This window comes from Micromonospora arborensis, from assembly GCF_003205615.1.
Classification (GTDB): Bacteria; Actinomycetota; Actinomycetes; order Mycobacteriales; family Micromonosporaceae; genus Micromonospora; species Micromonospora arborensis.
On record NZ_PYBV01000028.1, the window covers coordinates 112,262 to 224,059 of the forward strand.

Below are 111,798 nucleotides of genomic sequence, written 5' to 3' on the forward strand. Positions count from 1 at the left end.
GGCGGTGAACGCGGCACCCACCGTCCCGGAGTGCAGCACGGCCCGGCCGGCGTTGGCGCCCCGGTTGATACCGGACAGCACCACCGACGGCGGTGGGCCGAACGCGCCGTGCAGGGCGATCAGCGTGATGAAGCCGGGGGAGCCACCAACTCCGTACGCCGGCACACCCGCCAGGTCGGGCAGCGGGTGGTCGTTCACGACGACCCGCCCGTCCCGCTCCATGGCGCTCATCGCGGCGCTGGTGCCGCTCGCCTCCTCCAGCGGCGCGGCGACCACCACGTCCAGGCCCCGCTGCGCCGCCGCCCAGGCCAACGCCTGGATGCCGGGCGCGGCGATCCCGTCGTCGTTGGTGATCAGCACCCGCAGCGTCATCGCTCGACCACCCGGTCGGCCAGCTCGTCCGGGGTGGTCCGCTCCTGTGGCCGGCTGTCCGCCGGCACCAGCCGAACCCGGTCGACCAGGCCGGTGATCGAGTCCAACCGGCCGGTGCCCAGGCCGTGTCGGGTCACGTTCAGCGCGCCGGCGGCAGCGCCGGTCCGGATGGCGGTCCGGATGTCCCCGCCTCTGGCCACGACGGCGGCCACCCCGGCGGTCATCGAGTCGCCCGCGCCGCGCGGGTCGGCGGCTTCCAGCCGGGGCATCTCGACCTCGAACAGCTCCCCGTCGATGAGCGCCAGCGCCGGCTGGTCGGCCCGGCTCACCACCACCGTCTCGGCGCCGGCGGCGTGCAGTTCGTACATGGCCCGGGTCAGCTCCAGGCTGTCGTCGCTGCGGGCGCGGCCGTCGCGGATCAGCTCCTCGTGACTCACCTTGAGGAAGAACACGCCGCTCTCCAGCACCGAGCCGAGATGATCGCCGGAGAGGTCGACCACCACCCGGCCGCCGTTTGCGCCCAGGTCGGCGGCGAAGCGCCGGTACAGGTCGGCCGGGACGAGCCACGGCTCGTTCGGCCCACTGAGCACGCTCACCGAGGCCCGCAGGCCCTCGCCGAGGGCCAGGTTGTACAGCTCGTCGATCTCGTGCCGGCTCAGCGGCTGCCCGGGTACGTCGGCGATCTCCTGCCGGGAGCCGTTGCGGCGGTCGTGCACGTACCCGCCGCTGCCGGAGTCACGTACCACCACCTTGAGGTCCACGCCCTCGCTGACCAGTAGCGGCTCCAACACCTGGCCGATCTCCCCGCCGAGGGCGGCGCAGAGCACCACGTCGACGCCGAGCGACATCACCATCCGGGCCTGCCAGACGCCCTGCCCGCCGGGGTGCAGGTGCAGCTCGGGATGGTCGTTCGGCTGGTCCACGGTCACCGTGAGCTGCGGAGTCGGCGCGAAGACCATGACGTGCCCGCTCACCGGTCGTCGCCGTTCATGATGTCGTCGATTGGGTGATTCATCATCAACCGACCTTAATGGGACAGGCCGTGGCACGGCATCCCATCCGGTGGGGTTCGTCCTGGGGTTGGCCGCCGTCGGGCGTTGCCAGCCAGACATCGGTACGGGACGATCGTGCGACAAACGACGGCGGGAGACGGTGTGCTCAGCAGCGATACCTTCAGCTACACCGTCCAGGCCCGGTGCTCGCCGGCCGAGGCGGCGGCGATGCTCAGCGACCTGACCCGACAGGGTGAGTTGCATCCGCTGATCGTTCGGGTCCGCCGACTGCCGCCCCGGCCGGGCGCCCGGGCCAGCTACACGATCAACGACCGGCTGGCCGCCGGCCCACTACGCTTCCGGACCACCTACCACGCGGACGTGCTGATCAGCGAGGACGACGAGATCGTCACGGTGGCTCGGCAGTGGCCGGCCACCACCGTGCGCAACCACACCCGACTGCGCGCCGAACCGGACGGCCTGGTCCGGATCGACGTCGAGATCACCCTGACCGCGCCGGCCCCGCTGTTCCGGTACGCCTTCCGCCAGGCCCGGGCCGCTCACCTCGCCCTCGCCACCCGGCTCGGCGCGGCGCTCGACCGCACCGGCAACCCACCGCCCACCGCCTGACCACCCCACGCCGCCCCGCGCCCACGCAGCCCGCGCCCACACAGCCCGCGCCCACGCAGCCTGCGCCCCGCGCGCCTCGGGTCATGATCGTGCTCGATCCGGGATGTAGTGGTGTGTGGGCGCGAGGAGGCCACTACATCCTGGTTGCAGCGCGATCATGGCTCGCGAGGGTGGGTCGCGCGGCGGGACGCCGGCCCCAGGGCTTGTAGGTGGACAGCACCGTCGCGATGATCATCAGGCTGGTCGACACCGCGGGTGCGATCACCAGGTCGGCGCGATCACGCGCGGGCAGGGCGGCGCCCACCGCGCCGGCGTGCCGCAGGTTCGGGGTGAGCAGGAACAGCACCAGCCCGACCATCACGGTGGTGAGCACGAGCTTGACCAGCACCCAGCGGTAGCGCAGCAGGCCCCACGGAGTGAGTAGCGCGCTGGCGACACCGATCAGCCAGGCCAGGACGCTCAGCGGCGCGAACAGCACGGTGCCGACCAGCGCCGTGATCGGATAGACCGCCGCCGGATCGGCGCCACGCTGCACGGCGATGCCGAGGGTGAGCAGCACCAGGTCGGCACCGAGCCAGCCGAGCGAGGTGACCAGGTGCAGGGTGAGGAGCCCCTTGCGGGCGGTGGGTGGGATCCGAGGCATACCGCGATGCTGCCCGCCGGTGACCGCCGGCGCGTCCGACCGCCGACGACATCAGGGGTACGCCCGGCAACGTAGCCGATCCGTGGCGGCGAGATCGCCACCCGACACCAGGTCGCCGAGGTTGGGGTTTCCCGTCGCCCGGATACCCCAACCTCGGCGAAGGTGAGTGGGTCAGTAGACCGACAGGTGCACGTGGTTGGTGTGGGCGCTGGAGGGGTCGCCACCCGCTCCGCTGTACGCCTTCCATCCGCTGCTGGGCAGCCAGATCTGCCGGTACCAGATCACGTACAGGACGCCGAGTCGGTCGGCGTTGCGGATGAAGTACGCGGCCAGGTTGTTGCCGTACGTCTTGTCGCCGCCGGTGGCGTTCCCGCCGAAGCCGTTCTTCTGCGCGGCGAAGTCGCAGGCCCGGCCCTTCGGGTGTTCACCGGAGCCGCTGGGGCGGTGGCAGGAGACGTACCGGGTGAAGCCCGCGGCCTTGGCCTGGTTGAGCGCGTGCAGGGTGCGCGGGGTGATGCAGCCGTTGGCGGGCGTGGGGTCGTTGACGCTGCACGACTCCGACGGCCAGGAGCCGTCGGGGTTGCGCGGCGCGGGCTTCGCGTTGGCGGCGGAGGTGCCGCGGTTGGAGTCGGTGTCGGCGGTGGTCTGCGTGGTGGCCACGGTCAGGGCCCGTTCGGCCTGCTCCTTGCGTTTGGCCATCACCGCGACCTGCTTGCGCTGCTCGGTGACCTCCCCGTTCAGAGCGACCCGGGTGCGGTTGGCCTGGGCCTTGCTGGCGAGCAGGTCGCGCAGCACCTTGTCCTCGTTGGCGGCCACCGCGCCCAGGGTGGCGGCCCGGTCCATGAAACCGTCCGGGGTGCCGCTGTTGAGCAACGCCGCCATCGTGCCGAGCTTGCCGGTGCGGTACGCCACGCCGGCGATCTCGCCAACCTTGCCGTTGCGGTGGGCGAGTTCGACCTCGATGGTCTTCAGTTGGGTGGTGAGCTGCTGCTGCCGCTGCACGGAGGTGTCCAGGGCGCGCTTCGCGTCCAGGTAGCCCTTGCTGGCGGCTTCCAGTTGGGCTCGCAGCGCCGGGGTGCCGCCCTCTTCGTCGGAGTCGGGTGCGGCGGCCTGCAGGCCGGTCGGGGGAGCGGCCGAGGCGGTGCCGGCCGGGAGTGCGACGCCGAGGGCGAACATCGCGACGATCAGGGCCGCGAGTCGGGCGGCGGGTGGTCGTGCTGGTGCCACTGCGCATGTCCTTCCGTCAGCCGCCGACCGGGTTAGCTGACGGGTTCGGGACGGAAGATCCCTACCGCTGACGCGGATGCACCCCAGGAACGTGGTTCCCCGGTTCGCCTACGTGGCAATTAGGCGGCGACCGCCACCGGCGCCGGGAGGGCGCCGCCTGGTGGAGGCCGGGACCGAGCTTACCGGTGCCGGTGGGGCGCTTGCAGCGAATGTGACGGACGGTGCGTGCGTCGTCACCAGAAAGCCGCTACCACTCGATCGAGCCGCAGGCCCCGGAGGTGGCACCGGGCTCGATCTGCAGCGTCGCGTGCTCGATCCGGAAGTCGTCGTGCAGGGCGGTACGTGCGGCGCTGAGCACTGCGCCGACCTCGGCGCCGGGTGCCATGGTCAGGTGCGCGGAGGCCACCTCCATGCCCGAGGTGAGCGTCCAGACGTGCAGGTCGTGGACCTCGACCACACCGGGGACCGCGGCCAGTCGGTCGTGCACGGCGGTCACCTGGAGGTGCTCCGGGGCGGCCTGCACCAGGATGCGGACGGCGGCGCGTGCCAGCCGCCAGGTGCGCGGCAGGATGAACACGCCGATGGCGACCGCGACGAGTGGGTCGGCCCACCACCAGTCGGTGACGGAGATGAGCAGCGCCGCGCCGATCACGCCGAGCGAGCCGAGCAGGTCGCCGAGCACCTCCAGGTAGGCGCCCTGAAGGTTGATGCTCTCCCGGGCACCGGAGCGGAGCAGCGCGAAGGCGCCGACGTTCGCGAGCAGGCCGAGCACGGCCACCGCGAGCATCGGGCCGGCGACGACCTCGTGTGGGTCACCGAAGCGGCCGATCGACTCGATCACCACGTAGACCGCGACGGCGGAGAGCAGGACGGCGTTGGCGAGCGCGGCGAGCACCTCGAGTCGGTAGAGCCCGAAGGTGCGCTGCGGGTCGCCGGTGGCCCGGCGGGTGGCGGTGATCGCGGCGAGCGCCATGCCGATGCCGAGCACGTCGGTGAACATGTGCCCGGCGTCGGAGAGCAGGGCGAGTGAGCCGGTGTGCAGGGCGGCCACCGCCTCGACCACCATCAGGGTGGCGAGGAGCCCGAACGCGGCCCAGAGCCGGCCCCTGTGCTGGTGTGCGGCATTGGCGACCGACCCATGGTGGTGGTCATGACCTGCGCCCACGAGATCCACCTTCCGCCGCCAGTCGGGACCCGGTCAAATGTATGCTCACATCGCTATGTATGCAAGTGTAAGGCCGACCCCTCTCCGGTCCGGTCAGCCGGCACGGATCAGTCGGTCGGGTCGATGGTGGTGAGTCGCTGAGTGGCCCGGGAGAGCGCCACGTACAGGGTGCGTACGCCGGCACCCGGATCCGCCCGGATCTCGCTCGGGGCGACCAGCACCACCCCGTCGTACTCCATGCCCTTGGCCTCCAGGCTGGTCACCACCTGCAGGCGCGGCGCGGCGAGTGCGGCGAGCCAGCCGGCGACCTCGTCGCGGCGGGGGACCGGCGTGATCACCCCGACCGTGCCCTCCACCTCGGCCAGCAGACCGGCCGCCGCCTGCACGGTGGCGGTCTCCAACTCCGTCGCGGGCACCACCAGCTCGACCGGGTCGACCCCGGTGGAGCGGACGGCGGTCGGCAGCGGCAGGTCAGGGTAGAGCCGGCGGATCTCCGCCGCCGCCACCGCGAAGATCTCCGCCGAGTTGCGGTAGTTGGTGGTGAGCGTGAAGTCGTGCCGCTTGCGCCGGCCCAGCGCCTGGTCGCGGGCCCGGGTCAGCTCCTCCGGATCGCCGGTCCACGCGGTCTGTGCGGGATCGCCCACCACCGTCCAGGACGCCAGGTGGCCGCGCCGACCGACCATCCGCCACTGCATCGGCGAGACGTCCTGTGCCTCGTCCACCACCACGTGCGCGTAGTCCCGGTAGTCCTCCGGACGTTCCCGGGCCGCCGCCCGGGCCGCCCGCTGCCGGTCGCTCGCGGTGGTCAGCTCGCGTACGCCGCCCGCCAACTGGAACGGGTCGCGCCGGGCCCGGGCCGGCTTCGCCGGCTTACCGAGCAGCGCGTCCAACTCGTCCAACAACGCGATGTCGGCAATGGTCAGCCCGTCGGTGTCCAGGCTCCGGTACGCGGCGCTGAGCAGCCGGATCTCCGCGTTGGAGAGGATCCCGCTCGCGTACCGGCGCAGCCGGTCCGGCCGGGCCAGCCAGCCGAGCACGTGCCGAGGGTGCAGCCGAGGCCACCACGCCTTCAGGAACTCCCGGAACTCGGCCCGCTCGGCGATCTCGCCCTCGAAGGTCCGCTGCTCCGGCAGCCGGATGCCGACCTCCCGGGCCTGCGCCCAGAGCGCGGCGAACACCCCGTCGAAGCCGGCCCGGCGCACCTCGTTGCGCCGGGCGCCCCGGTGCAGCGCGCGATCCCGGATCCGGTCCAGCTCGGCCCGGTCCAGCCGCAGCAGTGTGCCCCGGTAGAGCAGCCGCAGCTCACCCGGGCCGCCGGGCACCGCGTCGCGGGCCGCCCGCTCCAGCACCCGGCGCATCCGCAGCGAGCCCTTCACCGCCGCGACCTCCGGCGGGTCGGGGCGGGTGGCGGTCATCCCCGGAAAGAGAGTGCCCAGCGAGTGCAGGGTCGCGGTGTCCTCACCGAGCGACGGCAGCACCGACGCGATGTACTCGACGAAGACCCCCGACGGGCCGACCACCAGGATGCCGCCGCCGGCGTACCGGCTGCGGTCGGAATAGAGCAGGAACGCGGCCCGGTGCAGAGCGACCGCGGTCTTGCCGGTGCCGGGGCCGCCCGCGACGATCGTCACCCCGGAGCCAGGCGAGCGGATCGCCTCGTCCTGCTCCCGCTGGATCGTCGCCACGATGTCCCGCATGCCCCGGCCGGTGGCCTTGGACAGGGTGGCCAGCAACGCACCGTCACCGACGACCGTCATCCCCTCCGGGGCGGCCGTCGGGTCGAGCAGGTCGTCCTCGATCCGGGTGACCCGCTCGGCGCGGGACTGGATCGTGCGGCGCCGCACCACGTCCAGCGGCTGCGCCGGGGTCGCCTGGTAGAAGGCGGCAGCGGCCGGCGCTCGCCAGTCGACGACCAGCGTGGTGGCGTCCTCGTCGCGGATCCCGAGTCGCCCGACGTGCAGCACCTGACGGTCGCGCAGGTCCAGCCGGCCGAAGACCAGCCCCTCGTACTCGGCGTCCAGGGCGTGCCGCCGCTGCGCCGCGTGGAAGACCATCGCGTCACGCTCGACCAGCGCGCCGAACGTGCCCACCCGGGCCATCCGGTAGCCGTCGCGCTCGGCGCGGACCGCCGAGCGCCGCAGTTCGGCCAGTCGTGCGTACACCCGGTCGAGGTGTCGTTGCTCGACGGCAATCTCCTGCTCCAGGCCGGTCTGGTCGGTCAACACACGCTCCTTCGAAGGTCGCCGGCAGGCGGCGGGAACCGCGCAAGCCAACCGCAGAAGGGTACGGCCCCCGGCCCAGCCCGCGCCGGCCGAGGTGCGGGAACGTGCTCAGGCACCCGCTCCGGCGGGTGTCGTGCCGCCGATGCGGGGCGGCAGTTCGGCGAGCACCCGGCGCAGGACACCGGTGAGCGCGGCGTTGACCACGTCCGGGCGTTCCAGCATCAGCATGTGCCCGGCACCCGGGCAGACGGTCAGCTCGGTGGCCGGCAGGGCCGCCGCGATCGACTCGGCGCACGGCGGTGGGGTCAGCCGGTCCCGATCGCCGACCAGGGCCGCAGCCGGCAGATGCGCCAACGCGGCGAGGGTGTCCAGTCGGTGTTGAGTGCCGAAGGAGGCCCGGAACCCGCCGATCGACCGCAGCGCGGCACGAGCCACCGCCGACGTCACCAGGCGGATGTCGGCCGGCTCGCAGCGGTCACCGAAGAGCATCCACCGGATGCTCGGCTGCAGCGCGTTCAGCAGTGCTCGCGGCGCTCGCCACGAGCCGCAGCGGGCCAGCACGCCGGCACCGGTCGTCTCGGCCAGCCGGATCAGGCGGGCGATCCGCGGGGAGAGCCCGTAGACGGTGTGCGTGTGCCCCTCGGCGGTGGTCGAGACGAAGACCAGCCCGGCCGTACGGGCGGCGAAGTGCGTGGGGTGGCGGTGCGCGTACTCCATGATCGTCATGCCGCCCATCGAGTGCCCGACCAGGACCACCGGCCCGCTGGGCGCCACCGCGTCGAGCACCGTGGCCAGGTCGTCGCCGAGCTGGGCCAGGGTGGCCGTGGGCAGCGCCATGCAGCTCGACCGGCCGTGCCCCCGCGCGTCGTAGGTGACCACCCGCACCGCCCCACCGGCCGGTGCCGAGGTGAGCGCGTCGACCTGCCGGTGCCAGGCGCGGCCATCCAGCGTCCAGCCATGCAACAGGATGGCGGTGACCGGGGCGTCCGTCGGCCCCGTCGCCTCGACGTTGAGCCGCACGCCGTCCGGCAGAGCGACCTCGAACCGCTCCGGCATCGCCACCTCCCCAGGGCCGCCCGGCACCACCAGCACCTCCGATACCCGGTGGTAACACCGGCTACCCGCCATGACACCACGCCAATCGCGCCGTGGCTAACATTCCCGACCTCGCCCCTGGTCGCCGGCGGCGGGCCAAGCTGAACGGCATGGGGTCGTCGGGAGCGCCCATGGGCGACACGTCGGGGCAGGGCCGGCAGGCCGGCGGCACACCACGCGCCGCACTGGCCGACCTGCTCGCCGGTAATCGACGGTTCGTCAGCGGCCAGCCGGTGCACGGGCACGACGTCACGGCCGCCGCGGCCGCCGCCTCGGGCGACCAGCAGCCGTACGCGGTGGTGCTCGGCTGCATCGACTCACGGGTGCCGCTGGAGGCGATCTTCGACCAGACCTTCGGCGCGATCTGCGTGATCCGTACCGGTGGGCACGTGCTCGATCGCGCGGTGTGCGGGTCGATCGAGTACGTGGTCGGCCAGCTCGGCGTACCGCTGGTGCTGGTCCTCGGTCACGAGCGGTGCGGCGCGGTGGGCGCCACCGTGGACGCGCTGCGCAGCGGGGTGCGGCCCGGAGGCTCGCTGGCGCACCTGGTGGACGAGATCGCCCCGGCGGTGACCGAGGCGGGGCTCGACGACCCGGCGGTACAGCCGCTCGCGATCCGCCGGCACGTCCGGCGAACCGTGCACACCCTGCGCGCGGACGACCTGTTGGCCGGGCCGGTCGCCGCCGGTCGGGTGGCCGTGGTCGGCGGCCTCTACGACCTCGCCACCGGCGAGGTCGTCCTGCTCGACGCGGGCTGAGCCTGCCGGGACGCGGGCCGAGCCTGCCGGGACGCGAAACCGCCCGCCGGGAAGTCCCGGCGGGCGGTTTCGATGATGCGGTGGGGAAGGGCTCAGCCCTCGAAGACGCCGGCCGCGACCAGGCGCTTCTCGGTGGCCTCCCAGCCGTCACCCGGGTGGGTGGCAGCCAGGTTGTTGATCTCCGCCCGGATCTTGGCGGCGTGGCCGGCGGCGGCCAGTACGCGGATCTCCTCGACGAAGGCGTCGGAGTCCGTGCGCAGGTGCGCGGTCTTGCCGTTGGTCAGGTTCCGCACGTAGGCGTGCTTGCCGCCGTTGAGCGGGATGAGGTACTTGAACTCGCCCAGCACGCTGAGGGCGCCACCCTGGCCAGCCTGGCCGGCCCGGACGGACGCGCGCGCGGTCTTAGAGGTGTTGCTCGCCACGGAGGTACTCCTTGCAAGACGTACGGGAGGACTGGACGTCCGGGGGCTGTGTGCGGGCCGCACTGCACTCGGCCCGCGAAGGTGTAACGCGGCATAAGCCGCCGGTGGAACTGTACAGGACCACGACATCATGCTGGTCGTCGCGGTGTCCTGAGAGGCAACGGCGGCCACCCGTCCGGCTATTCCACCCGGCGTTTTTTCCGATTCCCTGGCGCACCACGCGTCACACCAGTCATCATGTGTTGCAGCAACCACCTGGGTGGACGAGGTCGTAGGGGAAGACGCACCTCGCTCTCCGGGAGGTCACCGTGCCAACGCGTGGCGTCGTATACGTCCACTCGACCCCGCTCGCCGTGTGCTCGCACGTCGAGTGGGCGATCGCGCGCGTCCTAGCCGCGCCGGTCAACCTGCAGTGGACGGCTCAGCCCGTCGACCCCGGCGCACGCCGGGCCGAGTGCGGGTGGACCGGTCGTCCGGGGACGGGCGCCGAGCTGGCTGCTGCCCTACGGCAGTGGCCCATGATCCGTTTCGAGGTCACCGAAGAACCGAGTCCCGGTGTCGACGGTGAGCGTTTCATGTACGTGCCGGCCCGTGGTCTGTTCCGGGCCACCGTCGGCGTGGCGGGGGACATCCAGCTCGGCGAGGACCGACTACGGGCGCTGATGGCCGCCTCCCGGGCTCCGGAGGCGCTGGCGCACGCACTGGACAAGGCGCTCGGCACCGCGTGGGACGCTGACCTGGAGCCGTACCGGTACGCCGGCGACGGCGCCCCGGTGACCTTGCTCACCCGGGTCGGCTGACCCGCGCGCCCTGCGAGTCGGGCCACCTGCGCGCACGCCGTTGTCGGCGCGTGCGGGCGGTAAGGTCAAGTTGCCCCGATAAGGGGGAACTGGTGGGATAGGCGGCGTGTCGAATCGCCCGTGGCGCGCTCGTGTCGCTGTCGCCACCCTGACCGTCCTGCTCGTCTCCGGCTGCTCGGGTGCACCGGACCGTCCCGCCCCGACGCCCGCTCCGACCGGCACCTCCGCCGGCCCGAGCGCCCCCGCCGCACCGCCGGCCAGCGACCCCGCCGGCCGCGCCGCCGCGCTCGTCGCCACGCTGTCCGACGAAGACCTGGTCGGCCAGGTGCTGATGCCCTACGCGTACGGCGACTCGGCGACGAAGGTCTCGGCCGGGTCGGCGGCGGGTAACCAGGCCCTCGCCGGGGTCGACACCCCGGCCGACATGATCGCCAAGTACCGGCTGGGCGGTCTGATCCTGGTCGGCTTCAGCGCCGACGACCCGACCAAGGGCAACCAGGAGACCACGAACGTCGACAACCCGAAGCAGGTGCACGCGCTCACCACCGGGCTGCGTGCCGCCGCCGGCCGGCTCGCCGCCGGCTCCGCGCCGCTGCTGATCGGCACCGACCAGGAGTACGGCGTCGTGACCCGGGTGACCGACGGGGTCACCGTGCTGCCCAGCGCCCTCGCCGCGGGCGCCGCCGGCGACCCGAAGCTCACCGAGGCCGCCTGGCGGGCCGCCGGTTCCGAGTTGGCCGCGATGGGGATCAACGTCGACTTCGCCCCGGTGGCCGACGTGCTGGCCACCCGCAGCACCGTGATCGGCTCCCGTTCCTTCGGCGCCGACCCGAAGCAGGCCGCGGCGCAGGTCGGCGGGGCCGTCCGTGGCCTGCAGGCGGAGGGTGTCGCGGCCACCCTGAAGCACTTCCCCGGGCACGGCCACAGCGCCGACGACTCGCACCAGGATCTGCCGGTGCTCACCCAGTCCGCCGCGGCGTTGCAGAGCGGCGCCTGGCCACCGTTCACCGCGGGGTTCGACGCCGGGGCGATGGCGGTGATGTCCGGGCACCTGGACGCCCGTGCGATCGACCCGGGAACCCCGGCGACCTTCTCGCACAAGCTGCTCACCGACGTGCTGCGCGGTCAGCTCGGCTTCAAGGGCGTGGTGATCACCGACGGCATGAACATGCCGCCCGCGAAGCGCTGGGCTCCGGGCGAGGCGGCGGTCCGGGCGCTGAACGCCGGAAACGACCTCATCCTGATGACCCCGAACGTCGGTCAGGCGTACGACGGGTTGCTCGCCGCGCTGCGCGGCGGGTCACTGCCCCGGACCCGGCTGGTCGAGGCGGTCACCCGGGTACTGACCATGAAGTTCCGGCTCGCGGAACTCCCCACCGCGCAGATGTCCACGCTCGCCACCCCGGCTCACCGGGCGGCGGCCGACGCGCTGGCCGCCGCCGCCGTCACCGTGCTGCGGGGCACCTGCGGGGGCGCGGTGCGCGGGCCGGTCACCGTCACCTCCTCCAGTGGTCGGGACGGCACCCGGGCCACGCTCACCGCCGCGCTGACCGCCGCCGGGGTGCCGGTCAAGGCCAGCGGTGGCACGATCGTGCACCTGGTGGGCTACGGCGACGCCGCCAAGGACCTGCGCCCCGACGCGGCGGTCACCGTCGCCATGGACACCCCGTACGTGCTGGCCGACGCGAAGTCACCGACGCTGCTGGCGACCTACTCCTCCAGCCGGGCGTCGATGACCGCACTGGCCGCCGTGCTGGCCGGCAAGGCCCGGCCGGGAGGCCGGTCCCCGGTGGCCGTGCCCGGCCTGCCGGCCACCGCCTGCGCGAGCTGACCCGTCGCCGCGAACGGGTCAGCGCCCGCCCTCGGCCGTCGGCCGGTCGGTGGCGTCCCCGGCGGCCGGCGGCGGGTCGTCCTCGCCGGGCCGGGCGGGCGGCTGGCGGGTCGCCGGTGGGCGCAACAGCCGTAGCGGCGTCCCGCCGAGCGTGGCCGGCGACATCGGTGGCGGGTCGACGCTGGGCACCGTGCGGGCGAGCAGCGCCGCCAACCCGGCCCGCGTGGCGACGACCAGCAGCCGATCGGTGCGTACCAGGGGCCGCCGTTGCGGCAGAGACCAGATGGTCTGCCCGGCCCGCCCGGTCCGCATCGCGATCACCCGGGCCTCGCGCGGGCGGCTGACCTGTGGACAGGAGCGGCCTTCCAGGTCCGAGCCGGCACCAACCGGCAACTCGGCGACCAACAGGACCCGCCGCCCCACCGAGATCGTGTCGATCACCTCTCGGCCCATCATGGCCGCGGCGAACGCCGGCGCGGCCAGGTACGAGACGCTTCGCGAGTGGTTGATCCCGAAGGCGCGCTGCACCCGAGACGCGAACCCCTCGTCGAACAGCCGCAGCACCACCCGCAGCGGAGCCGCCACCGCACCATTTGCTGCCCTGTGCAGCGAACGACCGAGCAGTGCGGTCTCCAGGTTGGTCACGTCGTCGGCGCAGAGCACCACCAGCGCTCGGCAGGTCGAGACGGACGCCGCCCGCAAGGTCTCCGGGCTGGTCGCGTCTCCGATCAGGTACGGCACGCCCAGCTCGCGGGCCACCGCCACGCCACGGGCGGTCGGCGCCCGGTCCACCGCCACCACGGTCAAGCCGAACGAGTGCAGTTCCTGCACCACTCGGGTGCCGACGTTGCCCAGCCCGACCACGATCACGTGACCGTCGAGTGGGTCGGTGAGCCGACCGGCCGCGACCGCCAGCCGGGCCCGTACCACCGAATCGACCACCAGGGCGGTCACCGTGGGGACCAGGGCCACCCCGGTGATCACCAGCAGCAGCGCGGTGAGCTTCTCCACCAGCGACCCGGCGGGGTCCGCTTCCGCGCTGCCCAGCGCGGTGAGCAGCGTCAGGTAGCCGGCCTGCACCGGGTCCAGGTCCCGGGCCTGTCCGAGCATCACACTACCGACGACGAGCAGCGCCGCCGAGGCACCCAGCGCCCAGCGCAGGCGTCGGCCGAGGATCAGCCGGGCGGTCCGCAGCAGACGGCGCCGAGGTCGGGCCCGGACCGTTCGCCGCCGACCGTACGCCCGCACCAGCACCAGATCGGCGGAATCCTCGTCCTCCGGCAGAGTGATCGGCTCGGGGCCGCTGGTGTCGGCCAGCGCGCAGACCACGTCCGTGGTGGCCGGGTCGAGGGCGTCCCGGCTCGCCGTCCGCAACAGTTCGTCGTCGGGCAGCCGCAGGAAGGTCGGCGTGTCGTCGCCAAGTGTGGCCGCGACGAACGCGGGCGCGGCGATCTCCGACCCGGACAACACCGCGCAGTCGCCGAGCATGGTGGCCACGCCCTCGCCGAGCACCGGATTGAACAGGCGAACCACGATCCGAACGTCCGGATCGAACTCCCGGATGATCAACGCGGCGTCCACGTTGGCCACGTCGTCGGCACTGACCAGCGCGACCGCCGCCGCAGCCCGTACGCCGGCGGCGTCCAGGACCTCGGCGGTCAGCCGGCGGGCCACCACCACCTCGGGGCGCGGGCCCGCCGTATCGGCAACCGACGCGAGCTCGGCGATGTCCGGCGCGTGGTTGTCGGTCAACGATGGCAGCAGGGCAGTGACCGCGACGCCGTACCGGTCGACCAACTCGGTGATCAGTCGGCGGGCCAGAGCGTTGTCGCCGCAGACCACGAACCGTCGACTGGGCTCCGGATCGATGCCGTCCGCGCTGTCGTCGGGCACGCCCGCATCGTAGCCGTTGCCGTCCAGGCGGCCGGTCCCGCAGGATCCCGCGTGGAGCGGCACCCGCCGGTCGTGCTCGGGGCGACCTCACCGGCCCCAAAACGGGTCGCCTCGCCCCCGGTCGGTCTGACAACCTCCCGGGATGGGAGCGGCAGAGGGATTCCGGTACGTGGTGCGGGCGGACGGCACGGTGGTGATCACGCACCACGGACGGGTGGCCGGCACGCTGCGGGGTGGACGGGCAGCGGAGTTCCTCGCCGAGGTCGACGACGACCCGCAGTTGGTGATGGCCCGCTGGACCGGCAACTACCGCCACGGCAACGAGCGCACCGCGAAACGGCACCCCCGCAACCGAGGCTGAACGGAGGAAGGGTCCCCACTCATCGCCAGGCGACGGGTGGGGACCCTTCCTCAACTTCTGCGGCGGGCGCTTGCCGTGTGCGGCGGTCAGCGCCCGGGCGTCCTCCCGCGACTCCCTCGCAGGGCCTCAGGGCCGCGCGAAGACGAGCGCCACGTTGTGGCCGCCGAAGCCGAACGCGTTGTTCAACGCGGCGGGGATCTCCATGTGGCGTGCCTTGTGTGCCGCGACATCCAGGGTGAGACCGGGCTCCGGGTCGTCGAGGTTGATCGTCGGAGGGACGACACTGTCGCGGATGGCCAGGATGGTGGCGATCGACTCCAGCGCGCCGGCCGCACCGAGCAGGTGACCGGTCATCGACTTCGTCGCGGACAGCACCGGGTGGTCGCCGAGCGCCTTGTGCAGCCCGCCGATCTCCAGCATGTCACCGACCGGCGTCGAGGTGGCGTGCGCGTTGACGTGCACGATGTCCTGCTTGGCCACATCCGCGTCCGCGATCGCCTTGGCGATGGCCCGGATGGCGCCCTCACCCTCGGCGTGCGGCTGGACGATGTCGTACGCGTCCGAGGTGATGCCGGCTCCGGCGAGCCGCGCGTACACCCGGGCGCCCCGGGCTGCGGCGTGCTCGGCCCGCTCCAGCACCAGGATGCCGGCGCCCTCGCCGAGGACGAAGCCGTCCCGGCCCCGGTCCCACGGTCGGGAGGCGCGCTGCGGCTCGTCGTTGCGGGTCGACATGGCCCGCATCGAGCTGAAGCCGGCGATCGGCAGCGGGTGGATGACGGCCTCGGTGCCGCCGGCCACCACCACGTCGGCCCGGCCGGAGCGGATGATGTCCAACCCCAGCGCGATAGCCTCGGCGCCGGTGGCGCAGGCGCTGGCCACCGCGTGCACCCCGGCCTTGGCACCCAGCTCCAGCCCGACCCAGGCGGCCGGACCGTTCGGCATCAGCATCGGGATGGTGTGCGGGGAGACCCGCCGCGGCCCGGACGCTTCGAGGATGTCGTCCTGGGCGAGGAGGGTGGTGGCACCGCCGATGCCGGAGCCGACGCTGACGGCCAGCCGCTCCCCGTCGAGGTCGGAGCCGGCGAGGCCGGCGTCCGCCCAGGCCTGCTGCGCCGCGATGATCGCGATCGCCTCGGAGCGGTCCAGGCGGCGCAGCCGGACCCGGTCCAGCACCTCGGACGGCTCCACGGCCAACTGGGCGGCGATCCGGACCGGCAGTTGCTCGGCCCACTCCTGGGTGAGGGCACTCACCCCGGAGCGGCCGGCGAGCATGGCGTCCCAGGTCGACGCGACGTCCCCGCCAAGCGGGGTCGTCGCGCCGAGCCCGGTGACGACGACGTCAGGACGACTCATGATCAGGACTGCGCCGCGATGTAGCTGACAGCGTCACCAACGGTCTTGAGGTTCTGCACCTCGTTGTCCGGGATCTTGACGCCGAACTTCTCCTCGGCAGCCACCACGACCTCCACCATGGAGAGCGAGTCGACGTCGAGGTCGTCGGTGAAGGACTTCCCCTCGGCCACGTCGTCCGGGTTCACCCCGGCAACCTCTTCGAGGATCTCGGCGAGGCCGGTGGTGATCTCGTCACGCGTCATTACGGTTGGTTCCTTTCATCGGGGTTGTCTGACGGACGGCGTCGCCGACCGCCACTCCTCGACGCGTACGCGCCCGAGGTGGTCTTCATGGGCAGCGGACGACCTGACCGGCGTAGGTCAGGCCACCGCCGAAGCCGAACAGCAGCACCGGTGCGCCCGAGGGCACCTCCCGGCGCTCGACCAGCTTGGACAGGGCCAGCGGCACGCTCGCGGCAGAGGTGTTGCCGGACTCGACGATGTCCTTCGCGATGATCGCGTTGGGGATGTTGAGCCGCTTGGCGATGCCGTCGATGATGCGGGCGTTGGCCTGGTGCGGCACGAACGCGGCCAGCTCCGACGGGTCGACCCCGGCGCGCTCGCAGGCCTGCAGGGCCAGCGGCGCCAGCTCGGTGGTGGCCCAGCGGAACACCGCCTGCCCCTCCTGCTGGACGTACGGGCGCCAGCCCTCGATGCGGACCGCGTCGCTCTTCTCCGGCACCGAACCCCAGACCACCGGGCCGATCCCGGCCGGCTCGTCGTCGGCGGTGGCGGTGACCACCGCCGCGCCGGCACCGTCGGCGAAGATGATGCAGGTGGAGCGGTCGGTCCAGTCGGTGAAGTCGGAGAGCTTCTCCGCGCCGATGACGATCGCGTTGCGCGACGCCCCGGCCCGGATGGCGTGGTCGACGGTGCCCAGCGCGTACGCGAAGCCCGAGCAGGCGGTGTTGACGTCGTACGCGCCCGGCGCGGTGATGCCCAGCTTGGCGGCGACCCGGCAGGCCACGTTGGGGCTGCGGTCGATCGACGTGCAGGTGGCGACCACGACCAGGTCGATGTCGGCGGCGGTCAGGCCCGAGTTGGCCAGCGCCTTGCCGGCGGCGGCAGCGGCCATGTCAGCCACCGTCTCCGTGTCGGCGATCCGCCGGCTGACGATGCCGACGCGGTCGCGGATCCACTCGTCGTTGGTGTCGACGAGCTGGGCGATGTCGTCGTTGGTCACCACGCGGGACGGCTGGTAGTGCCCCATCGAGACGATGCGACTGCCAGTCATGAACGACCTCCGATACGGGCAATCAGGTCCCGTGCGGCCGGCAGGTCGTCCGGGGTGTTCAGGGTGACGATCTCTGGCGCGCCCTCGCCCTTGAGGTCCCGCTTGACCAGCCCGGCGAGAGTGCCGGCCGGTGGTAGTTCGATCACGCCGGTGACCCCGAGGTCGGCCAGCGTACGCATGCACAGATCCCAGCGCACCGGCGCGGTGACCTGGCGGACCAGGCGCTGCACCAGCTCCGGGCCGTTGTCGACCGCGGTGCCGTCGAGGTTCGACAGCAGGATCCGGGCCGGGTCGGCGGGGGTGATCCCGGCGGCGACCTCGGCGAGCGCGGTCTCGGCCGGGGCCATGTACGGGGTGTGGAACGCGCCGGCCACCTGGAGTCGGATGATCCGGGTCCGGGCGGGCGGCGCGGCGGCGAGCTTGTCGAGCCCGTCCAGCGCGCCTGCGGCGACGATCTGCCCGGCGCCGTTGCGGTTGGCCGGGTACAGCCCGTGCGCCTCGATCGCGGCGAGCACCTCGTCGGGGTCGCCGCCCAGCATCGCGGCCATTCCGGTCGGCTCCAGCGCGCAGGCGGCAGCCATCTCCCGGCCGCGTACGCCGGCGAGGGTGATCGCGGCTTCGGCCGTCAGCACACCGGCCAGGGCGGCGGCGCCCAGCTCGCCGACGCTGTGCCCGGCGGTGAGCGCGACCCCGTCCAGTGGCAGGTGCTCGCCCGCGAGCAGCGCCGCGGCGACCAGCAGCGGCTGGGTGCGGGCGGTGTCCTTGATCTCGTCGGCGTCGGCGGCGGTGCCCAGGTGCACCAGGTCGACCCCGGCCAGCGCCGACCACTCGCGCAGTCGCGCCTCAGTGCCGGTCAGGTCGAGCCAGGGGGTCAGGAAGCCGGGTTTCTGAGAACCCTGGCCGGGACTAAGTACGGCGAGCACGCCTATGACTCTCCCGGATACAGGCGGGTAACGCTGTGCCGCCTTCGACCAAACCGCACTAGTGCCTTTAGAGGTTTCCTACAAAGATCGGCGAGTATCATCCCCGTTTTGGGCGGTTTTCCGGGTTGCCGGGGTCATTGTCTGACTCGGAACAGGTGGGGTGAACGGGGCGACCGGATCCAACCGACCCACGGTCAGCGCGACCTGAAGGGCGAACGCGTCCCGGGGAGACAGCGGCGAGAAGCCGGTCACCTCGGCGATCCGCCGCAGCCGGTAACGCACCGTGTTCGGGTGTACGAACAGCGCACGGGCGGCGCTCTCCAGTGTGCCACCGGCAGCCAGGAAGGCGTCCAGGGTCGCCAGCAGCTCGCCACCGGCGCGGACCAGGGTCGCGTACACGTCGTGCCGCAGCCGTCGACGAGCCTCCGCGTCGCCGGCGAGGGCCCGCTCGGGCAACAGGTCGGCGGCCGGCACCGGACGGGGGGCACCGGGCCAGGCCGGCGCCGCCCGGAAACCGGACAACGCGGCCCGCGCCGACTCGGTCGCCTCGTCCAGACTGGGTACGGCCGGACCGACCACCACCGGCCCGTCGCCGAACGCGCTCAGCAGCTTGGCGGTGGCGGTCAACGGGTCCGCCGCCCCACCCAGCACGATCACCAACCGGTCACCGTGCACCCCGCCGATCACCTCCACACCGATCCGGCGGGCCTGCCGGTAGACCACGTGCAGCACCGCGGAGACCTCTCCACCGGGGGAGCGACCGACCGCCACCGCCACCGGCGGCGCGTCCGCCCAACCGAGCGCCGCGGCCCGACTGGCCAGCACGTCCGGAGAGTCACCGCGCAACAGCGCGTCGACCAGCAGGGCCTGCAACCGGGCGTCCCAGGCGCCGCGGGACTCGGCCGCCCGCGCGTACACCCGGGCGGCGGCGAAGGCGATCTCCCGGGAGAAGCGCAGGACCGCTTCGCGCAGTTGCTGCTCCTCGCCCTCGGCGGCGAGCTGCGACACCTGCTCCTCGACCACGTCGATGGTCACCTTGATCAACGCCACGGTCTGTTGCAGGGTGATCGAGCGGGCCAGCGCCTGCGGGGCGGCGGCGAAGACCTCGTCCGAGACCTCCTGGGTGCTGTCCGCCGTGCCGCCGCCCTCGCTGAGCCACTGCACCAGCGACCGGGCGCCCGCCTGGGCCACCAGCATCACCCAGGAACGCTGATCGGCCGGCAACGCCCGGAACCACGGCAGCGTCTCGTCCATCCGGGCCACGCTGGAGGTGGCCAACGCTCCCGCCGAACGCTCGATCCGGCGCAGCGTGGCCGCCAGCTCCCCACCGCCCGGCGTACTCACCGCCCTAGCCTGACACGTCGTGAGCAGGCCATCCACGTCGGCACCTGTCAACCGGGTCGGACCGCCCGCCAGCGTCGAGGCGAATTCGCCGGCCGGCTCACGGTTGCGGGGGAGTGGGCAGTCCCCACTCCTGGGCCAGGATCGCGGCCTGCACCCGGCTGCGCAGACCCAGCTTCGCCAGGATCCGGCTCACATGTGTCTTGGTGGTGCTCTCCGCCAGCACCAGCCGGTCGGCGATCTGCTGGTTGGACAGGCCCAGGCCGAGACAGGCCAGCACGTCCCGCTCGCGCGGGGTGAGGGTGCCCAACGCGGCCCGGGTGTCCGCCGACGCGCCCGGCGCGGTGGCCGCGAAGGCGGCGATCAACCGGCGGGTCACCGCGGGGGCGATGAACCCGTCGCCGCGCGCCACCGTACGGACCGCGGTCACCAGGCCCTCGGCGTCGGTGTCCTTGAGCAGGAACCCGGCCGCGCCGGCGCGCAACGCGCCGAAGACGTACTCGTCGAGGTCGAAGGTGGTGAGCACCAGCACGTCGGCGAGCACGTCGGTGACGATCGCCCGGGTCGCGGAGATCCCGTCCCGGCGGGGCATCCGGACGTCCAGCACCGCCACGTCCGGGCGCAACTCCCGACACAGCCGCACCGCCTCGTCGCCGTCGGCCGCCTCGCCGACCACGTCGACACCCGGCGCACCGCCCAGGATCAGCGCCAGTCCGGCCCGTACCGCCGGCTGGTCGTCCGCGAGCACCACCCGTACCGTCGCCGTGCCCGCGTCGCCCGGTGGCCGCGCCGGCCCGGTCACCCGCCCTCCCCGATGGGCAGCGCGGCCCGGACCTGCCAGCGGCCGTCGCGCGGCCCGGCGGTGAACCGGCCGGCCAGCAGGGTGGCCCGTTCCCGCATCCCGATCAGCCCCGCCCCGGCGCCCGGCAACCCGGCCCCGCCCCGGCGCACCGGGTTCTCCACGGTCACCACCACCTCCGCCGGCCGATACGCGATCGTCAGCTCCGCCTCACCCATGCCGTGCTTGAGCGCGTTGGTCAACGACTCCTGCACGATCCGGTAGGCGGCGAGGTCCACTCCCACCGGCAGCGGCCCGGGCGTCCCGTCGGTGCGGACCCGCACCGCGAGGCCGGCGGCCTGGATCCGCTCGACCAACCCGTCCGCCTCGGCGAGCCGCGCGGTGACCGCCTCCGGCACGACCGTGCCGCCGCCGGCCAGGGCCCGCCCACCGCTGGTGCCCGGCTCGCGCAGCAACTCGATCATCTGACGCATCTCGGCCAGGCCCTGCACGCTGCTCTCCCGGATCACCCGCAACGCCGAGGAGACCTGGTCGCGATCCAGCCCGGGCACGGACAGCACGGCGGTGGCGTGGATGGCGACTGCGCTCAGGTGGTTGGCGACCACGTCGTGCAGTTCCCGGGCCATCCGCGCCCGTTCGGCGCTGACCGCCTGCCAGCGGTCCAACTCGACCAACCGGGCGGTCTGCTCGGCCCGCGCCCGTTCGGCCGCGGCCTGGTCGCGGTACTGCCGCACGCTGACGCCGGTCAGGACCGGCAGCAACCCGGCGAGCACCACCGGCACCCCGATGGCGACTCCGCGCCACTCGCCGACGACGAGTACGCCGACGACGGCGCCGATCAGGCTCAGGCCGATGGTTACCCGCAGCAACCACCGCCACAGCCGTGGCGGGCCGTACACGCAGGCGTCGTAGAGCACCTGGGTGTAGATCAGGATCGTCCCCAGCGAACCGCCGAGCGCGGCGTCCACGGCGAGCGCCGCGGTGCCGGTGGCAAGGCTTCCGCGTGGGGCGACCCTGCGTAGGCCCACCGCCACGCACATCGCCAGCAGTGGGGGCAGGAACAGCGCCGACGGCACGACCGGGTCCGGACGGAACTGCGGTTGCCAACCCAGGGCGTGCAGCACCAGGCCGCCGACGAGTGACGCGCCGGCGAGCGCGAGGTCGCGGCCAAGGGCGCCGGAGCCGAGCCACGGTGGCGGTCGCATGCCCACGATCCCACCACAGCCGCCGACGCTCGGACACCGACCGGAGGAGGAGGCCGACGGCACCGACATGCGCCGAAAGGGGTACGCGCCGCAAGACCGCGAAGCCGTACGGGACGGCCCGGCTGGCCGAGGGGGCGGACTTGGTCGGGCGGCGGGTGCTGTTGGTCGAGGACGTCGTCACCTCCGGCGGCCAGGTCGCCGGTGCCGCCCCGTTGGATGAACGGCGCGAAAAGAAGCAGTGAACTGCGCTACCGGATTCCCCGCTCACCGTCGTCGTCGTGGACTGGCCGGTGTCGACCCCAGGTACGCTGCGCGCGGCCCGTCGGTCCCGGCCAGTACGGTGACAGGGCACGTCGGGGGAGGCACCCGCGGGTGAGGCGAGCGTGAGGAGACCGGGGATGGGGCACGGGGAGGCCGAGCACGGCTGCGCCCAGGGCGAGCCCAACCGGCCGGGGCACGACCCGCAGGCGGCCGGCAAGCACCGCCGGCCGGTCGGCGGCACGCCATCGCACCCGGCGGATCCGCTCGCCGGTCGGGCCGACGACGAGACCGCGCTCCCGCGTCAGCGCTGCGCGGAGCCCAGCGACCTCGCCGAACCCGACACCGACGTCCCCGCTGGTTGCCTTAGCGAACTTCCCGGCTGGGCCGGGGCACATCGGCACGGCCCGGTCCGGCCGCGTCCGCGGGCCACCCGCCGGGAGCGCCCACCGCGCCGCTGGTGCTGACCACCGCCGAGCGGTCAGCGGGTGCGGCGGCGGATCAGCAGGGCGATCCCGGCGAGGCCGACCGTGATGGTCAGCATCACCCCGACATTGAGCAGCAGCAGGCGCTGCAGATCGCCGAGAGCCTCGTCGAGATCCTTCGCGGGGTCGAGCGTGTCCTCCGGGAGCACCCGCTCGCCGCCACCCACGCCGCCGCTGACCGTGTCGAACTGCCGCTCCAGCGGCACACCGGCGGTGCGCAGGGTCTCGGACATGCTGAGCCGACCCAGGAACCAACCGGCACTCGTCTTGCGGGCGTCCGGCTGCTTCGCCGGCCGGAAGATCCGCGGGCCACCGACCGCCTTGGGGTAGAGGTCGTACGTCTGCTTCGGTGTCTCCCCGGCGAGCACCACGATGGTGTACTTCGGACCGAGGTCGGCCGGCTTGGGGCCGCGCGGCATGCCGGTACGACCGAGGAAGTTGACCTGGTCGATGACCGCGCTCGCGTGCGCGGGCTGCGTGTCCGCGCGTAACCGCAGCGGCTCGGACAACCCCACGCCCGTGATGTCCACCCCGGCCGGTGCCGGGTTCGGCGCCGCCGATACCGGGCCGGCGGTGCCGAGCGACAGCAGCGCCGTCGCCAGCGTGCCCGCCAGCACGGCGGCCAACCGCCTCATCTGTCGGACCATCCCGCCTCCTCGCCCCGTTCGATGGATGGCTTCGCTGTGACGCCTGAACCGGTCTGCCGGTGCGGCGCCGACCGGATGGTCGAGGCCCACTCCTACAGACTCCGCAGAACGTCGATGAGTTGCAGCTTGTGGAACAGTAATTGGAACTATCTGCGATCTCTGCTCAACTAATGAGGAGCGGTCTGATCAGCGGGCGGATCGTACCCTTACGGAGGGGTTCATGGGGGGCAGGGTTACACGTACTGCGCGAGTTGTGCCAGTGGTGCTCGGCGTGGCGTTCGGTGTGTCGTTTCTCGTGCCGGCGACACCGGCCGCCGCGCACAACTCGCTGACCGGCAGCGATCCGCGCGACGGTGCCCGAGTGGCGACGGTGCCCGCCCGGATCGAGCTGCGGTTCCTGGCCAAGCCAGCACCCGCAACGACGAAGATCACAATAACCGGACCGGACAATGTGGTCGCTGGCGGCCCACCGGCTTTCGACGGCAAGCGTGTGCGGGTGCCGTTCAAGCCGGCTGCCGCCGGGCTCTACATTGTCGGCTACCAGCTCGCGTCCAGCGACGGGCACCCGGTGAAGGGCGAGGTGCGGTTCACCCTCACGGCCGGCACCGCCGCGGACCCCTCCGCGAGCCCGTCCGCCCTGTCATCGGCCGGCGGTGGCACCGCCCCGACGCCGGGCGGCAGCCCGACGGCGGTCGTGCCGCTGGCACGTGAGAGCGCCGAGTCGGGTCACCGCTGGTGGCTCTGGGCACTCAGCGCCCTGGTGCTGCTCGCGGCCCTGGTGAGCGGGTACCTGTTCCGCCGCCGGGTCACCCGCGGCTGAGCCCTCACTTACACACCTGCCCGACTCCAGGGCACCCCGGTTGACCCCGACTCCAGGGCACCCCGGTTGACGCCTTTGCTCTGCTTCGTCATAGGCAACACTCAGGGCAGGTTTCTGTTGCGTATAAGGAAGCAGAGCAAAGGCGGTGAGGAGGGCCCGGCCGGCGGCGTCAGCTGACGCCGCCGGCCGGTGCGGGGCCCTCAGACCAGGCGGAGTCGGGCGGCGCGCATCCGGGTCAGGGTGCGCTCGCGACCGAGCACCTCCAGCGACTCGAACAGTGGCAGTCCCACGGTGCGGCCGGTGACCGCGACCCGGACCGGCGCCTGCGTCTTGCCGAGCTTGAGGCCACGCTCGGCGCCGACCGCCTCGAGCGTCGACTTCAGCGAATCGGCATCCCAGGCCTCCAGGGCCTCGAACGCCGCGATGGCGTCGTCCAGCAGCTCGGCCGAGCCGTCCTTCATCGTCTTGGTCCAGGCGGCCTCGTCGATCAGCGGCGAGGCCAGGAAGAGGAAGTCGACGTTCGGCACGATCTCGCTGAGCACCGCGAGCCGGGTCTGGGCCAGCGGCGCGACCGCGGCGAACGCCTCGGCGTCGAACTCCTCGGGCTGCCACGGCGGCGGCGCGATGGTCCCGGTGCCGGTCAGCCACGGCTGGCAGGCGTCGATGAACTCGGCCACCGGCAGCGCCCGAATGTACTCGCCGTTGAACGCGCGCAGCTTCTTCTCGTCGAAGAACGCGGAGGAGGGGTTGACCTCGTCGAGCCGGAACTCGTCCTCGATGACCGACCAGGGGACGATCTCCCGATCCCCGGAGGGTGCCCAGCCGAGCAGCATCAGATAGTTGCGCATCGCGCCGGCGAGGTAGCCCTCGTCCCGGTACGCCTCCAGCGCGACCTTGTCGCGGCGCTTGGAGAGCTTCTGCCGCTTCTCGTTGACGACCACCGGCACGTGCGCCCAGACCGGCGGCTTGACCCCGAGCGCGTCCCAGAGCAGCTGCTGCTTCGGCGTGTTGGGCAGGTGCTCCTCGGCCCGGATCACGTGGGTGATCCCCATGGTCATGTCGTCGACGACGTTGGCCAGCAGGAAGACCGGCGAGCCGTCGCCCCGGGCGATGACGAAGTCCTCGATGAGCCGGTTCTCGAAGGTGGGCTCGCCGCGGATCAGGTCGACCACCACGGTCGTGCCCTCGTCCGGCGTACGGAAGCGCAGCGCGTGCCCCACCCCGGGGCCCAGGTTGCGGTCGCGGTGGTAGCCGTCGTAGCCCTGGTACTGCGAGCCGGTGCGGGCCTGCACGTCCTCACGGGTGCAATCGCAGTAGTAGGCGCGGCCGGACTCGTAGAGTCGGGCCGCGGCGGCCCGGTGCTCGCCGGCGTTCTCCGACTGGAAGTGCGGGCCCTCGTAGGTGCCCCGGGAGATGCCGATCCAGTCCAGCGCGGAGAGGATGCCCTCGGTCCACTCGGGCTTGTTGCGCGCCGCGTCGGTGTCCTCGATGCGCAGCACGAACACGCCGCCCTGCTGCTTGGCGTAGATCCAGTTCTGCAGCGCCGAGCGGGCGCCGCCGACGTGGAACATACCGGTCGGGGAGGGGGCGAAGCGCACACGTACTGTCACGTCCCCCAGCCTACGGCGACGGTCGAGCGCATTCCGCCAGGGGCCTCGACTCAGGGAACCGAGCGGATCTTGACGACCAGCGCGCTGCCGATCAGGGTGACCACGGCGGTGACCGCGTAGAGCGTGGGATAACCGCCCAGGTACACCACGAGCGGGGCGGAGAGCGCCGGGCCGAGCACCTGCGGCGCCGAGTTGGCGATGTTGATGACCCCGAGGTCCTTGGCCCGGTCGGTGGCCCGGGGCAGCACCTGGGTGATCAACGCGGCGTCCACCGAGAGGTAGACGCCGTAGCCGGCGCCGAGCAGCAGCGCGGCGACGATCGCCATCGGCCAGACCGGCGCGACTGCGAGGAGCAGCGCCGCCACTGCCATGATCAACCCGGACGCGATCACGTAGATCTTGCGGCGCCCCGAACGGTCCGACATCCGGCCGGCGACCACCGCGGTCAGCATCATGCCGAGCGTGTAGAGCAGGATCAGCACCAGCAGGCCACCCTCGGGATCGGGGTGGCGCACCCCGTCGGTGAGGAAGTACAGCAGGTAGAGGGTGCCCAGCGCGTTGCCGAGCTGCACCAGGAACCGGGTGATCCAGGCCCAGGCGAAATCCGGGTGCCGGCGCGGGCTGATCCACATCGAGGCCAGCAGTGCCCGCGTCCGCAACACCGGCCGATGCGTACGCGGCAGCGGTTCGTCGGGGGTGAGCAGCGCGAACGGCAGCGACAGCAGCAGGATGGCCACCGCGATGGCCAGGTAGCCGGCGGCATTGCCGGTGACCACGGCGGTGACCAGCACCGCGCCGAGCACCAGCCCGAGCGCCTGCGGGATGCCCACCCAACCCGAGACGCCGCCGCGCTGCGCCACCGGCACCCGGTCCGGGATGGCCGCGCTGAGGCTGGCCAGCATCGCGTTGAAGCAGACCTGTGCGGCGACCCAGCCGAGGGCGACGCCGAGGATGGTCCGCTGCTGGGCCAGCAGCACCAGGGCCGCCGCGCCGAGCACAGCACCGCCCGCGGTCCAGACGTGTCGCCGACCGAACTCCCGGCCGGCGACCCGCAGGCAGGTCCGGTCGGAGAACGCGCCCGCGAGGGGGTTGGCGAGCACCGCGGCCAGCGCACCGAGGCCGGTGACCACCGCCAGCATGTTCTCCTTGTCGCCGGGCGCGATCAGCTCGATCTGCTGCGGCAGCAGCACCTGGATGGGCGTGAAGAACGCCATCCAGACCCCGAGGTTGGCGGCGAAGATCAGACCGATCCAGCCGCGCCGCACCGGCACGGTCGGCTCGGCGAGCGCGGCCGGCAGCGACGCCGGCGTCGGGTCGAGGGTGGTCACCGCGCCGACCCGTCCCCGGAGGCCGCGATCACGTCCCGCAGCCAGGTGTACGAGGACTTCGGCGTACGGGTCTGGGTGGCGTAGTCGACGTGGACCAGGCCGAAGCGTTTGGTGCAGCCCTCGGCCCACTCCCAGTTGTCCAGCAGCGACCAGACGAAGTACCCGCGCACGTCGACCCCGTCGTCGATGGCGGCCCGGACCGCCCGCAGGTGCCCGTCGAGGTACGCGATCCGCTCCGGATCCGCCACCTGCCCGTCCGCGTCCGGTACGTCGTCGTACGCGCAGCCGCTCTCGGTGATCTCGATGGGCGGCAGCGCGTCGCCGTACGTGTCGCGCAGCCAGCCGAGCAGTTCGTGCAGCCCGTCGGGGGCCACCGGCCAGTCGAAGGCGGTACGCGGGTAGCCGTCCAGCGGCACGAGGTCGAACGGTAGAGCTGAACCCTCCTCGGCGGCCCGTACCCCGGTGGGGTTGTAGTAGTTGACCCCGAGCACGTCGATCGGCGCGGCGATCGTGTCGAGGTCGCCGGGGTGGACGACGCTCGGGTCGAGGCCGGGCAGGTCCGGGTAGCCGCGGCCGAGCAGCGGGTCGGTGCAGAGTCGGTTGTGCAGCGCCTCGTACGTCGCTGCGGCGGCCCGGTCGGCGTCGCGGTCGCTGAGCACCCGCACGGGCGAGTAGTTGTTGGCGATCGCCACCGGGCTGGCGGTGCGGGCCCGCAGTGCGGCGACCGCGAGACCGTGCCCGAGCAGTTGGTGGTGGGCGACGGGAAAGGCGTCGAAGAGCAGCGTCCGGCCGGGGGCGTGCTCGCCCGTGCCGTAGCCGAGGCTCATGTGTATGAACGGCTCGTTCAGGGTGATCCAGAGCCGGACCCGGTCGCCGAGTCGGGCGGCGGTCAGATCGGCGTACTCGGCGAAGCGGGCGGCGGTGTCGCGGTGCAGCCAGCCGCCGGCGTCCTCGCGGGGTTGCGGCAGGTCCCAGTGGTAGAGGGTCGCCACCGGGTCGACGCCGGCGGCCAGCAACTCGTCCACCAGTCGGTCGTAGAAGTCCAGCCCGGCGGCGTTGGCCGGGCCGGCGCCGGTGGGCTGCACCCGGGGCCAGGCGATGGAGAAGCGGTAGGCCGAGACGCCCAACCCGGCGAGCAGTGCGACGTCTTCGCCGTGCCGGTGGTAGTGGTCGCAGGCCACCTCGCCGCTGCTGCCGTCGCTGATCCGGCCGGGGGAGCGCGCGAAGGTGTCCCAGATGGACGGACCACGGCCGTCGGCCGTGACGGCGCCCTCGATCTGATGGGCCGATGTGGAGACGCCCCAGCGGAAGCCGGTGGGGTACCGGGGCATCGGTGCGATCGACATGCGCCCTCCGGTCAACGTGAAACGTGCTCGGGACTTTAGGGCGCTCTCGATGAATGCGCCATAGGCCGCAATGGCGCAATCCGCAATGGTTGATCGGCGTGTCTTTTTCCGAACCCGTCCCGGTAAGTCCGATTTAACGCATAGAGTGCCGATATCGTGGGATGTCCTCACCGGAGGAAGACGGAAATGATCCTCGTTGAACGCAGTGCGCACGTGGCGGCGCCAATTGAAGTGGTCTGGGATGTCGTGCAGCGGGCCGAGCAGTTACCGGCCTGGCTGGCGGGGGTCCGCGCGGCCGAAGTGCTCTCGGGAGAGGGCTTCGGGCGGCGGCAACTGGTCCAGGCGGGGCGCGGCTCGGCGCATGAGGCCGAGGTGATCGCCTACCAGGAGCCGACGCTGATCGGCTGGCGGGAACGGGCCAAGGGCGCCGGTGCTCGTGCGGAGGCGCGCACCGAGATCTACGTCCAGCTCACCTCCGACGAGGAGGAGGGCGGCACGATCGTGCGGCTCATCGTGGTCCGCTGGCCGGCCGGCCCGGTCAAGGCGGCCCTGCTGCGCCTCGGATTGCGTCGGGTCGGCGCCGACCTGGAGGACTCGCTGGCCCGGCTCACCGACCTGGCCGCCGTCGGCTGACGAGCGCACATCCTCCCGGCGTCACCCGCCCCGGCGGTGGTCCGGATCCCCGCCAGGGACTCCGGACCACCGCCCCTCCTGCCCTTCCCGCCCTTTGTCGGGCCGGGGACTGCAGCCAGAAGGGCCCGGCGCGTTGGCGCCGGGCCCTTCTGGGTTGTGCTCTTGTCAGCTGTCGCCGCCGGTCTCACCGACCGGGGCGGCGTTGACGTCGTCGATCGCGTACTTCTTGGCCGCCTCGGCCGGCACGGTGGCCGCCACCGCGCCGCTGCGGGCGAGCTGCCGCAGCGTGGCCACCACGATCGACTCGGCGTCGACGTGGAAGTGCCGGCGCAGCGCGTGCCGGGTGTCCGACATGCCGAAGCCGTCCGTGCCGAGCGACGTGTAGTCGCCAGGCACCCAGCGGGCGATCAGATCCGGCACCGCCCGCATCCAGTCGCTGACCGCGACCTTCGGGCCGTCCGCATCAGCCAGCTTCTGCTGGATGTACGGAACCTTCGCCTCGGCGCCAGGGTTGAGGAGGTTGAACTCCTCGGCCTCCACGGCGTCACGGCGCAGCTCGGTCCAGGAGGTCACCGACCAGACGTCGGCGGCCACCCCCCAGTCCTGGGCGAGCAACTGCTGGGCCTTGAGCGCCCACTGCATCCCGGTGCCCGAGGCGAGCACGTTGGCCTTCGGGCCGTCGACCTGCGGCGCCGGGGAGTAGCGGTAGATGCCCTTGAGCAGGCCCTCCACGTCCACACCGGCCGGCTCGGCCGGCTGCAGGATCGGCTCGTTGTAGACCGTCAGGTAGTAGAAGACGTTCTCCTGCGCGTCCCCGTACATCCGGTGCAGGCCGTGCTCCATGATGTGCGCGATCTCGAACGAGAACGCCGGGTCGTACGCGACCACCGCCGGGTTGGTGGCGGCGATCAGCATCGAGTGGCCGTCCTCGTGCTGCAGGCCCTCGCCGTTGAGCGTCGTACGCCCCGCGGTGGCGCCGAGCAGGAAGCCTCGGGCCATCTGGTCGGCGGCTGCCCACAGCCCGTCGGCGGTCCGCTGGAACCCGAACATCGAGTAGAAGATGTACATCGGGATCATCGGCTCGTCGTGGGTGGCGTACGCCGAGCCGGCCGCGGTGAACGAGGCGACCGAGCCGGCCTCGTTGATCCCCTCGTGCAGGATCTGCCCGGTGGTCGACTCCTTGTACGACAGGAACAGCTCCCGGTCGACCGAGGTGTAGCGCTGGCCGTGCGGCGAGTAGATCTTCGCGGTTGGGAAGATCGAGTCGAGGCCGAAGGTACGCGCCTCGTCCGGGATGATCGGCACCCAGCGCTTGCCGAACTCCTTGTCCTTCATGATGTCCTTGAGCAGGCGGACGAAGGCCATCGTGGTGGCCACCTTCTGCTTGCCCGAGCCGCGCTTGACGTCGGCGAACCGCTCCGGGCCGGGGATGGCCAGCCGCTTGGTGCTGGTCCGCCGGGACGGCAGGTACCCGCCGAGCTGCTCGCGCCGCTCCTTGAGGTATGCGATCTCCTCGGACTTCTCGCCCGGGTGGTAATACGGCGGCAGGTAGGGGTTGTCCTCCAGCGCCGAGTCCGGGATGTCCAGGTAGAGCCGGTCGCGGAAGGTCTTCAAGTCCTCCAGCGTCAACTTCTTCATCTGGTGGGTCGCGTTGCGGCCCTCGAAGTGCGAGCCGAGCGTCCAGCCCTTGATCGTCTTCGCCAGGATGACGGTGGGCTGACCCGTGTGCTCGGTGGCCGCCTTGTAGGCCGCGTAGAGCTTGCGGTAGTCGTGCCCACCCCGCTTGAGGTTCCAGATCTCGTCGTCGCTCAGCGGGTCGACCATCTTGCGGGTCCGCGCGTCGCGGCCGAAGAAGTGCTCCCGTACGTACGCGCCCGACTCCGCCTTGTAGGTCTGGTAGTCGCCGTCGGTCGTGGTGTTCATGAGGTTGACCAGCGCGCCGTCGGTGTCCGCGGCGAGCAGCGGGTCCCACTCGCGGCCCCAGACCACCTTGATGACGTTCCAGCCGGCACCCCGGAAGAACGACTCCAGCTCCTGCATGACCTTGCCGTTGCCCCGGACCGGGCCGTCCAGCCGCTGCAGGTTGCAGTTGATCACGAAGGTGAGGTTGTCCAACTCCTCGCGGGCGGCCACGCCGATGGCACCGAGCGTCTCCGGCTCGTCCATCTCACCGTCGCCCAGGAACGCCCAGACGTGCTGCTGCGAGGTGTCCTTGATGCCGCGGTGCTGCAGGTACCGGTTGAACCGGGCCTGGTAGATCGCGTTCAGACCGCCGAGACCCATCGAGACGGTGGGGAACTCCCAGAAGTCCGGCATCAACCGCGGGTGCGGGTACGAAGGCAGCCCACCGCCCGGGTGGGACAGCTCCTGACGGAACCCGTCGAGCTGGTGCTCGCTGAGCCGACCCTCCAGGAACGCCCGCGCGTACATGCCGGGCGAGGCGTGACCCTGGTAGAAGATGTGGTCGCCGCCGCCCGGGTGGTTCTTGCCCCGGAAGAAGTGGTTGAAGCCCACCTCGTAGAGCGACGCCGAGCTGGCGAAGGTGGAGATGTGCCCGCCGACGCCGATCTCCGGGCGCTGTGCCCGGTGCACCAGCATGGCGGCGTTCCACCGGACGTACGCCCGGATCCGCCGCTCGACGTGCTCGTCACCCGGGAACCACGGTTCGCGCTCCGACGGGATGGTGTTGATGTAGTCGGTGGTGGTCAGGGGCGGAACCCCGACCTGGCGCTCACGGGCCCGCTCCAGCAGGCGCAGCATGACGTACCGGGCGCGTTTGGCACCGCGATCGTCGATGACACCGTCAAGCGACTCGACCCATTCGCTGGTTTCTTCAGGGTCGATGTCCGGAAGCTGGCTCGGTAGGCCGTCGCTGATCACCGGGCGCTTGCGTTCCGTAGCCACAGGCGTTCCCTCGGTTGTGTGTGGGATAGGTCTCTAGCGCCATCCTGCCCCCTGGTGCCACCCGCCGTCACGCCTAGACCCCTCCGACGCGATGCTGAACACATGTACTCGTCGGTAACTTGGCGCGACGGGGCCCATCGGCCCTTGCTCGGGCGTCCTGCCGTACGGGCACGGACGGGCGACGACGAACGGCTGCCGGCGGTGCGGTTGTGGCGATCGGCCTGCTCGCGGCGATCCCCGGGATGAGCGTGCTGTTGTCCGGCGGTGGCTGGTCCGGTGGCGGTGGCGGCGGTTCCTGACCCGTGCCTGCGGCAGAATGCGACGTATGCGCAGCGACCTGATCACCGTCCAAACCGGCTCCCGACCGACCGTCCGGGACATCACCGGGGAGGCTCAGCAGTTCGTCTCCGGCGAGAACGACGGCCTGCTGCACGTCTTCGTGCCGCACGCCACCGCCGGCCTGGCGATCATCGAGACCGGGTCGGGCTCCGACGACGATCTGCTCAGCGCGCTGTCCGACCTGCTCCCCACCACCGACCGCTGGCGGCACCGACACGGCTCGCCCGGCCACGGCCGCGACCACGTGCTGCCGGCGTTCGTCCCCCCGTACGCCACGGTGCCGGTGCTCGGCGGGCGGCTCGCGCTCGGCACCTGGCAGTCGATCTGCCTGGTCGACACCAACGGCGACAACCCGACCCGCCAGGTCCGCTTCTCCTTCCTCCCCGGCTGACCCGCGTCCCGCGCCCCCGCGTTCCGCGTCAAGATCGTGCTCGATCCTGGATCTAGTGGTGTCGGGCGCGCGGAATGCCACTACAACCAGGATTTTGCGCGACCCGGAGGGCCAACCTCCGTCTCGTACGTATCGTGAGGCTGGGCGGATGGAGGCCGGTGCTGTCCGTCCGGCCGGTGTGCCCGAACCCGATCGCCGAACAGGGACGAACTGCGCGCTGCGTACGATGTGGCCGTGACGCAGGAGGCGGGTGCCCCAGCGGGTGGACCGGAGGATCGGGCCGATCTCGCCGCCGAAGTGGTGCGCCGGATGGCGCACCTGACCACCGCCCTGCGGCACCGGCAGGGCTCCGCGTTCGCTGAGTTGGGGCTCACCCCGGCCGCCGCCCGGGCGCTGCACGAGTTGGACCCGGACCACCCGCTGCCCGCCCGCGATCTCGCCGAGCGGTTGGGCTGCGACCGATCGAACGTGACGGTGCTTGTCGACAAGCTGGAGCAGGCCGGGCTGGTCGAGCGTCGCACCGACCCGGCGGACCGTCGGCAGAAGACGCTCGTGGTGACCAGGGAGGGCCGCGACGTCCGAAACCAGGTGACCGGCGTGATGTCCGACTCCCGACTCCTGTCCGGGCTGACCGATCGGGAGCTGAGCACCCTTCGCGACCTGGTCTGGAAGGTGTCCGACGGTGGCTGTCCGGAGCCCTGTGGGCCGGAGTGAGTCGACCCGCGCCAACCGTGTCCCTCTGGGCGACCAGGGCTCCCGTCGGTAATGCTGTCCCACGTGACCACGCCGCAAGATCTCGACGACCGGTTCCGGGAGACGCTGGCGGCGTTGCCCGCCGTCCAGCGGCGGCGTGACCCAGCCGACCCGGTCACCGAAGACGCCCCACTGACCGGCGCGCAGGTGCTGGACCTGTTCGACGCGCAGGTGACCAGCCGGCAGCTCGACCTCGCCGGCCGCTGGCTGCGCAGCTTCGGGGAGGGTTTCTACACCATCGGCTCGGCCGGGCACGAGGGCAACGCCGCTGTCGCCGCCGCGCTGCGCCCGACCGATCCGGCGCTGCTGCACTACCGTTCCGGCGCCTTCTACTGCCGCCGCGCCGCACAGGCAGCCGCCGGTCCGGACCCCTCCGCCGATCCGGAGCCAACCGCCGATCCGGAGCCAACCGCCGATCCGGAGCCATCCGGGATTCGGAGGCGGTCCGGGGATCCGGAATGGTCCGCACATTCAGAGCCGTCCGAGCGGTCCGGGTCCGAGCGGTCCGGGTCCGAGCGGTCTGGGACCGAGCGGTCCGGGTCCGAGCGGTCCGGGACCGAGCCGTCCCGGTCCGGGCCGTCCGGTGACCCGGAGCCGTCCGCCGGCGGGTTCGCGGCGTACGCGGAGGCGGCCCGGGACGTGCTGCGCGGGATGGTCGCGTCCAGCCAGGAGCCGATCGCCGGCGGTCGGCACAAGGTGTTCGGCCGGGCCGACCTGGCCATCGTGCCGACCACCTCCACCATCGCCTCGCACCTGCCCCGCGCGGTCGGGATGGGACTGGCCGTCGAGCGGCTGCGCCGGCTGGACAGCGCCGGGCGACGTACCGGGGCCGGGGTGCGCGTCGGCAGCGGGGCGGGTGCCGCACACGCCCCGTGGCCGCCGGACGCGATCGTGGTGTGCTCCTTCGGCGACGCCTCGGTCAACCACGCCAGCGCCACCGCCGCCTTCAACACCGCCGGCTGGTACGACCACGCCGGGCTGCGCATCCCGGTGCTCTTCGTCTGCGAGGACAACGGGCTGGGCATCAGCGTCCGCTCACCGGAGGGTTGGGTCGAGGCGACCCTGCGGGCCAAGCCGGGCATCCGTTACTTCAGCGCGGACGGTGCCGACCCGGTGCGGACGTACGCGGTGACGGCCGAGGCTGCGGCCTGGGTACGCCGTACCCGGCGGCCGGCCGTGCTGCACCTGCGCACCGTACGGCTGATGGGACACGCCGGGGCGGACGCGGAAACGGCGTACCGCAGCCCGGCCGAACTGGCCGACGACCTGGACCGGGACCCGGTGGCCGCCACCGCGCGGCTGCTCGTCGACGCCGGCGTGGCGACCGGAGATGAGTTGCTGGCCCGCTACGACGAGACCGGCTGGCAGGTCCGCCGGCTGGCCGAGGAGGTGCTGGGCGAGCCGAAGCTGGTCGCCGCCGCCGACGTGGTGTCGGCGCTGGCGCCCCGCCGCCCGGTGCGGGTGGCACGGGCGGTGGCCGACGCCGCGGCACGGGCCAGCGGGCCCGGTGCGGGTGCCCGGGCGGAGGCGTTCGGCGGTAAACCGCCGGAGCTGACCGGCCCGATGACGCTGGCGCAGAGCATCAACGCCGCGCTCGCCGACGGGATGCTGGACCACCCGCAGATGGCGATCTTCGGGGAGGACGTGGCCGCCAAGGGTGGCGTGTACGGGGTGACGAAGGGGCTGCGCGACCGTTTCGGGGCGGCCCGGGTCTTCGACACGCTGCTCGACGAGACGTCGGTTCTCGGGTTGGGCCTCGGCGCCGGGCTGGCCGGGATGCTGCCCGTGCCGGAGATCCAGTACCTGGCGTACCTGCACAACGCCGAGGATCAGCTGCGCGGCGAGGCGGCCACCATGCAGTTCTTCTCGCAGGGGGCGTTCCGCAACCCGATGGTGGTGCGGGTGGCGGGGCTGGCGTACCAGGAGGGGTTCGGCGGGCACTTCCACAACGACAACTCGGTGGCCGTACTCCGGGATGTGCCTGGTCTGGTGGTCGCGGTGCCGGCGCGGCCGGACGACGCCGCGCCCATGCTGCGGACCTGCCTGGCCAGCGCGGCGGTGGATGGCAGCGTGTGCGTGTTCCTGGAGCCGATCGCGCTCTACCACACCCGCGACCTGTACGCGGAGGGTGACGGGGAGTGGCTGGCCGGCTATCCGGAGCCGGGCGGGTGGGTGTCCGGGCACGTGCCGATCGGGCGGGCTCGGGTCTACCGGGTCGGCTCGGCCGAGGACCTGACCATCATCACCTTCGGTAACGGGGTGCGGATGTCGTTGCGGGCCGCGGCGGTCCTCGCCGAGGAGGGGGTGGGCACCCGGGTGGTGGATCTGCGCTGGCTGGCCCCGCTGCCGGTGGCCGACATCATCCGCGAGTCGTCGGCGACCGGCCGGGTGCTGGTCGTGGACGAGACACGCCGCTCCGGTGGGGTCGGCGAGGGGGTGATCGCCGCGCTGGTCGACGCCGGATATGTCGGTGCCGCACGGCGAGTGGCGGGAGTTGACTCGTTTGTACCATTAGGTCCGGCAGCACGTCAGGTTCTGGTCTCCGCGGAAGCCATTACCGACGGTGCCCGTACGCTGCTGGCACGGTAAATTCCGATCCACCCGGTGCGCCACTTGCGCGCGGACGCACAACTGTGTGGACTTTGCCTGACGGCGTCGACACCGACGCCGCGAGCAGGGACAAGATGAGGAGGCACGCGACAGTGAGCGCGACCGCTGGTCAGGCCGCCGACGGGGTACGCAGCCTGGCGGACCGGTTCGGAATCGAACCGGGGATGGTCGTCATGGAGATGGGGTACGACGACGACGTCGACCAGGATCTCCGGGACGCCCTGACCGACCGCTGTGGAGAGCTGGTCGACGAGGACACCGACGAGGTCGTCGATGCGGTGCTGGTGTGGTACCGCGACGGCGACGGTGACCTTTTCGAGCTTCTCGTCGACGCCCTCGGCCCGCTGGCCGACAATGGGGTCGTGTGGCTACTCACCCCGAAGGCGGGGCGTGACGGGCACGTCGAGCCGAGCGAGGTCGCGGAGTCCGCGCCCACGGCCGGCCTTCAGCAGACCTCGACCGTCAACGCCGGACGGGACTGGAGCGGCGCACGGCTGGTGCTGCGCCGAGGGGCCAAGGCCAAGAAGTAGCCCGCGCCGCATTGCTCGCCCGGCGGTCCGCACTGCCGGGTGGCAGGTTGGTGCTGTTTTTCCTGACTCGACCCGAGGAGATCTCGCATGCCCATCGAGGTTGGTGCAGAAGCGCCCGACTTCGTCCTGAAGGACCAGAACAACCAGGAGGTCCGGCTCTCGGACTTCCGGGGCAAGCGCACCGTGCTACTGGTCTTCTACCCGCTGGCCTTCACCGGCACCTGCCAGGGCGAGCTGTGCGAGGTGCGGGACAACCTCGGCGAGTACGTGAACGACGACGTCCAGGTGCTGACGGTGAGCGTCGACTCGGTCTACAGCCACAAGATCTGGGCCGACCGTGAGGGCTACCAGTTCCCCATGCTGGCCGACTTCTGGCCACACGGTGCCGTCGCCCAGGCGTACGGGGTCTTCAACGACGTCGCCGGCTTCGCCAACCGGGGCACCTTCGTCATCGACAAGACCGGCGTGGTCCGCTTCGCCGAGATGAACGGCCCGGGCGAGGCCCGCGACCAGCAGGGCTGGCGCAAGGCCATCGCCGAAGCCACCAGCTGACCGGAGTACGCCGTGCGTTCGGGCCGGCGGCGAGCAAGGTAAGCTTGCCAGCCACCGGCCCGCCGCACGGGCGATCCGGGCGCGTAGCTCAGTGGGAGAGCACCCGCCTTACAAGCGGGGGGTCGCAGGTTCGAAACCTGCCGCGCCCACCAGCACCGATCGTGACCTCCCATGATCACCCTCCGGCGCGCAGCAGCCTGATCAGGACGGTACGCAGCGCGTCGGCGGCTTCGGCCCGGGGCATCCGGCCGGCGTCGACCTCCTCGCCCACGGCGTGGCCGATCTTGATGGTGACCGCGGCCAGCCAGTCGGCCCGGAGTCCTTTGTCGAACTCGCCGCTCGTCTGACCGCGCTGGATCACTCGCTTGATTCGGTCGGCGATGGGTGCGTGGCGTTCCTCGTCGATCTGCGGGCTTACCGGAAGTGACCCGATCTGCTGCAGGAGGACCGGATAGCGCCCGGCGATCTGGGCGCCGGCGTCGAGGACGCGGATCAGCGCGTCGGTGGCGGATCCGTTGTCTGGCTCGGCGGCGTCCATCGCGGCGGCGGCCTCGTCGGTGATCCGTCGGACGACGGCGGCCATCAGGTGCTCGCGGGACGGGAAGTGGGCGTAGACAGTCTGCCGGGTCACCCCCGCGGCGCTGGCGATGGCGTCGAGGCTCGCGTCGGGTTGGACGTCGAGCAGTCGGACTGCCGCGTCGAGGATCGTGCTGCTGTTGCGGCGTGCGTCGGCGCGTCGGTTGCGCTCTGCTGAGGCACTCATCTCTTACACCTTGCCAAAGTTCTCGGAGGTCGATATTTTACAAGCCGTAAAGGTTGGCCACATTGCGAGCTGACGGTGGTGACATGAGCGGTCTCGATGGCAGCAACCCGAAGGAGTTCATCACCAACTTCTTCACCTCCTTCATGAGCGACCTGGTTCGGGGCGACGACGATCCCGCGGTGGTCGTCGACCGGTACCACACGCCCGACATTGTGCAGGTCGCCGACGGCCACCTGATGGACCGCGCCAAGCTCATCGCGCACACCCGTCCGGCGCGAAAACACCAGACCGGCGCTCGGTGGGAGGTGCACGAGGCGATAGCAGACGGGGACCGGATCGCCGCCCGCTACACACTGCACTTCCAGACCGCCAAGCGCGAAGGCAGCGTGGACGTCCATTTCTTCGGGCAGTTCGCCGCCGATGGGCGGATGCGTCGGGCGCACATGCTCACCCGGTCGGTCCCCGTGAAGGCCAGCGGTGCCGCCCCAGCCGAGAACAGCTCGGCGCTCTCGCTACCGGAGGCGCCCGACCGGAGGTCGTTGCCGGCATGACCGTCAGCAGCTATCGGGTGATCGGTATGGCCTGCGGGCACTGTGCGGGCTTCGTCACCGAGGAGATCGAACGGATCCCGGGTGTCACCGCCGTGGCGGTGGACGTCGAGGGCGACACCGCCACCGTGACGAGCGACCGACCTCTCGACATCGCGGAGGTACGTGCCGCGGTCGAGGAAGCCGGCTACGAACTGCCCTGACGTCCAGCGATACGACCCGTCACTCGTACCGGTACTTCAGCGAGTCCGCTTCCGCCTGCTCGATGTCGGCGATCGATCGTCAGCTCCGGCATCCGCCCCTGGGCCAGGTCAGCCCTTCACCGCGCCGGCGGTGAGTCCTTCGGTCAGGAATCGCTGCCCGAGGGCGTACATGATCACCACGGGGATGCTGACGAGCAGCGACGCCGCGGCGAGTTGTCCCTGTGGTACGACGTCTCCGGCGATCATCGACTGCATCCCCACGGGGAGCGTCTTGTACTCGTCCTTCGTGATGAACACGAAGGCGAAGAGGAATTCGTTCCAGGCGTTGGTCAGGGTGAAGAGCGCGACCGCCAGCAGCCCCGGCTTGGCAAGGGGCAGCATCACCCGCCCGAACGCCTGGAGGCGTGTGCAGCCGTCCACCAGCGCCGCCTCCTCCAACTCGACGGGGATCGACGAGAAGTACCCCACCAGCAGCCAGGTGGCGAACGGGAGTGTGAAGGTCGGGTACGTCACCACCAGGGACCACAACGAGTCGGTGAGCCGCGCGCCGATGAGCATCTGGTACAGCGGGATGAACAGCAGCGCGCCCGGCATCACGTAGGTGAGCAGCACCGTGACGGTGAAGCCCTGCGCCCCACGGAACCGCAGCCGGGCCAGCGCGTAGCCCGCCAGGGCGGCGCAGACCAGTGCCACCGCGGTGGACGCCGCGGACACCAGCAGAGTGTTGAGGTACCAGCGGCCGAACGGCTGGTTGTCGAACAGGGCACCGAACTGCTCCAGGGTCCACGGCGTTGGCCACAGGTCGTCGGTGCGCATGACGACCTGGCCCTCGGACTTGAAGGCCGTGACGGCGATCCAGTACAGCGGGCCCAGCACGAAGAAGAGCAACCCGGCCAGCGCGACACCGGACCCCAGGCCCGACACCAGGGACGACGCCCGGCGGCCGCCCCGGGACTGGAGGGTCGAGACCACTCGGCCGACCGCCGCCGCGACCAGCAGGATCACCCCGAGCACCACCGCCGCCTTCCAGAAGATCTCCGGCGACGCCCAGAAGAGCAGACCGGTGACCCCTGCGGCGACGGCCCACGGCAGCGCCCTGCGCGCCGTCCCGGCCCGCCGCCGCGCCCCGATCCACCATGCTGCCTGGCGTCGTCGGGGCAGTCTGCTGGTGGTGTCCTGGCGCAGCAACCGGACCAGGACGAACACCAGCCCGCCGATGATCGGCAGCATGACGAGCGTGACCGCCGCCCCCGCGCCGTACTGCAGTTGCAGGATCGCCTTCGAGTAGGCGACGAGCACGTACGGCGCGGTCACGTCACCCGGGCCGCCCTGCGTCAGCAGCCAGACGAGGTCGAAGTTGTTGAACGTCCAGATCGACGACAGCGTCACCGTCACGGTGAGCACGTGGCGCAGTCCGGGCAGCGTCACGTGGGTGAACCGCTGCAACGACGACGCGCCGTCGATGGTTGCCGCCTCGTAGAGGTCCGCCGGGATGGCCTTCAACCCGGCCAGGAAACACACGGTGAAGAACGGCACCCCCTTCCAGACGTTGACGAGGATCACCGACGGCATGGCCAGTGACGGGTCGGACAGCCAGCCCGCCGGCCAGCTGTCGACCAGGTGCGCGCTGGCCAGCAGCGGTCCGATGCCCGTAGCGGTGAGCAGGGTGTTGACGCTGCCGAAGATCGGATCGAGCAGCGCGCGCCAGCTGAACGCCGTCACCACCGTCGGCACCACCCACGGCACGAGGAGTAGCCCGGTCAGTACGGCCCGCCCTCGTCGCCGCTGGTGCAGCAGCAGGGCCGCCGACAGCCCCAGCACCACCTTGAACACCTCGGCGTACGCGGTGAAGACGAACGAGTTCACCACGCCCGTGTGGAACTGCTCGTCGCCGACGAGCGCGAGGTAGTTGTCCAGGCCGACGAACACGGTGTCCTGCCCGTGCCGTTCCGTGGTGCTGGTGACGATCGACCGGGCGATCGGCACGAGGACGAGACTGCCGACCAGCACGGCCATGGGCGCCAGGAACAGTGTCGCCAGCCGCCAGTCACGACCCAGCCGCCGCTGGGTCGCCGTGAGGGAGCCAGGCCCCGACGGCAGGGAATTCCCCGCCGTCGGGACCCGCGCAGGACGAACCGTCCTCACTGCCGCAGCCCCTGCTGGTTGAAGATCTGCACCATCTTCGCGTGGGCGGCCGTCACAGCCTGCGCCGGCGCCGCTCCCTGGACGACCTGCTGCATCATGTCGGTGAGGACGTAGGCCGACCCCACCGCCTGCTGGCCCGCGCTGGCTTTCTGCGGGAAGGCCAGGCCGTTCTTCGTGTTCAGCGGCAGCGTCAATTCAGTGATCTTGCGAAGCATGGGGAACGCCGGGTCGCCGCTGGTGAAGAACGGGTCGGCGTCCCAGACCTTCTCCCAGGCGGGCATCACCAGGCCGGGCGCCTCCTTCGCCACCCCGAGCAACGCGGGCGCGCTGACCAGGTACTGCGCCAGGAGCTTGGCGAGCGCCGGGTTCTTGGCGCCCTTGAAGACAACGAAGCCCTGCGACTGGCCGAGCAGCAGCGGATTGTCGGTCGCCGGCCCGATGCAGTCGGAGAACACGTGGGTGTTCGCGTGCACCGGGTTCTTCTTGGTCCTGGAGTCTGCGTAGACGCTGAACTGGTTGCGGGTGTAACCGAGGACCCCGGCGAGCCAGTTCTCGTTGTTGCTGGTGTCGGTCCAGCTCGCCACCCCGGGCGGCAGCATGGGCTTGTACTTGGGATTGGTGTAGATGTCGCCCAGGAAGGTCACCGCCTGCACCGTCTCGGGGGAGTCGAACGTGACCTTCCGGCCGTCGTTGGAGGCGATCGACCCGCCGTAGGCGTTGATCAGCGCCTCGATCATGCCGTTGCCGTCACCGGAACGGTTCACCGTCATGCCCCAGCCGAACCGGCGTTTGGCCGGATCGGAGATCTCCAGGCACAGATCCCGCAGCTCCTCCCAGCTGTAGACGTCCTTGGGGGAGATGCCCTTGTCCTGCATCCAGTCCTTGCGTAGGAACGACCCGATCCCGATGAAGTGGTACGGGATCGCGAACCACCTGCCGTCGAAGACGCAGTAGTTCTTGGCCTCAGCGCAGGGTTCGCCGTACTTGGCCGTCAGCGCCGTGACGACGTCCGTCACGTCCTCCAGGTCGCCCAGCGCCTGGAACTGCGCGACGAACCGTGAGTCGGTCATGAACGCCAGGTCACGCGCCACCCCACCCTTGACCTCGGCGTCGATCTTGGCCACCACGTCACCGGCGTCCGCCTGGACCAGACTGTTCTCGATCTTCGTTCCGGTGGTGTCGGCGAACTTCTTGATCGAACTGTCGAGGGCGTCGTTCGCCGCCGTCGAGTAGAGCTTCTGCGACAGCATCCCCATCGCGGAGCCCTTCATCGCCGCTGCGGCGTCGATCAGCTCCTGTGGAACCTCCGGCTGCACCTTGCGGGGAGATTCGGAGTCGCCCCCACACGCGGCCAGACCGGCTGCGCCGAGCACCCCCACCCCCACCCCCAGAAAGCCGCGCCGGGACCACACCGGGTTGTTCTCCATGGATATTCGCCTCCTTCATCTCCGCACCACCGCACGTCGACAGGCGTACCTAACGAACTCCGCGTTCCTTGTGCTCCAGGTGTGTCTGCACGGCGGCGAGCACGGGCGCGTCGCCGGCACCGATCACGTGCGATCGCTTATTTGTCGTCAGAGTTGGTGGGGTCGCCACGGTGGCGACCGGCCCGGCCGTGCCCTCGTCGAGCAGCGTCGACCGCCGGTCGATATTTCGAACTGAGTTCGAGATGCCGGTATCGAGTGGTCGCGACGCTAGAGCAACGTACTAAAGGCTGTCAATGTTTCAATGTCGTTTCCGCGCCGGCACCCGGTTCCGGCCGCTGGGCGCACCTGCCCTCGCTGGCCGGGGCGCAGGACATTTGTCACGGCCGACCGGGTATTCGCGGCTCTGCGCGCGAGACCGGCTGCTTCGTAGCGTGATCGGCATGAACGACCTGGCAGTACGCCTCACCGGAATCAGCAAACGGTTCGGTTCCGTCCGGGCCATCGACAACCTCGACCTCGCCGTCGAGCGGGGCAGCGTGGTCGCTGTGCTCGGCCCGAACGGCGCGGGTAAGACCACCGCGATCTCGATGATCCTGGGTCTCGCACCGCCGGACACCGGCACAGTGACGCTGTTCGGCGGGTCTCCCGCCGAGGCGATCCGGGCCGGCCGAATCGGCGCGATGCTGCAGGACGGCGCGTTCGTGGCCGGAGCCACCGTCCGTGACCTGGTCGAACTGGCCCGAGCCCTGTACACCCAACCACTGGACACCGACCGGATCCTGGACACGGCAGGCCTGACCGGGATCGCGGGCCGTCGGCTCGATCGACTGTCCGGTGGCGAGGCGCAGCGGGCCCGCTTCGCGTTCGCCCTCGCCGGCGACCCCGACCTGCTGATCCTCGACGAGCCGGCCGCCGCCATGGACGTTGCCGCTCGGCGGGCTTTCTGGACCGCCATCCGCGGGTACGCGGGCGATGACCGCACCGTCTTGTTCAGCACCCACCAACTGCACGAGGCCGACGAATACGCCGACCGGATCGTGGTGCTCGCAGCCGGCCGGGTAGTGGCCGACGGGACGGCGGCGCAGATCCGCGCGCAAGCCGGTGTGCGGGACGGCGTCTCCCTGGACCAGGCGTTCCTCGCTCTCACCGGACTGTCCACCGCCACCGAGACGGAGCACTGATGCGCGCCTACCTGCGATTCGAAATGCGCCGCGTCGTACGGGACCCTCGGCTGATGTTTCTCTCGGTCCTCGGTCCGGTGGCCACGTACCTGATCTTCTCGGGATGGTCGGCAGGCGACCGCCTCGAAGGACTGGCCGCACCGGCCGCCGTCATGGTCGGTCTGGCCGGGTACGGCGCCATCGCGGGCGTTCTGACGGTCGGATCGGCGGTGTCCCAGGAGCGTGCCTCGGGCTGGCTGCACCAGCTGCGAACCACACCACTGCCGACCGGCCACGTCGTCGCCGCGAAAGCCCTCGTCGGCAGCCTCACCGCGATTCCGCCGGTGATCGCGGTCGGCGTGGCCGCGGCGCTCCAACACCACGTCGGGCTGTCGGCCGGCCGGTGGATCGCGCTGCTGCTGCTCATGTGGATCGGCACGGCACCGTTCGCGCTGCTCGGACTCGCCATCGGCTACGGACTGTCCCCGCAGATGGCCGTACCGGTCACCTTCCTGGCCTTCCTCGCGCTGTCCGCGCTCGGCGGACTGCTCGCACCCGCCGCCTACTTCCCGGACGGGCTGCGCAGCCTCGCGCACGCGCTGCCGACCTACCGGTACGCCGAACTCGGCTGGCGCTCCGCGGCCGGACACCCGCCCACTGCCTCCGGGTTGGCCATCCTGGTCGCGTGGACAGCCGCATTCGCCCTGGTCGCGGGCTGGGCGTACCGGCGTTCGACGGCACGCCGCTGACGGCGGATACGGTGACGATCATGTCCGGGGACCGCAACATCCGGCGGCGCGGGATCCTTCTCCTGGTGGCGCACACGACGTGGCTGTTGTTCCTGCTGCCCACCGTCGACGCGGCGAGACACCAGCCGGTGGCGGTGACCGGGCTGATCGTCTTCGTGCTGCTCTACCTGAGCCTGGTGGCGGTGCCGGTGCTGCAACTGCCGGTCCGGCCCGCGGTGCACCACGCCGGGCTGGCCGTCGTCGCGCTGCTCGGGATCGGGCTGGCCGTCGCGTACGCCGCCGGGCCCGGCAGCTGGCTCGTCCTGCTGCTGTTCGTCTGCTCGGCCGGCGCGCTGGGGTTCGCCCGCCCGGCCGTCGGATTCGCCTGGACCGGCGGCAGCGTCGCCACCATCCTCGCGATCGGCGCCGCGCACTCCCGGCCGGTCGCCGACACCGCCCCCGTCGCCCTGATCGCCGGGCTCGCCGGCGCATCCACCATCGCCTTCGTGCGGTTCGTCCGGCTCGTCGAGGAACTACGCCGCACCCAGCAGGAACTCGCCCGCACCGTGGTCGAGCAGGAACGCCTCCGGTTCGCCCAGGACCTGCACGACCTGCTCGGACACACCCTGTCGCTGATCGTGATAAAGGCCGAGGTGGTCCGCCGCCTCGCGCCGGCCGACCCCGCACGCGCCGCGAACGAAGCGGCCGACATCGAACGAATCGGCCGCACCGCGCTCGCCGAGGTACGCGAAGCCGTCACCGGCTACCGCGAGCACAGCTTCGCCCGCGAGCTGGTCAACGCCCGAACCGTCCTGACCGAGACCGGCGTGGACGTCACACTCCACGAAACCGGACACGCCCTCGGCGTCGAAGCCGACGACGTGCTCCGCTGGGTCCTGCGCGAAGCGGTGACCAACGTGCTGCGGCACAGCGGGGCCACCCGCTGCGACATCGCGGTGAACGTCGACAGCAGCGGGGCGACGCTCACCGTCCGCGACAACGGTGTGGGCGGCCAGCCGTCACCCGGCAACGGTCTGCGCGGCATCGCCGAACGGGTCGAACACGCCAACGGCACGCTGCGGTACGGCCCGGCGCCCAACGGCGGGATCGAGCTGACCGCACACCTACCGGCAGCGATGATGACCGCATGATCCGGCTTCTGCTCGCCGAGGACCAGGGCATGATGCGCGGCGCCCTCGCCCTGCTGCTGAACCTCGAACCGGACATCGACGTGGTCGCCGAGGCCGGCACCGCCGCCGAAGCACTGCGGGCCGCCCTGGAGACCCGCCCCGACGTGGCCCTGCTCGACATCGAGATGCCCGACGGCAGCGGCCTCGACGTCGCGGCACAACTACGGCAGAAACTGCCGCACTGCCGGACCCTGATCCTGACCACCTTCGGCCGCCCCGGCTACCTGCGACGAGCGATGGAAGCCGGCGCGGCCGGATTCCTCGTCAAGGACGGCCCGGTCGAGCAACTGGCCGCCGCCGTACGCCGAGTGCTCGCCGGCGAGCGGGTACTCGACCCGGCACTCGCGGCCGCAGCACTGTCGGCCGGGCCGAACCCGCTCACCGATCGGGAACGCGACGTCCTCGTCACCGCCGCGGACGGCGCGACGGTCGCCGACATAGCGACGCGACTGCACCTGTCCGAAAGCACAGTCCGCAACTATCTCTCCGCAGCGATCGGCAAGACCGGCACCCGGAACCGAATCGAGGCCGCCCACCGGGCTCGGGCGAACGGCTGGATCTGAGAGGCCGTGGCCCGAACCACGCAAGCGGGTGCAGGACACCGTCACCGTCGCGCTGATCACCTCGCTGTCCACGTTGGCCGCTGCCGCCCTGGCCGGGCTGGTCGACATGCCCGCTTGACCCGCCGATCATCGAGCCACAGCGCGATCCGCTGGCGACCCACGTACAGCATGCTCACGGTGACCAGCACCGTGAGGAGACCGGACCAGAGCCAGAACCGGCCACCCACCCCGCCGGGTGGTCGCGCGTCCCGGATGCGTCCACTGCGGATCACCTGGTCGGCGACGTCGACGGCGACCACCTGGTCCGGTGCGGTCAGCACGGTTCGCGGCGCGGTCGCGCCGGGTGTCAGGGCCAGCACCCGCACGGTGTGCACCTGCTGGTCGCTCGTGGCCGGCGGGTCCGTCTGCTCCTCCAGCGGTGGGTCGGGGGCGAGCGGGTCCGGTTCGTAGGCCGCCACGAGCGCCGACCCGTCCGGCGCCCAGCCGAGCAGCCGGATGGCGACGACCCCGGACACCGCGGGCAGGCGCAGTGGCCCGACGTCTCGTCCGGTGGTGGGATCGACCTGGCGCAGGGTCCACTCGTCGGTCTCGGAACGGCGGGTGGCCAGGGTCAGCGCGGCGCCGTCGGGACGCCACGCACCCTTGCCGGCCAGCCAGGTCTCGTCGGGCAGGGCGAACGAGGACTGCTCCCGGCCGTCCAGGTCGGTCACCGCGACCGTGCGGCCGTACTGGTAGGCGAGCCGGCCCGGCGCGGCGGCGACAACCGAGCCGACGTGCGCCTCCTCGGCGGTGGCGGCCAGCCTGGTCCATCGCTTTTCGCCAACTGTCACCGCGCTCAGCACCGTGGTGTAGGTGGCCCCCTCGAACGTGACCGGCACGTCGTCGCGGACCACCAGCGACCCGCCGTCGGCGGACCAGCCGACCGGTGAGCTCGACACACTACGGTCGACGGTCGACGTCAGCCGCTGGGTCCGGCCGGTGACCAGGTCGATGACGTCGACGCGCGGATCGTCCTGGTCTCCGTCCGGCCGGGCCAGGTACCGACCGTCCGGGGAGAGGTGGACCGACTCGCCCGCCAACGACTCCCCGCCCATCCGCATGATCCGGTAGCTGTCGGAGTCCGCGTCGACCACGCCGACGACGTTGATGTCGTTCCACCCGTGCAGACGCGGTGCCGGACCATCGAAGATGACCGACGCCGGACCCAGCCGTGGGCGGTCGGTGACGTGCAGCGTACCGATCGGGGGCAGACCGACCCGGTCGGGCAGTGTGGCGTCCGCGGTGGCGGCCGGCCCGGGTGCGGGGGTACGCGCCAACGGCAGCGCCACCCCGGCCACCACGAGCACCAGAAGCGCCCCGGTTGCGGCGGTCAGCCGACGCCGACGGTCGCGGCGGGCGGTGGCGAGGGCCCGCTCGTACACCGGGTAGGCCGGCACGCCCTCAGCGGTGGACCGGAGCGCCTCGCGGAGTCGGGCGGTCATCGGGTGCTCCTCTCCGCGGTGGCGTCGACCAGCTCCGGAGCGACCGCTCGCAGCCGGCGCAGGCCGTCGTGGCCGTGTCGTTTGACGGTGCCGAGGGTGCAGCCCAGCGCATCGGCGACCTGGGCCTCGGTCAGGTCCTCGTAGTAGCGCAGCACGATAACCGCCCGTTGCCGTGGGGTGAGCTGGCGCAGCGCCGCGTCCAGCGACAGCCGCAGCGTCGTGGCCTCGCTGTGATCCGTGTCGGCCCGTTCGGTGAGCTCGGCCTCCAGCCGCTCGACGAGTCGACGGCGTCGCCACCAGGAGACCTGCTGGTGGTACATGACCCGCCGCACGTACGCCTCGGGGTTGCCGTCGCGGACGCGCCGCCAGTGCCGGTAGGTGCGGGCCAGGGCGGTCTGCACCAGATCCTCGGCGAGCTGGTGGTCACCGGTGAGCAGGTACGCGGTCCGGCAGAGAGCCGGAGAACGGTGCACCACGAATTCGTGGAACGACTCGACCATGCCCACCCCCTCGCCCAGGAGAAACGCCTCCCACCCGGGAGATGGTTGAGGCCGGGCGGCGCCGGATGTGGTGGCGACGCCGCCCGGACTCCTCAGCTGGTGAAACCGCCGTCCACGTTGATCACGGCGCCGACCAGGAAGACGGCCGCGTTGTTCACCAGGATGTCCAGCCGACCCAGGTCGGCGGCCGCCCGGTCGACCGCACCCCGTACGGCGGTCGGGTCGACGCCGTCGGCCTGGATGGCCAGCGCGCGTCGGCCCATGGCTTCGATCCCGGCGGCGCGGGGCCGTGGGCGCACACGCCGGATGATTCCGCTCATCGAGGCGGAACCCGCCCAACCGAGCGCGACCCGGCCGGGTCCCCGCGCAGGGTTGTTCACCTGCCCAGCGGGAAACCGGCGCGGACCGCACCTGGGGAGGAGCGACGGATGACGCACGGTGCCGGACTGACCATCGGTGTGCTCGGCTCGTACGGTGGGCGAAACCTCGGCGACGAGGCGATCCTCACCGGCCTGCTCACCGATCTGCGCACGCAGGAGCCGAATGCCCGGATCATCGTCTTCTCCCGCAACCCGGAGCACACCAGGGCTGCCCACCCGGACGTCGAGGCCGTGCCCTGGGAGGGCGTCAGCCGCACCGACTCCGCCCTGGTCCTCGCCCAGCTCGACCTGCTCATCCTGGGCGGCGGCGGCATCCTCTACGACCGGGAGGCCCGCCGTTACCTGCGGGTCGTCCGGGTCGCCCAGGAGCGTGGCCTGCCCCTGATCACGTACGCGGTGGGGGTTGGGCCGCTCAGCGACGCGGTGGACACCGGCATGGTCCGCGAGACTCTCTCCGGCGCGACCCAGGTGACGGTTCGGGACCAGGAGTCCCGGATGGTGCTGGAGGAGGCCGGCCTGCTCAACCCGATCACGGTCACCGCGGACCCGGCGTTCCTGTTGCAGCCGGAGGACTTCCCGGCGCACCTGCTGGCCGAGGAGGGTGTGCCGGTCGGTAAGCGGCTGGTGGGGATCAGCGTGCGGGAGCCGGGGCGGGCCGCCGAACGGCTGGACGTGGATGGTTACCACCGGCTGCTGGCCCAGATCGGTGACTTCCTGGTGCACCGGATCGACGCGTACGTGCTGTTCGTGCCGATGGAACGCGACGACATCCGGCACGCCCACGGGGTGCTCTCACACATGGTCGCCGCCGATCGGGGTCGAATTCTGCACGGCACCTACACCCCGCAGCAGGTACTCGGGCTGATGCGCCACTTCGATTTGGCCGTGGGCATGCGCCTGCACTTTCTGATCTTCGCGGCGATGGTCGGCACACCGTTCCTGCCCCTGCCGTACGCCGGCAAGGTCTTCGACCTGGCCCAGCGGCTCGGCGTGCCGGCGCTGCGCGGTGTGGAGCGGGAGGTGGAGGGGCCGCTACTGGCCGAGGTCGACCGGCTGTGGGACGAGCGGGAGCAACGTGCCGAGGCCACCGCCCGGCGGGTGGCGGAGGTGTGCGAGCAGGCGCGGGGCACCTCGGAGGTCACCCGTGGCGTGTTGGAAGGCCTGCGCAGCCAGGCCCTCACCCGGGTCTGAGCGGGCGCTCACACCGCGGGGCCGGTCCACCGGTAGTGCCACTCGCGGGCCTCTTCACGGGCGGTCTCCAACTCGTAGATCTGCGCCTCGGCGAGTCCACCCGGGCCGAGGTGATGGTGGGTCAGCGGTGGGCGGCCGTTGCTGTCCAGTTCGACGGTGATGGTCTGCCCGTCCGCCGTGCCGCCGACGAGGAGGATCTGCACGGATGAAGCCATGCGCCCATCCTGCCCGTCGGGCCGCCCGCCCGCAGCGGATAGCGGGGCAGCGGGAGACCCGTCCCGTGGCTAGGGTCGGCAGATGGAGCAGACGATCGATCCGACGCTGGGGCCGGTGCTCGCGCGCACCGGTGACGAACGCGCCGTGCTGGAGTCGTTCCTCGACTTCCACCGCGCGGTGCTGCTGCGCAAGCTGCGCGGCCTCTCCGACGCCGACGCCGGCCGGCGGCTGGTGCCCTCGGCGACCACGCTCGCCGGGCTGGTCAAGCACCTGACCCTGGTCGAGCGGAACTGGTTTCCGACCCTGCTGGCCCCCGAGCCCGGCGACGTCTACCTGACCTCGGAGGAGGACGCGGTGGCGAGCTTCACGCTCGGCGAGCAGGACACCATCGTCGGGCTCACCGAGGCGTACGAGCGGGCCTGCGCGCGGTCCCGCGCCGCCGCCGCGAGCTTCGACCTCGACCACGTGGTGCCGCACCCGCAGCTCGGCGAGGTGTCGCTGCGCTGGATCCTGGTGCACATGATCGAGGAGACGGCTCGGCACGCCGGTCACGCCGACATCCTGCGGGAGCTGACCGACGGCGACTCGGGCGCGTTCTGATCGACCCAGCCACGAAGGCACCGCCCGCCCTCCCGCCCTCCCTCCTGCATGCGCGATCTTGCACTTTCTGTTCCGGCATAAGGCACATCCCGCCGAAAACGCCGACACCAACTGCAAGATCGCGTCGAGTGTCCGCGCGGGCGGGGCGTGTTGGTTGGTGGGCGCGGGTTGTTGCCCGTCAGGGCCGCCTATCCTGGGCGCGGGCGGCGACGAGGGGGAGCAGGTGCTGGTCATCCACGGGCTGTGGCTGCCCGGCGACGGCTCGACCGCCGGCCTCGCCGTCTGGGCCGAGGACAGCGCCGCGCCGCCCCCGCCGGCTCGTCCAGGCCGGCCGCCCCGGGAACGCCCGCATCCCTTCGCCGCCGGGCACGCCGACCTGGCCGCCGTCCTCGCCGACGCCGCCGAACCGGCCCGCCCGGACACCGTGCTGCTCACCCTGCCCACCCGGGCGGGCACGCCGACCGACTCACCCGAGCTGATCCGGACCGCCGTCGCACCCCCGGCCCGCGGCCGGCTCACCCTGGCCGGGTGGCGGGTGCCCGTGCTGGTGTACGCCCCGGACGACGCGCTGTCGCTGCTGCGCAACTCCGAAGAACTCCCGGCAGTGGCCGGGGCGACCCTGCGTCACCTCGCCGAGTTGGCTGACTTCGCCGCCGACCTGGTGACCCGTGGCCGCGTGCTCCCCGGCGTCAGCACGACCGCGGCTCCCCGGCTGCCCGGCGCTGCCGAACCGGCGCCGGCGGGCGCTGCGGCCACGGCGCGGTCGGGCGCTGCCGTCACGGCGCCGGCGGGCGCTGCGGCCACGGCGCGGTCGGGCGCTGCCGAACCGGCGCCGGCGGGCGCTGCGGCCACGGCGCGGTCGGGCGCTGCGGCCACGGTGCCGGCGGGCGCTGCGGCCACGGTGCCGGCGGGCGCTGCGGCCACGGCGCGGTCGGGCGCTGCGGCCACGGTGCCGGCGGGCGCTGCCGAAACGGCGTCGGCGCGGGCGGTCTGGCGTCCGCTGCTGACCGGCACCGACGCCGGCTGGGCGCGGGCGCTCGCGCTGGCCCTGCCACCGGCCGCCCGAGCCGCCGCCATCGCGCCGGTTGCCGGTGCGGTGCAGTCCACCCCGACTACCGTCCCGGCTGCCGCCGCCTCAGCGACTACCGCGTCAGCGGCTACCGCCTCAGCGACCACCGGGGCGGGCCGGGCCGAGTTGACCGCCGCCGCGCTGGTCGCGGATGCGCTCGACGCGCTGACCGACGCCGCCGCGCGGGCTGCTCTGGCGACCACCACGCTGGCCCGAGGGCTGCGGCCCGGTGGCCCGGCACCGGCCTGGTTGGCCGCCCTCGCCGGCCCCCAGCGCGACTTCACCGTCGACCCGGCCGCGCTGGCCACCCTTCGCGCCGAACTGGACGCCTGGCAGCGCGACGCAGCTGGCGGCCCGGTACGGGCCAGTTTCCGCTTGGTGGAACCAGCCCCCGACGAGGTCACCGAGCCGATCCTGGCCACCCGCCCGGTGCCGGTCGACCCCAAACCACCGGGCGACACCGAGCCCCAGACCGACACCGAGCCTCAGACCGACACCGAGCTGGTGCCGGTCGGGTCGGTCGGTGGCGGGCGTTGGCGGCTCGAATTCGGGTTGCAGGCGGCTGACGAACCCGGTCTGCACGTCGACGCCGGGCAGGTCTGGCGGGCGCCGCAGACGCTCTCCGGCCTGGCCGGCCGTACGGCCAGCGTGCAGGAGACGCTGCTCGCCGAGCTGGGGCGGGCCAGCCGGCTCTGGCCGGACCTGGACGCTGCGCTGCGTACCGCCGCCCCGGAGGCGATGCAACTGGACGTCGAGGGAGCACACCGGTTCCTCAGCGAGGGTGCTCCGGTGCTGCACGCGGCCGGTTTCGGGGTGCTGCTGCCCTCCTGGTGGCAGCGTCCGTCGGCGCGGCTCGGCGCCCGGTTGCGGGCCCGCAGCCGTACCGCGCCGGGCACGGTGGGTGGCACCGACGCCGGTGTCGGTCTGGACGCCCTGGTCGACTACCGCTGGGAGATCGCGCTCGGCGACCAGCCGCTGTCCGCCGAGGAGTTGGCCACGCTGGCCGAGATGAAGACCCCGCTGGTGCGCCTACGCGGCCGGTGGGTCGAGCTGGATCCGGGGCGGCTCGCCGCCGGCCTGCGCCTGCTCCGCTCCACGGGTGAGTTGACAGTCGTCGACCTGCTCCGCCTCGGGCTGGCCGACGGCGACGCCACCGGGGCGCTGCCGGTGCTGGAGGTGACCGCCGACGGGGCGTTGGGGGATCTGCTCGCCGGTGCGGTCGAGCGACGGCTCACCCCGCTGGACCCGCCGCCGGGCTTCCGGGGGACGCTGCGGCCGTACCAGCGGCGGGGGTTGGCCTGGCTGGCCTTCCTGCGCTCGCTCGGCCTGGGTGGTGTGCTCGCCGACGACATGGGGTTGGGCAAGACGGTGCAGTTGCTCGCGCTGCTCGCCGGGGACCCGGCAGAGGCCGGGCCGACCCTGCTGGTCTGTCCGATGTCGCTGGTCGGCAACTGGCAGCGGGAGGCAGCGCGGTTCACCCCGGGGTTGCGGGTGCACGTACACCATGGTGCGGAGCGGGCGCGGGGGGCGGAGTTCACGGCGGCCGCGCACGGCGCGGACCTGGTCCTCACCACCTACTCGGTGGCCGCCCGCGATGCCGCCGACCTGGCCGGCATCGACTGGCACCGGGTGGTGGTGGACGAGGCGCAGGCGATCAAGAACGCGTCGACCCGGCAGGCCGAGGCGGTCCGCGCGCTGCCCGCCCGGCAGCGGGTGGCGGTGACCGGTACGCCGGTGGAGAACCGACTCGCCGACCTCTGGTCGATCATGCAGTTCGCCAACCCGGGCCTGCTGGGGCCGGCTGCGACGTTCCGTAAACGGTTCGCCGAGCCGATCGAACGGCATGGCGACGCCGAGGCCGCCGAGCGGTTACGCCGGATCACCGGCCCGTTCGTGTTGCGCCGACTCAAGACCGACTCGTCGATCATCTCGGACCTGCCGGAGAAGCTCGAGATGGAGGTGCTCTGCAACCTCACCGCCGAGCAGGCCGCCCTGTACCGGGTGGTGGTCGACGACATGCTGGCCCGGATCGAGACCAGCGACGGCATCGAACGACGCGGTCTGGTGCTGGCCACCATGACCCGGCTCAAGCAGGTCTGCAACCACCCGGCTCAACTGCTGCGCGACGGCTCGTCGCTGGAGGGCCGGTCCGGCAAGCTGGCCCGCCTGACCGAGATCGTGGAGGAGGTGCTGGCGGCGGGGGAGCGGGCTCTGCTGTTCACGCAGTACGCCGAGTTCGGCGCGATGCTGCGCGGTCACCTGTCGGCGCGGTTCGGCCGGGAGGTGCTGTTCCTGCACGGCGGCGTCGGCAAGGCCGAGCGGGACGCGATGGTGCAGCGCTTCCAGTCGGCGGAGGGTCCGCCGCTGTTCGTCCTCTCCCTCAAGGCCGGTGGCACCGGGCTCACCCTGACCGCCGCGAACCACGTGGTGCACGTGGACCGCTGGTGGAACCCGGCGGTGGAGGACCAGGCCACCGACCGGGCGTTCCGGATCGGGCAGAGCCGACGGGTGCAGGTCCGCAAGTTCGTCTGCGCCGGCACGGTGGAGGAGAAGGTGGCCGCGATGATCGCCGAGAAGCGCAGCCTGGCCGAGCGGGTGGTCGGCACCGGCGAGCAGTGGATCACCGAGTTGTCCACCGGCCAGTTGCGGGACCTGTTCGCCCTGGAGGCCGGCGCGGTGGTCGAGTGATGAGCACCGACCGTTTCGCCGACTACGGCCGTCCCCGCAAGGTCGACGGGGGGCTGCGGGCGCGCAGCGCCCGGGGCGCGATCGGCCGGTCCTGGTGGTCCCGGCGTTTCCTGGAGGTGCTGGAGTCGTTCGCGCTCGGCACCCGGCTGACCCGGGGCCGGTCGTACGCGCGGGCCGGTCAGGTGCTCACGCTCGACATCGCACCCGGACGGGTCAGCGCGGTGGTGCAGGGTTCTCGGCCGCAGCCGTACCAGGTGTCCATCGCACTGCAGCCGTTCCCGGCCGCGCTCTGGTCCCGGATCGAGGCGGAGTTGGCCGGGCAGGCGTTCTTCAGTGCCCGACTGCTCGCCGGGGACCTTCCCGACGAGTTGGAGGAGCTGTTCGTCGCCGCCGGCGCGCCGCTCTTTCCGGCCGGGGTGGACGAGCTGACCCAGCGGTGCAACTGCCCCGACTTCGCGGTGCCGTGCAAGCACCTGGCGGCGACGTTCTACCTGCTGGCCGAGGCGTTCGACGCGGACCCGTTCGAGCTGCTGCACTGGCGCGGCCGATCCCGCGCCGAGCTGCTCGACGAACTTCGTGCCCGGCGGGTCGAGGCCACCGGTGCCGCGTCGCCACCTGCCCCGGTCGCCGCACCGTCCGAACCGGACGACGCGGCGTCCGGAGTGGTCGTTGCGGCGCCGCTCGGTGCGGCCCGTGCGCTCGCCGGGCTGTCGGCGACCCCGCTGGCCGAGTCGGCGGACCGGTTCTGGTTGCCGCCGGTGCCGCTGCCCGATCGCCCGCCCCGACTGGTGACCGGCCCCGACCTGCTGCTGCGCCAGTTGGGAGCGCCAGCGCCGGCCATCGGCGGGCCGGGACTGCTCGAACGGTTGCGCCGCGCGTACCGGGCGTTCGGCCCGGCCGACCGGTGAGTCGTCACGTCCAGCGGCGGCGGAACCGCCACATGATCGCCGCGTTGGCCACCAGCACCACCGCGCAGATCGCACCGGTCAGCCGACCGGCGAACACGGCTATCGCCGGTAGCGACGCCCACAGCACGATGGTCAACAACATCAGGTAGCGGCCCCTCCGGGCCCGGACCCGGTGGTCCAGCCGGGCGAAGAAGGCCGGGTCACTCTCCCGGAGCTGACGGGTGATCTGGTCGAACCTGCGCTGATCCTCTTTGCTGAGCATGGCGCTGCCTTCCCCTCACGCGTTCAGCGGTTCGGCGGCATACCCGCTGCGGTGGCGGCTCACGCTCGCCTGCTGCCGCTACTTTTCCTCGACGCGAGGGCACCTCATGTCCGGCTTACCCGAACCTTAACTTTGCCTGTGGTGCGGAACGACGCGGAAAGTGTCGCGTACGGCGTCGTGGTCCGATCCGTACCCGGCTGCCGTGCGTACGCCCTGCTGGGAAGGTCCCCCGACGCCTCCGGCCCACCGCCCCTCCCCGAGGTCGCGCTGAGCGCTGTCTTAAGTGCCCCCACGAGGGCGTTCAGCCCACCTTGAAGGCACCTGGGGCCTTGGCTACCTTGCCGTAGCAACCCCCTCAGGCAACAGTCGCCGCACCTGCCGCACCTGCCCGGTCGCAGCTTTCGGCGCTCATCAGAAATCGGGATTGGTACATGGCCGACCAGAATGTGCCACCACGTCGACCACGGGACGACCGCGGTTGGGACGGACGCCAGCACCACAGCGCGGACGGCTACGGCGACCCCCACGCGTCCACGCCCTACGGGTACGACTCGGCCCACCCCTACCAGGGCGGCTACCCGGCGCAGGCCGACCCGCGCGAGCAGTACGGCGACGGGTACGCGCACGCCGGACACCCCGCCCCCGCCCCGCGCGGCCCACAGTGGGTCGGCCCGGAGGGGCTCGGCCGTCCGGTCGGCACCGGACTGCCCACCCTGGACGATGACGACGAGTCCGGTCGCAAGGTCGGCCGGCGCAAGGCCATGGTCGCCCTCGGCGGCACCGCTGCCGTCGTCGCCGGAGGCGCGGCGCTCGCCATGACCCCGCAGCTCCGCGGCCTGTTCGGCGACGAGGCCGTGGCCGGCGACGCGACCGGCAGCACGGTGACCGACGGCACCGCGGCGCGGCCCAGCGGCCAGCAGCCCAGCACGGTACGCACGTACACCGAGCAGAACGAGAGCTACATGGGCTCCCGCGCCGGCGAGGCGCTGAAGAAGAACACGCCGACCGGTGGACGGACCCTGTCCGGTCCGGCCGCCGCCGCGGCGGCGACCCAGGTGACCGTCAAGACCGTGCTGGCCAAGGACCCGATCCTGCACCTGGCCCGACGTGCCACCTTCGGGCCGACGCCCGCGGTGATCGCCGACATCAAGAATCAGGGCATCGACGCCTGGATCCGCGCACAGCTCGCCCCGGAGAAGATCGAGCCGAGCAAGGCCGAGCTGAAGCTCACCGAGCTGCCCACCCTGAAGCTCGACGCGCAGCAGTTGCGCGCCCAGCGCGACCAGCTCAACGATCAGGGCGCCCAGCCGGAGCGAGAGATGGTCGACGCCACCGTCGCCCGGCAGATCTGGTCCAACCGTCAGCTGTTCGAGGTGATGGTCGACTTCTGGAACGACTTCCTGCACGTCGCCGCCGACTTCGACGGCGGCGAGGTCTACCGCAACTCGTTCGACCAGGACGTCGTGCGCAAGCACGCGCTGGGCAGCTACCCGGAGATGCTGGTCGCCGCGAACAAGCACCCCGCGCTGCTGATCTACCTGAACCAGAAGGACTCCCGCAAGGACGCGATCAACGAGAACCTCGCCCGGGAGAACCTCGAGCTCTACTCGGTCGGCGTCGACGGTGGTTACGAGGAGCAGGACGTCCGGCAGGCGGCCATGCTGCAGACCGGCCGCGGCATCGACCGGGACGGCAAGTACGTCTTCAAGCCCGAGCAGCACTACGTCGGCAAGGTGAAGATCCTCGGCTTCACCCACGCGAACAACTCGGCGGACCCGAAGAAGGCCGACGCCGCGATCGACGCGTACATCACCTACCTCGCGAAGCACCCGTCGACCGCGAAGTACGTCGCGCAGAGCCTGGCGACGCGGTTCGTCTCGGACACCCCGCCGAAGTCCCTGGTGGACCGGCTGGCCAAGATCTACACCACCAACAACGGCCTGATCAAGCCGGTGCTGATGGCGCTGTTCTGCTCCACCGAGTTCTGGGCCGCGGTGGGCCAGAAGGTGCGTCGACCGATGGAGTACCTGGTCGCCACGTACCGCGTCCTGGGCGTCTCGCCGGAAGCGTCACCGAAGCACAACAACGGCGACAACAAGCGCACCCCGTACGCCCGGGGCCTGCGGCAGATCCACGACAAGCTGCGCGAGCTGGGCCACTTCCCGATGGGTCAGCCCACCCCGGACGGTTACCCGGACGTCTACGTCGCGTGGACGTCGGCCGGCACCATGGTCAACGGCTGGAACGAGGCGGGCGAGATCCTCGCCGGCTACCGCACCACCTTCACGTACACGGCTCCGGAGAAGCTGGTCGCCAAGCCGCCGGCCACCGCCGGGGCGTACGTGGACGCACTCTCTGCGCGGCTGGTGGGTCAGAAGCTGAGCACGCGGGAGAAGAACCTGATTCTCGGCGTGGCCGGCGTGCCGGCGACCGCCAAGGTCGACGCCACGTTCAACGGGGCCATCACCGCCGTCGCGCGGGCGATCCTCGCTTCCCCCCAGCACCACCTCCGGTGAGGCACCCGATGGAGAAGACTGTGTACAACTCTTTCCCCCTGCACCCCGAATGCCCCGACGTGCGGCGGCTGGCCGACAACCCGGCCGAGGCGTTGCTGCGTGCCGAGGCGGACATCGTCGCCGCCGAGAACGCCGCCGAGTTCGACCGTTACCGCACGCTGGAGGACCTGGAGGAGGCCCAGCAGGACGGTCGTGGCGTCACCCGGCGGACGTTCGTCGTCGGTGCCGCGGCCACCGCGACCGCGCTGGCCACCGCGCAGTTCGTCACCACGTCGGCGTCGTTCGCGGCGACCAAGACCGGCACCCTGATCCACGTCTTCCTCTACGGGGGGCTGGACGGGCTGAGCCTGATCGCGCCGGACAACGACGCCGTGCTCGCCAAGGCCCGTCCCGATCTGCTGCTCGGCAACGACTCGCTGGCCCTGGACCGCGGCTTCAAGCTGACCAGCGCGTTCAAGCCGCTGGAGAAGTGGCTCACGGCCGGACAGTTGGGCTTCATCCCGGCGGCCTCCGACGAGCGGCTGTCGCGTAGCCACTTCCAGGCCGCCGACGCCTGCAACCTGGGCGGGTTGCCCAACGAGACCGGCGGCCGGGGTTGGCTGGACGGTCTGGTCGACAACCTGGGCAAGGGCACCGCGTTCCGCAGCGTCGGCATCGGCAGCACGCTGCCCCGCTCGCTGGTGGGCAACAACGGCGCGCTGTCGCTGAACAACGTCGGGTCGCTGCGCCTCAACGGCGACGAGCGCTTCCGGGCCGCCACCGAGAAGGCCATCAAGGGGCTCTTCACCGGGATCAACCACCCGGTCGAGGAGGCTGTGCAGGAGGGCATGGGCGCCCTGGCCACCGCCCAGCGGTTGGCCGCCAAGCCGTACCAGCCGGTCGAGGGTGTCACGTACGAGGGCGTCGGCAACGCCTTCAAGCAACTCGCCCAGTTGATCAAGGGTGGTGCCAACGTGCGGGTCGCCACCGTCGGCATGGGCGGTTACGACACACACGAGAACCAGGGCACCACCGCGGGCGGCCAACTGCACCGCCGCTTGAACGAGCTGGCCAGCGCGATGGCCGCCTTCTTCACCGACCTGGGCCCGCAGGCCGCCGACGTGACGATCATGGTGTCCAGTGAGTTCGGCCGTCGGGTCGGCTCCAACAGCGGAGGCACCGACCACGGGCACGGCGGGGTGGTCACCCTGCTCTCCGGCAAGAAGCTGGCCGGCTCGGTGCTCGGCAACTGGAACGGTCTGGACAAGCTGGACTCCGGTGACGTGCCGGAGAACAACAACATGTTCAACATCTACGGCGCGGTGGCGCAGGGCCGGTTCGGTCTCACCAACGCGGAGGTCGACAAGGTCTTCCCCCGCCAGAAGTACGCCCCGATGAAGTTGTACGCGTGACGCGTTCGCACACCCACGCCGCCGGCCGTCGTACCGGGGCCTCGTCCCGGCACGGCGGCCGATCGGCTGCCCCCGTACCCCTGCAGATCCCGGCCCGGCGCGGACCCGGCGGCCGGCGGCTGCTGGGCGTGCTGCTCCTTGTCGGTCTGCTCGCCAGCGTGCTGCCGTGGTGGCTGGGCACCCCCGCCGGTTCGTTGCGGAGCACCGCGGCCACCGTCACCGCGGCGGGCCGGATCAGCGGCCTGATCGCCGGCTACCTGCTGCTGGTGCAGGTGCTGATGATGAGCCGGCTGCCGGTGCTGGAACGGTGGATCGGCGGCGAGCAGGTGGCCCGCTGGCATCGCGACGTCGGCGCCACCCTGCTGGTCGCCGTGCTGGCACACCTGTCGCTGATCCTCGTCGGCTACGCGGACCTGCGTAACCAGTCGATTCTCGCCGAGGTCGGCACGCTGCTCGGTGACTACGAGGACATGGTCTCGGCGTTCGTCGCCACCGGCATCATGATGTTGGTCGGGTTCAGCAGCATCCGGGGGATCCGGCGGGCGCTGCCCTACGAGCTGTGGCACCTGCTGCACCTGTCCAGCTACCTGATCCTGCTGCTCGGCTTCGGTCACCAGTTCACCCACGGTGCGCAGTTGTACAAGCCGGGACCGGTCCGCACCGGCTGGATCGCGCTCTACCTGCTGGTGGTCGCCGCCCTGCTCTGGGGTCGGGTGCTCGCGCCGCTGGCGTTCAACCTGCGCTACCGGCTGCAGGTCGCCGACGTCGTCGCCGAGAGCCCGGACACCATCTCGATCTACCTCACCGGTGAGCGGCTCGGCCGGCTGACGATGCTCGGCGGCCAGTACTTCCGCTGGCGCTTCCTCGCCCGGGGCTGCTGGTGGCAGTCGCACCCGTTCTCCGTCTCCGCCGCCGGGAACGGTCGCTGGTTGCGGCTCACCGTCAAGGTCGTCGGCGCGCACACCGCGGACCTGCGCGACCTGGAGCCGGGCACCCGGGTCTGGGCGGCGGGTCCGTCGGGCACCTTCACCGCCGCGCACCGGGTCCGCGAGCGGGCCCTGCTGATCGCGGGTGGCAGCGGCATCACGCCGATCCGGGCCATGCTGGAGGAGTTGCCGCCGGGCGCCGCCCTGATCTACCGGGCCCGTACCCCCGCCGACGTGCTGCTCAGCCGTGAGCTGGACTGGCTGGCTCAGGAGCGCGACACCTCGGTCTGGTACGTCATCGGCTCCCGCGACGACCCCGGCCCCCGTCAGCTCATGAGCCCGGACGGGTTGCGTCAACTGGTACCCGACGTGGCCCGGCGCGACGTCTACCTGTGCGGGCCACCCGGGCTGGTGGATCAGTCGGTACGCGCGCTGCGCCGGGCCGGCGTGCCCCGACGGCAGATCCACCTGGCCACGTTCGAGTTGTAGGAAGGGCATCCCATGCGTCGCGCGTTGCTCGCGATCACCGGCCTGGCCGCCAGCACCACCGCGCTGGTGGTGTTCAAGGGCTCCCCGGGCGCCACCCAGGTCGCCCAGAACCTGCCGAGCGCCCAGCCGGTCAACCCCACCCCGCAGGATGTCGACCCGAGCGCCGACCCGCCCGTCGAACCGGTGGCCGGGGCGCCGACGCCGTCGGTGGCTCCCGGCACGCCGTCGTCGCCCAAACCCAGCAAGATCACCGCCCGGCCGGCCGGCACCCGCACCACCACGAAGGCTCCCAGCGCGCCGCGGACCACCACGAAGGCGCCGCAGCCGACCAACCGCCGGGTCACCGGGCCGGGCGTGGACAACGAGTACGGGTACGTGCAGGTGCAGATCGTGGTCTCCGGTAACCGGATCGTCGACGCTGTCGCGCTGTCCCTACCCAGCGGGGGTGAGTCCGACATCCACAGCGACGACGTCAGCGGCAGGTACGACGGCACCGGCGGCGAGGTGGTGCAGAAGCAGAGCGCCAACGTCAACACCGTCTCCGGCGCCACCGAGACCAGCAACTCCTACAAGCAGTCGCTGCGCGGCGCGATCGAGCAGGCGTTCTGACGTGCCGGCGGCGATGACCCGACGCGGGCTGTGCCGGGTCGAACAGATCATGGGTACGGCGATCACCCTGGACCTCGCCGACGACCTGCCCGCGGCGACGCTGAACGAGTTGGCCGACGAGGTCTTCGCCTGGATGCGGGAGGTGGACGCCCGGTTCAGCACGTACCGGCCGGACAGCGAGGTGTGCCGCTTCGACCGGGGCGAGGTGCTGCTCTCCGAGGCGTCGGCGGAACTGCGGTTCGTGCTGGAGGCCTGCGCCGACCTGTGGGGCGACACCGACGGGTTCTTCGACGCGTACGCCACCGGACGGCTCGACCCGTCCGGCTTCGTCAAGGGCTGGGCGGCCCAGGTCGCCTCGGATCGCCTGCTCGCCGCCGGTGCCGCGAACCACTGTGTGAACGCCGGCGGTGACGTGCGCGTGCGCGGCCTCGCGCCGTCCGGAGCGCCGTGGCGCATCGGCATCCGGCACCCGTGGGACGCGATGGCGACCTGCCTGGTGCTCACCGGGACCGACCTGGCCGTGGCCACGTCCGGCGTCTACGAGCGGGGCCGGCACGTGCTGGACCCGCGCCGGGGCGCACCGGCCAGCGGGTTGCGCTCGGTGACCGTGGTCGGCACCGACCTCGGGGTGGCCGACGCGTACGCCACCGCCGCCCTGGCCATGGGGGTCGCCGGTCTCGGCTGGTTGGACCGCCTCGACGGGCACGGCCACGCGGTCGTCACCGACGACGGCCGGCAGTACCACTCCGCCGACGTCCCCGCTGGTCGACTAGCTCCGCCGGCGTCCCCGCTGGTCGACTAGCTCCGCCAGCGTTCCCGCTGGTCGACTAGCGCAGCGGGCGGTTGGTGCCGGCCGGGCGGGTGCCGGTGGGGCGTGGGCGGCCCGGACGCGAGCCAGACGGCCGGGTGCCGGCCCAGCGGTGCCGTGGATGGCTGGGCCGGGGCGGTTCGGTGCCGCCGGGATGAGGCGTCCTGTCGTCCGTGGACATCGTTCCCCCGTTCGTGGCGCGGGTTCGCGCCGTCTTCCTGTCAACGAGGACCGACGCCCCGGCGACGCTGTCGGGCACCGGATGGAATCGCCGACCGGGCCTGTCTCACCTGCCTCGTCGGGGCAGCGGCAGGTGACCGGGGAGCAGGTCGGGTGCGAGCGTCACCCCGCTGGCGCGCAGCGCCCCGATCAACGTGTTCTGCACGAGGTACGAGTCCGGAAGCTGCCAACGGGCCTGCTCGGGGGCGACCGCCCAGCGGACCGTCCCCTCCGGCAGCCGGGTGGGCGGCGCGGGGATCCACGAGCCCGGCCCGTGCCGGACCACGTGGAAGCAGTGCTCCAACTCCGGCCGGAGCGGATCGCCGGGGCGGACCAGGAACATCCACCGCCCGGTGGGGGTGACCAGCACCGGCCCGCGTACGCCGGTGCCGGCCGGGTGGGTCTGCACCGCGTCGAGCACGTGCCGGCCCAGGTGGGCGGGGACCTCCAGCACGTCGAAGGCCCGGCCGGTGGGCAGCAGCACCCCGTGTGGGCGGTTGCGCCACCAGGTGGCCACCCGGGACGGGTCGGCGCTGGCCGCCAGCTCCCAGTTCTCCAGGGCGGGGTGGCAGCCCACGGTGGGACAGCCGGCCCGGCCGCAGACGAAGCGGCTGCGGGCCAAACAGGCCCCTGGCGTGACCTCCCACCCGTGTGCGGCGTATCGCATGGCGACCCGGCGCAGCCGGACCCGTTCCAGCGGCGACAGTTCGGCGACGCGCGGTACGACGTTCCCCCACATGTGTGCCATCTCCCCTCGTCGGGCCCGGCGATCGCCAGGTCGCATGTCGAGCACCGTCACTGCCGTAACCCACGATCGTTGAGGTTGACGAACGGCCCGTGCAACTTGCACGAAAACTACGAGGACTGGCTGTACGGCTGACGTACATCGTGTGCGACCAGGGAAAACCTGGAGATGAACGGAAGTCGCCGCACCCGCGAACATCGCCGCGACTCGATCGGTCGCCGGCGGCAGGGGAGGATGGGGAGATGGACGAGCTACCCATAGGACGGCGAGTTGCCTACTGGCGGGGCCGACGCAAGATGTCGCAGCAGGTCTTCGCCGACCGACTGGGCAAGTCGAAGAGTTGGGTGGACAAGGTCGAACGCGGCGTCCGCCGGTTGGACAAGTTCTCCGTCCTCTACGAGATCGCCGACATCCTCCAGGTGGACGTGCAGCTCCTCATGGGCAAGGACCCGGAGCGCCGCACCGACGCGTTGAACTGCATCGACCAGATCGAGGTGCAGGAGATCCGGGCGGCGCTGGAACGCTACGACTCGATGAGCGCGTACTTCGACGCGGTGCCGTGCCCGCCGCCGCTGGACGACATGCGCAAGGCCGTCAACCACGCCTGGCTCACCTACCAGTACGGCCGCTACGGAATGCTCACCCGGGCGCTGCCCAAGCTGCTGCGCGACGCCCAGGCGGCCGATGCCGCCTACGGCGGTGAGCAGGCCGCCGAGGCGGCTCACCTGCTCGGGCAGGTCTACCAGATCGCCTCCTCGGTGCTGCGCAAGCTCGGTGAGTGCGAGCTCGCCTGGTTGGCCGCGGACCGGTCGATGGCGGTGGCACAGCGGGCCGACGACCCGCTGCTGGCCGGCATCGCCACCACCCGGGTGTGCAACGCCCTGGTCGCGATGGGTCGGGCTCGCCCCGCGCTCGAGCTGAACGTGCAGATCGCCAACCGGCTGGCACCGGGCGGGAGCAACGAGGTCTCCCCGGCCCGGCTCTCCGTCTACGGGATGCTGCTGCTCCAGGGCGCGATGGCCGCGTCCCGCATCGGCGACTCGGCGAGCGTCGACGATCTGATCAACTGTGCGGAGGAGGCCGCCACCCTGCTCGGTGGCGACTACAACCACTACTGGACGTCGTTCGGCCCGACCAACGTCGAACTGCACCGGGCCGCCGCCGCCGTGGAGCTGGGCGACGGGGGGCGGGCGGTGGAGGTGCACCAGCTACGCATCGCGGAGCCCGCCTTCAACGCGCTGCTGCCCGAACGCCGCGCCCACCACCTGCTCGACATCGCCCGCGGGTACGCCCAACTGGGCGATGTGGCGAACGCCGGCGAGATGCTCCTGCTCGGTGATCGGCTCGCCCCGTCGGAGATCCGCTGCCGGCCGATCGCGCACGAGGTGATGTCGGACGTCCTACGTCGCACACGTGGTGCGCCGCCTTCTCCGGTAGCGGAGTTGGCTGAGCACATGGGAGTAGGGGTATGAGCGCGGAGCCGGTTTGATGGCCGGTTCACCGCGTAACAGCGGGCACCGCGAGGTGCTCTACGTCATCGCCTGCGGCTCGCCGCTGGCACGGCACGTCGGTCGTCTGGTCGACCTTGCCCAACAGGACGGTTGGGACGTCTGCGTGGTCACCACGCCGGACGGCGCGAAGTTCGTCGACCAGTCGGCCCTGATTCGGCAGACCGGCCACCCGGTGCGGACGCACTACAAGAATCCCGGTGACCCGGACGTGTTGCCGCCCGCCGACGCCATGATCGTCTGCCCGGCCACCGTCAACACGGTCAACAAGTGGGCGGCCGGGATCACCGACACCCTCGCGCTCGGCCTGCTGGTCGAGGCGCAGGGCAAGGGCGTCCCCGTCGTCGCGGTGCCGTACACCAACGCCGCGATGGCCACCCACCCGGCGTTTCGGGCCGGGGTGGCGCGACTGGCCGAGTGGGGCGTCACGGTGCTCTTCGGTGAGCACGTGATCGCCCTGCACCCGCCGGGCACGGGGGAGCAGCACCTGCACGCCTTCCCGTGGGGGATGCCGCTGGCCGCGCTGCAGGCCGTCGCCGTGAGCGCCGCGTAGCGCTCACGGCGGGCCTTCCGCTCGGCGCGGCCGGGCCGGGCGTCACCGCTGGGCCGCCCCCGCGCCGGTAAGCTGGCCCGCCGTGAGCACAAGCGGATCCGACCCCACGGTCACCGACGTGGTGGCCGAGCTGGAACGGCGCTATCCGCCGGCCTGGGCCGAGGAGTGGGACCGGGTGGGCCTGGTGCTCGGCGAGCCGGCCGCCCCGGTCCGCCGGGTGCTCTGTGTGGTCGACGTGGTCCCCGAGACGGTCGCGGAGGCGCTGGCCGCCGACGTCGACATGATCGTCGCGCATCACCCGCTGCTGCTGCGTGGGGTCTCGTCGGTCGCTCCGACGACCTTCAAGGGGCGGCTCATCCACCAGCTGATCCGGGCCGGGGTGGCCCTCTACGCGGCGCACACCAACGCTGACGTGGCCGCCCCGGGCGTCTCCGACGCCCTCGCCGCCCGGTTCGGGCTGACCGGGCTGCGCCCACTGCAGCGGCCCGCGCCCGGCTCGCCCGCCCACGGCGACGACCGGGGTTTCGGCCGGATCGGCGAGCTGCCCCAGCCGATGACGCTCGCCGAGTTGACCCGGCACGCCGCCGCCGTGCTCCCCGTCACGTCCTGGGGAGTTCGCGCCGCGGGGGATCCCGGGCGTATGGTTCGTACCCTCGCCGTCAGCGGCGGGTCGGGGGACAGCTTCCTCGGCGCCGCGACCGCCGCCGGGGTGGACGCGTTCCTCACCGCCGACCTGCGGCACCACCCGGCCGGCGAGCACCTCGCCGCCGATGGTCCCGCCCTGATCGACGCCGCCCACTGGGCGACCGAACGACCGTGGCTGGACGACCTGGCCGCCCTCCTACGGGAGGCACTGGGCGTCGAGACGCTGGTGTCCGACCTGGACACCGACCCGTGGACCGTGCATGCCGCCGCACCCGCTGTGGACGACAAGGAGCCCGACCGTGAAGGCTGACCCTCAGGTGCAGCGCCGCCTGCTCGACCTCCAGGCGATCGACACCAACCTCGCCCAGCTCGCCCACCGCCGGCGGTCGCTGCCCGAGCGGGCCGAGTTGGAGTCGCTGGCCCGGGAGTTGTCGTCGTTGGAGGACGAGCGGGTCCGCGCCCAGGTGGCCGTCGACGACCTGGACCGGGACATCGCCCGGCTGGAGAAGGACGTCGAGCAGGTCCGGGCCCGCAAGGAGAAGGACCAGAACCGGTTGGCGGCCGGCACCGGCCCGGCCCGCGAGCTGGAGGCGCTGCAGCACGAGCTGGTCTCGCTGAACCGGCGCCAGGGTGACCTGGAGGACGCCGAACTGGAGCTGATGGAGCAGCGGGAGACCGCGCAGGGCGTACTGGACGGCGTGGAGCAGCGGTTGGCCGACACCCGGGACAAGCGGGCCGCCACCGAGCAGCGCCGTGACGACGCGATGGCCGAGATCGCCAAGGAGGAGGAGTTCAAGCGGGGGGCCCGTCAGCCGCTCGCCGCCGACCTCCCGAGCGACCTGGTCAACCTCTACGACAAGATCCGCGAGGACACCGGGTTGGGTGCCGCACTGCTCACCGCGGGGCGCTGCGGTGGATGCCGGTTGGAGCTCTCCGGTGCCGACCTGGCCCGGATCCGCAAGGCCGCCCCGGACGACGTGGTCCGCTGCGAGGACTGCCGGCGGATCATGGTCCGCACCAACGAGTCGGGTCTGTAGGTCGTGGCGCCGCGCGTGGTCGCCATCGAGGCCGACGGCGGGTCCCGGGGCAACCCCGGCCCCGCCGGTTACGGCGCGGTGGTGCGCGACCCGGAGACCGGGGAGGTGCTCGCCGAGCGCTCCGAGTCGCTCGGCACGGCGACCAACAACGTCGCCGAGTACCAGGGGCTGATCGCCGGGTTGACCGCCGCCGCCGAGTTGGGTGCCGCCGAGGTGGACGTCCGGATGGACTCCAAGCTGGTGGTCGAGCAGATGTGCGGCCGGTGGCAGATCAAGCACCCCGGCCTGCGGCCCCTCGCCGCGCAGGCCGCCGTGCTGGTGGGCCGGTTCACCGCGGTCCGGTTCAGCTGGATCCCGCGCGAGCAGAACCGGCACGCCGACGCGCTCGCAAACGCCGCCATGGACGCCGCCGCTGGCCGACCCGCGCGGACCCCGACGACGGGCCCACCTCCGGCGACGCCCGCGACGGGCAGCGACCCGGCGACCGCGCCGGCCTCGTGGGAGCCGCGGCCGAGCTTCACCGCCACCCGGCTGATCCTGGTCCGGCACGGCGAGACCGAGTACACCGAGCAGCGGCGCTACTCCGGCCGTGGCGACGTGCCGCTCTCCGAGACTGGCCGGGCCCAGGCCCGCGCCACCGGCGCCCGGGTGGCCGCGCTGGCCCCGTCCGTCGCGGCCGTGCTCAGCTCACCGCTGTCCCGGTGTACGTCCACCGCGGCGGCGATCGCCGGGGCGCTCGGTGACGTGCCGGTCCGCACCGACGACGACCTGATCGAGTGCGACTTCGGCCAGTGGGAGGGGCGCACCTTCGCCGAGGTGCGCCAGCAGTGGCCGGGGGAGATGGACGCCTGGCTCGCCTCGCCCCGGATCGCCCCGCCGGGCGGGGAGTCGTTCACCCACGTCGCCGAACGCGCCCACCGCGTCACAGCGGGGCTCCTCACCGCGTACCCCGGGGAGACCGTGGTGGTCGTCTCGCACGTCTCGCCGATCAAGCTGGTGCTGCGCGACGCGCTCGCGGCCGGCGACGGGTTCCTGCATCGGCTCTTCCTGGACGCGGCCGGCATCTCGGTGCTCGACATGTGGCCCGACGGCGGCGTCGCCGTTCGCACGGTGAACGACACCGCCCACCTCGCCGGGATCGACTAGTTCCCATCTGTCGGGAGGGTGTTGGCCCGAGGGGCCGAACCTGTGCGGAAACTGTTGACAGTGGATGGACCCCGGTTCAAGATCGGTTCGTGCGAAGCGTTCACCTGACGAAGCGGGGTCACATCGACCTCCTGCGCGTCGCCAGCGCCGCCTGTCGACGCTCCATCTGACGCCGGGTTCCTCCCTCCCTCGCACGCTGCAGGCGTTTCCCATCCCCGCTGGTCTCCGGCCCCGCGGCGCGTCCGCCTGCGCGTCCCCCTCCGACAGGAGATCCGTCATGCTGTCCGCAAGACGTCTACCCCGGCTCGCCGCGACCGCGGTGAGCGCCGCGCTGCTCGCGACCGTGGCCCTCACCGAGCCGGCGTCCGCCACCGCGCTGCCCACGGTGCCGCCAACCCCCGTCGACCTTTCCGACGTGCGCGGCTACCCCCGCCAGAGCACCCTCCCGGTCTGGCCGGACAACCCGGCCGACGCTTCCATCCCGATCGGTGTGATCCCGTACGACGACATCGCACCGAAGCTGAACGCGCTCCAGCGGGCCAGCGACCGGGTCTCCGCCCGGGTCGCCGGGAAGTCCGCCGGCGGCTACGACCTGTACGCGGTCACCGTGACCGCGCCGGAGAGTCGCAGTGAGGCGCGGCAGCAGGAGACCTGGAAGCGGCTCATCGAGGACGAGCCGGCCCGGGCGCAGCGGGACCGCAAGCTGCTCGCCGGCTACAAGACCCCGCTCTTCGTCAACGCCAACATCCACGGCAACGAGTGGGAGGGGACCGACGCCGCTCTGCGGGTGATCGAGGAGTTCGCCACCGACCGCACCCCGGAGGTCGCCGAGTTGCTGCGGCGCAACCGGCTGGTCTTCAACATCACCTCGAACCCGGACGGCCGAGTCGCCGGCACCCGGGCCAACGCGGCCGGCTACGACCTCAACCGCGACCTGACCATCGTCGCGCAGCCGGAGACCAACCTCATCCGCGACCTGATCATCGACACCAAGCCGATCATCACGCTGGACCTGCACGGGTACGTCAACCCGACCCTGCTGCACCCCAGCACCCCACCGCACAACGTCAACAACGAGTACGACCTGTACATCAAGCACGGCCTGCCCAACGCGCTGGCGATCGAGGAGGGTCTGCGCGGCCTCGGGTACGCCGAGACCCAGCGGGCCCGGATCCCGTTCCGCGATGACGAGCCGGGTGTGTGGGACGACTTCCCACCGATCTACGTGCCGTCGTTCGCCATGTTGCAGAGCAGCATCCCGTACACCATCGAGGCCCCGCTGAACCCGCGCGGCGGATCGCTCACCCCGGCCGAGCGGGTACGCCGCTCCGGTATCAACACCGACGTGCACGAGGTGGCGATCCGCACCTCGCTGCGCTACATCCAGGACCACCGGGCCGAGGTGCTGCACGACCAGGCTGAGGTCTACCGCCGGGGCCTGGCCGGTGAGCCGTTGCGCGACCTGCCCGACGGCTACGTGCCGGGCTGGGGACCGGAGGACAACTACCACACCACCTTCCCCCGGGCGTACGTCATCCCGAGCGGCACCGGTCAGCGTTCCGGGCCGGCCGCGGCCCGCCTGGTCGACCTGCTGATCGGCAGCGGTGGCCGGGTGTGGCGGGCGAAGCAGCCGTTCACCGCTGGCGGCAACCGCTACCAGGCCGGCTCGTACGTCGTCGACATGCACCAACCCAAGCGTGGCCTGGTCAACTCGCTGCTCGAACCGGGCGCGGACATCACCGACCGGGTGAACGACCTATACGCCGGTCCGGCCGCCTGGAGTCAGGGGCTCACCTGGGGGGCCACCGTGGACACCCTCTGGGACACCCTGCCCCGGGTACGCCTGGAGCGGACCTACGACGGGCGGGCCGAGGGCACGCTGCCGGCCGGCCGCTCCGACCTGCGCCTGGATCTGCGGGACGCCGCCGACCTGCTCGCGGTGAACTCGCTGCTCGCCAAGGGCGTCGAGGTCTACCGGCTCGCGGACGGGTCGGTGGTCGTTCCCGGCACTCCGGCCAACCGCAGGTTGGCCGGCGCGGAGGTCCGGGTGCACGCGGTCAGCTTCGAGCGGGCGCCGGCCGGTTGGCGGGGCACCCGGTTGGACCGGGTCGTGGTCGGCTATCTCGGTACGGTCGAGGAGCGCGACACCCTCGCCGACCTCGGCTTCGAGGCGCGTGCGGTGACCGCCGCGACGCTGACCGACACATTGACCGAGGACGTCGACGTCCTGCTGGTCGCCGGTGACGTCAACCTGGCGGACCTGACCGCCGAGAACCGGGCCGCCCTGGACCGCTTCCTCGCCGGGGGCGGTGGCGTGGTCGGCCTGGGCACCGCCGGGGCGTCCTTCAGCAACGCCGCCGCGCTGCTGACCGTGACCGCCACTGCGGCGCCGAGCCTGGCCAGCGGGGTCGCCAACATCGTGAACAAGGGGGGACCGGTCACCACCTCGGCGATACCGCACACCTTCATCAGCCAGCCCGTCTGGTTCACCGACCTGGGTGCGAACGTCGAGGTCGAGCAGTCGTACGCGGCCGACCCGCTGCTGTCCGGTTGGTGGGCCACCGACGGCGCGAACGGGCAGGCCGCGGCGGCCAACCAGGCCAGCATCGTGCGGGGTGTCTCCGCCGCGGGCAACGGCGTGGTGCTGTTCGGCACCGACCCGACGTTCCGGCTGCACCCCAAGGGGTTGCAGTCGCAGCTCGGCCGGGCCGTGCTCTGGGCGGCGCAGCGCTGACGACCCCGTCTGGGTGAGCCGGCGATCGGCCTTTGTGGGGCCCGGGTGCGAACCGCACCCGGGCCCCACGTCGTTCGTCGGCCAGCCGCACGTGCCCATCCGTCGAGCCGTCCACGCCGTTTGGCGCAGCCGGTCGGCCGTTCAGCGCAGCACCTTTCGAGCGGGCGCGGTGACGGCCATCACAGGGTCGTAGCCTCCGGCCGTTACATCGAATGCCTCGACTCCCCGGAGGTGTGTCAGATGGCTGCACCCGAACCGGAGGCGCCCACCACGGCGCCGGCCAGGGCGAAGGACCACAGCCCCTGGAACTGGTTGCTCTTCATTCCCATCGTGGTGCCGCTGATCCCGGTCTTCTTCAATGGCGACTCGCCCCGGGTCTTCGGCTTCCCACGCTTCTACTGGCTGCAACTGGCGTACATCCTGCTCGGCGTCAGCACCACGACGCTGGTCTACCAGATGACGAAGAAGCGGGGAGACCGGTGAGCGCGAGGAGTGAGCCGGGTTTGCGAGCCCCGCAGTCGCGAACGAAGGAGGTCCAGTGATGTGGCGGGACCATCTCACCGAGATCATCGTCTTCACGTTCCTGTTCCTGCTGGTGAGCGTGATGGGCTTCGTGGCCGCCCGGTGGCGGGCACCGAAGGACATGGCGCACCTGGACGAGTGGGGGCTGGGCGGGCGCAGCTTCGGCGGCTGGATCACCTGGTTCCTGGTCGGCGGTGACCTCTACACCGCGTACACCTTCGTGGCGGTGCCGGCGCTGGTGTTCGGCGCGGGAGCGATGGGCTTCTTCGCGGTGCCGTACACCATCGTGATCTACCCGTTGGTGTTCCTGGTGCTCTGCCGGCTCTGGTCGGTCTCGCACCGGCACGGCTTCGTCACCCCGGCGGACTTCGTCCGCAGCCGATTCGACTCGCCGGTGCTGGCGCTGCTCGTCGCGATCACTGGGATCGTCGCCACCATGCCGTACATCGCGTTGCAGCTCGTCGGAATCGAGGCGGTGCTCAAGACGATGGGCGTCACCGGCGAGAGCGCGCTGGCCCGGCACCTGCCGATCATCATCGCGTTCGCGATCCTGGCCGCCTACACGTACCAGTCGGGGCTGCGCGCGCCCGCGCTGATCGCGTTCGTCAAGGACGCCCTGATCTACGTGGTGATCCTGGTCGCGGTGATCTGGCTACCGCAGAAGCTGGGCGGCTGGGGCAGCATCTTCGACGCCGCCGAGGCGAAGTTCCAGGCCACGGCGCAGAACCCGAACGACGGCATCCTGCTCAACGGCAACAACCAGCTTCAGTACGTCACGTTGGCGCTCGGTTCGGCGTTGGCGCTCTTCCTCTACCCGCACAGCATCACCGGCGTGCTGGCCAGCCGGAACCGTGACGTGATCAAGCGGAACATGTCGGCGCTGCCGGCGTACAGCCTGATCCTCGGTTTGATCGCGCTGCTCGGCTACATGGCCATCGCGTCCGGGGTGAAGCCGCTGCCGGGGTCGAAACCCGGCACCGCGGACGCGAACACGGTCGTGCCGGTGCTGTTCGACCAGCAGTTCCCAGACTGGTTCGCCGGTGTGGCGTACGCGGCGATCGGCATCGGCGCGCTGGTGCCGGCGGCGATCATGTCGATCGCGGCGGCGAACCTGTTCACCCGCAACATCTACAAGGAGTACCTGAAGCGGGACGCCTCCCCGGCCCAGGAGGCGAACGTCTCGAAGATCACCTCGCTGGTGGTGAAGGTCGGCGCGGTGGCCTGCATCGTCTTCCTCGACCCGCAGTTCTCCATCGACCTTCAGCTGATCGGCGGCGTGATCATCCTGCAGACGCTGCCGGCGGTGGCCCTGGGCCTCTACACCCGCTGGTTCCACCGCACCGGGCTGATCGTCGGCTGGGCGGTGGGCATGGGGCTGGGCATGTGGATGCTCTACCAGGTGGCCAGCCCGACCCGGAAGCACTTCGGCGGCTCGGCGTTCCCGCTGTCGGAGTTCGGCTTCGACACCACCCGGACGATCTACGTCGGCATCGTGGCGGTGGCCGTCAACCTGGCCGTGGCGGCGCTGGTGACGCTGGCGCTGCGGGCCGCCAAGGTGGCGGAGGGAGCCGACGGCACCACGCCGGACGACTACTTCGCCGACGAGGGCGACCCCCGGGTCACCCCCGGCGCCGAACGCGACGCCGACTCGGCCCGCGAACCGGTCGCCTGACCTCAGGTCCGCCCGGGCGCCGACGTGGGTCGGTGCCCGGGCGTACCTGTTCCGGTCCCGCGTCTCCCGCGTCTCCCGCGTCTCCCGCGTCTCCCGCGTCTCCCGCGTCTCCCGCGTCTCCCGCGTCTCCCGCGTCTCCCGCGTCTCCCGCGTCTCCCGCGTCTCCCGCGTCGATCTTGCAGTTGTGGTGCCCGGCTTGTGCTGATTGGCACCGATTGGTCGGTACCGAAACTGCAAGATCGACGAAGCTGTGCGGGGGTGGGGGTGGGTGGGGGTGGGGTTAGCGGGGGCGGTTGCGGTTTATCAGGGCCTGGTTGAGGCGGCCCAGGAGGGCCGCCAGCGTGGAGCGGTCCTCGGGGCTCCAGTCGGCCAGCATGTCGCCGTAGAGCCGGGTGCGGGCGGCCTGCACGGCGGCCATCCGCTGCAGGCCGGCCGGGGTGGGGGAGATGACCGTGCCCCGTCCGTCGGACGGATCCGGGGTGCGGGTGATCAGGCCGTCCCGCTGTAGCGCGGACACCTGCCGGGTCACGGTCGAGCCGTCCAGGTTGAGTCGGGCGGCGAGCGCGGAGACGTTCTGCGGGCCGGCGTCGGCCAGGTGGCGCAGGATGACGTACGCCGCCCGGTCGAGCACCCGGTGCTCGGCGGTGCCGGTGGCCCGCCGGGTCGCCTCGCCGAATCGCATCAGCAGGGCAACCTCGGTTTCGATCCGGCCGAGGGTGCTCTCGTGGTCGTCGCTCATAGCTGTATGATACAGGATAAGTACCTGCATAATACAGCTAATTGAGGAGTCGGAGTGGATCGGCGTTCCGAACCGAACCGCAGTGCCATCTACGCCACCACACTGGTGGCCTTCCTCGCCATCGCCGGCATCGCCGTGGTCGACCCCATCCTGCCGGCCATCGGCGACGCGATCGGAGTCACCGCCTGGCAGGTCGAGTTGCTGTTCACCGCGTACATCGCGGTCATGGCCCTCGGCATGATCCCGGCGACGCTGGCCAGCGGCCGGTTCGGCTTCAAGCCGGTGCTCATCACCGGCGTCTCCGTGGTCGGCCTCGCCGCGATCCTCGCCTCGTTCAGCGACAACATCGTGCAGCTCTCCGTGCTGCGCGGCGTCTGGGGGCTGGGCAACGCGATGTTCTTCGCCACCGCCATGGTGGTGCTGGTCAACCTGGCCATCGACCGGGAATGGGTGGTCGGCCTCTTCGAGACCGCCCTCGGCCTCGGCTTCGCCGTCGGCCCGCTGATCGGCGGCCTGCTCGGCCAGATCACCTGGCGGCTGCCGTTCTTCGTCTGCGGCGTCTTCATGCTCTTCGCCCTCGGCGTGGCCGCCCTCAAGCTCCGCGAACCCACCAACCGGCAGGCACCGGTACGCGTCGGCCAGATCTTCGCCACCTACCGTCGGCCGGCGTTCATCGCCCTCTGCGTGGTCACCGGCACGTACAACTTCGTGTTCTTCGTGGTGCTCGGCTACACGCCGCTCTTCCTGGGGCTGGACATCGTCCCGCTGGGGCTGGCGTTCACCGGCTGGGGTCTCGGCCTGGCCACCGGCATCCTGGTGATCGGCCACCGGCTGGCCCACCGGATCGGCGCCGTGCAGACCGTCGGCGTCGCCATCGCCGGGCTGCTGGTCTGCATGGTGCTCTTCGCCACCTCGACCAGCACCGCCGAGTCGCTCGTGGTGCTGGTGCTCTCCGGACTCTGCATGGGGCTGGCCAACGCCAACCTCACCGACCTGGCGCTCGGTCTCGGCTCCAGCGACCGTCGGGTCGCCACCGGCGCGTTCAACCTGGTCCGCTGGGGTGCCGCCGCGCCGGCGCCGATCATCTCCGGCAAGCTCGCCGAGCACTCACTGGCGCTGCCGTTCTGGGTCGGCTTCGGGGTGCTCGCCGTCGGCGTGCTGGTCTACCTGGCCTTCGCCCATCTGATGGCCGCCGGCTACGGCGAGCGGGTGCTCTGGTCCCGCTGGAACCGCGCCGCCGCCGACACCAAACACGAGCCGGCCGGCGAAACGTACTAACCGCGCCCCCGGGGTCGCGCCACGCCGCGCCACACCACGCCGCGCCACACCGCGCCGCGGTGCGGCGTATCGGGGTGCGGGTAGAGGCGGCGTCAGCTCAGGGCACGCCAGAGCAGGTAGAGGCCGATCACCGTGCCGAACACCACGATCACCGTCTTGAGCACCACCGACGGCAGCCGGCGAACCAGCCGGGCGCCCACGTACCCGCCGATCAGGGTGGCCGGCGCGACCACCGCGACGGCCGCCCAGTTCACCGGGCCGAACAGGGCGAACACCACAAGCGTCGTCAACCCCACCACCGCGGAGAGCAGATTCTTGATCGCGCTCACCCGCGCCAGGGTCGCGTCCAGCACCAGGGCCAACCCGGCGACCAGCATCACCCCGAGCGCCGCACCGAAGTACCCGCCGTACACCGCACCGAGCGCGACCATCGTCTGCACCGCGACCGTCCGCTGACGCGGCGACAGGTCCCGAGGGTGACCGACAAGCCGGCGCAGCGGGTCCTGGAAGGCCAGGACCGCGGTCGCCCCCAGCACCAGAAACGGCACGACCAACTCGAACGCGCGGGCCGGGGTGGCAAGCAGCAGCAGCGCACCGAGAATCGTGCCGACAATGGTGGTGGGCACCAGCGTGGCCAGCGCCCGGGGGCGCGGCAGGTCCGCCCGGCTACCGGCCACGGCCGCCAGATACCCGGGGAACACCGCGATGGAGTTGCTGACGTTCGCCGGAACCGGGGGCAACCCGACCGCGATCATCGCCGGAAAGGTGATCAACGAACCACCACCGGCCACCGCGTTGACCGTGCCAGCGGCGAGACCGGCGGCGAGCAGCAGCGCGGTGTGGGAGAGATCCATAGCCCCACGAGGCTAGCCGTCGCCTTTGCGGGACGGATCTGCGGGACTGCCCTTGAGCTGCGCGATCTTGCCCAGGCGGGGCGGGAGTGTTGGCGGAGCGTCCGTCGTTAGGATGGGAGCGCGACGGACGAGTCGACCGGGCGGCCGCGTCGGCGGGCTTCGGCCCGCTGCCGAGGAACGTCCGGACTCCACAGGGCAGGGTGGTTGTTAACGGCAACCCGGGGCGACCCGCGGGACAGTGCCACAGAAAACAGACCGCCGACCCCAACGGGGACGGTAAGGGTGAAACGGTGGGGTAAGAGCCCACCAGCACCCCGGGTGACCGGGGTGGCTCGGTAAACCCCACCCGGAGCAAGGCCAAGTAAGGGTCGTCACCGCAAGATGACGACCCCGCGCAGACGCTTGAGGGCTGCCCGCCCGATGTCTGCGGGTAGGCCGCTGGAGCCTGCCGGCAACGGCAGGCCGAGATGGATGGCCGCCGCCGGCGCAAACCCCTCGGGGTACGCGCCGCGCACAGAATCCGGCGTACAGGTCGACTCGTCCGTCGCCCACCAGCTCAGAGCCTCGATCAAGGCTCTGAGCTGGCGCGCATTGCGGCTACGTGAGTGCACCCAGGCTGGCGCAGTGGACGCGGCCAGCGATGGTTCGGGCGCGCGGGTCCGAACCTCCGCGAGCTACGCGACGATGACCCGGTGGACGAACAGCCCGTCTTTACCGACCCGTGGTGGGACCTACGCCGAGGTGGCCCAACCGAACAACGACAGCGTGAAGCACTGCACGCCGAACTTCTGACCGAGGCGGCCGCCGGGCACCCTCTACACAGCCAACCCGTCGAGGTCATCGGCAGGTCCGGGGCCTCAGACGACATCGTTGTGGAACTGAGCTCTGGGGGCTGGGCCCTCGTCCACCTCACCTGGAAACGCGCGGCCGAGAGACTACCCTGGCCCGAGACCACCTTCTACAGCACGATCAAGGCCCTCGAAGAGGACATCCACGAGCCAGACTGGTAGGACGCAGGGAGACCATCTAGCCGGAGGCAGGACGGCCGAGGTGCCCGGTGTGGAGCCCTCGCCGATGCCGGTGGCTCCGCAAGGTTTTCTGGTGGCGTACTCCGGAAGCTGAGTGTGGACTGGGGAGATGTCCTCGCATCTGGATTTCTTCGCTGACTTCGCGGTCACCGGCATGGTCCTCGGCGTCGGTCTCGGCTCCCGTCCGGACGACTGGCCGGGCGTACTGGGGTCCGACTTCCATGAGGCATCGTGGACCGACCACCACCTGGTACGGCAGTTCGGGATCGTCGACGCCAACTTCTATGACGGGTCGGGCGAGTGGATTTGTGATTGCGTCAATATCAAGCCCTGGCAGTTGCATCGGTTCGACGACATGGTCCCCGAGGTGATCGGTAGCCGTTACGGGAGCTTCCCGCCCCGGGTGCCGTTCGAGGAGGTGGCCGACCGGCTCGTCAGCGCGGGCGTGGAGATCCATCACGTCCGCCGAGTGCATATGGCCTCCCTCGAAGAGTATTGGATACCGGATGGAGAGGTCATGTTCTGGTTGATCTCCGATTACCAGCTGGAAGACTTCCCCGCGCTACGGCTCGGGGACGTCTATGCGGTGTCCACCGCCACAGGCGTCGACCTTCGGGCAGACCTGCTGACCCGGTATCGCTGATGGGGGATCACATCCGCAGGCTGGCCTCTGCCGCTGCTGTGGCACGCTTCGGTGATGATCGAGCTCGCGGACATCGAGGCGGCCGCCGACCGGATCGCCGGCCATGTGGTCCACACGCCCACCGTGCCCAGCCCCGGCCTGTCCGAGCTGCTCGGCGTGCCCGTCACCGCCAAGCTGGAGCTGCTGCAACGTACCGGGTCGTTCAAGGCGCGTGGCGCGGCGGCGAAGCGGCTCGTCCTGGACGACGCCGAGCGGGCGGCGGGCGTGGTGGCGGTCAGTGGCGGCAACCACGGCATCGCGGTCGCGGTGATGGCCGGCGCCCTGGGCGTGGCGGCGACCGTGGTGATGCCCCGGACGGCGCCGGCGCGTGCCGTCGAGGTGGCCCGCGCGGCCGGTGCCGACGTCCATCTGACCGACGGCATGTCCGCCGCGTTCGCGCTCATGTCCCGGTTGCGGGAGGACGGCCTGACCCTGCTGCACCCGTTCGACGACCCGGTGGTGCTCGCCGGGCAGGGCACGGTCGGATTGGAGTTCGCCGACGACGCCGGTGAGTTGACCGACGTACTGGTCAGCGTCGGCGGCGGGGCGCTGATCTCCGGGGTGGCCGTGGCGCTGCGGGCACGCCGGCCGGGGGTACGCATCTGGGGCGTGGAGACCGAGGGCGCGCAGGCGATGTCGCAGGCCCTGGCCAAGGGTGGGCCGGTCGAGGTGCCACTGTCGTCGATCGTCACCACGCTCAGCGCGCCGACCGTCTCGCAACTCACCTACGACCACGTGGCTGCCCTGGTCAGCGACGTGCTCGTGGTCTCCGACGCCGAGGCGGTGCGGGGGACGGTGGAGTTGGCCGAGCATGCGAAGGTCTGGGCCGAGCCGGCCGCCGGATGCCTCCTGCCGGCTGCCCGCCGGGTACGGGAGCGGGTGGGTGACGATGCCCGGTTGGGTCTCGTGCTCTGCGGCGGCAACTCCACGGTCGCCGACGTGGTGTCGTGGACCGAGCGCGGCAGAAGCCCCGCTCGTGTCCGCGTCGATCAGTAGAGCCACCGGTCGAGCACTCCGGGCCAGAAGTGGGTTGTATGGGCGCCGTTCCCGAACGCGGGCGGGTCAAGGTCCCTGATGCGTGTCAACAGGTCGGCGTTCTCCGCGAGCGCCTGCTCTTCGGCCTGTCCGTCTTCGTCCCAGCGGTCGATGACGGTTGAGCTGGTCAGCCAGCTACCAACCAGGTGCAGCGAACACAGCCAGTGGATGACCGTCGAGTTGACGAACCCGGCGCTGCCGTCTGGCGACCATATGTGCACCTCACCGGTTTCCGGCGCGGCACCGTACATCCAGCGCGGGTCGTCGGAGTTCGCCAACCGGTACATCGTCGGCTCTGCGTGGAACGACACCGTACCGACGAGGTCATCGATCAGCGGTACGCCACTGGAGATCAGCACGGCCTTCTGCGGCTCGGGAAGCCGCCGCATCGCCACGTCCAGCTCGGTAGCACGCACCACTCGCCCGGTACCCGCCCAGGCCGCGACCGCTTCGAACGCGGGAGGCAACGGAAGACCCTCAGCAGGCACGCCGACGAGGGTAGTCCGGGCCAGCTTCCAAGCGCCCAGCGAACGTAGCGGCCAGGCATCCCATCCTCTCCCGGAAAATTCTCCAAAGAAGTTCGGGAGGGGGTGTCGGATCGGGGCGATGGTGTTCGTAGCAGGGGTGAGGCCTCCCACCAGGGGCGGCGCCAGGGCAAGGAACCCCGATCATGAAGCTGACGACCATGACCCAGATCTCGATTGATGGAGTCGTGCAGAGCAACGGCGCCCCCACGGCCGAGCACCCGAATGGGTTCGAGCGGGGCGGATGGGCCCAGGGGAAGGGCGACGACGGGACCAGGGCGTTCATCACGCAGACCTACCAGCGGGCCGACGCGTTCCTGTTCGGCCGGCGTACGTACGAGTTGTTCGCCGGCTCGTGGGGGGCAATCGACCAGATGCGCGCACATCCCATTGGCGTGGCCTTGAAGGAGGCCCCCAAGTACGTTGCCTCGACCACGCTCACCGCGCCGCGTTGGGACGACACGACCGTTCTCGGCGGTGACCTCGCGGCGGCCATCAGCGAGCTGAAGGAGAAGCCCGGGGGTGAGCTGCAGGTGCACGGGAGCGGCACCCTGGTCCGGTGGCTGCTGGCCAACGATCTGGTCGATGAGATGACTCTGATCGTGATCCCGGTGATCGTTGGACTGGGCGCGAGGCTGTTCCCGGATAGCGGTCCGGATCTTGCGCTCGATCTGGTCGAGTCGCGGGTCGACTCGAAGGGCGTGACGATCCAGGTCTTCCGGCCGGCCGGGCGCCCGCGGTATGCAGGGGCCTGAAGTCCCTGACCGTCGAACCACACTGTTGCGACACCAGAGGAGATGATCTTCAGATGCAGTATCTGGTTTCCGTGATCGATGACGAGAGCAGTCCCGGCAGCACGGACAGGCGGCCTGCCATCAGCGCGTTCAACGAACGACTGATCGCCGAGGGCTACTGGGTCTTCGCGGGCGGACTCGCGGGCACCGACGCGGCCACGGTCATCGACAATCGGGGCGAGCAGGCGGTGTTCAGCGACGGGCCTTTCGTGGAGTCGAAGGAGTACCTCGCCGGCGTCTGGGTGTGGGACGTCCCCGATCTGGATGTGGCGCTCAAGCTCGCCGCCGAGGCGTCGAAGGTCTGTGATCGGAAGATCGAGGTGCGGCCGTTCCAATGAGCGACGTCGAGGAGGCGGTCACCCGGGCCCACCAGGACGAGTGGGCCCGTGTGGTCGCCTCGCTGACCCGGCGTTTCGGTGACCTCGACATTGCCGAGGAGGCAGCCGCAGAGGCGTTCGCGACCGCCGTGGAGCGGTGGCCGGCCGACGGCGTACCTCCCAACCCCGGCGCCTGGCTGACCACCACCGCCGTTCGCAAGGCCATCGACCGGATCCGGCGCGAGAACAAGCGCGACGACAAGCACAAGGAGGCTCAGATGGTGTACGACAACACCCCGCCCGAGCCTCTCGGCGTCATCGACGACGACCGGCTGCGGCTGATCTTCACCTGCTGTCACCCGGCGCTGGCGATGGAAGCCCGCGTGGCGCTGACGCTGCGCATGCTCGGCGGGCTGACCGTGCCCGAGATCGCCCGCGCCTTCCTGGTGCGGGAGACCGCCTTGGAGCAGCGGATCACCCGCGCGAAGGCCAAGATCAAGGCGGCTCGGATCCCCTATCGTGTGCCGGCCGCCGAGGATCTCCCGGCACGCGTCTCCGGCGTACTCGCAGTGCTGTATCTGGTTTTCAACGAGGGCTACCTGGCGACCGGCCCCGACACCGATCCGGTACGTCACGGCCTGACCGCCGAGGCGATCCGGCTCACCCGCCTGATCCGCGCTCTGCTGCCGGAGGATGGTGAGGTGGCCGGGCTGCTGGCGCTGATGCTGCTCACCGAGGCTCGCCGCACCGCTCGGGTTTCGGCCAGCGGCGAACTGGTCACCCTCGACGAGCAGGACCGTGGGGCCTGGGACAAGGCGCTGATCGCCGAGGGGCACCGGCTCGTGCGCGAGCGCCTCGCCGCTGCCGCCGCCGGGATGGCCCCGGGCCGCTACCAGATCCTCGCCGCGATCAACGCCGTGCACACCTCCGCCCGCGACATCCGCGACACCGACTGGTCGCAAATCGTCGCCCTCTACGACCAACTCGTCCAACTCGACTCCTCGCCGATCGTCGCCCTCAACCGGGCCATCGCGGTCGCCGAGCTCGACGGACCGGAGGTGGCGCTGGCGGCCGTCGACCGTCTTGCGGACGAGCTGGCCGGCTATCACGCCTACCACGCGACCCGCGCCGACCTGCTGCGCCGGCTGGGCCACAGTCAGCGGTCGCGCGCGGCCTACGACAAAGCCATCGAGCTGGCCGGCAACACCGCCCAGACCGCCAACCTGACCCGCCGCCGCGACCAACTGCGGTAGCGCCCTGCTGCTTCTTCGGGCGGTGTTCGTCGTGGTTGGTGGTATTGGTCGACGTCTGACGGCCCGACGAAAGCCCCTGGCGGCCCACGGCCCTTGCCGGCAGCTTCACCGACTCCGGCTCATCGCGCCGCACCGACGCGGAGCCGATTGCCGTCCGGGTCTACCACCTCAAATTCGCGTCCCCAGTCCTTATGTTCGACGGCACCCACGCCGCAGGCTGCCGCTGCGGCATCGATATCGTTCACGTACAGGTACAGCAGGGTCCCCGGCCGCGCATCCTCGGTGTGCTCCGACAGATGGATCTCAACGCCGCCCCGGGCGATGCTCACGTAGAGCGGCAGGTCAGGGGCGAACCGGTGCTCCCACTGGCGCAAGAAACCAAGACGGGCGTACCACGTCGCGGCGGCATCCGCGTCCGTGGTCCACAGGACAGGCGCGAGGCGTTCGGTCATCCGGGCAGTCTGGCACCCCAGGTGCGATGGGACGGCACCTCCGTTGATCCGACGTGCCCTCGGCGTGCGGTGCAACCGCCGTACGGGCGCTGGGCCTACGGCCGCTCGTAGCCGCAGACGTCGTATAGCCAATAGTCGAAGTACCTGCGTACTGCTTCGCTGTCGCGGGGATCCAGTGCCAGCCAATCGCGGGCGGCGCGAGCCATCTCAGCAAAGGTGCGATCTTCCTCGTCAGGCTTGAGCTCAACCCGGTCGGTGAGCGCGCCCCACAGGCAGTACATGCTGCCTGCGTACTCGACTATGTCGATCACGTCGATCGTTTCGCCCATGAACTGCAAGCCGAGATCGTACGGATCGTCCGCGCGAAGGATCTGTTCGGAGAGGTCGCGGGCGCGTTCCAGGTAGGCCGACCATGCCTCGTCGTCTGAACCGCTCACACGCCGGAGGATCACACACGACCAAGTCCCCCTGCAACCTTGGCGCTGCGCGCCTCGCCCACGCCCGACAGCAGCAACACCACCGGATCCCCGCCTGACACAACGGTTGGCACGGCTCATCGAACTGGTGTGATCCGGGGCGGGGCACGTGGCCGCACCCCGCCCCGGATCAGATCAGAGTTCTCGGTAGTAGACGGCGACCGGCAGTGGCGTGCAACCCAGTGCTTCGTACAGGGCTCGGGCGGGAGCATGGAATCCGTCCCCGCCCGTGCCGATCGTGACGACCTCGGCGCCGAGGTTCCGCATCGCGGCGAACGCATGCTCGCACAGCACGGTGCCCGCGCCGAGCCGGCGGTGCTCCGCGGACACGGCGAGGATCGTGACGCTGGCCTGTCGGCGCTCGGGTTCTACCGCCCAGGCCACGTAGCCGGCGATGGCATCGTCGATCTCAGCGACCGCGACGTACCGATGCTCGGCGGGGTCATGAAGCCCGGCAACCTGCTTGACGTAGTCGTCGCGCCACTCGCCGTGCTGGTTGGCGTACACAATCTCGCCCACGAGAGGGCGGAAGGATTCTTCGTAGAACGGCCCGAACGTCTCGATGGTCAGTTCGGTGAGACGGGTCAGGTCATGCCGAAGAAACGAGCGGATACGCATGTGGGTGTGCCTTTCCAGCTGAGGTTCTGAAAGCCAAAAAATCGGGCATCAGATGGCCAGCCAGCGGCCGGAACGGCGGCAAGCCGACCCTCAGTGGCGGGTACGCCAAGCAGCGAAGCAACTCATGGTCGGAATCCTACGGGGCGCTGCAACCGCATTCGCGGCGCAGCGAGCCGATCGGAACCCGCGTCATGAGGGGAGCACATCGGCCGAGGAGAGCACGAGGCTTCTTCTGCCGCCCATCGTCTCGACCTCGTGGGAGAGCGTCACGACGACCTCGTCGCCGGCGATGTCGTCCGCTGCTGCCTCGATCCACAGTTCGATGGGGAACGCCGCATCGGCCGTGATGTTCTGCGGCGAGAGGACGGAAGCCTTCTCCACGATGCGGTGGTCCTGCCCCCGGGCATCGTGAACGGAAACCTCGATCCAGCCAGGGAAATCGTCTGAGGCCCAGCGAACGGCCGAGGCCCTCACCATCACCACCTGCCGAGTGTAGGCAGCAGACATTGGACCAGCACTAGACGGGACAGCGGCCGATTTTGGCGCTTCGGGCCGGCGCGAAGCTATCGCGCGTCTGGCCTTGGCTACGGCCGCGCGGCGACCTGAGCGACGAACGCCCGCCAGGCCGCCGGACCGAAGGTCAGGGCCGGGCCGGCAGGGTCCTTGCTGTCCCGGACGCCGACGACGCCGGGCAGGTTGTCGGCAACCTCGACGCAGTTGCCTCCCGACGAACCGCTGCGCCGGGACTTGCGCCAGGTGGCGTTAGTGAGGTCCATGATCGCTGTGCACTTCCTTCATCAGCTCGTTGGACTGTCGGCGCGGGAGCGCTTCGTTCCGCACGTTCTCCCACCTCGTCTGAAGAGTATGTAGTTCATCTTCGTTGTCGACCACGATCCCGCCTAGCTGATTTTCGAGGTGCCCGACCCAGGTTCCGTCGCTTGCACGTGCCAGCGCGAACGGTCCGGATAGCCCGATGTGGAGGCCGGCGCCCGCCGGAATCACGTGGACGTGAACGTGGGGCAACTCGGCGACGGTGATGAGGTGGGCGATCTGCTCGGCCATGATGCCGGCGTGTTCGTCGCCGGCGCGGCGGAGCGTGGACTCATCCAGTACGGCCACCACCTGCGGCGGCGTGTCAGCGGTCAGGATCTTGTGTCGGCTCATGCGGGCGCTTACCTGCTGGTCTACCTCTGTGGCGGACATGAGGTCGTTCAAGCGCATCACCACGCGGGCGTAGTTCTCGGTCTGAAGTAGGCCCGGAATCAGTAGTGGCTCGAACAGACGCAGTTGTCGCGCGCCGCGCTCGGCGTCCAGCCACGGCAGAAACCACGACGGTGCGCCAAGTTTCACCACCAGGCGTCCGAACAACCCGTCGTTGTTGAAGGCGCGGTCCGCTCCCCGGATGAAGTCCATCGTCAGCGCTCGGGTGCCGCTCTCCACGGCGCTGACATGCGAGGCGCTGAAGCCCGCTGCCCGGCCGAACGCCTCTTGCGTCATCCCGGACGCTCCACGAGCACGGCGGATCTCGCTCACGATGAAGTCGGCGAGAGGGCTCGGTACGTCAGCCACGCAACGCTCCTCAAATCGGAGATCAACTACCCGAGGCGCCACAGGTCTGGAGCCTGTCCTGCCAGCTCAGCCCGGACACCGGGGATGCCTTCCGAGCGTAGTGGCATCCACAGCAGAGTGTCACCAGGCGGCGCGGCTGGTGGGGCCACGAGACCCGGTGGTCGCGTTCGTAGCGGGGCCGCTCCCGTCGGGTGAGCACTCACGGGAGCGGCCCCTTCCCAGCGGGACCGAGGGGGAGAGCGTGCCCGACGACAAGCCCGAGAATCCCTGCCCGAGCCGTGCTTTCGCGTACCCCTGGGGTTTGCCGTGATCGGGAAGATGAAGGCCGGCGACGTGGTCTACCTGGCCACTGCCGCGAGCGTGCAGTTCCTGCGCCCGATCTTCGTGCGCGTCATCCGCGAACTGTCCGAGCGGCACACGTACGACGGGTGGGTGTGGATTGAGGGTTACGAGCTGAACGCGGCGGGCGACGCGGTGGCGCGACGTGAGTTGTACGTGCTGCGGGCGGGCGTGCGGTTGCAAGCCCTGCCCCTCGTACCGACCAGGCCAGCCAAACGCCGTCGAGGTCCGGTGAGGGTGGGATGACCGCCCGCCCTCGCCCGCACCTGCCGATGCGTCCGGCGTGGCTGTGCCGCAACTGTGCCGCGCCCTGGCCGTGCGGCCCGGCTCAGCTCGCACTCGTGGCCGAGTTCTACGGCCATTCGATCGCCCTGGCGTTCTACCTCGCCGCGTCGATGCAGGAGGCGATCGACGACGTGTACGGGCTGGGGCTGCGTCCGGACCTGTCCGCGATGCACGGCAGGTTCCTCGGCTGGTTGTCGCTGGCCCGCCGGCCTCGCCGACGCTGAGCCCAGCCAACGAACCGGCCGGGTGGGTTACCCCACCCGGCCGGCGTCTGGATCCCTGCAAACAGGCTCTAGTGCTTCTTGAACACCGGCATGGTGTCCAGCGTGGTGGTGATGTTCTGCGTGGTGCCGCCCCGGTACGTCTTCCCGGTGAAGATGTCGGTCCAGCTGTTGCCCGGCGGGAACCACACCGACGTCGTGGCGGTGTTGCCCGGCGTCGTCACCGGTGCCACCAGGTAGTCCGGGCCGTAGAGGTACTCGGAACCGGCGGTGGCGTACGCGGCCTGCTCATTCGGGTAGGCCAGGTACATCGACCGGACGATGGGCGTACCCGTGCGGGTGGCCTCCTGGGCTGCGGCGTAGGTGTACGGCAGCAGCTTCTCCCGCAGGTCCAGGAACTTCTTGGCCGACGCGTTCGCCTCCGGGCCGTACTGCCAGGGCAGCCGGTCGCTGTGGTTGGAGTGCAGCCGGTCGATCGGCTGGAACGTACCGAACTGAACCCACCGGGCGTAGAGGTCGTCGGGCAGTTTGGTGCTGTCCGGTTCGGTGCCCGGCTCCTGCAGACCGCCCGTGTGCCCGCCGATGTCGTGGCTGACCGCGGCCAGGCCGGTCGCGGCGGACTCGCCCGGCGTGTAGCCGACCTCCATCCGCAGGGTCTCCCAGTTGGAGGTGGTGTCACCGGTGAAGTGCAGCGTGGTGCGCTTGTCGGCCCACGGTCCGGTCGACACCGGGGTCGGGCTGCTGTAGCCGCCGGCCTGCAACGAGCCGTACGCCCGGGAGAACGCGAAGCCGGTCTTGTCGGCGTACTGCTGGTTGATCCATGCGTCCCCGGTCACGCCGGCGAGGGAGGACTTCGTGTTGTCGCAGCACCAGTCCAACCACCAGAGGTCCGGGCCCTTGGTGCCCTTCGGGAGCATCTCGTCGTGGAGCTGCATGTACGCCTTGAGCTGGTCCGGGTCGCCGAAGTCGAACGTGTAGCAGTCGGCGCCGCCGTTGCAGCCGACGCGCTGCAGTTTGCCCTTCGCGGTGGCCTGCGCCTTCGCGAACTTCGGGTCCGAGCCGAGGATGCTCGGGTGGATGTTGAGGCCGGTGTGCAGGCCCTGCTTCTTGGCCCAGTCGAAGAACGCCTTCGGGTCCGGGATCCGGGTGGGGTCGATGCTCCAGCCGTTCCACTTGTCCGGCGCCTTCACGTCGGTGTCGACGACGAGCACATCCATCGGCACACCCTCGGACTTGGCCCGGGCCACCAGGTCCTGGAACTCGGTCGCGGTGCGGTCGTAGTACTCGGAGTACCACACCCCGTACGCCCACTTCGGCAGCAGCTTCGTGGGCCCGGTCAGGGTCGACAGGTCCTTCAGAGCACGGTTGAAGTCCTGGCCGTACGCGAAGACGTAGCCGTCCTGCTCGGCGGCGGGCCGGGGCTTGGTGTTGCTCAGGGCCGAGGCCGAGTCGTCGAGCAGGTACCAGCCGTCCTGGTAGAGCAGGCCCGGAGCGGTGAGTGCGGCACCGGACACGCCGTCCAGGCCCCGACGGTAGCCGCCGAGCGGCGCGTGCGGGGCGAGCAGTGGGGAGGCCGCGCTCGTGACGGCGACCGTGTCCACGTTGACGTTGCAGCTGGCATCCGTGGGGCAACCCAACGTCACGGTGTTGGTGCCGCGGTCGAGGTGGACCGGGACGGAAACGGTGTTCCAGTAGTCCCACCCGCTGGTCGGCGGAAGGGTCGCCGTGACCGGCGCCGCCGTGCCCGCCGTGACCGACATGGTGCGCGCCTGGCTCGGCTGGGAGCCGGCCTGGCCGTTGGCGTAGCGGATCTGCACCTGGTAGCGACCTGCGGACGGAACATCCGTCACGGTCAGCGTGTCGCTGGACGTGGTGCTTTCCAGGCCGGCCAGGAATCCCGTACCGGAAGCGCCGTTGTGGTCGTTCGCGGGCTTCGCGCCGCCGGTCAGCGCGCCGGTCTCGGCCTCTCCCAGGGTGCCGAACTTCAGGGGCTGCGGCTGGGGCGTGGCCGGCGCCGGGAACGAGTCACCCGGGTTGACCACCGCGAGGCTGTCGACGTTCACATTGCCGGAGTCGTTGGGACCCCGCACGACGCTGATCTCGTGCCGGCCCGCGGTGAGGTCGACCGGCACGCTGGCCGTGCCCCAGGTGTCCCAGTTCGCGGTGGGCGGCAGCGTCAGCGTGTGGCCGGCGTCGCCGTCGACCTGAACCGTCAGGGTGCGGTCCACGGTCTGGCCGTCGCCGCCAGCGCTGTTGGCGTAGCGGACGGTGAGCTGCTTCGTGCCGTCGCTGGGGGCGTCGAGCGCGAACGTGGCCGAGTCGCCGGACGACGCGAAACCGGCTGCGAAGCCGCGCCCGGTGTATCCCCGGTGGTCGGTGGCCACGCCGGGACCGTTGAGCTGCAGCGACTCGGCCTCGCAGAGCGCGCCGAACGCGCAGTCCGGAGCGGTGTGGCCGGCCCAGGGGCTGCCCTGCACGACCTGCTTGCCGGTCTTGAGCTGCACGGTGAGGTTGTCGGCGGTGAAGGTGCCCGAGCCGACCCGGTAACGCAACGTCATCGCGCCGGTGTCGATGGTGAGCCAGCCGTGCTCTTCGTGCTTCGTGAAACGCGTACGGGAGAAGTCATCGCGCCCGATGGCGTTGAACGTGGCGGCGTCGGTGAACTTGCCGTCCTTCTGGTACTCGGTGCGGATCAGGGTCGGGGACAGCACCTCGAACCGTGCGTCACCCGACCGGACGGCTCCGTCTTGCGCCTTGTGCTTGCTGGCCTGGGCCGGCGCGGACGGAGCGAGGATCAGCCCCGTGATGAGAGTGCCGGCTGCGGCGGCTGCTGCCGCGCTGCGTCGGCGTGAATCCCGATAGAGCAAGATGCGCTCCTCGTCTCATATGGAGGAAATGAGTCGATGACAACGCTGTCACTGGACCGAAACACATGTCAACAGGCCCTCGGAGAGCGGATCACATCCGATGCCCACAGGAAAGTACTTGCTTGAAGGGAAAGCATCCGCTACCTTTCCCTTCAGGCAAGTACTTTCTTTGGGGGGTGGATGATGGTGGCCACGGGTCAATGGCCGGCGCAGAACCCGGTCCAACAGCAGGTCAGCGGCCTGCCCGCGTGGTATTTCGTCCTGGCCGGTCTGCTCGTGGCCAGCTTCGACGTCAGTGAGCAGTTCCGCTCGGACTACCCGCTGGTCGCAGCGCTGCCAGTGGTCCTCATCGCGGTGCACATCACGCTCTGGTTCGCGCTGCTCGCGCGCCGCCGCCAGTACGTCCGCTCGGTGTGGCGCTCGCCCCGGGCCCGGCTGCTGGTCGTGCTGCTGTCCGGCGTTCGCCTGCTCCTCCAACTGTTCCTGACCCGAGTGGCGAACGCCGCGGCCCCGCTGCACACCTACGCGCACCTGATCATGGGCTTGGCGCTGCTGGTGCTGACGATGACGGGCGCGTGGTTCGATCAGTGGCTGATCCTGCGCACCGTGAACAAGCGCACGGAACAGACGAAGGAGTGGCAACGGTGAACGAGCCAACCCCGGAAGAGGCGGCGGCAGCGCTGCGCACGGTCCACGAGGGCAAGGAGCAGGTGATCAAATCCGCCGTGGAGTCCCGGTGGATATGGATCGTCAGCGGCCTGGCCGTGTTCCTCTACTCCCTGGCCAACGACCTGTTCCCGGCGGCGGGCCCTTGGCTGACCTGGCTCCTGCTCGCCTTCCTGCTCGTGGCGGTCGTCGGCCTGCGCACCAGGGTCGGCAGCACCCTGATCGGCCGGCCGGTCATCGTGTCCGGCCGCAGCCTCCCCCTCTCCGTCAAATGGCGCCTGCTGCGCATCGCGCCCGTGCTTGGTCTCGGGATCGCGGTGGCCCTGGTCGTCTCGCTGCTGCAGTTGCCGCACGGCGGCATCTACTACGGTGCCCTGGCCGGGATCTATATCATTTTCCTCAGCCCCAGGCTCCAGCTGAGGCTACTACGCCGGCAGGACAGGGACTGAGTAGTGGCCAAGCTTGACCCGCTTCTGCTGGACCCGACGAGACTGGCCATCGTCTCCCTGCTCGCCGCTGCGGAATGGGCCGAGTTCGGGTTCGTCCGAGATTCGGTGCAGCTCTCCGACTCCGCACTGTCAAAACAGGCCACCACACTGTCCAAGAACGAGTATGTCGAAGTCCGCAAGGGCTACGTCGGCAAGCGGCCACGCACCTGGCTCAACCTCACCGACGCTGGCCGGAGCAACCTGGCGGAGCACATCTCCGCACTCCAGGCCATCGCTGAGAAAGCCCGATCGGACGGCGCCCAGCAGCCCCGCGACCCGAGCGTTCCGTAAAGCCATCGGAGCCATGTGTCGAGCGGAAGCGCGGCGTGACCTGCGGAGCATTTCTCGGCCCCGGTAGCTGTCAGCAGCGAGGGCTGTGGAGCGGGGCGGCACCGGCGAGGGCTTCGACGGTCGCCGTCGGTGCGCCCGACTCCGCCGGGGTCGGCGAGGGCGTGAGGGTGGGGGTCGGCTGAGCCGAGGGCGAACTGCTCGGCGTACGGGCGGAGTCGGGTCCGGCGAGGGTGGCCGTGCTGCGTTGGACCTGCTTCGCGACCATCCGGATGGTGGCGGTCGCCTGGCGTCCGTACACGTCGGTGACCTTGACGCTGTAGGGCCCGGGGCCGAGGCCGTCCTCGACGGTCCAGTAGTTGTCTTTCTGGCGGGTCGTCTTGCGGAAGGCGCCGCTCGGCCCCTTCGCCTCGACCGACCGGAGTGGGTTGCCGTGGTTGCCGACCTGCACCGCGAACCAATACTGCGAGGCGCCGCGCTTCATCCGGAAGGTGAGCCCTCCGTCGAGCGGAGGGTTCACCACCGCCCGGTACGTCACTGGCACGATGCCCTGCGCCCGGTCGGCAATCTTGGCGAACGCCTCGTCGGAGAGGTCGATCTTGCCGGGTGAGCAGCCGCCGCACTGGTCCATGACCAGGACCCGGACCGTGCCCTTCGGGCCGCTCACGTCCAGGTAACTGCCGCAGGCAGCCGCACCCGAGTACTCGGATGCGCCGAGGGCCACGTAGAGCCGGTCCGCCGGAGGGCTCGGGAAGGAGCAGGTGCCGCCCGAGCGGCCGGCGTCGTAGTAGCTGGCCGTTCCCTTGTGGACGGCGTTTCCCGTCGGTGGCGCGGCGCAGGCCGGGGTGGCGCCGCCGCGTACGGCGAGGGTGATGCCGAGGACGGCGGCCAGGGCGGTGACCCCGGCACCGGCCAACCAGTGTCTGACCCGCCGACCCGACCGCTGCGGGCCATTGTTGCTGGCCGGGGCGTCGTCTTCGGGAGCCGTGTCTGGTGCCGTCACGGCGCCTGATGTTGCCGCACCAGGCCGCGGCAGCGCAAAGCCGGCGGGCGAACCGTCGAGCGCCTGCACAACTGCTCACGGCCTGATCAACACGACCACGTGTTGCGACGACCCCTGGAAACCGCCCCGCCGGTGGGGGAGGGCCTCTCCTTGCGGTCAGTGCTGTGCCGCGAACATGTCTTCGATCGCCTGGATAACGAGGTCGGGGCGATCTGTCGGGATCTCGTGGGAGGTGTCCTTGGCGGTGACGAGCTTGCGGTTGGGGGCTTCCTTGACGAACGAGGCGGCGGCGTCGCGCCAGCGCTGGGCGTCCTCGGGAGACCCGGCAAAGGGGGTCTTCTCCGACACCATGACCGTGGCCGGCACGGAGGCGGGCCACTTCACCTTGTGGAAGGTCTGGTGGGCGGCGGCGAAGCCTTCCGCGGTGGAGATGAGCTGGCGGTTCGCAGGATTCTCGGGATCCTTCTTCGCCACGTCGACGTCCGGCTGGCCCGCGGCCACGAGGCGGGGGATTTGCTCGTCGGTGAAGAACTGGGGGAGGTTGGCGTCGACGAGGACCGCGCCGGAGAGCATCTCCGGGTTGTCCTGGGCAAGGTTGTTCGCGATCTCGCCGGCCTGGGAGTGGGACACCAGGGTTACGTCCTTGGTGACGCCGAGTTGCTTGAGACCTGCCTTGAGGTCGCTGACTGCGCTCTCGACCTTCCACGCGCCGGGCACCACGTCGCTCTCGCCGAGGCCGGCCCGGTCGTAGGTGATGACGGTGGCGCCGGTGGCCGCGTGAAGCTTGGGGGCGATGTCCTTCCACTGCGAGGAGTACTCGCCGCCGCCGGAGTCCAGGACGATGGTGGAACCGCTGCCCTGCGTGACGTAGAAGGCCAGGCGATGTCCATCGTTGCTGACCATGTGCAGCTTCGCCGCGGCCGCCTGGCTGGTCGACGGCGAGGCGGACGATGTGGGGGGTTTCGAGGTCGAGGAGGTGGCGGAGGAACCGTCGTCGCCACACGCCGTGACGCCACCGGCAGCCAGGGCCAGCACGGCGAGAGACGACAGGATGCGATATGTGGACCGGTGCTTGCGGGGCGTGCGGGACATGAGGATCCTTCGACCGAAGAGGGGGCCTGCTGTACCCGTCCAAGCATTCGGAATCCTGATCGCTTACGCGATCCGGCTGGCTTGTCTGTTGGTGCTGAAGCTGACGCCAGTGCGCACCGTGGGGTTAGCCCCCGGCCCGGCTGATCGAAGCCGCCGCCGACACCGCCCACCGCCGCTAGGGCTTTGCGGGCCTGCTCGACGTCGGCGGCGCGTCAATATTCAGGGACAACTCCTCTTTATGCTCACGCATAAACGAGGGCTCGACCCAAGGGGGGCGATTTTGACGTAGTGCACGGCCTCTCTTCTGGGTTGACCTGCGTAGTAGCCATCCCCAGGGGGTCAGCTCACGTCGCATGGACAAGAGGCAGACAGCCAACTCCGGAGCGTTGTCGTAACGGAAGTAGGCAGAGCGAGGCATGTCGGCATCGGCCGTAACCGGTTCCAGTTCCCACGCCCGCCTACGGTACGGCCCTCCTAGTCGCCGGGTTTGGGTAAACAAATCTTTGTATGCCTCGCCAACCGTGCTTGAATCTAATTGTAAAAGCGTTTGATAGTAGCTTAGTTTTGCAAAAACCTCACTTATCTGCGATGCAATCGCCGACCTGGTCTCCCCGCAGCGTCTCATCCGGTGGCTACCCGACCTGGCCTTGGGCCGCGCCGTGGGGTCGGGCGGCCGGGGCGGTGGCGTAGTCGGGCAGCGTGATGGCGTCCGCCTTCTGGAACTGCCGGGCGAGGATGTCGCGCATCGGCCAGTGCCCCATCATCCGCATCGACTGGTTCCGCGCCCAGATCATGAGCCGGCTCTGGGGTGCGAACCCGCCGACCCCGCCGGGCGGCAACTCCTGGCACTGGCGGACGTAGTCGCGCATGACCTCCTGGTAGCGCGCGAACGCGAGCGCGTGGTCGTCGCCGGCCGAGGCCAACTCGCCGGCGAGCACGTACGCCCCGACCAACGCCATGCTGGTGCCCATGCCGGTCAGCGGCGAGCCGCAGTACCCGGCGTCGCCGAGCAGCGTCACCCGCCCCCGCGACCAGTTCGGCACGTGCACCTGGCAGATGCTGTCGAAGAAGAAGTCCGGCGCGTCCGGCAGCGCGTCCAGCAGCGCCGGCACCCGCCAACCCACCCCGGCGAAGGCGTCGGTGAGCAGGCGCTGCTGCTGGTGTACGTCGCGCCGGTCGTACTCCAGTGGCGGCGAGGTGAAGCTCAGCATGGCCTTCGCGGTGCCGCCCCGCTCGGGGCGGATCCCCGCGACCCGCCCGCCAGGCGCGTTGTACATGAGGAACCAGTCGTTCAGGTCGCCCGGATCCGGCACCGTGAAGTACGCGGTGTACCCGCCGAGCGGCCGCACGTACTCGTGCTCGGGTCCGAAGGCGAGCCGGCGTACGCCGGAGTGCACCCCGTCCGCGCCGACCACCAGGTCGAACGTGCGTACCGTGCCGCTGGCGAAGCGGACCTGCACCCCCGTGTCGCCCTGGTGGAGTTCGGTGATCCGGTCGGCGAAGAGGTACTCGACCTCGCCCGCGGTGGCGTCGTAGAGGATCTGGGTCAGATCGCCCCGCATGATCTCGACCTCGGCCACGATGCCCTCGCCGCCGAAGAGGTCGGCGGGCATCTGGGCCACCCAACGGCCGTTCGCGTCGACGTTGGCGACACCACGCTCGTCGACCTGGTCCTCGCGTACCCGTGGTATCAGGCCCATCCGCTCGACCACCTCGCGGCCGGCGCCGCGCAGGTCAACGGCCTGACCGCCGGGGCGTAGGCCCGGGGCGACCTCCACGACGGTGGGAGTGAAGCCGTGTCGGCGTAGCCAGTACGCCAGTGCCGGCCCGGCGATGCTGGCGCCGGAGATGAGGACGGTTCCGTTGGTCATTGATCATTCCCCGCTCGTGTACGGTGTACATCATGTGGCGTACAGGCTATGCAGACCGTTGGGCGCGGGGCAATACCCCTGTTGGCCAGGCATTTCGTCGGCAGCGCCGTACTAGTACTACTGCTAGTACGGTCCACCTGCGCGTCGGTCGGTTGCCGCGTCGTCGAGGTGAAATACCCGACACCGGCGTACTAGTACGCGAGGTCGGTGCGCGGGCGGGGGTGACGCGGTGAGCCGGCCAGAGGCGCCGTACCTGCGCATCGTCGAGGAGATCCGGGGCCGCATCGTCGCCGGCGAGCTGCGCCCCGGCGACCAGGTGCCCTCCGCCCGCCGGATCAGCCAGGAGTGGGGCGTCGCCATCGCCACCGCCACGAAGGTGCACGCCGCGCTGCGACAGCAGGGACTGACCGAGGCGCGTCCCGGCGTCGGTACCGTCGTCGCCAGCGCCCCGGAGCCTGCACGAGTCCCGGCGGCCGAGCGCGCGCGACAACCCCGTGGCGCGGGGCGGCCGGGAGGCGAGGGCGAGCTGAGCCGGGAGCGCATCGTCGCCGTCGCGATCGCCGTCGCCGACGCGGACGGCATGGCCGAGCTCTCCATGCGCCGCGTCGCCACCGAGCTCGGCGTCGCCACGATGTCGCTGTACCGGTACGTGGCGGGCAAGGACGAGCTGCTGCTGCACATGATCGACGCGGTGTTGGGCGAGGAGGAGGTGCCGCCGCGGAGCGCGGAGGGCTGGCAGGCCGACCTGGCGGCGATCGCCCGGTTGGAGTGGCGCTTCTTTCGCCGCCATCCCTGGTTGGCCCCGGCCATGTCGATCACCCGGCCCCAGCTCACCCCGAACACCGTGGCGATCAGCGACGGGGTGCTGCGCGCACTGGACGGCCTCGGCCTCGACTCGGAGACCCAGCTCTACGTGCACCTCACGCTCTTCAGTTTCGGGCGGGGGTTGGCGACGGCGATCGAGCCGGAGATCGAGGCGCAGCGCGAGACCGGCCTGACCAACGACGAGTGGATAGGTTTCCAGGAGGAGCGGCTGGCGGAACTTGCCGCCGACGGATCGCCGCTGCTGCGGATGGCCGTGCGGAACGACTTCGACTTCGACCTGGACCGGCTCTTCGAGTTCGGGCTGAATCGTCTGCTGGACGGGCTGGCGGGGCATCTGTCCGACGGCGGGCGGCCGGCCGCACCCGGCACGCGCGATGCCTGACCGTCAGCGTGGCCCTCGCGACCCGGGGGACACCTCGTCTGGCCACTGACGGCGGATCGTCACCGAACGCCACGCGTCGAAGGCCCAACCGAGGTCCGCCGAGTCGGCGCCGGTAAAAACCGTTTCCAGGTACGTCGCGCCGACGAAGGTGTAGCCGTAGAGGCTGAACCGGACGTCGCCGTCCTGCCGGTAGAGCCACGCGGCACGGTGACCGATCCCGTCCCGGCCACCCTCACCGACCTTGGCCGTCGGGTTCGGCGGCAGGTCGGCATCGAGCGAGGCGATGATGTCGGCCCCATCGGCGCAACGCCACGGGCTTCCTGGCACCACCCGCAACGTGTGACCGGGTGCGCGCCAGGTGGTGACGCCGTCCTTGACGCCGTCCCGCACCCATCCAGACGCAAGCTCGATCCACCAGCCGTCGCCCAGAGATCTCCGCACGCCTCAGTGTGACCCACGGCCAACGTTCGCACGGTCGGTCGTCACCTACCATCCAGCCTTGTGGTGGAGGGATTGTTCTGGGCAGTTGCCATGTCGCTCTGCGGTCTGCTGGGTTGTCTGGTGCCGTGCGCTCTCCTGGCGGCGGTGGCCGTCTGGCCCCGGCAGGGTGACCGCGGGTAGCGGCCAGAGGTTGAGGTGCCTCGGCGTCACCCACCCCGGCCGTCCGACTATGTCCCTGAGTATTCATTGCACAGCGGACATCAACGTCTACCGTGGCCGGCGCACGTCGGCGCGGTTGTCGACCAGCGGTACCTCGCGGATGAAGTACGCGCACACCAGTGCGATCGCGCCGGCCACTGCGGTGCCGATCGCGACGATGTGCAGGCCGTGGGTCACGGCCGCCGACCAGGCCGCGCGCACCGCCGGGGCCATCGCGCCGGGCTGTTCCGGGTTCAGCCGGATGTCACCGGACGACAGCAGATCGGCCGAGCCCAGCTTGTTGGTCAGGGTGCTGGTCAGGGCGCTGAGGTAGAGCGCGCCGAAGAGCGCCGCCCCGATGCCGCTGCCCATCGTGCGGGTCAGCGAGCCCATGCCCATGGCGGCGCCGATGTCGCGCGGCTCGACGCTCATCCGAATGATCAGAATGGTGTTCTGGATGAGGCAGCCGAGGCCGATGCCGAGCGGAATCCCGACCAGCGAGGCGAGCACCGGGTTGGTGTCCGGCCCGAGCAGAAGCACCAGCAGCATGCCGATCACCACCCCGGCTCCACCGATGATCGGCAGGATCCGGTACCGCCCGGTCCGGCGGATGTAGGCGGAGCTGCGGTTCATCACCACCACCATCCCGACCATCATCGGGATCAGCAGGAAGCCGCTCTTGACCGGGTCGACGCCGCGGGCGTTCTGGAAGTACTGCGGCAGGAAGTTGACGGTCGCGACCATGGTGACGTTGAACGCGAACCCGAGGACCTGGGCGAGGGAGAAATTGCGGGTGCCGAACATCCGGAACGGCACCAGCGGTTCGGGCGCCCGGCGCTCGACGTAGAGGAAGGCGGCCGTGGCGACCACCACCACCGCGCAGAGGCCGAGGATCAGCCCGGACTTCCACGAGTAGGTGGTGCCCGCCCAGCTTGTCACCAGGGTGAGGCAGACGACCGCCGCGGTCAGCAGGACCGTGCCGAGGTAGTCGATGCGTACCCTGGTCGCCTCCGGCCGCATCGGCACCTTGACCCCGACGACCGTGCCGAGCAGGCAGAGCAGTCCGAATGGGACGTTGACGTAGAAGATCCAGCGCCAGCTGAGCCCACTGGTGATGACGCCCCCGACGAGCGGACCGGCGATGAGCGCGACGCCTAGCAGTAGCCCGGTCCAGCTCGAGACCCGGGTGGACTCCTTGGGCGGGAGCAGCGCCTGGACCATCGCCACCGCGCCGACCAGCAGCCCGCCCGCGCCGACGCCCTGCAGGGCCCGGAACGCGATCAGCTCACCCATGCTCTGGGCCAGGCCGCACAGCATCGAGCCGGCGAGGAAGACCGCTACCGACAGCAGGAACATGGTCTTGCGGTTGTACAGGTCGCTGAGCTTTCCCCACACCTGCGTGGAGGCTGCGATCGCCAGCGCGTAGGACGTGATGATCCAGGTCATCGACTTGAGGCCGCCCAGATCGCCGACGATGCTCGGCAGCGCGGTGGCGACGATGTAGCTGTCCATCATGCCCAGGAACATGCCGCACAGCGCGCCGGCGATCCCGAGCCTGAAGAGACGGGGATATTCCCCCGCCCGCTCCGGCGGCGCGGCGGTGGTCGTTTCGGACATGGCGTCTCGCTCTCCCCGGCGTAACTGCGTGTGGACGCGGTGGATCCCGGGCGCTCGGCGACGCCCGCTGCATGACAGACAAAGGAGCCCGTTTACGTACGGGGCGGTGGCGGCAACCCCTCTGAGATGCTGGCGAACACCTCGCGCAGCACCGACGACATCGCCACGGACGGATCGGTCTGCACGTAGCGGTTCAGAACGGCGTTGAGCGCGCCGACGGTGACGTTGGCGACCAACCGCGGGTAGAGGTCTGCCTTCGGGTCGGTGCCGGTGCGATCGGCGATCGCCTCGACCAGGTCTTCAATGGTGTTGCGGGCCAGGGCGACCTGCATCTCCGGTGTCGCGTTGAGCTTGCGCACCTCAAGGATCTGCTCGTCGGTCGGCCGCCCGAACGGGACGCCGTCATCGCGCAGCGGCTCGATCAAGGCCTCGGCGATCGCTGTCCACAGCGGTTCCTCCGCCGGGCGGCTGCGCAACAGCTCGGCGCTGCGCCGGATCCGGTAGTTGACCCGGTATGCCAGGGCGTCGTACTTGCTGGCGAAGTAGTTGCTGAATGTCCGCAGGGACACCCCGGCGCGCGCCGCGACATCCTCCCGGACAAAGTTATCCAAACCACGCTCGAACATCAGCTCCAGGGCGGCGTCACTCAGCGCCTTTCGGGTGTCAAGCTTCTTGCGCTCGCGCAGCCCCGACCGTGCTTCCTCCGGCATGAGAACCACGGTACCCAGATGATTGCCTTGAAGGCAACTTTGCCCACAGGGCAATTCTGAGCTTCGAGGACCGGGCTCCGATCGCGAATCGGGAGCCGGCGATCGCACGCCTGGCGCAGGGCACGCGACTGTTGCAGGTCACCAAGAGCGGTGACGGGATGGTCATCGTGCGTGAGGTGGTCGACGGGCGGAAAGTCGCGCTGTTCGAGCCTGGTGGTGCCGTCTACGTCGACGGACCGCTACGGCCACGGGTCGCGGCCCTCCTGCCGGAGCACATCGGGATCGTCGCGGCGCTCGCCGTGGTCGGCGACGAAGTTGGTGCCGACCTGGATCGCGCAACCCTGGAGGGTCCGCTCGCCACGGCCCTGAGCCTGCTCAACGAGCCGCCAGCCGGTGAGGGCGGCAGGCGCGGCACGCCAGAGTCCCTTGGCCCGTCGCGGCGTCTGCTGGCGACGATGCCGCAGGTGGGAAAGAGGTTGCCGGGCATTAGCGGGGGCGCAGTCCGTTGAGGGCGGTGGCGACGACGAGGTCGGCGTACTCGGTGGTGAGCGGGCCGCTGCGTTGCAGCCATCGGTTGAGCACGGGCCCCCAGATCATGTCCACCGCCACACCGAGATCGATGCCCTCGGCGACGACCTGGCGTTCGACATCTCCCGCCGACGGATGGACACCTGGGCGCGCTGGGAGCAGGTCAGCCGAGCCGCCGAGCACGCCGTCGTGGCCACCGGGCAGGACCAGTGAGGGACTACTCGTATCGCCACGAGCCCGGGGTGCGGCGTTCTAGGCTCCGAGATATGGCGGCGGCGTGCCCATCTCGAATTGGCACATAAGTCCGGGCAGCGTCTTCACCCCATGATTTCCCCTCGCGAGGCGCAAACCTAGACGGAGAGGAAACACGCATGGCTGTCAAGACCAAGACGCGTCCAGGCACCACGGAGATTCGGCCGTTCTCGGTCGACATTCCCCAAGCCGACCTCGACGACCTGAAAAGACGCATCAAGGCTACGCGCTGGCCGGACAAGGAAACCGTCGACGACCAGTCGCAGGGCGTGCCACTCGCGACGATTCAGGCCGTCGCACGCTATTGGGAGAACGAGTACGACTGGCGCAAGGTCGAGGCACGGCTGAACGCCGTACCGCAGTTCATGACCACGATCGACGGGGTCGACATCCACTTCATCCACGTGCGCTCGAAGCACGACGACGCGCTGCCGCTGATCGTCAGCCACGGTTGGCCCGGATCCGTGATCGAGCAGATGAAAATCATCGAGCCGCTCACCGACCCCACCGCGCACGGTGGGAACGCGTCGGACGCCTTCCACCTGGTGATCCCATCGTTGCCCGGGCACGGTTTCTCCGGCAAACCCACCATGTCGGGCTGGAACCCGCAGAAGATCGCGACCGCCTGGACGGAGCTGATGAAGCGACTCGGCTACTCCCGGTTCGTCGCGCAGGGCGGCGACTGGGGTGCGGTCATCGTGGACCAGATGGGGGTGCAGGCGCCGCCGGAACTGCTCGGCATTCACACCAACATGGCGGGCGCGGTCCCACCCGAGATCGACAACCTGTTCCAGGGCGACGTCACCGCGGCGAACAACGCCATGGGTTCGCTGCCATCCGGTCTGTCCGACGACGAGATGCGTGCGGCCACCGAGTTGGACTACGTCTGGAAGCACGTCGCCTACGCCCTCATGATGGCGACGCGTCCCCAGACGCTGACCGGGCTGGCGGATTCTCCGGTCGGCCTCGCGTCCTTCCTGCTCGACCACGACGCGAAAAGTCTGGCCCTCATCGCCCAGGTCTTCGAGGGGGCCAAAGCGGGTCTCACCCGCGACGACATCCTGGACAACATCTCGCTGTACTGGCTGACGAACACCGCGGTCTCCGCGTCGCGTCTGTACGCGGAGAACAAGCTCTCGTTCTTCGCCGCGAAGGGCGTCAACGTCCCGGTCGCCGTGAGCGTCTTTCCCGACGAGCTCTACGAGGCACCGCAGAGTTGGGCCGAGCAGGCGTACCCCAACCTCATCTACTTCAACAAGCTCGACAAGGGCGGGCACTTCGCGGCCTGGGAACAGCCGAAGATCTTCTCGGAAGAGCTTCGCACCGCCTTCCGGTCACTTCGCTAGATGACCGCGCACCTGCCCCCGCTCAACGGGGCGGCCGAGTGGCTCAACTCCGAGCCACTCGGCGTCGCCGACCTGCGCGGCCGCGTCGTCCTCGTGAACTTCTGGACGCTGACCTGCATCAACTGGCTGCGCCAGGAGCCGTACGTCCGTGCCTGGTCGCGGGCCTACCGCGACGACGGGCTGGTCGTCGTCGGCGTGCACACGCCGGAGTTCTCGTTCGAGCACGAGATCGGCTGGGTGCGACGGGCGGTGGCGGCGCGATCGATCGACTACCCGGTCGCGGTCGACAACGACTACGCGATCTGGCGGGCCGTCGACAACCACTACTGGCCGGCGCTCTACTTCGTCGACACCGACGGTGTCATCCGCGACGAGCACTTCGGCGAGGGGCGCTACGAGCAGTCCGAGCGGGTTGTCCAGCAACTGCTCGGCATCGAGCGCGACCTCGTACCCGTCGAGGGTTTCGGGCCGGAGGCGGCGGCCGACTGGAACAACCTGCGTACGCCCGAGACGTACCTCGGTTTCAGTCGCGGCGAACACTTCGCGTCGCCGAACGGCGCCGCGCTCGACGAACGCCGCGTCTACGAACTGCCGGAGAGCCTCGGCCTCAACCAGTGGGCCCTGGCGGGCCCGTGGACGATCGGGTCGGAGAGCGTCGCGCTCGACGGGGCCGGCGGCAGCATCGCCTTCCGGTTCCACGCGCGGGACGCGCATCTCGTGCTGTCTCCCGGGTCGGGACAGCCGATCCCGTTCCGCGTGCTTCTCGACGGTGCGGCGCCCGGCCCGGCACACGGCGTCGACGTCGACGAAGATGGCAACGGCGTCCTGGAGGACGGCCGCCTCTACCAGCTCGTACGCCAGCACGACGCGGTCCGTGAGCGGACCCTGGAGATCACGTTCGGTGAGCCCGGCGCCGCCGCGTACGCCTTCACGTTCGGCTGACGCGAAGATCGACCGTGCTCACCGTGCCGGAGAGCGGCGAGATGCTGCGGACCTGAGCGCCGGGGCTTAGGCGGCTGTCGGTGACGTACCGGTCGGTGAGTGCCTTCTCCGCGGCCGCGTCGCCGTCGTCAGCGGCGAGCAGCAGCGCGGCGATCTCGTCGACGAGCGTGAGGTCGGCACCGGTGAGGTCGTCGGTCATCGCGCCGAAGCTGTCCCACAACAGCAACTCGTCCTTCTGCCGGTGGGCAAGCTCCTGTAGGACGTAGTCGTGGATGAACCAGGCACCGCGGATCGGCAGTTCCGGGCTCACGCCGTAGACCTCGGGGTCGATCGCCCCCGCTCGGTATGCCGACCACACCCGCGCTGCCGAGTCGAAGAGCCCGGCCTTCGGGTCGATGTCGTAGCCGTCGAACCCCCAGTCGCCGGCCGGGTCGACCTCCGGGTCGACCCAGACCCACCGGTGACCGTTCCAGTACTCCACCAGTACGTGATCGTGGTGCCAGCCGGGCACGAAGTACGAGGCGAAACCGACCCGGCTGCGGCTGGGAATGCCGTGCTGGCGGAGCACCGCCACCGAGAGCAGCGTGTGGTCCCGGCAGCAGCCGGCCACCCGGTCGATGGCCGGACGCTCGGCGGCCAGGGGCAGCGGAAATCGGGACTGGTCGGTGTCGAGGATGCGGTCCATCCAGCGGCAGTTCACCTCGTCGAGCCGGTCGTCGGGCAGCTCGACGCCGCCGGCCCGGTAGTGGACGATCACGTTGCGGGCGGTCGCCGCGACCGTGGGGATGTCGGCGGGCACCGCGTCGAGCAGCGGGGCGTGCCGACCGGGGTCGCTGTACGGGGAGTGCCTGCGGTAGTCGCCGAGGTCCATGAGACGAGTCTGCGGCCCACCAGGGGGTCAGGGTCAAGGTGCTTTTCGGGATAATGTCGGCTGTTATGACGATGCCCGAGATCACCATCGCCACCCCAGCGGACCGCGACGCGGTAGTAGGTTCACTGGTCGCCGCGTTCGTCAAGGATCCCATCCTGCGGTACCTGTTCCCCGACGAGGACACCTACCCGCGGTATGCCGCCATCTTCTTCGGGCACCTCTTCGACAGGCGGGTGCACCGGTCGTCGATCTGGACGATCGGCGGCGGCGCGTCCGTGGCCATCTGGGAGCCACCGGCCGAGCTGTCGGCTGACGTCCCGGCCGCCGGGCACGGGTCGCCGGCGGAAGCTCGATACCCCGCCGACGTGTTGGCCCGGGTTCAGGCCTACGACGAGACCGTGCACGCCGCGCTGCCGACCTTCCCGTTCTGGTACCTCGGCGTCCTGGGCACCCACCCCGACAGCGCCGGACGCGGCTGGGGTCGGGCCGTCATGCGGGCCGGGCTGGCTCGCGTCGCCGAAGAAGGCCTGCCGGCGATCCTGGAGACCAGCAACCCGGGCAACGTCGAGCTGTACCGCCGCGCTGGCTGGGAGGTGATCGGCTCCATGTCCGAGCCCGTGCACACCTGGTTCATGCAGCAGTCGCCGCGCTGAGCGCCGCTCGTCCTACGACACTGACGCGGCGAAGATGCGGGCGTAGATCTCGTCGATGACGTCGTTCTTCGCCAGGCTGTAATCGCGCCGACCCGACCGTTGCGGGCACCGGATGTCGGGTGAGCCCCCAGCCCCGCCGCCTAGCGTGACTGCTGGAAAGGGAAGGGGAACCGGGTGCTGGAGCGGCTCAACGAAGCCATGGCGTACATCGAGCGGCATCTCGATCAGCGGATCGAGGTGGCCGACCTGGCGCGGATCGCGCTGACGTCGGAGTACCACTTCCGACGGCTGTTCTCCGCGCTGGCCGGCATCCCGCTGTCGGAGTACATCCGTCGGCGTCGGCTCACCGTCGCCGGCGCGGACGTGTTGGCGGGGGAGCGGACGCTGCTCGACGTCGCGGTCCACTACGGCTACGGGTCGGCGGAGGCGTTCGCGCGGGCGTTCCACGCCGTGCACGGCGTGGGCCCCGGAGAGGCTCGACGTACGGGGGCAGCGTTGCGCGCCCAGCCCCGGATGTCCTTCCGACTCACCGTCGAAGGGAGCGGCAGCATGGAGTACCGAATCGTCAACAAGGACGCGTTCACCCTGGTGGGACGCAAGGCCCGCGTCCCGCTGGTGCACGAGGGGATGAACCCCGCGATCGTCGCGTTCATCCGGAGCATCGACAAGGAGACGACCTCGCGGATCGAGGCGCTCTCGGATCAGGAGCCGGTCGGGATCGTCAACGTCAGCGACAACCTCGCCGACAGCCGGGAGGAGGGCACCGAGCTGGACTACTGGCACGGGGTGGTCACGGGCGCCACGCCGCCGGAGGACCTGGACGGGCTGCCGGTGTCGGCCGGGACGTGGGCGGTGTTCACCACCTCCGGCGCGTTCCCGCAGGCGGTGCAGTATCTGTGGCGCGACGTGTTCACCCAGTGGTTCCCGTCCAACCCGTACCGCAGCCGACCCGGACCGGAGATCTCCCGGGTCCGGGTGTCCGCGGACGGCACCGAGGCGGACGCCGAGTTGTGGATCCCCGTCGAAAGGGTCCCCACCCCTATGTAGAGTTCCGATACAGTGGCCGGATGCGGATCACCATTCCAGTCGCGAAGGTGCTCGCGGTGCTGCTCGCCGAGCCCGACGCGCACCGCTACGGGCTGGACCTGATGCGGTTGACCGGCCTGCCCAGCGGCACCCTCTATCCGGTGCTGCATCGGCTGAGCGGGGCCGGCTGGCTGGCCGCCGACTGGGAGGCGATCGACCCGGTCGCGGCCGGGCGGCCGGCCCGCCGCTACTACCAACTCACCGCCGTTGGCGCGGCGCAGGCCCGGCGGGCACTCGCCGACCTGCGTGCCGCGATCCCCGACAGTCGTCCCTCGTGGGGCGGCGCCGAACCCACCGGGGCGCCGGCATGGTGAGCCGCCGGGCCGCCGAGCTGTTGTTGGCGCTGGCCGCGCGCCGCTGGCCGGCCGACATCCGAGACGACCTGCGCCGCGAGTGGGCCGCCGAGTTGCACGTGCTCGCCGAGACCGGGAGCCGGACGAAGATGCTCGGTTTCGCGGTGAGCCTCGCCGTCAGCCGGGCCGGCGCCCCGCTCGTCGACCGCAACCTGATGCGCGGTCGGGCCCGCCGTACCGCCGCCGCGTTGCTGCTGTCCCCGGTCGCGTGCGTCGGGATCGTGGTCGGCGGCGCGGCCGCCCTGTACCGGATGCAGATCTGGCTGGCGGGGGCGAACTGGTCGGACCAGGAGACGACGCTGATCTGGACGGCGCTCACCGTCGCGATGGCGGTGCTGCTGGCGGTGTTCGCCGCCCGATGGGCCCGGCGCACCGCACTCGACGGTCCGCTGCGCATCGCGCTCGGCGTGGTGCTCCCCATCGGTGCGGTCGCCGTCCCGCTCCTGTATGTCATCTACCCGGACGACCTGGCCCGCGGCGTACCCGGTCTGCTGCTCTGGTTGGCCGGCCTGATGCTGGCGCTCTGGGCCGCGGCGAGCCTCGCCGCCCGCGACCGACTCCGGGCGGCCTGGGGGGTGGGCGTCCTCGGCGCGCTCGCCGCCGCCGACCTCGCGGTGATTCTCGCCGTCGTCGACGCTGCTTCGGCAGGTGTCGGCGCTGGCCCGGTCGTCGGTGCGACGTCAATGGACAACGTCGACCGTGTCTCCGCGCCGCTGTGGCTCTTCGTCGCCTGGACGGACTGGAACATCGGCATACCTCGGCCCGCCGTCCCATGGGGGACCTTCGAGATCATCACCAACCATGTGCTGGTGGAACCGATGCTCTACCTGGCGTGCATGCCCTACGCGCTCGCGTACGCCATCCGGGCGGGCCGGTCCACGCCCGCCGCACCGGTCGTCCTCGCGCCCACGCCGATCTGATTCGCGTAGCTCAGTCGGGCACGTCGTCCCACGTCGTGCCCGGCTCCAGGTAACCGGTCAACGTGTTCTCGCGCAGCGCGTAGGCGATGACCAGCAGAGCGTGCTTGTCCAACTCGGGCAGCCGGTCCAGCGGGAACCACCGCACGGCCAGCGACTCGTCGTCGTTGACCCGGGCGGTGCCGGCCACCAGGCGGCACAGGAAGCCCAGGTTGAGGTATTCGCAACGGTCCCCGTTGGGGTAGGTGTGCGGGTGCGAGACGGCGCTGGACATCCGCACCGGCGCCACGTCCAGGCCCGTCTCCTCCCGCACCTCGCGGACCAGCGCGCTGGCCGGCTGCTCGCCCGGCTCGACGAAGCCGCTGATCACCGACCAGCGCCCGTCGTCGGCACGCTGACCGAGCAGCAGCTCCCCGGCGTCGTTGCGGACCACCGCGCTGACGCTGGGCAGCCAGAGCAGGTCGTGGCCGACGTGCTTGCGCATTGCCACGATGTAGTCCGGTACCGCCATCCGGCGATCATAGGCCGCGCCCCCACGGCCAGCGCCGACGCGCGGCGGCGTCGCGCGGGTCAGCCCGAGCAGGCGACGGTACGGCGGAAACACCATGCGCCGGAACTGCTGATTGCTTTGCCCCTATTTCGGTGTTTCGCTCCGGCGCGCGGCATGCATATCTACTGTGGAGAAGGTCGGCGACTTGCGCGATCCGGTGGCGGCCGGTCGGTTCCCAGTGCACAGTGATTCCCATGAGCGACAGCGGACGTGGTGGGCAGTTCTACTGGTGCACCCGGCACCACCGGGTCGAGACGGACGCCGACGTGTGCCCGGCAAAGCACGTTCTCGGCCCGTACGACTCGGCGGCCGACGCGGAGAACGCCCTGCAGCGAGTGCAGGAGCGGAACGAGGCGTGGGATGCCGAGGACGCTCGTTGGGCCGGGGAGGACAAGTAGGCGGCGCGGGACGGCCCGTGCCGAGGTATTTCGTGCTCCGCGAGGACGCACGCGAGAGCACGTCCCCAAGGAGGGAACCACGATGGCCGAAGCACAGCAGGCCACCACCCGCCCGGCCGCCCGACGCACCACCGCGAAGAAGACCGCCGCCGCGGAGCGGAACACGGCGGCGAGCCGGACCACTCCCGTCCGCAAGTCCACCGCGGGTGCGAAGGCGGCGAAGGCCCCGGCCAGGAAGGCTGCCGGCGGCGCGGGGCGCGCGCCGGCGAGGAAGACCACCACGGCGGCGACGAAGGCTCCCGCGAAGAAGGCCACCACCAAGGCCACCACGAAGGCGTCCACCGCGGCCAAGAAGGCACCGGCGAAGACGTCGACCGCCACCCGCAAGACGACCGCCACCGCCAAGCGGACCCCGGCGTCGACGGCGGGGAAGACCACCGCCGCCGCGAAGAAGACCACCGGTACGGCGAAGAAGACGGTGAGCGCGGCCAGGAAGACCACGACCGCGGCGGCGAAGAAGACCACCGCCGCGGCGAAGGCGTCAGCGCGTAAGACCACCACCGCGACGAAGGCCCCGGCGCGCAAGACCGCCACCGCGACCAAGGCGCCAGCGCGCAAGACCGCGACCAAGTCGTCCACCGTCAGGAAGACAGCGGTGAAGAAGACGGTCGCGACGAAGGCCGCCGCCAAGAAGGCGCCGGCGAAGAAGACCGCGTCCACCCGCCCCAGCGGCGGCGCCCGCAAGGCACCGGCGAAGAAGGCCCCGGCCGCGAAGGTGACGGGCACCTCCTCGACCACCGTGCGTAAGGCGGCGGCGAAGAAGGCCCCCGCGAAGAAGACCGTCGCGGCCAAGGCGCCGGCCCGCAAGGTGACCGCTCGTAAGTCGCCGGCCCGCCCGGTGGCCGCACGAGCCACCACCCCCCGGGGTACGCGCAGCACCGCCCGGAAGGCCACTGGCTGAGTAAGCGGGTCACGTCCACCCACCCGGTTGGTGGGCCGGTCGGATTTCTCGGCCGGTCACCGGAAGCGGATCACCCGCGGCGCTGTCAGGATTGACCCCGTGGTCATCCGACGCGTACTCGCGCCCCGCATCGACTTCGGCGCGCTGCGCCGCGAGCTCGGCCTGCCCGAGAGTTTTCCGACGGACGCTCAGCGTGAGGCCGACGAGGCTGCCGCCGCACCGCCCCGGCCGCCCGTCGACCGCACCGACGTACCGTTCGTCACGGTCGATCCGGCGACCTCCCGCGACCTGGACCAGGCGATGCACCTCGCCCGCCGCCCAGGTGGCGGCTACCGGGTGCGGTACGCCATCGCCGACGTCGCCGCGCACGTCACCCCGGGCGGCGCCCTGGAGGCGGAGACCTGGCGGCGGGGGCAGACCATCTACCTGCCCGATGGGAACGTGCCGTTGCATCCACGGACCCTCAGCGAGGGTGCCGCGAGTCTGCTGCCCGACGACGACCGGGCGGCGGTGATCTGGACCATCGACCTGGACGCCGACGGCGGCACGGTGGCCGTGGAGCTGGAACGCGCCCTGGTCCGCAGCCGGGCCAAACTCGACTACACCGGAGTGCAGGCCGCAGCCGACGCCGGTCGGCTACCCGACCCGATCGCGCTGCTGCCCGAGATCGGCGACCGGCTCACGGCCCGAGGGCTGCGGCGCGGGGCCATCAACCTTCCGCTGCCCGAGCAGGATCTGGAGCCCGACGGCGAGGGCTGGCGGCTGGTGCTGCGCGCGCCGGCACCGATGGAGGAGCACAACGCCCAGATCTCCCTGTTGACCGGGATGGCGGCCGCCGACATCATGCTGGCCGGCCGGGTCGGCGTGCTGCGTACCATGCCGGCGCCGAAACCGGAGGCGGTGCAGCGCCTACGGGCCGCCGCCGCACCGCTGGGCGTGCACTGGCCGGACGGCGTCCACGCGGGGCAGGTGATCGCCAACCTGGACGCGGCGCAACCACGCGCCGCCGCGTTCATCGACCAGGCGGCCGAGCTGATGCGCGGCGCCGCGTACACCGCATTCGACGGGACGCCGCCGGAGCACCCGGAGCACGGCGGGGTGGCAGCCGCGTACGCCCACGTCACGGCACCGTTGCGACGCCTGGCCGACCGGTACGCCACAGAGGTCTGCCTGGCCCTGCACGCGGGCCGGCCGGTGCCCGACTGGGCCCACGCCGCGCTGCCCCGGCTGCCCGAGGTGATGGCGAGCACCGACCGGACCGCGTCGGCGGCCGCCCGGGGCGCCGTCGAACTGGCCGAGGCGGTGTTGCTGGCGGACCGGGTGGGCGAGACGTTCGAGGCGGCCGTTCTGGACGTCGACGCCCCGCCCAACGGCCGGTCCCGCCCCCGACCGCCCGGCGGCACGGTAGCGCTGGACGCCCCGCCGGTACGCGGCCGATGCCTCGGGCAACTGCCGCTCGGCGAACGGGTCCGGGTCCGACTCGTCACCGCCGACCCGGCGGCCCGCACAGTCCTGTTCGAGCTGGCCTGACCCGGTCGCGTTTCCGCTGCCGGGTCCGGGCCTGGTCGGTCCGCCGGGGCAGCGGGGATTGTCACAGCGCTCGGCGCTCCTGCCGAGCTGGCGGTTTGCGAGGATGAACCCATGGCATACGACGCGAGCACGCTGCCCGACGTGTCTGAACTGACGGTCGGCATCATCGGTGGCACCGGCGACCAGGGGCGCGGTCTCGCCTACCGGTTCGCGCGGGCTGGGCAGACGGTGCTGATCGGCTCTCGGTCCGCTGAGCGGGCCGCCGAGTCCGCGGCCGAGATCGCCGCCCTGCCCGGGATTCCCGCCGACGGCAGCGTCACCGGTGCGGCCAACGACGAGGTGGCCCGCCGTAGCGACGTGGTGATCATCGCGGTGCCGTGGGACGGGCACGCCGCCACCGTCGCCGCCCTTGCCGAGCCGCTCGCCGGCCGGATCGTCGTCGACTGCGTCAACCCGCTCGGCTTCGACAAGCAGGGCCCGTACGCGTTGACCGTCGCCGAGGGCAGCGCCGTGCAGCAGGCCGCCGCGTTGCTGCCCGAATCCCGGGTCTGCGCGGCGTTCAACCACGTCAGTGCACCGCTGCTGGCCGACCCGGAAATCGACCGGATCGACCTGGACGTGCTGATCTGCACCGAGGACCGCGAGTTGGTCGACGTGGTCGGCGCGCTCGCCGCCCGGATCCCCGGAATGCGCGGCATCTACGCCGGCCGGTTGCGCAACGCCCACCAGATCGAGGCGTTCACCGCCAACCTGATCGCCATCAACAAGCGCTACAAGGCACACGCCGGCGTCCGCGTCACCGACATCTGACCAGCTCCCCAGCCCCGCCCACAGACCACGTGTGGTCGGCCGGCTGTGGCGAGATGGCGCTCCACGTGGCGAACCGGCGTGCCCGCGCCGCCGCTCCGGCGACTGCCGACGGCCCGAGGTGGATGCCCGCGTGGGCTCCCCGCCATCGCCTGGCTGCTCGGCTGTGGTGAGGGTTGTCCCGAGGTCGCCGCTCGCCGGCCCGACGCGGGTGATCGCTCTCTGCCGGTCGTTCTCATCTGCGTCGGTGGTAGTGGTTGCGGCGGGGGAGTTGTTCGGGGTCGAGCCAGGCGGGTGGGGTGAATTTGGGGTGGCCGTCGTTGGCGAGGTGGACGGTCCAGTCGCTGTGGTGGAGGTGGCGGTGGTGGTGGCCGCAGAGCAGGACCGCGTTAGCCAGACACGTCGGGCCGCCGTCGGCCCAGTGGTGGATGTGGTGGGCGTCGCACCAGCGGGGTGGTCGGTCGCAGCCGGGGAAGGCGCAGCCGCGGTCGCGTAGGACGAGGGCGCGGCGTAGTGGGCCGGTGATGAGGCGTCGTTGTCGGCCGACGTCGAGTGGTTGGCCGTTGCCGCCGAGCACGGCGGGGAGGATCGTGGCGTCGCAGGCAAGCCGCCGCACCGTTTCCGGGGTGAGGCGGAGGCCGGTGTCAAGGGTGCCGGTGTCGAGGACGCCCGCGTCGGGGGTGCCGGTGTCGGGGGTGCCGGTGTCGGGGGTGCCGGTGTCGAGTCGTCGGACGAGGCGGTCGTAGCTGGTGGTGACGACGATCTGCGCGGGTTCGCCGCCGTGTTCGGGTAGCTCGCCGGTGCGCAGGCTGAGCCGGCAGAGGTCGGCGAGGGCGTCGTGGCGGCGTTGCCCGGGGGAGCGCTGGTCGTCAGGCCCGGATGGTGCGGTCAGCGGGTCGATGGCGGCGCGCAGCAGGCCGGCGGTCTCGGCGTCGAGGGTGCCGGTGAGTCGCAGGCGGCCGCTGGTCTGCTCGGAGATCGTGAGGTGTCGGTCGTGGGTGGTGCGGGCGGCGTCGGCTTGCAGGGCGGCTGCGGCGTCGGCGATGTCGGGGGCGACGTGGTCGAGGATGCGGGTGCCGAGTTTGCGCAGCAGGGTGGGGTCGAACTGCCCGGCCCAGTCGACGAGCACACCGACGGCCTTGTCGGCGGCCTCCGGGCCGGCGGCGGTGTGCACGGTGGTGACGGTGTCGGCGATGACCCGGGCCTGGTCGAGGGTGATGTCGGCGTTGGTCAGCGCTTGTCGTACCCCTGGGTTGCCGGTGTCGAGCGCGGTGGCGAGGTCGACGAGCCGGCGGGCGGCGGGGACGGTGAGCCGGAGCCGGTCGCGCAGCCAGACCGCAGTGCTGGAGGCGCCCTGGGCGCGGGCGGTGCCGCGGCCGTCGAGCTCGCGGACCAGGGCAAGAGTGGTGTCGGCGAGGCGTTGCTGCAGGCGGTGCGCGGCGTCGAGCGCGGCGATCAGCTCGTGCTCGGCCAGGGCCCAGGTGGCGGCGTCGACGCAGGCGGCGACGGCGTCGTCTGCCTGCGCCAACTCCTCGACCATGACCCGAGATTAGAACACACGTACGACAAATTCAGTTGTCGTGATCGATCGGCCGCTCGCCGCCAGCTTGGGCGGCGGGGCCGGCCGGTCACACGGGAACATCCGTGGCCGACGGCCCTGCCGCTGCAGCTCCAGGGCCTGTTTCACAAGAACTGGCCGGCCTGCGGCGGACCCGGATAACCGCCCCGACTCCGCCTCGGCTCGACCGTCCTTATGAAACCTGCTCTAGAAGGTGTGCTCGGCGGTCGGGAACTCGCCGCCTCGGACCTCGTCGGCGAAACGGCGGGTGGCATCGGTGAGGGCGCCGGCCAGGTCCGCGTACCGCTTGACGAAGCGCGGCGCCTTGCCGGTGCGCAATCCGGCCATGTCCTGCCAGACCAGCACCTGCGCATCGGTGTCCGGGCCGGCGCCGATGCCGACCGTGGGGATCGGCAGTTCGTGGGTGATCCGCTTGGCCACCTCGCCGGGCACCATTTCCAGCACCACCGCGAACGCGCCCGCCTCCAGCACCGCCCGTGCGTCGGCGAGCACCTCGTCGGCCGTGTCGCCCCGGCCCTGGACGCGGTAGCCGCCCAGCGTGTGTTCGCTCTGCGGGGTGAATCCGATGTGCGCCATCACCGGAATGCCGGCACCGACGATCGCGGCGATCTGCGCCGCGCAGCGGCGGCCACCCTCCAGTTTAACCGCGTGGCAGCCGCCCTCCTTCATGAACCGGACGGCGGTGCGCAGCGCCTGGGCCGGGCCCTCCTCGTACGAGCCGAACGGCAGGTCACCGACGACCAGTGCCTGCCGGGTCGCCCGCACCACGGCCCGCACCAGCGGGAGCAGTTCGTCGGCGGTGACCGGCAGTGTCGTCTCGTAGCCGAAGACGTTGTTCGCGGCCGAGTCGCCGACCAGCAGCACCGGGATGCCGGCCTGGTCGAAGATCGACGCCGTGTACTGGTCGTACGAGGTGAGCATCGGCCACCGTTCGCCGCGCTCCTTGGCGGCGATCAGGTCGCGGGTGCGGACCCGACGGGTGGCCGGTCCGCCGTACAGCGCGGTCACCTCGTTCGGAGTGGACTCCACCATCTCTGTCTCCCTTCCTCGAGGCCGCCTGCGCGGTCCCCGGGTTCTGTCGCGATCGTCGCACCGCAGGACGGGGTGACGGCAGAGCCCAGTGCAGGATGTCACTCCCCGGCGAGGCCGCAGGAAAGCCCGGCGAGGCCGCCGCGGAAGCCCGACGAGGCCGCCGCGGAAGCCACGGCGAGGCCGCTGCGAGCGGTCCGCGCGGCGGCGCCGGGCCGTCCCACCGACCCGACGCCCCACGGGTACGGCTCAGCCGTGCTCGCGCCACCGGTTGGTGATCGGCAGGCGGCGGTCCCGGCCGAACGCCTTCATGGAGATCTTCGTGCCCGGCGCCGACTGCCGCCGCTTGTACTCGGCGGTATCCACCAGCCGCAGCACCTTGTCCACCACCGCCGGGTCGTGACCCGACTCGACCAGCCCGTCGCGGCCGAGGTCGCCGTCGACGTACCCGATCAGGATCGGGTCGAGTACGTCGTAGTCGGGCAGGTTGTCGCTGTCGAGTTGGCCCGGGCTCAGCTCGGCGCTCGGTGGCTTGCCGATCGAGTTCTCCGGGATCGGGGCGGCCTCACCGCGCCGTTCCGCGTCCCTGTTGCGCCACTTCGCGAGTCGCCAGATCAGCGTCTTCCAGACGTCCTTGACCGGGTTGAAGCCGCCCACCGAGTCGCCGTACAGGGTGGAGTAACCGACCGCCAGCTCGCTCTTGTTGCCGGTGGTCAGCACCAGGTGGCCCTCCTGGTTCGACAGCGCCATCAGGATCACGCCGCGAACCCTGGCCTGCAGGTTCTCCACGGCCACCCCGGACAGCGACAGGTTGGCCAGGAAACCGTCCACCATCGGTTGGATGGGCTCGACGCGGTAATCCAGGCCGGTGCGCTTGGCCAGGTCGGCCGCGTCCTCCCGGGAGTGCTCGGAGGAGTGCTGGCTGGGCAGCGACACCCCGACCACCCGGTCCGGTCCCAGCGCGTCGACGGCCAGCGCGGCCACCACCGCCGAGTCGATGCCGCCGGAGAGACCGAGCACCACCGACGGGAA

At 71.1% G+C, this 111,798-nt stretch carries 110 protein-coding genes, 1 tRNA gene, 1 other RNA gene, 6 pseudogenes and 1 riboswitch (2 of these 119 only partly in view); of the genes and pseudogenes, 66 read left to right on the forward strand and 52 right to left on the reverse strand.

Annotated elements, in window-relative coordinates:
- Together surE and C7C45_RS22260 are read right to left on the reverse strand one after the other, a co-directional pair.
- A protein-coding gene (surE, locus tag C7C45_RS22255) for a 5'/3'-nucleotidase SurE (RefSeq protein ID WP_110565630.1) crosses the window boundary here: on the reverse strand, positions 1–372 show its 5' end (the start). Its footprint begins 456 nt before the window's first position; the window shows 372 of its 828 coding nt (coding positions 1–372); the start codon lies at positions 370–372; the stop codon falls past the left edge of the window.
- Complete coding sequence (locus C7C45_RS22260; protein ID WP_110565766.1) at positions 369–1,331, reverse strand: 1-phosphofructokinase family hexose kinase; 963 nt, start codon at positions 1,329–1,331, stop codon at positions 369–371. The genes surE and C7C45_RS22260 overlap by 4 nt, the downstream gene beginning before the upstream one ends.
- A gap of 195 nt (positions 1,332–1,526) precedes the next feature.
- On the opposite strand from C7C45_RS22260, the gene C7C45_RS22265 reads away from it, so the two are divergent.
- On the forward strand, positions 1,527–1,994 hold the full coding sequence (locus C7C45_RS22265; protein WP_110565631.1) for an SRPBCC family protein: 468 nt from the start codon (positions 1,527–1,529) through the stop codon (positions 1,992–1,994).
- A 133-nt stretch (positions 1,995–2,127) separates the two neighbouring features.
- Here the strand turns inward: C7C45_RS22265 and C7C45_RS22270 are convergent, their stop codons facing one another.
- The 5 genes from C7C45_RS22270 to C7C45_RS22290 form a co-directional block, all read right to left on the reverse strand.
- Positions 2,128–2,637, reverse strand: coding sequence for a hypothetical protein (locus tag C7C45_RS22270; RefSeq protein WP_110565632.1), 510 nt, complete (start codon positions 2,635–2,637; stop codon positions 2,128–2,130).
- A gap of 171 nt (positions 2,638–2,808) precedes the next feature.
- On the reverse strand, positions 2,809–3,864 hold the full coding sequence (locus C7C45_RS22275; protein ID WP_425271157.1) for a coiled-coil domain-containing protein: 1,056 nt from the start codon (positions 3,862–3,864) through the stop codon (positions 2,809–2,811).
- A 5-nt stretch (positions 3,865–3,869) separates the two neighbouring features.
- A riboswitch (cyclic di-AMP (ydaO/yuaA leader) is annotated at positions 3,870–4,000 on the reverse strand.
- A gap of 111 nt (positions 4,001–4,111) precedes the next feature.
- On the reverse strand, positions 4,112–5,029 hold the full coding sequence (locus tag C7C45_RS22280; RefSeq protein ID WP_110565768.1) for a cation diffusion facilitator family transporter: 918 nt from the start codon (positions 5,027–5,029) through the stop codon (positions 4,112–4,114).
- A 107-nt stretch (positions 5,030–5,136) separates the two neighbouring features.
- Positions 5,137–7,251, reverse strand: a complete 2,115-nt coding sequence (locus C7C45_RS22285; RefSeq protein ID WP_110565769.1) for a HelD family protein — start codon at positions 7,249–7,251, stop codon at positions 5,137–5,139.
- A gap of 108 nt (positions 7,252–7,359) precedes the next feature.
- Positions 7,360–8,307 carry an alpha/beta fold hydrolase gene (locus tag C7C45_RS22290; RefSeq protein ID WP_110565770.1) on the reverse strand — a complete coding sequence of 316 codons (948 nt, stop codon included), beginning with the start codon at positions 8,305–8,307 and terminating at the stop codon, positions 7,360–7,362.
- Between the two features lie 170 nt (positions 8,308–8,477).
- Between C7C45_RS22290 and C7C45_RS22295 the strand changes: the two genes are divergently transcribed.
- Positions 8,478–9,104, forward strand: a complete 627-nt coding sequence (locus tag C7C45_RS22295; protein ID WP_110565633.1) for a carbonic anhydrase — start codon at positions 8,478–8,480, stop codon at positions 9,102–9,104.
- 92 nt (positions 9,105–9,196) lie between these two features.
- On the opposite strand, the gene C7C45_RS22300 is transcribed toward C7C45_RS22295, so the two are convergent.
- The gene (locus C7C45_RS22300; protein WP_030330285.1) at positions 9,197–9,526 is read right to left on the reverse strand and encodes a hypothetical protein; all 330 of its coding nucleotides are present in this window, start codon (positions 9,524–9,526) and stop codon (positions 9,197–9,199) included.
- Between the two features lie 308 nt (positions 9,527–9,834).
- Here C7C45_RS22300 and C7C45_RS22305 point away from each other — a divergent pair, with 308 nt between their 5' ends.
- Positions 9,835–10,326, forward strand: a complete 492-nt coding sequence (locus tag C7C45_RS22305) for a DUF3145 domain-containing protein (RefSeq protein ID WP_110565634.1) — start codon at positions 9,835–9,837, stop codon at positions 10,324–10,326.
- 97 nt (positions 10,327–10,423) lie between these two features.
- On the forward strand, positions 10,424–12,157 hold the full coding sequence (locus C7C45_RS22310; protein WP_110565635.1) for a glycoside hydrolase family 3 protein: 1,734 nt from the start codon (positions 10,424–10,426) through the stop codon (positions 12,155–12,157).
- A gap of 18 nt (positions 12,158–12,175) precedes the next feature.
- On the opposite strand, the gene C7C45_RS22315 is transcribed toward C7C45_RS22310, so the two are convergent.
- A complete protein-coding gene (locus tag C7C45_RS22315) occupies positions 12,176–14,050 on the reverse strand; it encodes a potassium channel family protein (protein WP_167454792.1) in 1,875 nt (624 codons plus the stop codon).
- 142 nt (positions 14,051–14,192) lie between these two features.
- On the opposite strand from C7C45_RS22315, the gene C7C45_RS22320 reads away from it, so the two are divergent.
- The gene (locus tag C7C45_RS22320; RefSeq protein WP_110565637.1) at positions 14,193–14,411 is read left to right on the forward strand and encodes a hypothetical protein; all 219 of its coding nucleotides are present in this window, start codon (positions 14,193–14,195) and stop codon (positions 14,409–14,411) included.
- Positions 14,412–14,537: 126 nt separating this feature from the next.
- Here C7C45_RS22320 and fabF read toward each other — a convergent pair whose 3' ends face one another.
- The 7 genes from fabF to C7C45_RS22355 all read right to left on the reverse strand — a co-directional run bounded on the left by fabF (position 14,538) and on the right by C7C45_RS22355 (position 21,304).
- Positions 14,538–15,764, reverse strand: coding sequence for a beta-ketoacyl-ACP synthase II (gene fabF, locus C7C45_RS22325; protein ID WP_110565638.1), 1,227 nt, complete (start codon positions 15,762–15,764; stop codon positions 14,538–14,540).
- A 2-nt stretch (positions 15,765–15,766) separates the two neighbouring features.
- Positions 15,767–16,006, reverse strand: a complete 240-nt coding sequence (locus C7C45_RS22330) for an acyl carrier protein (RefSeq protein WP_030330276.1) — start codon at positions 16,004–16,006, stop codon at positions 15,767–15,769.
- 85 nt (positions 16,007–16,091) lie between these two features.
- Positions 16,092–17,036, reverse strand: a complete 945-nt coding sequence (locus C7C45_RS22335) for a beta-ketoacyl-ACP synthase III (RefSeq protein ID WP_110565639.1) — start codon at positions 17,034–17,036, stop codon at positions 16,092–16,094.
- Positions 17,033–17,959, reverse strand: coding sequence for an ACP S-malonyltransferase (locus C7C45_RS22340; RefSeq protein ID WP_110565640.1), 927 nt, complete (start codon positions 17,957–17,959; stop codon positions 17,033–17,035). Before C7C45_RS22340 ends, C7C45_RS22335 begins: the two co-directional genes overlap by 4 nt.
- 78 nt (positions 17,960–18,037) lie before the next feature.
- A complete protein-coding gene (locus C7C45_RS22345; protein ID WP_280101388.1) occupies positions 18,038–19,375 on the reverse strand; it encodes a PucR family transcriptional regulator in 1,338 nt (445 codons plus the stop codon).
- A gap of 25 nt (positions 19,376–19,400) precedes the next feature.
- Positions 19,401–20,102, reverse strand: a complete 702-nt coding sequence (locus C7C45_RS22350; protein ID WP_110565642.1) for a response regulator — start codon at positions 20,100–20,102, stop codon at positions 19,401–19,403.
- A complete protein-coding gene (locus C7C45_RS22355; RefSeq protein ID WP_110565643.1) occupies positions 20,099–21,304 on the reverse strand; it encodes a sensor histidine kinase in 1,206 nt (401 codons plus the stop codon). The genes C7C45_RS22350 and C7C45_RS22355 overlap by 4 nt, the downstream gene beginning before the upstream one ends.
- Positions 21,305–21,702: 398 nt before the next feature.
- On the opposite strand from C7C45_RS22355, the gene C7C45_RS22365 reads away from it, so the two are divergent.
- Positions 21,703–22,029 (forward strand): hypothetical protein, encoded by a 327-nt coding sequence (locus C7C45_RS22365; protein WP_110565644.1) that lies wholly within the window; start codon positions 21,703–21,705, stop codon positions 22,027–22,029.
- A gap of 14 nt (positions 22,030–22,043) precedes the next feature.
- On the opposite strand, the gene C7C45_RS22370 is transcribed toward C7C45_RS22365, so the two are convergent.
- A complete protein-coding gene (locus C7C45_RS22370; RefSeq protein WP_110565645.1) occupies positions 22,044–22,694 on the reverse strand; it encodes a hypothetical protein in 651 nt (216 codons plus the stop codon).
- 271 nt (positions 22,695–22,965) lie between these two features.
- Between C7C45_RS22370 and C7C45_RS22375 the strand changes: the two genes are divergently transcribed.
- Complete coding sequence (locus C7C45_RS22375; protein ID WP_244200499.1) at positions 22,966–23,514, forward strand: copper resistance CopC family protein; 549 nt, start codon at positions 22,966–22,968, stop codon at positions 23,512–23,514.
- 200 nt (positions 23,515–23,714) lie between these two features.
- On the opposite strand, the gene gltX is transcribed toward C7C45_RS22375, so the two are convergent.
- The 3 genes from gltX to C7C45_RS22390 all read right to left on the reverse strand — a co-directional run bounded on the left by gltX (position 23,715) and on the right by C7C45_RS22390 (position 27,798).
- Entirely contained in the window at positions 23,715–25,112 is a 1,398-nt protein-coding gene (gene gltX, locus C7C45_RS22380; RefSeq protein ID WP_208641259.1) for a glutamate--tRNA ligase, read from the reverse strand.
- A gap of 62 nt (positions 25,113–25,174) precedes the next feature.
- The gene (locus tag C7C45_RS22385) at positions 25,175–26,452 is read right to left on the reverse strand and encodes an MFS transporter (protein WP_110565648.1); all 1,278 of its coding nucleotides are present in this window, start codon (positions 26,450–26,452) and stop codon (positions 25,175–25,177) included.
- Positions 26,449–27,798 carry a GH1 family beta-glucosidase gene (locus C7C45_RS22390; protein ID WP_110565649.1) on the reverse strand — a complete coding sequence of 450 codons (1,350 nt, stop codon included), beginning with the start codon at positions 27,796–27,798 and terminating at the stop codon, positions 26,449–26,451. The genes C7C45_RS22385 and C7C45_RS22390 overlap by 4 nt, the downstream gene beginning before the upstream one ends.
- 186 nt (positions 27,799–27,984) lie before the next feature.
- On the opposite strand from C7C45_RS22390, the gene C7C45_RS22395 reads away from it, so the two are divergent.
- The gene (locus C7C45_RS22395; protein ID WP_110565650.1) at positions 27,985–28,431 is read left to right on the forward strand and encodes an SRPBCC family protein; all 447 of its coding nucleotides are present in this window, start codon (positions 27,985–27,987) and stop codon (positions 28,429–28,431) included.
- A gap of 165 nt (positions 28,432–28,596) precedes the next feature.
- On the opposite strand, the gene aceE is transcribed toward C7C45_RS22395, so the two are convergent.
- On the reverse strand, positions 28,597–31,335 hold the full coding sequence (gene aceE, locus C7C45_RS22400; RefSeq protein ID WP_110565651.1) for a pyruvate dehydrogenase (acetyl-transferring), homodimeric type: 2,739 nt from the start codon (positions 31,333–31,335) through the stop codon (positions 28,597–28,599).
- 325 nt (positions 31,336–31,660) lie between these two features.
- Here aceE and C7C45_RS22405 point away from each other — a divergent pair, with 325 nt between their 5' ends.
- The 7 genes and pseudogenes from C7C45_RS22405 (at position 31,661) to C7C45_RS22430 (ending at position 36,662) form a co-directional block, all read left to right on the forward strand.
- Positions 31,661–32,065, forward strand: coding sequence for a YjbQ family protein (locus C7C45_RS22405; protein WP_208641252.1), 405 nt, complete (start codon positions 31,661–31,663; stop codon positions 32,063–32,065).
- A gap of 309 nt (positions 32,066–32,374) precedes the next feature.
- Positions 32,375–32,779: a MarR family winged helix-turn-helix transcriptional regulator gene (locus C7C45_RS22410; RefSeq protein WP_110565771.1), complete on the forward strand. Its 405-nt coding sequence runs from the start codon at positions 32,375–32,377 to the stop codon at positions 32,777–32,779.
- A 51-nt stretch (positions 32,780–32,830) separates the two neighbouring features.
- Positions 32,831–33,182: pseudogene (locus C7C45_RS35735) on the forward strand (transketolase); the annotation flags it as partial.
- A gap of 248 nt (positions 33,183–33,430) precedes the next feature.
- Positions 33,431–35,407: pseudogene (locus C7C45_RS22415) on the forward strand (thiamine pyrophosphate-dependent enzyme); the annotation flags it as partial.
- Between the two features lie 113 nt (positions 35,408–35,520).
- Complete coding sequence (locus C7C45_RS22420; protein WP_110565654.1) at positions 35,521–35,958, forward strand: DUF3052 domain-containing protein; 438 nt, start codon at positions 35,521–35,523, stop codon at positions 35,956–35,958.
- Between the two features lie 87 nt (positions 35,959–36,045).
- The gene (locus tag C7C45_RS22425) at positions 36,046–36,510 is read left to right on the forward strand and encodes a peroxiredoxin (RefSeq protein ID WP_110565655.1); all 465 of its coding nucleotides are present in this window, start codon (positions 36,046–36,048) and stop codon (positions 36,508–36,510) included.
- A gap of 77 nt (positions 36,511–36,587) precedes the next feature.
- Positions 36,588–36,662: transfer RNA gene (locus C7C45_RS22430), tRNA-Val, on the forward strand.
- 23 nt (positions 36,663–36,685) lie between these two features.
- Here C7C45_RS22430 and C7C45_RS22435 read toward each other — a convergent pair.
- Positions 36,686–37,273, reverse strand: a complete 588-nt coding sequence (locus tag C7C45_RS22435) for a TetR/AcrR family transcriptional regulator (RefSeq protein WP_110565656.1) — start codon at positions 37,271–37,273, stop codon at positions 36,686–36,688.
- 83 nt (positions 37,274–37,356) lie between these two features.
- Here C7C45_RS22435 and C7C45_RS22440 point away from each other — a divergent pair, with 83 nt between their 5' ends.
- Together C7C45_RS22440 and C7C45_RS22445 are read left to right on the forward strand one after the other, a co-directional pair.
- Positions 37,357–37,824, forward strand: coding sequence for a nuclear transport factor 2 family protein (locus tag C7C45_RS22440; RefSeq protein ID WP_110565657.1), 468 nt, complete (start codon positions 37,357–37,359; stop codon positions 37,822–37,824).
- The gene (locus C7C45_RS22445) at positions 37,821–38,024 is read left to right on the forward strand and encodes a heavy-metal-associated domain-containing protein (RefSeq protein ID WP_110565658.1); all 204 of its coding nucleotides are present in this window, start codon (positions 37,821–37,823) and stop codon (positions 38,022–38,024) included. Before C7C45_RS22440 ends, C7C45_RS22445 begins: the two co-directional genes overlap by 4 nt.
- 108 nt (positions 38,025–38,132) lie before the next feature.
- On the opposite strand, the gene C7C45_RS22450 is transcribed toward C7C45_RS22445, so the two are convergent.
- Together C7C45_RS22450 and C7C45_RS22455 are read right to left on the reverse strand one after the other, a co-directional pair.
- The gene (locus C7C45_RS22450) at positions 38,133–40,040 is read right to left on the reverse strand and encodes an ABC transporter permease (RefSeq protein WP_244200500.1); all 1,908 of its coding nucleotides are present in this window, start codon (positions 40,038–40,040) and stop codon (positions 38,133–38,135) included.
- Positions 40,041–40,165: 125 nt separating this feature from the next.
- Positions 40,166–41,596: an extracellular solute-binding protein gene (locus C7C45_RS22455; protein ID WP_110565660.1), complete on the reverse strand. Its 1,431-nt coding sequence runs from the start codon at positions 41,594–41,596 to the stop codon at positions 40,166–40,168.
- A 440-nt stretch (positions 41,597–42,036) separates the two neighbouring features.
- Between C7C45_RS22455 and C7C45_RS22460 the strand changes: the two genes are divergently transcribed.
- The 4 genes from C7C45_RS22460 to C7C45_RS22475 are packed head-to-tail and all read left to right on the forward strand — an operon-like array spanning position 42,037 to position 45,237.
- On the forward strand, positions 42,037–42,777 hold the full coding sequence (locus tag C7C45_RS22460) for an ABC transporter ATP-binding protein (protein WP_110565661.1): 741 nt from the start codon (positions 42,037–42,039) through the stop codon (positions 42,775–42,777).
- Entirely contained in the window at positions 42,777–43,505 is a 729-nt protein-coding gene (locus C7C45_RS22465; RefSeq protein ID WP_110565662.1) for an ABC transporter permease, read from the forward strand. The genes C7C45_RS22460 and C7C45_RS22465 overlap by 1 nt, the downstream gene beginning before the upstream one ends.
- Entirely contained in the window at positions 43,442–44,635 is a 1,194-nt protein-coding gene (locus C7C45_RS22470) for a sensor histidine kinase (RefSeq protein WP_110565663.1), read from the forward strand. The genes C7C45_RS22465 and C7C45_RS22470 overlap by 64 nt, the downstream gene beginning before the upstream one ends.
- Entirely contained in the window at positions 44,632–45,237 is a 606-nt protein-coding gene (locus tag C7C45_RS22475; RefSeq protein WP_110565664.1) for a response regulator transcription factor, read from the forward strand. The genes C7C45_RS22470 and C7C45_RS22475 overlap by 4 nt, the downstream gene beginning before the upstream one ends.
- A gap of 56 nt (positions 45,238–45,293) precedes the next feature.
- Here the strand turns inward: C7C45_RS22475 and C7C45_RS22480 are convergent, their stop codons facing one another.
- The 3 genes from C7C45_RS22480 to C7C45_RS22490 form a co-directional block, all read right to left on the reverse strand.
- Positions 45,294–46,718 carry a hypothetical protein gene (locus C7C45_RS22480; RefSeq protein ID WP_110565665.1) on the reverse strand — a complete coding sequence of 475 codons (1,425 nt, stop codon included), beginning with the start codon at positions 46,716–46,718 and terminating at the stop codon, positions 45,294–45,296.
- Entirely contained in the window at positions 46,715–47,218 is a 504-nt protein-coding gene (locus C7C45_RS22485) for a SigE family RNA polymerase sigma factor (protein WP_110565666.1), read from the reverse strand. The genes C7C45_RS22480 and C7C45_RS22485 overlap by 4 nt, the downstream gene beginning before the upstream one ends.
- A 92-nt stretch (positions 47,219–47,310) precedes the next feature.
- Complete coding sequence (locus C7C45_RS22490) at positions 47,311–47,538, reverse strand: SDR family NAD(P)-dependent oxidoreductase (RefSeq protein WP_425271158.1); 228 nt, start codon at positions 47,536–47,538, stop codon at positions 47,311–47,313.
- 108 nt (positions 47,539–47,646) lie between these two features.
- Between C7C45_RS22490 and C7C45_RS22495 the strand changes: the two genes are divergently transcribed.
- Positions 47,647–48,789: a polysaccharide pyruvyl transferase family protein gene (locus C7C45_RS22495; RefSeq protein WP_110565667.1), complete on the forward strand. Its 1,143-nt coding sequence runs from the start codon at positions 47,647–47,649 to the stop codon at positions 48,787–48,789.
- 8 nt (positions 48,790–48,797) lie between these two features.
- Here the strand turns inward: C7C45_RS22495 and C7C45_RS22500 are convergent, their stop codons facing one another.
- Entirely contained in the window at positions 48,798–49,004 is a 207-nt protein-coding gene (locus C7C45_RS22500) for a hypothetical protein (RefSeq protein ID WP_110565668.1), read from the reverse strand.
- Positions 49,005–49,086: 82 nt separating this feature from the next.
- On the opposite strand from C7C45_RS22500, the gene C7C45_RS22505 reads away from it, so the two are divergent.
- From C7C45_RS22505 to C7C45_RS22515, 4 genes and pseudogenes are all read left to right on the forward strand, one after another.
- Positions 49,087–49,605: a DinB family protein gene (locus C7C45_RS22505; protein ID WP_110565669.1), complete on the forward strand. Its 519-nt coding sequence runs from the start codon at positions 49,087–49,089 to the stop codon at positions 49,603–49,605.
- Between the two features lie 223 nt (positions 49,606–49,828).
- Positions 49,829–51,071: pseudogene (locus tag C7C45_RS36020) on the forward strand (hypothetical protein); the annotation flags it as partial.
- Between the two features lie 122 nt (positions 51,072–51,193).
- Positions 51,194–53,362 (forward strand): annotated as a pseudogene (locus C7C45_RS22510) (DEAD/DEAH box helicase); the annotation flags it as partial.
- On the forward strand, positions 53,362–54,270 hold the full coding sequence (locus C7C45_RS22515; protein WP_110565671.1) for an SWIM zinc finger family protein: 909 nt from the start codon (positions 53,362–53,364) through the stop codon (positions 54,268–54,270). The pseudogene C7C45_RS22510 and the gene C7C45_RS22515, both read left to right, overlap by 1 nt.
- A 4-nt stretch (positions 54,271–54,274) precedes the next feature.
- On the opposite strand, the gene C7C45_RS22520 is transcribed toward C7C45_RS22515, so the two are convergent.
- Positions 54,275–54,532 carry a DUF3040 domain-containing protein gene (locus C7C45_RS22520; RefSeq protein ID WP_110565672.1) on the reverse strand — a complete coding sequence of 86 codons (258 nt, stop codon included), beginning with the start codon at positions 54,530–54,532 and terminating at the stop codon, positions 54,275–54,277.
- A 431-nt stretch (positions 54,533–54,963) separates the two neighbouring features.
- Here C7C45_RS22520 and C7C45_RS22525 point away from each other — a divergent pair, with 431 nt between their 5' ends.
- Genes C7C45_RS22525 through C7C45_RS22545 form a run of 5 tightly spaced genes read left to right on the forward strand, consistent with a single transcriptional unit; the run spans position 54,964 to position 61,265 of the window.
- A complete protein-coding gene (locus tag C7C45_RS22525; protein ID WP_110565673.1) occupies positions 54,964–57,048 on the forward strand; it encodes a DUF1800 domain-containing protein in 2,085 nt (694 codons plus the stop codon).
- Between the two features lie 8 nt (positions 57,049–57,056).
- Positions 57,057–58,439 (forward strand): DUF1501 domain-containing protein, encoded by a 1,383-nt coding sequence (locus C7C45_RS22530; RefSeq protein ID WP_110565772.1) that lies wholly within the window; start codon positions 57,057–57,059, stop codon positions 58,437–58,439.
- Positions 58,436–59,854, forward strand: coding sequence for a ferredoxin reductase family protein (locus tag C7C45_RS22535; RefSeq protein ID WP_110565674.1), 1,419 nt, complete (start codon positions 58,436–58,438; stop codon positions 59,852–59,854). The genes C7C45_RS22530 and C7C45_RS22535 overlap by 4 nt, the downstream gene beginning before the upstream one ends.
- Positions 59,855–59,866: 12 nt before the next feature.
- Complete coding sequence (locus C7C45_RS22540) at positions 59,867–60,463, forward strand: FMN-binding protein (protein ID WP_110565675.1); 597 nt, start codon at positions 59,867–59,869, stop codon at positions 60,461–60,463.
- A gap of 49 nt (positions 60,464–60,512) precedes the next feature.
- Complete coding sequence (locus C7C45_RS22545) at positions 60,513–61,265, forward strand: FAD:protein FMN transferase (protein WP_110565773.1); 753 nt, start codon at positions 60,513–60,515, stop codon at positions 61,263–61,265.
- Between the two features lie 292 nt (positions 61,266–61,557).
- Here the strand turns inward: C7C45_RS22545 and C7C45_RS22550 are convergent, their stop codons facing one another.
- The gene (locus C7C45_RS22550; RefSeq protein WP_110565676.1) at positions 61,558–62,229 is read right to left on the reverse strand and encodes a bifunctional DNA primase/polymerase; all 672 of its coding nucleotides are present in this window, start codon (positions 62,227–62,229) and stop codon (positions 61,558–61,560) included.
- Positions 62,230–62,477: 248 nt separating this feature from the next.
- Here C7C45_RS22550 and C7C45_RS22555 point away from each other — a divergent pair, with 248 nt between their 5' ends.
- From C7C45_RS22555 to mctP, 9 genes are all read left to right on the forward strand, one after another.
- Positions 62,478–63,707, forward strand: coding sequence for a helix-turn-helix domain-containing protein (locus C7C45_RS22555; protein WP_110565677.1), 1,230 nt, complete (start codon positions 62,478–62,480; stop codon positions 63,705–63,707).
- A 16-nt stretch (positions 63,708–63,723) separates the two neighbouring features.
- Positions 63,724–64,296 (forward strand): flavoprotein, encoded by a 573-nt coding sequence (locus C7C45_RS22560; protein WP_110565678.1) that lies wholly within the window; start codon positions 63,724–63,726, stop codon positions 64,294–64,296.
- 118 nt (positions 64,297–64,414) lie between these two features.
- Complete coding sequence (locus C7C45_RS22565) at positions 64,415–65,251, forward strand: Nif3-like dinuclear metal center hexameric protein (protein WP_425271163.1); 837 nt, start codon at positions 64,415–64,417, stop codon at positions 65,249–65,251.
- Positions 65,241–65,978 (forward strand): zinc ribbon domain-containing protein, encoded by a 738-nt coding sequence (locus C7C45_RS22570; RefSeq protein ID WP_110565680.1) that lies wholly within the window; start codon positions 65,241–65,243, stop codon positions 65,976–65,978. Before C7C45_RS22565 ends, C7C45_RS22570 begins: the two co-directional genes overlap by 11 nt.
- Before the next feature lie 3 nt (positions 65,979–65,981).
- Complete coding sequence (locus C7C45_RS22575; protein WP_110565681.1) at positions 65,982–67,124, forward strand: bifunctional RNase H/acid phosphatase; 1,143 nt, start codon at positions 65,982–65,984, stop codon at positions 67,122–67,124.
- An 89-nt stretch (positions 67,125–67,213) separates the two neighbouring features.
- Positions 67,214–67,294 carry a putative leader peptide gene (locus C7C45_RS35885; protein WP_350874228.1) on the forward strand — a complete coding sequence of 27 codons (81 nt, stop codon included), beginning with the start codon at positions 67,214–67,216 and terminating at the stop codon, positions 67,292–67,294.
- 107 nt (positions 67,295–67,401) lie between these two features.
- On the forward strand, positions 67,402–69,858 hold the full coding sequence (locus C7C45_RS22580; RefSeq protein ID WP_110565682.1) for a M14 family zinc carboxypeptidase: 2,457 nt from the start codon (positions 67,402–67,404) through the stop codon (positions 69,856–69,858).
- A gap of 240 nt (positions 69,859–70,098) precedes the next feature.
- A complete protein-coding gene (locus C7C45_RS22585; protein ID WP_110565683.1) occupies positions 70,099–70,341 on the forward strand; it encodes a DUF3311 domain-containing protein in 243 nt (80 codons plus the stop codon).
- A gap of 58 nt (positions 70,342–70,399) precedes the next feature.
- A complete protein-coding gene (mctP, locus tag C7C45_RS22590; RefSeq protein ID WP_110565684.1) occupies positions 70,400–72,052 on the forward strand; it encodes a monocarboxylate uptake permease MctP in 1,653 nt (550 codons plus the stop codon).
- A 280-nt stretch (positions 72,053–72,332) separates the two neighbouring features.
- Here mctP and C7C45_RS22600 read toward each other — a convergent pair whose 3' ends face one another.
- On the reverse strand, positions 72,333–72,791 hold the full coding sequence (locus C7C45_RS22600) for a MarR family winged helix-turn-helix transcriptional regulator (protein ID WP_110565686.1): 459 nt from the start codon (positions 72,789–72,791) through the stop codon (positions 72,333–72,335).
- Between the two features lie 54 nt (positions 72,792–72,845).
- On the opposite strand from C7C45_RS22600, the gene C7C45_RS22605 reads away from it, so the two are divergent.
- Positions 72,846–74,069 (forward strand): MFS transporter, encoded by a 1,224-nt coding sequence (locus C7C45_RS22605; protein WP_110565687.1) that lies wholly within the window; start codon positions 72,846–72,848, stop codon positions 74,067–74,069.
- Positions 74,070–74,161: 92 nt separating this feature from the next.
- Here C7C45_RS22605 and C7C45_RS22610 read toward each other — a convergent pair whose 3' ends face one another.
- Positions 74,162–74,923 (reverse strand): sulfite exporter TauE/SafE family protein, encoded by a 762-nt coding sequence (locus C7C45_RS22610; RefSeq protein ID WP_110565688.1) that lies wholly within the window; start codon positions 74,921–74,923, stop codon positions 74,162–74,164.
- A 128-nt stretch (positions 74,924–75,051) separates the two neighbouring features.
- Here C7C45_RS22610 and rnpB point away from each other — a divergent pair.
- The 4 genes from rnpB (at position 75,052) to C7C45_RS22630 (ending at position 77,629) form a co-directional block, all read left to right on the forward strand.
- Positions 75,052–75,467, forward strand: an RNA gene (gene rnpB / locus C7C45_RS22615) — RNase P RNA component class A.
- A gap of 148 nt (positions 75,468–75,615) precedes the next feature.
- Positions 75,616–75,933: a hypothetical protein gene (locus C7C45_RS22620; RefSeq protein ID WP_110565689.1), complete on the forward strand. Its 318-nt coding sequence runs from the start codon at positions 75,616–75,618 to the stop codon at positions 75,931–75,933.
- Positions 75,934–76,060: 127 nt separating this feature from the next.
- Positions 76,061–76,594: a hypothetical protein gene (locus C7C45_RS22625; protein ID WP_110565690.1), complete on the forward strand. Its 534-nt coding sequence runs from the start codon at positions 76,061–76,063 to the stop codon at positions 76,592–76,594.
- A gap of 54 nt (positions 76,595–76,648) precedes the next feature.
- Positions 76,649–77,629, forward strand: a complete 981-nt coding sequence (locus C7C45_RS22630; RefSeq protein ID WP_110565691.1) for a threonine ammonia-lyase — start codon at positions 76,649–76,651, stop codon at positions 77,627–77,629.
- On the opposite strand, the gene C7C45_RS22635 is transcribed toward C7C45_RS22630, so the two are convergent.
- Positions 77,623–78,156, reverse strand: coding sequence for an SUKH-4 family immunity protein (locus C7C45_RS22635; protein ID WP_167454793.1), 534 nt, complete (start codon positions 78,154–78,156; stop codon positions 77,623–77,625). The two genes, C7C45_RS22630 and C7C45_RS22635, sit on opposite strands and share 7 nt — an antisense overlap.
- A 182-nt stretch (positions 78,157–78,338) precedes the next feature.
- Here C7C45_RS22635 and C7C45_RS22640 point away from each other — a divergent pair, with 182 nt between their 5' ends.
- Genes C7C45_RS22640 through C7C45_RS22650 form a run of 3 tightly spaced genes read left to right on the forward strand, consistent with a single transcriptional unit; the run spans position 78,339 to position 80,556 of the window.
- Positions 78,339–78,947: a dihydrofolate reductase family protein gene (locus C7C45_RS22640; RefSeq protein ID WP_110565693.1), complete on the forward strand. Its 609-nt coding sequence runs from the start codon at positions 78,339–78,341 to the stop codon at positions 78,945–78,947.
- Between the two features lie 53 nt (positions 78,948–79,000).
- Positions 79,001–79,324 (forward strand): YciI family protein, encoded by a 324-nt coding sequence (locus C7C45_RS22645; RefSeq protein WP_110565694.1) that lies wholly within the window; start codon positions 79,001–79,003, stop codon positions 79,322–79,324.
- Positions 79,321–80,556, forward strand: coding sequence for an RNA polymerase sigma factor (locus C7C45_RS22650; protein WP_110565695.1), 1,236 nt, complete (start codon positions 79,321–79,323; stop codon positions 80,554–80,556). The genes C7C45_RS22645 and C7C45_RS22650 overlap by 4 nt, the downstream gene beginning before the upstream one ends.
- Before the next feature lie 119 nt (positions 80,557–80,675).
- Here the strand turns inward: C7C45_RS22650 and C7C45_RS22655 are convergent, their stop codons facing one another.
- From C7C45_RS22655 to C7C45_RS22680, 6 genes are all read right to left on the reverse strand, one after another.
- On the reverse strand, positions 80,676–81,008 hold the full coding sequence (locus C7C45_RS22655; RefSeq protein ID WP_110565696.1) for a glyoxalase superfamily protein: 333 nt from the start codon (positions 81,006–81,008) through the stop codon (positions 80,676–80,678).
- Between the two features lie 95 nt (positions 81,009–81,103).
- Complete coding sequence (locus C7C45_RS22660; RefSeq protein ID WP_167454794.1) at positions 81,104–81,445, reverse strand: hypothetical protein; 342 nt, start codon at positions 81,443–81,445, stop codon at positions 81,104–81,106.
- A gap of 174 nt (positions 81,446–81,619) precedes the next feature.
- Entirely contained in the window at positions 81,620–82,102 is a 483-nt protein-coding gene (locus C7C45_RS22665; RefSeq protein ID WP_110565697.1) for a GNAT family N-acetyltransferase, read from the reverse strand.
- A gap of 189 nt (positions 82,103–82,291) precedes the next feature.
- Positions 82,292–82,585 carry a hypothetical protein gene (locus C7C45_RS22670; protein WP_425271159.1) on the reverse strand — a complete coding sequence of 98 codons (294 nt, stop codon included), beginning with the start codon at positions 82,583–82,585 and terminating at the stop codon, positions 82,292–82,294.
- A 101-nt stretch (positions 82,586–82,686) separates the two neighbouring features.
- The gene (locus C7C45_RS22675) at positions 82,687–82,878 is read right to left on the reverse strand and encodes a DUF397 domain-containing protein (RefSeq protein ID WP_110565699.1); all 192 of its coding nucleotides are present in this window, start codon (positions 82,876–82,878) and stop codon (positions 82,687–82,689) included.
- The gene (locus C7C45_RS22680; RefSeq protein WP_110565700.1) at positions 82,865–83,671 is read right to left on the reverse strand and encodes a helix-turn-helix domain-containing protein; all 807 of its coding nucleotides are present in this window, start codon (positions 83,669–83,671) and stop codon (positions 82,865–82,867) included. Before C7C45_RS22680 ends, C7C45_RS22675 begins: the two co-directional genes overlap by 14 nt.
- A gap of 318 nt (positions 83,672–83,989) precedes the next feature.
- Between C7C45_RS22680 and C7C45_RS22685 the strand changes: the two genes are divergently transcribed.
- Both C7C45_RS22685 and C7C45_RS22690 read left to right on the forward strand, forming a co-directional pair.
- Positions 83,990–84,256 carry a hypothetical protein gene (locus C7C45_RS22685; protein WP_110565775.1) on the forward strand — a complete coding sequence of 89 codons (267 nt, stop codon included), beginning with the start codon at positions 83,990–83,992 and terminating at the stop codon, positions 84,254–84,256.
- Complete coding sequence (locus C7C45_RS22690; protein WP_110565701.1) at positions 84,253–84,519, forward strand: hypothetical protein; 267 nt, start codon at positions 84,253–84,255, stop codon at positions 84,517–84,519. Before C7C45_RS22685 ends, C7C45_RS22690 begins: the two co-directional genes overlap by 4 nt.
- Positions 84,520–84,587: 68 nt before the next feature.
- On the opposite strand, the gene C7C45_RS22695 is transcribed toward C7C45_RS22690, so the two are convergent.
- Positions 84,588–87,383, reverse strand: coding sequence for a TIM-barrel domain-containing protein (locus C7C45_RS22695; protein ID WP_110565702.1), 2,796 nt, complete (start codon positions 87,381–87,383; stop codon positions 84,588–84,590).
- Positions 87,384–87,569: 186 nt separating this feature from the next.
- On the opposite strand from C7C45_RS22695, the gene C7C45_RS22700 reads away from it, so the two are divergent.
- Genes C7C45_RS22700 through C7C45_RS22710 form a run of 3 tightly spaced genes read left to right on the forward strand, consistent with a single transcriptional unit; the run spans position 87,570 to position 88,828 of the window.
- On the forward strand, positions 87,570–88,031 hold the full coding sequence (locus C7C45_RS22700) for a 3'-5' exonuclease family protein (protein WP_208641253.1): 462 nt from the start codon (positions 87,570–87,572) through the stop codon (positions 88,029–88,031).
- Positions 88,028–88,498: a hypothetical protein gene (locus C7C45_RS22705; protein WP_110565704.1), complete on the forward strand. Its 471-nt coding sequence runs from the start codon at positions 88,028–88,030 to the stop codon at positions 88,496–88,498. Before C7C45_RS22700 ends, C7C45_RS22705 begins: the two co-directional genes overlap by 4 nt.
- 3 nt (positions 88,499–88,501) lie before the next feature.
- A complete protein-coding gene (locus tag C7C45_RS22710; RefSeq protein WP_110565705.1) occupies positions 88,502–88,828 on the forward strand; it encodes a winged helix-turn-helix domain-containing protein in 327 nt (108 codons plus the stop codon).
- Between the two features lie 70 nt (positions 88,829–88,898).
- Here the strand turns inward: C7C45_RS22710 and C7C45_RS22715 are convergent, their stop codons facing one another.
- The 3 genes from C7C45_RS22715 to C7C45_RS22725 form a co-directional block, all read right to left on the reverse strand.
- A complete protein-coding gene (locus C7C45_RS22715) occupies positions 88,899–89,828 on the reverse strand; it encodes an expansin EXLX1 family cellulose-binding protein (RefSeq protein WP_110565776.1) in 930 nt (309 codons plus the stop codon).
- Between the two features lie 156 nt (positions 89,829–89,984).
- Complete coding sequence (locus C7C45_RS22720; protein ID WP_110565706.1) at positions 89,985–90,920, reverse strand: alpha/beta fold hydrolase; 936 nt, start codon at positions 90,918–90,920, stop codon at positions 89,985–89,987.
- A gap of 632 nt (positions 90,921–91,552) precedes the next feature.
- Positions 91,553–92,791 (reverse strand): FAD-dependent monooxygenase, encoded by a 1,239-nt coding sequence (locus C7C45_RS22725; RefSeq protein WP_110565707.1) that lies wholly within the window; start codon positions 92,789–92,791, stop codon positions 91,553–91,555.
- A gap of 229 nt (positions 92,792–93,020) precedes the next feature.
- Here C7C45_RS22725 and C7C45_RS22730 point away from each other — a divergent pair, with 229 nt between their 5' ends.
- On the forward strand, positions 93,021–93,998 hold the full coding sequence (locus C7C45_RS22730) for a TetR/AcrR family transcriptional regulator C-terminal domain-containing protein (protein WP_110565708.1): 978 nt from the start codon (positions 93,021–93,023) through the stop codon (positions 93,996–93,998).
- Positions 93,999–94,001: 3 nt separating this feature from the next.
- On the opposite strand, the gene C7C45_RS22735 is transcribed toward C7C45_RS22730, so the two are convergent.
- The 3 genes from C7C45_RS22735 to C7C45_RS22745 form a co-directional block, all read right to left on the reverse strand.
- On the reverse strand, positions 94,002–94,439 hold the full coding sequence (locus tag C7C45_RS22735) for a hypothetical protein (protein ID WP_146247374.1): 438 nt from the start codon (positions 94,437–94,439) through the stop codon (positions 94,002–94,004).
- A gap of 267 nt (positions 94,440–94,706) precedes the next feature.
- A complete protein-coding gene (locus tag C7C45_RS22740; RefSeq protein WP_110565710.1) occupies positions 94,707–96,254 on the reverse strand; it encodes an MFS transporter in 1,548 nt (515 codons plus the stop codon).
- A 92-nt stretch (positions 96,255–96,346) separates the two neighbouring features.
- Positions 96,347–96,964 carry a TetR/AcrR family transcriptional regulator gene (locus tag C7C45_RS22745; RefSeq protein WP_110565711.1) on the reverse strand — a complete coding sequence of 206 codons (618 nt, stop codon included), beginning with the start codon at positions 96,962–96,964 and terminating at the stop codon, positions 96,347–96,349.
- 158 nt (positions 96,965–97,122) lie between these two features.
- On the opposite strand from C7C45_RS22745, the gene C7C45_RS22750 reads away from it, so the two are divergent.
- Positions 97,123–97,473 carry a hypothetical protein gene (locus C7C45_RS22750; protein WP_146247375.1) on the forward strand — a complete coding sequence of 117 codons (351 nt, stop codon included), beginning with the start codon at positions 97,123–97,125 and terminating at the stop codon, positions 97,471–97,473.
- Here C7C45_RS22750 and C7C45_RS35740 read toward each other — a convergent pair.
- Positions 97,451–97,597, reverse strand: a pseudogene (locus C7C45_RS35740) (TetR family transcriptional regulator C-terminal domain-containing protein); the annotation flags it as partial. The gene C7C45_RS22750 and the pseudogene C7C45_RS35740 overlap by 23 nt on opposite strands.
- On the opposite strand from C7C45_RS35740, the pseudogene C7C45_RS35150 reads away from it, so the two are divergent.
- The 3 genes and pseudogenes from C7C45_RS35150 to C7C45_RS22765 all read left to right on the forward strand — a co-directional run.
- Positions 97,598–97,705 (forward strand): annotated as a pseudogene (locus tag C7C45_RS35150) (short-chain dehydrogenase); the annotation flags it as partial.
- Positions 97,706–97,863: 158 nt separating this feature from the next.
- The gene (locus tag C7C45_RS22760) at positions 97,864–99,090 is read left to right on the forward strand and encodes an epoxide hydrolase family protein (RefSeq protein ID WP_110565713.1); all 1,227 of its coding nucleotides are present in this window, start codon (positions 97,864–97,866) and stop codon (positions 99,088–99,090) included.
- Positions 99,091–100,032: a redoxin family protein gene (locus tag C7C45_RS22765; RefSeq protein WP_110565714.1), complete on the forward strand. Its 942-nt coding sequence runs from the start codon at positions 99,091–99,093 to the stop codon at positions 100,030–100,032.
- Here C7C45_RS22765 and C7C45_RS22770 read toward each other — a convergent pair.
- Positions 100,019–100,903, reverse strand: a complete 885-nt coding sequence (locus C7C45_RS22770) for a transglutaminase domain-containing protein (RefSeq protein WP_110565715.1) — start codon at positions 100,901–100,903, stop codon at positions 100,019–100,021. The genes C7C45_RS22765 and C7C45_RS22770 overlap by 14 nt on opposite strands.
- A 65-nt stretch (positions 100,904–100,968) precedes the next feature.
- Between C7C45_RS22770 and C7C45_RS22775 the strand changes: the two genes are divergently transcribed.
- The 4 genes from C7C45_RS22775 to C7C45_RS22790 all read left to right on the forward strand — a co-directional run bounded on the left by C7C45_RS22775 (position 100,969) and on the right by C7C45_RS22790 (position 103,915).
- Entirely contained in the window at positions 100,969–101,556 is a 588-nt protein-coding gene (locus C7C45_RS22775) for a GNAT family N-acetyltransferase (protein WP_208641254.1), read from the forward strand.
- Between the two features lie 174 nt (positions 101,557–101,730).
- A complete protein-coding gene (locus C7C45_RS22780; RefSeq protein WP_110565717.1) occupies positions 101,731–102,603 on the forward strand; it encodes an AraC family transcriptional regulator in 873 nt (290 codons plus the stop codon).
- A gap of 20 nt (positions 102,604–102,623) precedes the next feature.
- Positions 102,624–102,956, forward strand: a complete 333-nt coding sequence (locus tag C7C45_RS22785; protein WP_110565718.1) for a PadR family transcriptional regulator — start codon at positions 102,624–102,626, stop codon at positions 102,954–102,956.
- Complete coding sequence (locus tag C7C45_RS22790; protein WP_146247376.1) at positions 102,950–103,915, forward strand: hypothetical protein; 966 nt, start codon at positions 102,950–102,952, stop codon at positions 103,913–103,915. Before C7C45_RS22785 ends, C7C45_RS22790 begins: the two co-directional genes overlap by 7 nt.
- A 10-nt stretch (positions 103,916–103,925) precedes the next feature.
- Here the strand turns inward: C7C45_RS22790 and C7C45_RS22795 are convergent, their stop codons facing one another.
- Positions 103,926–104,423 (reverse strand): NUDIX hydrolase, encoded by a 498-nt coding sequence (locus C7C45_RS22795; RefSeq protein WP_110565777.1) that lies wholly within the window; start codon positions 104,421–104,423, stop codon positions 103,926–103,928.
- Positions 104,424–104,656: 233 nt separating this feature from the next.
- Here C7C45_RS22795 and C7C45_RS22800 point away from each other — a divergent pair, with 233 nt between their 5' ends.
- The 4 genes from C7C45_RS22800 (at position 104,657) to npdG (ending at position 108,161) form a co-directional block, all read left to right on the forward strand.
- The gene (locus tag C7C45_RS22800; protein ID WP_088988287.1) at positions 104,657–104,860 is read left to right on the forward strand and encodes a hypothetical protein; all 204 of its coding nucleotides are present in this window, start codon (positions 104,657–104,659) and stop codon (positions 104,858–104,860) included.
- An 82-nt stretch (positions 104,861–104,942) separates the two neighbouring features.
- Entirely contained in the window at positions 104,943–105,821 is an 879-nt protein-coding gene (locus C7C45_RS35555; RefSeq protein WP_110565720.1) for a histone, read from the forward strand.
- A 99-nt stretch (positions 105,822–105,920) separates the two neighbouring features.
- Complete coding sequence (locus tag C7C45_RS22810; protein WP_110565721.1) at positions 105,921–107,351, forward strand: RNB domain-containing ribonuclease; 1,431 nt, start codon at positions 105,921–105,923, stop codon at positions 107,349–107,351.
- A gap of 111 nt (positions 107,352–107,462) precedes the next feature.
- Positions 107,463–108,161: an NADPH-dependent F420 reductase gene (gene npdG / locus C7C45_RS22815; RefSeq protein WP_110565722.1), complete on the forward strand. Its 699-nt coding sequence runs from the start codon at positions 107,463–107,465 to the stop codon at positions 108,159–108,161.
- A gap of 232 nt (positions 108,162–108,393) precedes the next feature.
- Here the strand turns inward: npdG and C7C45_RS22820 are convergent, their stop codons facing one another.
- The 3 genes from C7C45_RS22820 to C7C45_RS22830 all read right to left on the reverse strand — a co-directional run.
- Positions 108,394–109,698, reverse strand: coding sequence for an HNH endonuclease signature motif containing protein (locus tag C7C45_RS22820; RefSeq protein ID WP_110565723.1), 1,305 nt, complete (start codon positions 109,696–109,698; stop codon positions 108,394–108,396).
- Between the two features lie 225 nt (positions 109,699–109,923).
- Positions 109,924–110,769, reverse strand: coding sequence for a 3-methyl-2-oxobutanoate hydroxymethyltransferase (gene panB, locus C7C45_RS22825; protein WP_110565724.1), 846 nt, complete (start codon positions 110,767–110,769; stop codon positions 109,924–109,926).
- Between the two features lie 246 nt (positions 110,770–111,015).
- A protein-coding gene (locus tag C7C45_RS22830) for an NAD+ synthase (protein ID WP_110565725.1) crosses the window boundary here: on the reverse strand, positions 111,016–111,798 show its 3' end. 975 nt of this gene lie beyond the right edge of the window; the window shows 783 of its 1,758 coding nt (coding positions 976–1,758); its start codon lies beyond the right edge, outside the window; it ends in the stop codon at positions 111,016–111,018.

Excerpts from the sequence above, each read along its gene's own strand:
- C7C45_RS22650 (WP_110565695.1), top strand. The coding sequence starts at position 79,321 with ATGAGCGACGTCGAGGAGGCGGTCACCCGGGCCCACCAGGACGAGTGG.
- C7C45_RS22525 (WP_110565673.1), top strand. The coding sequence starts at position 54,964 with ATGGCCGACCAGAATGTGCCACCACGTCGACCACGGGACGACCGCGGT.
- C7C45_RS22760 (WP_110565713.1), top strand. The coding sequence starts at position 97,864 with ATGGCTGTCAAGACCAAGACGCGTCCAGGCACCACGGAGATTCGGCCG.
- C7C45_RS22550 (WP_110565676.1), bottom strand. The coding sequence starts at position 62,229 with ATGTGGGGGAACGTCGTACCGCGCGTCGCCGAACTGTCGCCGCTGGAA.
- C7C45_RS22405 (WP_208641252.1), top strand. The coding sequence starts at position 31,661 with ATGCGCAGCGACCTGATCACCGTCCAAACCGGCTCCCGACCGACCGTC.
- fabF (WP_110565638.1), bottom strand. The coding sequence starts at position 15,764 with ATGAGTCGTCCTGACGTCGTCGTCACCGGGCTCGGCGCGACGACCCCG.
- C7C45_RS22365 (WP_110565644.1), top strand. The coding sequence starts at position 21,703 with ATGGGGCACGGGGAGGCCGAGCACGGCTGCGCCCAGGGCGAGCCCAAC.
- C7C45_RS22585 (WP_110565683.1), top strand. The coding sequence starts at position 70,099 with ATGGCTGCACCCGAACCGGAGGCGCCCACCACGGCGCCGGCCAGGGCG.
- C7C45_RS22630 (WP_110565691.1), top strand. The coding sequence starts at position 76,649 with ATGATCGAGCTCGCGGACATCGAGGCGGCCGCCGACCGGATCGCCGGC.
- C7C45_RS22675 (WP_110565699.1), bottom strand. The coding sequence starts at position 82,878 with ATGGACCTCACTAACGCCACCTGGCGCAAGTCCCGGCGCAGCGGTTCG.
- C7C45_RS22820 (WP_110565723.1), bottom strand. The coding sequence starts at position 109,698 with ATGGTCGAGGAGTTGGCGCAGGCAGACGACGCCGTCGCCGCCTGCGTC.
- C7C45_RS22335 (WP_110565639.1), bottom strand. The coding sequence starts at position 17,036 with ATGACTGGCAGTCGCATCGTCTCGATGGGGCACTACCAGCCGTCCCGC.
- C7C45_RS22490 (WP_425271158.1), bottom strand. The coding sequence starts at position 47,538 with ATGAGCGGAATCATCCGGCGTGTGCGCCCACGGCCCCGCGCCGCCGGG.
- C7C45_RS22480 (WP_110565665.1), bottom strand. The coding sequence starts at position 46,718 with ATGACCGCCCGACTCCGCGAGGCGCTCCGGTCCACCGCTGAGGGCGTG.
- C7C45_RS22520 (WP_110565672.1), bottom strand. The coding sequence starts at position 54,532 with ATGCTCAGCAAAGAGGATCAGCGCAGGTTCGACCAGATCACCCGTCAG.
- C7C45_RS22740 (WP_110565710.1), bottom strand. The coding sequence starts at position 96,254 with ATGTCCGAAACGACCACCGCCGCGCCGCCGGAGCGGGCGGGGGAATAT.
- C7C45_RS22295 (WP_110565633.1), top strand. The coding sequence starts at position 8,478 with ATGGGCGACACGTCGGGGCAGGGCCGGCAGGCCGGCGGCACACCACGC.
- C7C45_RS22460 (WP_110565661.1), top strand. The coding sequence starts at position 42,037 with ATGAACGACCTGGCAGTACGCCTCACCGGAATCAGCAAACGGTTCGGT.
- C7C45_RS22800 (WP_088988287.1), top strand. The coding sequence starts at position 104,657 with ATGAGCGACAGCGGACGTGGTGGGCAGTTCTACTGGTGCACCCGGCAC.
- C7C45_RS22790 (WP_146247376.1), top strand. The coding sequence starts at position 102,950 with ATGGTGAGCCGCCGGGCCGCCGAGCTGTTGTTGGCGCTGGCCGCGCGC.
- C7C45_RS22725 (WP_110565707.1), bottom strand. The coding sequence starts at position 92,791 with ATGACCAACGGAACCGTCCTCATCTCCGGCGCCAGCATCGCCGGGCCG.
- C7C45_RS22290 (WP_110565770.1), bottom strand. The coding sequence starts at position 8,307 with ATGCCGGAGCGGTTCGAGGTCGCTCTGCCGGACGGCGTGCGGCTCAAC.
- C7C45_RS22645 (WP_110565694.1), top strand. The coding sequence starts at position 79,001 with ATGCAGTATCTGGTTTCCGTGATCGATGACGAGAGCAGTCCCGGCAGC.
- C7C45_RS22355 (WP_110565643.1), bottom strand. The coding sequence starts at position 21,304 with ATGCGACCGCCACCGTGGCTCGGCTCCGGCGCCCTTGGCCGCGACCTC.
- C7C45_RS22530 (WP_110565772.1), top strand. The coding sequence starts at position 57,057 with ATGGAGAAGACTGTGTACAACTCTTTCCCCCTGCACCCCGAATGCCCC.
- C7C45_RS22540 (WP_110565675.1), top strand. The coding sequence starts at position 59,867 with ATGCGTCGCGCGTTGCTCGCGATCACCGGCCTGGCCGCCAGCACCACC.
- C7C45_RS22655 (WP_110565696.1), bottom strand. The coding sequence starts at position 81,008 with ATGACCGAACGCCTCGCGCCTGTCCTGTGGACCACGGACGCGGATGCC.
- C7C45_RS22685 (WP_110565775.1), top strand. The coding sequence starts at position 83,990 with ATGAAGGCCGGCGACGTGGTCTACCTGGCCACTGCCGCGAGCGTGCAG.
- C7C45_RS22775 (WP_208641254.1), top strand. The coding sequence starts at position 100,969 with ATGACGATGCCCGAGATCACCATCGCCACCCCAGCGGACCGCGACGCG.
- C7C45_RS22475 (WP_110565664.1), top strand. The coding sequence starts at position 44,632 with ATGATCCGGCTTCTGCTCGCCGAGGACCAGGGCATGATGCGCGGCGCC.
- C7C45_RS22745 (WP_110565711.1), bottom strand. The coding sequence starts at position 96,964 with ATGCCGGAGGAAGCACGGTCGGGGCTGCGCGAGCGCAAGAAGCTTGAC.
- C7C45_RS22785 (WP_110565718.1), top strand. The coding sequence starts at position 102,624 with ATGCGGATCACCATTCCAGTCGCGAAGGTGCTCGCGGTGCTGCTCGCC.
- C7C45_RS22410 (WP_110565771.1), top strand. The coding sequence starts at position 32,375 with ATGGCGCACCTGACCACCGCCCTGCGGCACCGGCAGGGCTCCGCGTTC.
- npdG (WP_110565722.1), top strand. The coding sequence starts at position 107,463 with ATGGCATACGACGCGAGCACGCTGCCCGACGTGTCTGAACTGACGGTC.
- mctP (WP_110565684.1), top strand. The coding sequence starts at position 70,400 with ATGTGGCGGGACCATCTCACCGAGATCATCGTCTTCACGTTCCTGTTC.
- C7C45_RS22765 (WP_110565714.1), top strand. The coding sequence starts at position 99,091 with ATGACCGCGCACCTGCCCCCGCTCAACGGGGCGGCCGAGTGGCTCAAC.
- C7C45_RS22505 (WP_110565669.1), top strand. The coding sequence starts at position 49,087 with ATGGAGCAGACGATCGATCCGACGCTGGGGCCGGTGCTCGCGCGCACC.
- C7C45_RS22720 (WP_110565706.1), bottom strand. The coding sequence starts at position 90,920 with ATGTCCCGCACGCCCCGCAAGCACCGGTCCACATATCGCATCCTGTCG.
- C7C45_RS22600 (WP_110565686.1), bottom strand. The coding sequence starts at position 72,791 with ATGAGCGACGACCACGAGAGCACCCTCGGCCGGATCGAAACCGAGGTT.
- C7C45_RS22515 (WP_110565671.1), top strand. The coding sequence starts at position 53,362 with ATGAGCACCGACCGTTTCGCCGACTACGGCCGTCCCCGCAAGGTCGAC.
- C7C45_RS22690 (WP_110565701.1), top strand. The coding sequence starts at position 84,253 with ATGACCGCCCGCCCTCGCCCGCACCTGCCGATGCGTCCGGCGTGGCTG.
- C7C45_RS22640 (WP_110565693.1), top strand. The coding sequence starts at position 78,339 with ATGAAGCTGACGACCATGACCCAGATCTCGATTGATGGAGTCGTGCAG.
- C7C45_RS22395 (WP_110565650.1), top strand. The coding sequence starts at position 27,985 with ATGATCCTCGTTGAACGCAGTGCGCACGTGGCGGCGCCAATTGAAGTG.
- C7C45_RS22545 (WP_110565773.1), top strand. The coding sequence starts at position 60,513 with ATGGGTACGGCGATCACCCTGGACCTCGCCGACGACCTGCCCGCGGCG.
- C7C45_RS22555 (WP_110565677.1), top strand. The coding sequence starts at position 62,478 with ATGGACGAGCTACCCATAGGACGGCGAGTTGCCTACTGGCGGGGCCGA.
- C7C45_RS22440 (WP_110565657.1), top strand. The coding sequence starts at position 37,357 with ATGAGCGGTCTCGATGGCAGCAACCCGAAGGAGTTCATCACCAACTTC.
- C7C45_RS22495 (WP_110565667.1), top strand. The coding sequence starts at position 47,647 with ATGACGCACGGTGCCGGACTGACCATCGGTGTGCTCGGCTCGTACGGT.
- C7C45_RS22665 (WP_110565697.1), bottom strand. The coding sequence starts at position 82,102 with ATGCGTATCCGCTCGTTTCTTCGGCATGACCTGACCCGTCTCACCGAA.
- C7C45_RS22445 (WP_110565658.1), top strand. The coding sequence starts at position 37,821 with ATGACCGTCAGCAGCTATCGGGTGATCGGTATGGCCTGCGGGCACTGT.
- C7C45_RS22370 (WP_110565645.1), bottom strand. The coding sequence starts at position 22,694 with ATGGTCCGACAGATGAGGCGGTTGGCCGCCGTGCTGGCGGGCACGCTG.
- C7C45_RS22455 (WP_110565660.1), bottom strand. The coding sequence starts at position 41,596 with ATGGAGAACAACCCGGTGTGGTCCCGGCGCGGCTTTCTGGGGGTGGGG.
- C7C45_RS22485 (WP_110565666.1), bottom strand. The coding sequence starts at position 47,218 with ATGGTCGAGTCGTTCCACGAATTCGTGGTGCACCGTTCTCCGGCTCTC.
- C7C45_RS22560 (WP_110565678.1), top strand. The coding sequence starts at position 63,724 with ATGGCCGGTTCACCGCGTAACAGCGGGCACCGCGAGGTGCTCTACGTC.
- C7C45_RS22260 (WP_110565766.1), bottom strand. The coding sequence starts at position 1,331 with ATGGTCTTCGCGCCGACTCCGCAGCTCACGGTGACCGTGGACCAGCCG.
- C7C45_RS22435 (WP_110565656.1), bottom strand. The coding sequence starts at position 37,273 with ATGAGTGCCTCAGCAGAGCGCAACCGACGCGCCGACGCACGCCGCAAC.
- C7C45_RS22270 (WP_110565632.1), bottom strand. The coding sequence starts at position 2,637 with ATGCCTCGGATCCCACCCACCGCCCGCAAGGGGCTCCTCACCCTGCAC.
- C7C45_RS22580 (WP_110565682.1), top strand. The coding sequence starts at position 67,402 with ATGCTGTCCGCAAGACGTCTACCCCGGCTCGCCGCGACCGCGGTGAGC.
- C7C45_RS22320 (WP_110565637.1), top strand. The coding sequence starts at position 14,193 with ATGGGAGCGGCAGAGGGATTCCGGTACGTGGTGCGGGCGGACGGCACG.
- C7C45_RS22425 (WP_110565655.1), top strand. The coding sequence starts at position 36,046 with ATGCCCATCGAGGTTGGTGCAGAAGCGCCCGACTTCGTCCTGAAGGAC.
- C7C45_RS22750 (WP_146247375.1), top strand. The coding sequence starts at position 97,123 with ATGGTCATCGTGCGTGAGGTGGTCGACGGGCGGAAAGTCGCGCTGTTC.
- C7C45_RS22450 (WP_244200500.1), bottom strand. The coding sequence starts at position 40,040 with ATGGCCGTGCTGGTCGGCAGTCTCGTCCTCGTGCCGATCGCCCGGTCG.
- C7C45_RS22625 (WP_110565690.1), top strand. The coding sequence starts at position 76,061 with ATGTCCTCGCATCTGGATTTCTTCGCTGACTTCGCGGTCACCGGCATG.
- C7C45_RS22770 (WP_110565715.1), bottom strand. The coding sequence starts at position 100,903 with ATGGACCTCGGCGACTACCGCAGGCACTCCCCGTACAGCGACCCCGGT.
- C7C45_RS22390 (WP_110565649.1), bottom strand. The coding sequence starts at position 27,798 with ATGTCGATCGCACCGATGCCCCGGTACCCCACCGGCTTCCGCTGGGGC.
- panB (WP_110565724.1), bottom strand. The coding sequence starts at position 110,769 with ATGGTGGAGTCCACTCCGAACGAGGTGACCGCGCTGTACGGCGGACCG.
- C7C45_RS22795 (WP_110565777.1), bottom strand. The coding sequence starts at position 104,423 with ATGGCGGTACCGGACTACATCGTGGCAATGCGCAAGCACGTCGGCCAC.
- C7C45_RS22610 (WP_110565688.1), bottom strand. The coding sequence starts at position 74,923 with ATGGATCTCTCCCACACCGCGCTGCTGCTCGCCGCCGGTCTCGCCGCT.
- C7C45_RS22330 (WP_030330276.1), bottom strand. The coding sequence starts at position 16,006 with ATGACGCGTGACGAGATCACCACCGGCCTCGCCGAGATCCTCGAAGAG.
- C7C45_RS35555 (WP_110565720.1), top strand. The coding sequence starts at position 104,943 with ATGGCCGAAGCACAGCAGGCCACCACCCGCCCGGCCGCCCGACGCACC.
- C7C45_RS22465 (WP_110565662.1), top strand. The coding sequence starts at position 42,777 with ATGCGCGCCTACCTGCGATTCGAAATGCGCCGCGTCGTACGGGACCCT.
- C7C45_RS22500 (WP_110565668.1), bottom strand. The coding sequence starts at position 49,004 with ATGGCTTCATCCGTGCAGATCCTCCTCGTCGGCGGCACGGCGGACGGG.